This window comes from Agrobacterium sp. CMT1 (assembly GCF_037203725.1).
Taxonomy (GTDB): domain Bacteria; phylum Pseudomonadota; class Alphaproteobacteria; order Rhizobiales; family Rhizobiaceae; genus Agrobacterium; species Agrobacterium pusense.
Genome location: NZ_JBBCAR010000016.1, coordinates 113,984 through 226,778, shown reverse-complemented (window position 1 = coordinate 226,778; position 112,795 = coordinate 113,984). Strand labels below are relative to the sequence as shown.

The window sequence follows — 112,795 nt, the reverse complement described above, 5'->3', positions numbered from 1 at the left end:
GCATTGGAAGAGGACCCAGCAAAGGCGGTAACCGGCGCTTCCTCGTAACGCGTCTGCGGAACGGGTCCGGCATTGGGCAGGCCGGCATCCGTGGCGGCGACGGCGACAGAGGGAACGGCGGCGGCCACAGCGACCGGCTCTTCGACCGGGGCGGAACGCGTCTGTGCAATCAGGTTGCTGTTGCCGCCACGCGACGCCTGCGGCAGATAGGTTGCAACCAGTTTGCGCATGGTGGCGTCACGGGCGGCGCTGGAGCGACCGCCGAGAACGACGGCGACAATGGAGCGCCCGTCGAGCTGCGCGGAGGTGGCAAGATTGCTGCCGGCTGCACGCGTGTAACCGGTCTTGATACCGTCGACGCCCTTCACGGTTCCGACGAGGCGATTGTGATTGCCGATCACCTGCTTGCCGAAATTAAAGGTGCGGGTGGAGAAGTAACCGTAATATTGCGGAAAATGCTGGCGAAGCGCGATGCCGAGGCGGGCTTGGTCGCGCGCCGTGGTCATCTGGGCTGTATTGGGCAACCCGTTGGCATTGCGGTAGGTCGTGCGCGTCATGCCCAGGGCACGGGCCTTTGCGGTCATCATTCTGGCGAAACGGTCTTCTGAGCCGCCGAGATATTCACCGAGCGCCGTCGCCATGTCGTTGGCCGACCGGGTAACGAGAGCAAGGATCGCCTGCTCGACCGTAATGCTGCCGCCAGCGCGCACACCGAGTTTGGACGGCGGCTCCTTGGCTGCATTCGCCGAAACCGGCACCTTGGAATCAAGAGAGATACGTCCGGCACTGAGGGCTTCGAACGTCAGATAAAGCGTCATCATCTTTGTGAGCGAAGCCGGGTAACGCAGCCCGTCGGGATCCTCGCCGTAAAGCACCTTGCCGGTCTTCGCATCGATGACGATGCCCGCATATTTCGGATCGGCCTTTGCGGTCTGGACGGATGTTGCGGTTATGAACGCCGCCGCAAGCGTCAACGCCACAAACCTTACAAAAGACCCAGTACCCGCTTTGCGCGAATGTGCCCAAGATAGACTTTTCAACACTGCTGAACTCTTCAATCGCATATTTATGTTCCGCTCGGACACGCCCCGCCCGAATGCTCCGGGTAGAAACTTTATCGGGATGGCGTTACCAAGTGGTTTATGAAAGGTATCCGCCTTCCATAAAATGCGACTTTTCACACGCGATCTGTCTCGTGCCGTGTCACGGGTTTTCGTCTTTTACGAGGCGTTTCTCGACATAGCGTGTCACGGCCGCGTCTAGCGCCTGCCATTGCGGCAGCAGGTTGGCCGAGAATCGGTAGAACAGGCTCAGGTCCTGGCCGACGTGGATATCTCTCTGACAATCGCTACCCGTTGTTTCCTGAGGCGTCTGCGGCAGCAGGCAGCGCACCACATAGACGCTTTCGCCGTCGCGTCGGCCGGTCAATATGACTTCCTTGCCATAACCGGAATCAGCGCGCAGCCGATGGAGCAGCAGTCCGTGCTTCAGGGGCGTCGGCTCACCTTCTATAAGTCGGGTATAAATCGGCTCGAAACGTCCTGACATGTCCTGCGACATGGTGCTCTGCGACAGCTGAACGAAAATCAGCCCGACTGCATTTTTCGGATCGTCGAAAAGGGCACGATTCGAATCTCGATACCCCGCAAGGTCGGGCCAGGTGAGGTAGAGGTCGGCGCGCTCGTGTGCACCACTGTCACGATCAGACGGATTCCGAAGGGTGTTTTTTGCCAGTTTCAGCCGGTCGTTGCCGATCGTGATCTCCACTTCGTCGGTCGACGTGGTGTGTCCCGCCTGAATAATTCTGTCGCCATACCATTTCATGCCGAAATTGAGCGCAGTGAGAAGGGCGGCAAGGGCTCCGCATATGACGATGACGCGTCTTATGAGAGAAGAGGAAAGGAAGCCTGTGTCGCTATGCATGAGCTTTCAAACTCGTTCTGTCCGCCGGGTTTTCGGCGCGGAAATAACAGGCAAAGCTTTAACCCGCGGCGATCGCCATTGAAATGATGTTTTGCCGCTGCTACCTGATAAGCGCAAGCAAAGGACGGCATATGGCAGCGCGTGACAGATATTCCCGGAAACTCGAATGTTCCAAATGTGGGCATCAGGGTTTTGCCGAGGCGTCCGAGTCGGATGACAAAACCCGCCGGGACGTCGATTTCCGCATTGACGAAATGCCCCGGGGATTTCGCGCAGAACGCCCGTCGGGCGACCCCACTGACTTCATGATCCGCTGCGCCCAATGCGGCAACATATTCCGCTTCCTGCAGAAAACCGCCTATGCGCCGGGAGGCGAGCCGCGCGTCAAGGCCTGAACGGAAGGTGCCGGCATGACTTTACCGCAACAGCCCAACGGAGCGTCGCAAAGGCGCAAACCAATCTGGCCCTGGATCGTTCTGCTGGTGCTCACGCTCTGCGCGATCTATTCCTATAACCGCGCCAACGAAATCATCGCCGAGTTGTCCGATACCTTGCCGCCGGCGCTGCTGAACCTCTTCGAGGACCTTCTCCGGGGGGAAGGCCGGCACGGCCATGGCGGGCCCAGCATCGGCGTTTGAGTGAGACGCCCGCCGTAAAGGGTCGCCCATCCTCCGGCCGCATATCATGTCATGACCATAAAAGAAAAAAGCCCCGCAAAGAGGCGGGGCAGGTTGATCGCTCGGGGAAAGTTGGGCAATGCCCGGGAGCGATGAGTGGGATATAAGAGACAATGATGCGGACGCGATAGGCCACTTCCGTCCCAAACAGTACGCCAATGCACAAATTTCACTTAATCCGCAGATTTTTGAACGATGAATTTGACGGATCTGTAAGACAACTTGACAGGCTTTCGCTTTATTCTTTGCTTGCCTCGAATTGCACATATTCTCCTTTAACGTAACGTGACATGAGCAGACGCATGGATAAATCCGGAATCCTCTTTGTGGCGCTTTTGTTGGTGCTTGTTGCAATCGTTTTGAGCCTTACGCTGTTCGATACAGCTCAGCAGGTCCCTTCGATACCTTCAGGTGACGGCTCCCTGCTGCCGCCCGCAGCGACCCCGGGGCAATGATCCGCCCACTGTGAGAGAAGGAAGACGATGCTTGTCGGAGCGGGATTGACGCCCTTTTTCAAACCGCTATAAAGCCTCACCACCATGGATGGGTGTCCGAGTGGTTTAAGGAACCGGTCTTGAAAACCGGCGTGCGTGAGAGCGTACCGTGGGTTCGAATCCCACCCCATCTGCCATCAAGCGCAACATCATTCCTAATAATGTCGCGACGAGGCATGTTCCTGCAGCGTTTGGGCATCGCGAAAATTCCGTACGAATAAGAAACCCGCCTTTCGGCGGGTTCCAGGCAGCGGTCGTGGATCAGATTTCCGGACAGCCTCGTTCATTTGCGAAGGTGATCCGGTCGGGTCCCCGGCGCGTGAAGCCTTCGACAACAACGCGGCCCGGCGTGACGCGCACGACTTCGGGATCACGAAGGCCTGCTTCACGGGCCGCGGCGCGGGCTTCGCGTTCGCTGCAGCCACGCATGCGTGGAGGACCCCGGCGGTCCATGTCCCGATCACGGTCGCGGATGACGGGACGGACGCCATCCGGGCCGATTCTGAGCTCCATATCCTGGGCACCGGCAGGCATAGGTGCGGCGAAGGATACCAGGGCGATGCCAATCGCCAGACCTGTGGTTTTCATAAAATTTATCATGTTTCCTCCCTCAGCCGAAACCGGCGGAAGCTCGTTTGTTTGCGCGGAGAAAACGCGGTTACCGCTGCTTTGTTCCTTGCGAGGCTGCGAGGGGAGGACTTGCGGCGGGCGGATTCCGCCGTGGAGGGGCATGCCGAAAAGATAGAAATCATTAACCACGTTCGTTACAATTTTATCGAATTTGCAAAAGTCGTTCGCATTTTCGCCACGTTATGCACAAGATTAAGCGACTGTTAGGTGCTTCGATGGCAGGGGCAATATCGAGGCAAGTGAGGGTGCGGTTCTCCGAGCCAATAACAGCGTGGGGCAGACGATTTGAATTCTACGGTCAAGAAAACAGGCATCAGCGCCAGGTCGGGCGTGAAGTGGCTTGCAATTTCCGTGCTTTGCGCTGCAACGGCGTCGTGTTCCACCACCTCCGAGACAAAGCCTAAGCCCAAGCGCAGCAAGGAATATTTCTCCGAATCCGAATATGGCGTAAAGGCCAGCCCGCGCGTTGCCGATGGAAAGAACATCCCGAAGGGTGGCGGACGCGAGCTGCTGGGTAACGCCTATACCGTCAAGGGCCGCCGTTACTTCCCGAAAGAAGAGCCGGGCTACAACAAGGTTGGCCTTGCTTCCTGGTATGGCTCTGCCTTCCATGGACGCCTCACGGCGAATGGCGAGGTTTACGACAAGGAACATCTTTCTGCCGCACATCCGACATTTCCGCTGCCGAGCTACGCGCGCATCACCAATATGGATAATGGCGCGTCGGTGCTCGTCCGTGTCAACGACCGTGGTCCGTTCCACGAGGGCCGTCTGATCGACGTTTCCAGCAAGACGGCAGATCTTCTGGACATGAAGGCGACGGGGACAGCAAATGTACGGGTTCAATATGCGGGCCGTGCGCCGCTCGACGGCCATGACATGCCTTACCTGATGGCTTCCTATATTCCGAAGGGTTCGCGTTCGCCGGGCGTCGCGCCTGAAGGGCAGATCGCGACCGGCGTGATGGTTGCTTCGGCCTCGCCGAATTTCGTGCCGGCGCCGACATCGAACCCGAATTATGCCGGCTCGGCTCAGACCGCGCTCGTTGGTTCCAAGAAGAATGCGGCGCTTCAGGCCATGCCACTCGTCAACGGTGTACAGCCCGCATTCGAACAATTCGCGATCCTGCCGGAAATCGGCCCGATCCTGGCGGAGCGCCCCGAAGGTAACTTCCTGCGGGAACCAGCGGCTCCAGGCGGCAATTATCTGCGTGTGCCCACGCCGTCTTCCAAATATGCAGCGGCCTATTCCGAAGAATCCGCCGCCGTATCCAAAACCGCAAAGGTGTTCGACACCGTGCTCGTCAATCGTGACGGCTTGAGCGAAGAGTCGATCCTCGCCCATGTGAAGCGTCAGCAGGCGAAGTCACGCTGACGGATTAAGGACACCGGCACACCGTTCTCATGGCGGGCGGCCGGTTGTGGCAGACAGCACTGGGCGGTTTCATGCGCAAGACCTTTCATCGCTCCTATCTGTCGGCCGTCGCGGCGGCCGCTTTTGTATTTTTGAGCGCCGGCGCGGCGCAATCGCAGACAGCGCCCTTCATCGCCAAGGCCGAGCAGGCCTATATGATCGATGCCGAAACCGGTACGGTGCTTCTTGCCCAGAATGAGGATCAGTCCTTTCCGCCCGCATCGCTTGCCAAGCTGATGACGGTGGAGGTGGTGCTGGATGCGCTGTCGAAAGGACAGCTGGCGTCGGAAACGGCCTATCCCGTTTCGGAATATGCCTGGCGCACGGGCGGAGCCCCATCGCGAACGTCAACCATGTTTGCCGCCCTGAAATCCTCCGTTGGCATCAATGACCTTCTGACCGGAATCATCGTGCAGAACGCCAATGACGGCTGCATCATCATCGCCGAAGGCATGGCGGGATCGGACGCTGCCTTTGCCAAGCGCATGACGGCACGGGCCGGCGAACTTGGCATGAACCGCAGCACGTTTGCCAATTCCACCGGACTTCCCGATTCCGGAAACCAGACGACCGCCAGGGACATGGTGCGCCTTGCCCAGCATCTGCATGACACCTATCCAGACCGCTACTCGTTGTTTACGAAGCCGGACTTCGAATGGAACCGGATTTTCCAGCGCAACAAGAACACGTTGCTGATGCCGGGAAGCGGTATAGACGGTCTTGGCCTCGGTTTTGCAGAAGGCAGCGGTTTTGCCGCCGTGGTTTCGGCGGAGCGGGAAGGGCGCCGCATCTATCTGGCGCTTGCCGGCATCGCAGACGACAAGACGCGGCAGGAGGAAGCGCGCAGAGTGGTGGACTGGGGCCTGACCGCCTTCGAAAAACGCCGCCTGTTCAGCAAGGATGAAGTGGTTGGCTCCGTCAGCGTGTATGGCGGCGATGCCTCCTATGTCGACCTTTCTCCGAAGGACGATGTCAGCGTCCTGGTGCCCGTCAACAATCCGGAACGCCTCTCCGGACGTATCGTCTATCGCTGGCCGCTGAACGCGCCGCTCGATGTCGGGGCGAATGCCGGAACGCTGAAGATATTCTCGGGCGAGCGTCTATTGCGCGAAGTGCCGCTCTATACGAAGAGCCGGGTGAACAAGGGTTCGCTCACCCAGAATGCCGCAGGAGCATTGAAAGAACTTCTGCTGTTCTGGCTGTGAAGTGCGGTTCAGCACGCGCCTTTTCTCCTATGCTTTTGTTCAGGCACCGGTTTTTCTGAAAAGCGCTTCACACATTTCGGTCCGATGCTGTAAACAGGCATTTCAACATTGACGTGAATTCCTTGCAGGACGTGACATTGGCCGAAAAGACCGGATTGTTCATCAGCTTCGAAGGCGGCGAAGGCGCCGGCAAATCGACGCAGATTCGCACGCTTGCCGAGGCGCTTCGCGATCGTGGCTTCAAGGTGGTCGTAACGCGTGAGCCCGGCGGTTCGCCGGGTGCGGAGGCCGTAAGACATGTTCTCCTTTCCGGTGCGGCGGAGCCCTTTGGCGTCCGGATGGAAGCCATCCTGTTCGCCGCCGCGCGCAACGATCACGTCGAAGAGGTCATTCGCCCTGCGCTGGAGCGCGGCGAGATCGTGCTCTGCGACCGGTTTCTCGACTCATCCCGCGTCTATCAGGGCACGACCGGCAATCTGGAGCCGGATTTCATCGAGACGCTGCAGCGCATCGCGATTGATGGCGTCGTTCCGGAGCTGACACTGATTTTCGATATCGCTGCCGAAAAAGGACTTGCCCGCGCCAGAAAGCGTGCGGATGAAGGCGCGAAGCCCGATCGCTTCGAGAAAGAGGAAATCGAAACCCACGAGAAGCGGCGGGAAGCCTATCTCGATATCGCGCTTGCCGAGCCGCGTCGCTGCCGCATCGTCAATGCCGATCAGCCTGAAGAAAAAGTTGCGGAGGATGTCATGTCCTTCGTCGAGCCCTTGCTCGAACAGCTGGGGACCGAGGCGGGCAGGGCCCATGAGTGAGGTCCAGGGCGTTCTCGACGGTGCAATCGCGCCGCAGCAGAACACGAGGCTTTTTGGCCATGAGGAGGCGGAGGCGTTTCTCGCGCAGTCCTATCGCTCTGGCAAAGGCCATCATGCCATTCTCATCGAAGGGCCGGAGGGCATCGGCAAGGCGACGCTCGCTTTCCGTTTCGCCAATCATGTGCTGAACCATCCCGATCCTTTGTCGGCGCCGGAGTTTCTGCCAGACCCCGATCCGCAGTCGCTGGTCAGCCGGCAGATCACCGCCGGCGCCTCGCATAACCTGCTGCATCTCACCCGGCCCGTGGATGAAAAGACCGGCCGCGTGAAATCCGCCATCACGGTGGACGAGGTGCGACGGGCAGGGCATTTTTTCTCGCAGACCTCGGGCACCGGCAACTGGCGCATCGTCATCATCGATCCCGCCGATGATCTCAACCGCAATGCCGCGAACGCGATCCTGAAAATACTGGAAGAGCCGCCCAAAAGGGCGATGTTTCTCGTGCTCTCCCACGCACCGGGAAAATTGCTGCCGACAATCCGCTCACGCTGCATGCCGCTCAGGCTGCTACCGCTTTCGGATTCGGCCATGGTGCAGGCGCTCGATCATCTCGGCATAAGTCTCTCGGAGGAAAAGCGCGATGCCCTGCTTGCCGCCTCCAAGGGTAGCGTTGCGCAGGCGCTGAAGCTGATGAACTACGGCGGCTCCGATATTGTCGAGGCCCTTGCGGCAGTCATGAATGCCGACGGCCCGGGCGCCCGCAAACAGATGCACAAGCTCGCCGAGATCCTGGCCCAGAAGGATGGCGACATCGTCCTCGGTTTCTTCATGGAACATGTAACGGAAGATCTGATGGCGCGCGCGCGCGCGGCGGCCATGACGGGCGATATCACGGCTGCGGAAAGGCTGGCACGGCTTTCTTCGGCGCTCTCTGAACGCATCACCGTGGCGCAGGCCTATAATCTTGACAAGAAACAGATGGTGATTTCCATTCTTGAGGATATCCGGGGCGTCTAAGGCCGGAAAATCGTGAGGACCGAAGTTGCCTTTTCGGATTGGCCCACTCTAAGCCGCATTATCCCCGGGTTTGACACGTGAATCCACAACCCACTGAAATTAATGGATACTCGGCTCGAGCCCGAGGATGACGAATAGCCGGCAATATTGATATCATTGTACCAATTCGGTAGCTTTTTCTTTCGCTGCTGCGAACAATGGTTTAAGAGCGGTCTATCCAAAAAACAGCGCGTAAAGTCGATAGACCGTCATGACAGACAAGACACCATTCTACATCACCACCGCGATCTCCTATCCCAACGGCAAGCCGCATATCGGCCACGCCTATGAACTGATCGCAACGGACGCCATGGCACGCTTTCAGCGCCTGGACGGAATGGATGTGTTCTTCCTGACGGGCACAGACGAACACGGCCAGAAGATGCAGCAGACGGCACGTGCGGAAGGCGTTTCGCCGGAAGAACTCGCGGAGCGAAATTCCAATCAGTTTCTCGAGATGGGCAAGCTGCTCAACGCCTCGAACGACGATTTCATCCGCACGACGGAAGAACGACATCACGAGACCTCGCGCAATATCTGGAACCTGATGGCCGAGAGCGGCGACATCTACAAGGATAGCTATGCCGGCTGGTATTCCGTTCGTGACGAGGCCTATTACGCCGAGGACGAGACGGAAGTGCGCGCCGATGGCGTCCGTTACGGCCCGCAGGGCACGCCGGTGGAATGGGTGGAGGAGGAAAGCTATTTCTTCAAGCTCTCCGAATACCAGGACAAGCTGCTGAAGCTCTATGAGGAAAACCCCGACTTCATCGGTCCGGCGGAACGCCGTAACGAAATCATCTCCTTCGTGAAATCCGGTCTGAAGGACCTGTCGATTTCCCGCACCACCTTCGACTGGGGCATCAAGGTTCCCAATGATCCGAAGCACGTGATGTATGTCTGGGTCGATGCACTGACCAACTACATCACCGCAACGGGTTACCTCGAAGACAGGAACGGACCGCGGGCGAAGTATTGGCCGGCCGACGTGCATATCATCGGCAAGGACATCATTCGTTTTCACGCCGTCTACTGGCCAGCCTTCCTGATGAGCGCGAAGCTGCCGCTGCCCAAGCGCGTTTATGCACATGGCTTCCTGCTCAACAAGGGCGAGAAGATGTCGAAGTCGCTCGGAAATGTCGTTGATCCCGCCAATCTGGTGAACCATTTCGGCCTTGATCAGGTCCGCTATTTCTTCATGCGCGAAGTCTCCTTCGGCCAGGACGGCAGCTATAGCGAAGAGGGCATTGCCACCCGCATCAATGCCGATCTTGCCAATGGCATCGGCAATCTCGCCAGCCGTTCGCTGTCGATGATCGTCAAGAATTGCGACGGCAAGATCCCCACACCCGGTCCGTTCACCGACGAAGACAAGGCGATGCTGGCGTCTGCAGACGGTTTGCTCGCCATTTGCCGTGAGGAGATGGGCAAGCAGCTCATCCACCGCGCGGTAGCCGCCATTATTGCCGTCGTTTCCGAGACCGACCGCTATTTCGCCTCTCAGGAGCCTTGGGCGCTGAAAAAGACCGACCCTGAGCGGATGGGCACCGTGCTTTACGTCACGGCGGAAGTTGTGCGCCAGATCGGCATTCTCCTGCAGCCCATCATGCCGGGTTCCTGCGAAAAGCTGCTCGATCTCGTTGCGGCGCCAGCCGACAAGCGCGACTTCGCGGCGTTGGGCGAAGCCGGTCGTCTGGTGCCGGGGACACCACTGGAAGCTCCGAAGCCAGTCTTTCCGCGTTATGTCGCGCCGGAAGCGTGAAGGCGACCACGATGCTGATCGATACCCATTGCCATCTGGATTTTCCTGATTTCGAGGCGGAGCGCGACGACATCATCGCTCGCGCGCATGCCTCCGGCGTGAGCCAGATGGTGACGATCTCGACCCGGGTGCGTCGTCTGCCGGAGCTGTTGAAGATCACGGAAAAATATCCGTCAGTCTTTTGCTCGGTCGGCACGCATCCGAACAATGCCGATGAGGAACTGGATATCTCCGCCGATGAGCTGGTGCAGCTTGCCGAGAGTCATGAGAAGATCGTAGCGATCGGAGAGGCGGGTCTGGATTACTTCTACGACACGCAGAAGCCCGAAGACCAGAAGACCGGCCTTCTTCGCCATATCGAGGCGGCGAGACGAACGAAGCTGCCGCTTGTCATTCACAGCCGCAGTGCCGATGACGACATGGCCGCCATCCTGCGCTCCGAAAGCGGGAAGGGCGCATTTCCGTTCATTCTGCACTGCTTTTCCGCTGGTCCCGAGCTCGCAAAAACGGGTGTCGAGCTTGGCGGATATGTGTCTTTCTCGGGCATTCTGACCTTCCCAAAGTCGCAGGATATTCGCGATATCGCTGCAACCGTGCCTCTTGACCGGCTGCTTGTAGAAACGGACGCACCCTATCTTGCGCCGAAGCGCTGGCGTGGCAAACGCAACGAGCCTTCCTACGTCGTCAATACCGCGGAGGTTCTGGCCGAGGTGCATGGCATCTCCTTCGAGCGGATGGCCGAGATCACCACCGAAAACGCCTTCCGCTGCTTTTCCAAGATGACAAGGGTGTAGGCGTGGCAATCTACCGTCGCCGCTTCACGGTTCTCGGATGCGCCTCGTCACCCGGCGTGCCGCGCATTAACGGCGACTGGGGCGCCTGCGACCCCGATAATCCGAAGAACCGGCGCACGCGTGCGGCCTTCATGGTGGAACAGATCGGTCCTGATGGCGGCAAAACGACCGTTGTGATCGATACTGGTCCTGATTTTCGCGAGCAGATGATCGCCGCGAAGGTGGAGGCTATCGATGCCGTTCTCTACACCCATGCTCATGCCGACCATCTGCATGGCATTGACGATCTGCGCATCTATTTCGCACTCCAGAAAAGCCGCGTCCCGATCTATGCCGATCCCATTACCATGGCGCGCATCCGCGATGGTTTTGCCTATTGTCTCGAGACGCCGGCGGGCAGCAATTATCCACCGATTGTCCGGCCTTATCTGATTGCCGATATCAACGAGCCGGTTGTTATTGATGGAGCAGGAGGACCAATCGCCTTTCGGGTGCATATGCAACAGCATGGGGACGTCCATTCTTTGGGTTTCCGCATTGGTGACGTGGCCTATTGCACCGATGTCAGCGATTTTCCGGCCGAAAGCCTGCCGAAACTCGCCGGACTTGAGGTGCTCGTCATCGACGCCCTGCAATATCGCTATCACCCCAGCCATCTATCACTCGAACAGGCGCTCGGGTGGATCGAAACACTGGCACCCAAAAGGGCGATCTTGACCCACATGCATATTCCGCTCGATTATGAGACGGTGATGCATGAAACGCCTGATCATGTTGAACCGGCTTATGATCAGATGCGTTTCGAAATTGAGATCGATCTCGAAGCCGCCTGACGCCGCCTGAAAAGGAACAGCATGTCGACTAAGCCTTTCCGTGCACCGAGTATGGCGAGCTTCTTCGACAATCTGCGCGCCAGCCGCCTGCGCGCCATGTTCCGACGCGGCGAACTCGGCCTCGTCGCGCTTGCCGTGCTCATCGGCATCGCAGCCGGCCTGCTGGTGGCCTTGATCGGCGCTTTGAGCACGGCATTGCATGTGCTCGTCTTTGGCGTCGAACGTCTGAGCAGCAGCGATCTTTCCGGACAGATCGTGCTGGTGGGGCCGATCATGGGCGGTGTCCTGCTTGGGCTGATCATCTTCATCCTCTCCAAAACCCGCAAAAAGCCGATGGTCGACCCCATCGAGGCAAATGCGCTGCATGGTGGCCGCCTGTCGCTCACGGACAGCATCATTGTCTGCGTGCAGAACATCGTTTCCAACGGTTTTGGCGCATCTGTCGGGCTCGAGGCGGGCTACACGCAGATTGCCAGCGGCGTTGCATCGAAGATCGGCATCAAGCTGAAACTGAGGCGAGGGGACATGCGCATCCTCGTTGGCTGCGGCGCCGCGGGCGCCATCGCGGCCGCCTTCAACGCGCCTCTGACTGGCGCATTTTACGCCATCGAACTCATCATCGGCACCTATACAGTCGTCACGCTCGCCCCGCTGATCGTTTCGGCGCTGGTGGCGACAACCGTTATCGGCCTGATTGGCGGCCATGGCCTTTCCATCGATATCGTCGATGCCAGCCGCGTGACGCCCGCCGATTACGTGCCGGCTATTTTTCTTGGGGTTGTGTGCGCGGCAATCGGTATCGTGCTCATGCAGGCGGTGTCCTTCATTGAGGAGACGGCGCGCAAAAGCGCTATTCCTGGCTGGCTGCGTCCTACGCTTGGCGGCATCGTTGTCGGTGGGCTGGCGTTGATTTCACCGCAGGTTCTCTCGAGCGGCCATGGAGCCTTGCATCTCAACATCGATGCCGACCTGACGATCTACGGGCTTGCAGGATTGTTCCTGTTGAAGGCGGCGGCCAGCGCGATCTCGATAGGTTCGAATTTCCGCGGCGGCCTGTTTTTCGCCTCGCTGTTCATGGGATCGCTGCTCGGCAAGATTTTCGCACTCTGCGCGCCCTATATCGGCTATGGCTCGACGGCCCCGATCGTCTACGCTGTGATCGGCATGAGCGCCTTTGCCGCCGCCATCATCGGTGGTCCGCTGACAATGACATTTCTGGCGCTGGAACTGACCGGCGACTTCCAGATTACGGCGCTCGTGCTTGCCGCCGTCATCACCACATCGCTGGTGGTGCGCACCACCTTCGGCTACTCCTTCGCCACCTGGCGTTTTCACCTGCGCGGTGAGAGCATTCGCAGCGCCCATGACATCGGCTGGATCCGCGACCTGACGGTGGGCAAGATGATGCGCGCTGACATCCGCAAGGCCAATGTCAGCATGGGGCTTCCGGCCTTCAAGGAGAAGTTCCCGCTCGGTTCGACGCAGCGGGTCATCATGACCCACGATGACGGGCGTTATGCCGGGATCGTTCTCGTGCCGGAAATCTATGCCGATCCGATGGATCGCGACCCAAGCAAGATCAGCCTCGAGACCTATCTGCACTACAAGAACGACGTATTGCTGCCGACCATGAATGCACGGCAAGCGGCGGCAGCCTTTGACGCGGCGGAAAGCGAAGCACTCGTCGTCGTCAACGACAAGATCGAAAATCGTCCCGTTGGCCTGCTTACCGAAAGTCACACGCTGAGACGCTACAGTGAAGAGCTCGATCTGCGACGCCGAGAGGCATCAGGAGAATTATGATCGACCTGGATATGGATCTTTCAATGCGACAAGCGGCGCTTTTCAATGATGACAGCGACGGCGCTGCGATCTGACAGCTTACGGTTTTCCCGGTAACTAAGCACGAAAAGTTCCATAATCTATCTTATGCGATTATTGTATGCGCGCTGGCGGGTTCGGGAATGACGTCAACCTGCAAATGTTCCTATGGGTTGTCTCCTGCAAGGCACATTCAGTGAAACACGCCTGTCCCAATATCGGCATGGATGAGAGAAGCCAGATCGCTCGCTGGCATAAATGGCCCCTCGTCTAATCACACAGAACCTTTAAAACTCGCTGATGGAATGCGTCTTGTGAAACCTCAGCGGCAGGCCCTTCGATCCATTCCAAATCGAGATGCAGTTTTCCTGCAGGAACCATTTGCTGTGCGATCTCAGCCGGTGTGGTTTCGTCGCTGGTTCCGTTCTCCCAGTCGTGAAAGGCTGATGAGTATCGAACGACCGCTCCACTGGTCGGCAAATCGAGCAACCCTCCCTCGGCAAAAAACGTCAGGCCGTCGCCCATTTCTTCCCCGACGAGCTTGAGCCTACGTCCCAGACGATGTTTGAGAATGGCCACAAATACTATCGCTGCAGAAAACGTGAACTTATCGACAAGCACAACAACCTGCCTGCCTTCGTTTTCAGAGATGGCGTCGATCAAGGGCATAGTTTGAAGAAAATCGCCACCGGTGTTTCCGCGAACATCAATCAAGAGTTTGTTGTTCCCGCAGGTTCTCACGCGCTCCGCTGCAGCGGAGATGGCTTTCGGCAGCGCACTTTCGCTTGGGTCGAAGAAACTCGGCAATAATATTGAAAGCCCAAACTCCTGCCGGTCCTCAATCTCCACAAATGTCCGAGGTTTCCAGGCCGGATCAGCCTTGCCATGCTCGTTTCTCGGGTAGAGCATCGATGCCGGAACAGTAAGCCGGTTCTCCACTTTCAGGTCGGTGATCTGCCCATTCTCGCCTTTCAGGCGATATTCAGTGCTACTCTCTTTTGAAGAAAACCCGAGATGGGCCAATGCATATGGCCATGCGAGGAGAATCGGTCCGATCACCCGTTTCCGCTGGCGCGTTCCCGCCAGAAATTTCCCTGCGGCGGCTTCAATCTGGCCAAGGGGTGTGCCGTTGACTGCTATCAGCTCCCCTCTTGGCACAGTTGTTTCCAGTGCCGTGTCAGTTAACTGCACCCCCGTTCCAACGCTTACAAACCTCAGCGGGAGCACCGAAATGGAATCGTTCGGGATCAACCGTGTGTGTCCGTTGTCGGGAAGCGCAAGCAGGCGCATCGCGGAAAACAGAAAGGCCTCTTTGGAGCCCTCCAAAGCGTATCGTCGGGTATCATAAATGCAGCGATCTATCATCGCCGGTTCGATGCGCCGAAAGCTGGGATCGACTGGCAGGACAGTGTCCAGAATTTTCTCGAGGTCTTGCATCAGTGACATGATCCACGATGCGCACAGCTGTCTGTCGATGTCCAGATTGGGCTTGAGCCAGACCTTCCCCTCTCCCCGTAAAATGCATTTCTGATATTAGTTTAACATTAGCCGACAAGCCATTGTATTTATTGTAAATAGTCCAAAGATAAAAACTTGGTCGTCTTTTCTATGAGGGACTCCATCTGCCGCCGTTTATGTGTTATTGCTCCTGGCGAAGAGCATTGGCGCATCGAGGTAGACTTTGCCTAAGTAAATACCGGTCTCAATCCAGTTTCACCCTGTGCGGATAGCCACCGGCTATCGCCGCATGATCATGTTCATCGGGTGGTGGCAAGAGACCGGTCTGGCATCGTTACAATGTGCCCTGCGCAGCTATGCTGTTTCAGCTCTTCACCACTCCAGAACACCGCCACGCCGTTCCCGCATGGGTTTTCTCCTGCACCATCTTGGTGGACTTCCGAATGGAAGACCAACCGACTATGTGCAATATATTTCGGGTCCAGTGGACCGTTACACCCAGAACCGCGCCGCAGCCCTGGATTGCCTGCAGCGGATGCGGAGAAGCGAGGCCATTTCAGCCGAGCGGCAAGATCCGCCTCAATGCCAATGGCCGCAAGCTGGATGCCTGGCTCATATACAGATGCCGGATATGCGACAGGAGCTGGAACCGGCCGATCTTTGAGCGGCGGACTATTCGCGACATCAGCCCTTCTGTTCTCGAGGCGCTGCAGAACAATGACCCGCAATGGATAAGGTTGGAAACGTTCAATCTCGAGGCGTTGAGACGCAGATCGCCGCGCGTCGACGAGTTTCCCGAATTCGATATCGTGAAACAGATACGGGATGAATCTCCGGATTGGGCCGTGGCGGAAATTGATCTCATCGTTCCGTTCCAGACCGGTATACGCCTCGACCGCCTGCTGGCGTCTGAGCTCGGGCTCTCGCGGTCGCTTCTACAAAGGCTTCAGCGCGGCGGCCGGATTCGCACGCACGGCGACGCCTCCGATCCATGGCGACGCCAGGTGAAAAACGGCACGCGGATCGTGATCGAGCGGTGCGATGGCCTCGATCCGTTATGTTTGTGGAAATCTGTCACGGCGGAGTGCTAGCGCACAGCGAGGGCCTGAAGTTCGGGCCCTCGCGATGGTATCAATCAGTTCGATGCGGCTTTGAAAACCGCCAGCTGATCGGCAAATGCGCGTCGGTAGGCGGGACGCGCCTCGCCTCTCGCCACATAAGCTGCAAGGTTCGCATATTCATCGAGAATGCCCGAGCTTTTTATCCGTTGCAGCACCGATATCATCAACAGGTCGCCGGCGCTGAACGCGCCGTCGAGCCACTCGCCCTCACCCAGTCGCTGGGACAGTTCGCCAAGTCGCTTGCGAATACGTTCATCGACGATCTCCAGGCGTTCACGATGCCAGCTCTTGTCCCTTTCGACAAAACCGGCGACAAAATGCTCGACTATCGGCGGTTCCACGGTGCTGAGCGCCGCAAACATCCACATGATCGCGCGCGCCCGCGCGTTCGCTTCCCGCGGCAACAGGCCGGCGTGGCGCTCGGCTATGTGGAATATTATCGCACCGGATTCGAACAGGACGAGATCGCCCTCCTCATAGGTCGGGATCTGCCCGAAGGGCTGAAGTGCAAGATGCCCTTGCTCCCGCATCGCCTTGAAGGAAAGAAGGCGAACCTCGTACGGTTGCCCCACTTCCTCCAGTGCCCAGCGGACACGCATGTCGCGGGCAAGACCCTTGCCGCCATCGGGCGAGCGTTCAAAGGCGGTAATGGTGATTGTCATTGCTGTTCTCCATCACTCCCCCATGCAAAATTGCCCCCCGCAATTCTGTCGCCCGGCGTGGTGTCACAATAGGCGCCGGAATGAGCGAAAACAACGCATCGTGTTGTCGGCACACGCTAAAGGGCTGGCCATTTCACGCAAAAACTCTAAGCTCCTGCGCTGGAGACGGATTGCCGCACCATCAGTTTTCAGTTCAAATGATTAGGGAGAAAGCACCAGATGAGCCTGCGTATCAACGATATAGCGCCCGACTTCACCGCCGAGACCACCCATGGTCCGATAAGCTTTCACGACTGGATCGGCGACGGCTGGGCGGTCCTGTTTTCGCATCCGAAGAATTTTACGCCGGTCTGCACCACCGAACTCGGCGCTATGGGCGGCCTGCAGCCGGAATTCGAAAAGCGCGATGTGAAGATCATCGGTATCTCGGTCGATCCCGTCGAAAGCCATGAAAAATGGAAGAACGACATCCGCACCGCCACTGGCTTCAATGTCGATTATCCACTGATCGGCGATAAGGACCTGAAGGTCGCGAAGCTTTACGACATGCTGCCGGCCGGCGCAGGCGACAGCTCGGAAGGCCGCACGCCGGCCGATAACGCCACCGTACGCTCGGTCTTCGTCATCGGTCCTGACAAGAAGATCAAGCTGGTCCTCACCTACCCCATGACCACCGGCCGCAACTTCGAGGAAATTCTCCGCGCCATCGATTCCATCCAGCTGACCTCGAAACACCAGGTGGCGACGCCAGCCAACTGGAAGCAAGGCGAAGACGTCATCATTACCGCCGCCGTCTCCAATGAGGATGCGATTGCGCGTTTTGGTTCCTATGACACGGTTCTTCCCTATCTGCGCAAGACGAAGCAGCCGGGCTAATTTGAAGCCTGATGGGGCGGCGAAACATCATCGCCCCATCATCGCAATTTTCATGGCTTTATGATCCCGCCATGATAGTCGAGTCGGTAAGTCTCGAAATGTCCGAGATAAATGCGCTCGACGCCGGTGAACGACTGGAATTCGCCTGCATTCGTGTCGACATAGACCAAATTCTCCACCGGGTGCGTGAAGCCGCCCAGAAACCGCCCTTCCCGATAGAGCGTGGAAAGCGAACGTTGAATGACCATGCCGGCCGTTGTGGCGTCGATCATATCGGGCCGGAGGATGCGGCCGTGATAATTCATCGCCCACATGGCTGTCCCCCGGTGCCAGACGACCTCTTGACCGATGAAATCGGTTCCGCCGAAATAGCTGTCGATATAGTGCCAGTCTCCGTCGCGATAGCCGAGATCATGCGATCCCGTCCGAGTGGGCGTGGCGGATTTGTTGCCCCCGCCAACATATGTGGCGGACTTGGCCCTCACTATGAACTCTTCCAGCATGGAACCCTCTTAGGAAAGAACATAAGGGGAACATAATTCATTCCCGGATCGTTCGCAAGCGCCACGCCCTGCCCTTGCCTCGCCCGTAATTTACCAATCGCGGACTTGGTAATCGCGGCGTTTGCGCTTAAAAGCGTGGCAGAACGATCCAAAAGAGTGTCCATGCAGCAAAATCCGCAAATCTACGTCGATGCCGATGCCTGTCCAGTGAAGCCGGAAATCCTCAGGGTCGCGGAGCGGCATGGGCTGGAGGTAACTTTTGTTGCCAATTCCGGTCTGCGCCCGTCACGCGACCCCATGGTCAGAAATGTCATTGTTTCCGCCGGTTTCGACGCGGCGGACGACTGGATTGCCGATCATGCCGGCGAGAACGATATCGTCGTTACTGCCGATGTGCCGCTGGCCGGGCGCTGTGTTGCCAAAGGCGCACTGGTGACGGGTCCGACGGGCCGCGTTTTCGACCAGTCGAATATCGGCATGGCAACGGCGATGCGAGACCTTGGTGCACATCTGCGCGAAACCGGTGAAAGCAAGGGCTATAATGCCGCTTTTTCGCCGCGCGATCGATCCGCTTTTCTGGAGACGCTTGACCGTTTCTGCCGCCGTGTCAAAAAGTGATGCCGCAAGCAGAAAGGCCCAGCCCATGACCCCGGCCAGTTCCAACAGCAATACCTATCGCCGACATCAACCTTTTTTCATCGCCGTTCTTGTCGGGGCTTCCGGCCTCGGTATTGCATTGGCTCTCGCGCCTTCCGTGGCAATAGAAATCGCGGCAGTTTCTTTCTTCCTGACCTATCTGACGCTGGTCGCCTTTCGTCTTTCCAAATTGACGGCGCAGCATCTGAAAGCCCATGCCGACAGCGACGATCTCCCCGCAATTGCCATCATCGCCGTGACGCTGCTGGCAGTGACCGTCGCCGTGGTGTCCCTTTTTCAGGCGCTCAACCATACTGGTGAAACCGTCTGGACGCTGGTCATCGCTTTCGCCTCGGTGATTTTCGGCTGGTTGACCATCCACACCATGACGGCCCTGCACTACGCGCATCTTTACTGGCGTCCGCACACGGTCGACGGCAAGCGCCAGCATCGCGGCGGCATGGACTTCCCCGCGACCAAAGAGCCCTGCGGTTACGACTTTCTCTATTTCGCCGTGGTGATCGGCATGACGGCGCAGACCTCGGACGTGGGTGTGACCACGACCGCCATGCGCAAGGTCACGTTGCTGCACTCCATCGTCTCTTTCTTCTTCAACACGGTTCTGGTAGCGGCAGCCGTCAATGCCGCAGTCTCGCTTGCCGGTTGAACCGGGATTTTTTCAAAGGAATGGCTTCATGAACATTATTTCGCAAAATACGGCCTTTGGTGGCATGCAGGGCGTATTTTCCCATGTATCCGAGACCCTGAAATGCGAGATGACCTTTGCGGTTTACGTACCGCCGAAGGCAATCCACGAGCCATGCCCCGTCCTGTGGTATCTCTCCGGCCTCACCTGCACCCACGCCAATGTCATGGAGAAGGGCGAATATCGCCGCATGGCTTCCGAACTTGGTCTTATCGTCGTGTGCCCCGACACCAGTCCGCGCGGCAATGACGTACCGGATGAACTGACCAACTGGCAGATGGGCAAAGGCGCGGGATTTTATATCGACGCGACCGAGGAACCTTGGTCGGAGCACTACCGGATGTACAGCTACGTGACGGAGGAGTTGCCTGCACTGGTAGGCCAGCATTTCCGCGCCGATATGAGCCGTCAGGGCATTTTCGGCCACTCCATGGGCGGCCACGGCGCGATGACCATCGCCCTGAAAAACCCCGAACGGTTCAAAAGCTGCTCCGCTTTCGCGCCGATCGTGGCTCCCTCCTCCGCTGACTGGTCGGAACCGGCGCTGGAAAAATATCTGGGACCGGACCGGGCAGCATGGCGTCAATACGACGCCTGCTCACTGGTGGAGGACGGTGCGCGTTTTCCCGAATTCCTGATCGATCAGGGCAAGGCCGATAGTTTCCTGGAAAAGGGCCTGCGGCCATGGCTGTTCGAAGAGGCGATCAAAGACACGGATATCGGCCTGACGCTGCGCCTGCACGACCGCTACGATCACTCCTATTATTTCATCTCCACCTTCATGGACGATCATCTGAAGTGGCATGCCGAACGGCTCGGATAAGCCGCAAACACAAAGCGGGCGGCGCCTGCGAACGCCGCCCCTTTAGGCCGACCGCATCTCACGGGATGCGGGCGATCACCTTGATCTCGAAATCGAAGCCCGCAAGCCAGTTGACGCCGACGGCGGTCCAGTTCGGATAAGGCTGTTTGCTGAAAATCTCCTGCTTAACGGCCATGATCGTCCCGAACTGGTTCTGCGGGTCGGTATGGAACGTCGTCACGTCGACAATATCGTCGAACGTGCATCCCGCGGCCTTGAGCGTGGCCGCGAGATTTTCGAAAGCAAGCCGAACCTGACGCTCAAAGTCGGGTTCGGGCGTTCCGTCGGCACGGCTGCCGACCTGACCGGAAACGAAAAGAAGGTCACCCGACCGAATTGCCGCGGAGTAACCGTGCTGTTCGTAAAGCGCGTGCCGGTCTGCGGGAAAAATTGCCTCGCGTTTGCTCATCTTGCATCTCTCTTTTTGGCTGAGTGGCGTCGGAAGAAAAACTTCGGACGCCCAATTCACATACGTTGCGTATGTGAGATAGTAACCTACACGACGCATGTCAATTGAGATACGTGACGTATGTGAATATCGAGACGCACTTTGTCAAAGCAGAAGATGGTTTCCGGCGATGGCGCGCGGATGACTGCCGCAGTCCCGCTCACGCCTTTGGTCCAATCTATGGAAACAGCGCCGTCGCCAGCGTGGTCGGACCCGGCCGGTTCAATCTGAATTCGCGGATCACCCGCTCGGCAACGCCATAAGCAAGCTCCTGCTCTAAAGCCTCGTCATCGAAGCTGACGACGGTGGCGGTGAATTTGGCTTCGGCGATCACCTCGCCCGTGGCCACGGCGGCGGCCCGCACGATGACCTTGGCGGAGGCCTTTTCACCGAAAAGGAAGGGACCGCGTGTGACGGATGCAAGGCGGATGGTCAGCACCACGCGCGGTCGGGTCTCTCCCCGTGCTGTGGTCTTGATCGCATTCTGAACCTGCGCATGAATGGACTGCATTAGCGCCGGCGCCACATCCGGTCGTGCTGCAACAAACGCGCCGCGCACGTCGTAAAGCAGCCGATCGGCACTGGTCGCTTCCGGTTCAAGCCTGAAAGACATGAGCATGAAACACGCCAGCACAATAATGCCAAGGCGTTTCAGCATGGTTGTCATGATCTGCGGCTCCCCTTACGTGAGGTAGCCTGATGATCGTCGATCAGGGTTAGAAAAGCGTTAAGATGCGCTCGTCAGAGACTCCAGAACATTGACCGCGGCACGCATGTCGATGAGACGGACGGCCCGGCGCTCCAGCGCCTCCTCATCCTCACCCCATTGTTCCGCAGTCCAGTCTTCATCCAGATGGGCAAGCGCCCAGGCTTCCTCAAGCGTCAGCTCTCCTTCCGCCAGCGCCAGCGCCAGAATGGCAGACCCTGTCAGCGACGTCATGGTGTGGAGTGCCGCGAGCGCGATCGGTGTATCGTATTTTTTCAGCGTCACTGCAAAGGCGGCGATGGCCTCCCGCGGCTGGTCGCGATGCATGACTCCCTCCACCAGAATGAAGCGCGCGCCAAGTACATTGGCCGCCCAGTCGAGCACGGGATCCCAATGGTCCGTCTGGCGCGCGACCAACGCGTCCGGTTCACCAGCGCGGTAGCAGAGGAGATCGGAGGAGGAAAACCGCAATATATCCTCAAAAACCGCCTGCGTATCATTGGCGACGCCGTCGATGGCCGTGTTCACGTGGCGCGACACCGGCATGACAACCGGATTGACGACCTCGGTCTGGGCGTCCCATTCATCGCGAAGCAATTCCGCGAGCGACCTCGACGGCACGACCAACGGCTTCTTGGCGGGGGTGCGCAACGGCTTACCGTCGAGAAGGATGGTGAAGCCTTCCTCCGCCGCCTCGCCGACCGTCACATCCTTGTAGAACCGCTTGGGCAGCGGTTTCTGCATCTGGATCTGCGCGCGCAGGATCGGATCGGGGTGGCTCAGGCCTTCCGAAAGGTCGTTCAGGAGATCACGCATGGCACATCCTCATCGGTCGGTAGAAAGGATAATTAGGGATTATCGGTCGGAACATAGACCGGGATTTCACGCGGGTGGCTGACGACTGCATCGGCGCCCGCCGTCCAGAGTTCGTCGATGGACGCATAACCCCAGGCGACGCCGATCGCTTTTGCGCCCGCAGCTTTTGCCATCTGCATATCATAGACCGCGTCGCCTATAACGACAGTATCGGCCGGAACCATGCCGGTTTCATGGCAGCATTCCATCACCATGGCCGGATGCGGCTTGGAAGGGCAATCATCCGCCGTGCGCGAGACAATGAAGTGCCTGGCAAATCCATGGGTTTCGAGAATGTGGGTCAGCCCGCGCCTCCCCTTGCCCGTCACCGCACCGATCAGCACGTCATCCCGCCTTGAAAGGGTGTCGATCAGAGGGGCAATGCCCTCGAAAAGCGGCTCGATCATGCCCGGACGTGCACGGATCGGATGGTAGATTTCCTTATAACGCTGGGTCATCGCCTGAACCTCGTCATCCACATGAGCCTTGCCGAGCATGCGGGCGATGGCGATATCCAGCGTCAGACCGATGATCGCCTTGGTTTCGGAGATATCGGGGCGCGGCTTGCCGAAATCGGCGAACGTATCGGCCATGACCGCATGGATCAGGCCCGCGCTGTCCACCAGCGTTCCGTCGCAATCGAAAAGAACCAGTTTCATCTGCCGTCAGTCTTCCCTATCGCCATCGGCCACGTCGAGACCGAGCAGGTTCCAGGTCTGTACCATATGCGGCGGCAGGGGTGCGCTGACCCGAAGCCGGCCGCCATTCGGATGCGGAATGTCGATATGGCGCGCATGCAGATGCAGGCGCTTCTGGATGCCGCCCGGAAAATCCCAGTTTGGATCGTCGATGTAATATTTGGGATCGCCGATGATCGGGTGCCCCATATGCAGCGCGTGCACGCGAAGCTGATGGGTGCGGCCGGTATAGGGCTCCATTTCCAGCCAGGCGAGGTTCTGCGCGGCGGTATCGATGACGCGGTAATAGGACACGGCGTGATCGGCGCCCTCCTCGCCATGCTTGGCGATGCGCATGCGGTCTCCGTCGATCGTCTGTTCCTTGACCAGCCACGTGGAAATCTTGTCCTGGTGCTTGCGCGGCACGCCTTTGACGAGCGCCCAATAGGTTTTCTTGGTGTCGCGTTCGCGGAAGGCGGCGGTCAGTTTTTGCGCGGCACCTCTGGTACGGGCAACCACCAGCACACCCGACGTATCACGGTCCAGCCGGTGCACGAGACGCGGCTTTTCGCCCTTCTGGTTGGTCCAGGCTTCCAGCAAGCCGTCAATGTGCCGGGTCACCCCCGAGCCGCCCTGAACGGCGATGCCAGCAGGCTTATTGAAAACGAACACCTTGTCGTCTTCATGCAGCAGCATTCGTGCCAACAGCTCGCCATCGGCGGAATGTTTGAGGTCCTTCGAGCCGATCGGACCGCTTTTGGTCTTCATATCGGAATCGACCGGCGGCACGCGCACCATCTGTCCCGGCTGCACCCGCGCGTCCGTCTTCACCCGGCCGCCATCCACACGCACCTGGCCGGATCGCAGCAGCTTCTGCAACTGGCCGAACCCAAGCCCCGGATAGTGAATCTTGAACCAGCGATCGAGGCGCATACCGGCCTCGTCGGCCTCGACCTTGATATGCTCGATACCTGCCATAAATTTTCCAGTCTCTCTGTCCTGATCGCGCAGCCGTTTCTTCGGCGCGCCGTTTGGATCAAGCCTTTAGAACAAGTTGCGGCCCAAGGCCAGCCCGGCGAAAACCGCAGCGATGGAAACCGAAAGGCTCGCAAGAACGTAAACGGCAGAAAGGCCGAGCGCGCCGCGTTCAAAAAGCGAGACAGCATCGAGCGAAAAAGATGAAAACGTCGTGAAACCGCCGAGCACGCCGGTCACGAGAAAAAGCCGCATTTCCATCGAGGCATTCAGCCGTCGCGCCACGAGCTCCACCAGGAGACCGATCAGGAAAGAACCCACCACGTTGACCGTAAGCGTTCCCCAGGGGAAATTCACCCCCGCCAGCCGGACGCTCCAGACGCCGACCAGATAACGGAAGACGGAACCGATTGCGCCGCCCGCTGCGACGAGGACTATATTGATCATGCATTTATCTCCGGAGGGAACGGCCGGACCTCACGGTCCGCTTAGATTTTTAGACCACGTAAACCGCCTGCGAAACCCTTGGCCGGGCACTGCCAGCTGTTAAAATACGATTAAATTGCGCCTCCGCGATTTAGCCTTCCAACAACACGCAGATGCTAACCTGCGGTTTTTGAAGGTCGGCAACGATGGCCGGAGGTTGAATGACACAGGTTCTTTCCGTTTCTGCGAACACGGCAGCCTATGCGCTGGAGGCTGTAAAACCGTCACAGCGCGTACCGCGCCGGAGCGAGGTCGAAGAGGCCATTCACGAACTAGCGCGCAAGGCCGAGAACAGCGACGACTTCCAGCTTCGCGGCATGATGACTGTGATCAAGCCACCAGCCCTCACCCTCTATTTCCTGACCGTCGCCAGCCAGCATCAGGAACCGCAGGCGACGCTTGAGCAGGCCGTGGAGGCATACGAGGAAAACAACCTCCCCAAAAAAGCAGATGATATTATTTTGAATCAAGACGATAGACAGACGTCCTGATGTCGCTTGTTAGATGTCAATCCTGTCGTTGTGGGAGTGGCATTCAGCTTGGTGTCAGGTTGAGTTTCTAGACATCTACACCCGGCTTCCGGAAATCACCAAAAGCGAGCGTCATCCGTTTTCCGCCGCGGCGCCGAAACAATAGACCGGACAAATGAGAAATCTTGCGGCTACCGGACCTGTCACGCGTTCCGGTAGCCGCTTTTCATTGGTCAATTATGTTGATGGTCGCCGCCGCCCTTGGCAGCTCCCGCAGACAGTATGACGTCGACCTTCCCGGCTTTTTCGAAGATCAGCGTTACCGGCACTTTGTCTCCTTCGGCAAAGGGCTTCTTCACGTCGAAGAACATCATGTGCAGGCCGCCGGGTTTCAATTCCACGGTCTGACCGGCGGGAATGACGATGCCCTCGTCCAGCTTGCGCATCTTCATCACGTCATTGACCATGGCCATTTCATGGATTTCAGCGCGTCCGGCGGCAGACGATTCGACACCGATCAGCTTGTCGTCGCTATCGCCGCCATTCTTGATCGTCACATAACCGCCACCGACGGGCTGGCCCGGCAACATGGCCTTCGTCGCGCCGCCAGACACTTCGAGATTGCCAGCCTTCACGACATCCATATCCATGCTCATGCCTGCGTGATCATGGCCGCCCGCATGGGCTTTGGCGGTGACCTTGATGGTCGGCGCGGGATTTTTCAGCGAGTGGGGATCGACACCGGCTGCAGCCACTTCATCCCAGGAAACCTTGCCCTCGTCGCCGCAAAGCTGTGTCACCTTGAAGGGTAGTTCCTGCCCCACCTCGACGCTCGAAACCTTCCCCTGCACGGCAAAGGTATCGTAGAATTCGTCCGGCAGATTGCCGCCCTTCCAGCGAATTTCGACTGGCCCGCTTTTGATCTCCTTGCCGTGATTTTTATAGGCCTTCCGGTAATCGCCCTTGATGACCTCCAGCTCCCAGCCGGCCTTCGGCTGCGGCTTGGCGGAAATGAAGCCCTCCGGCAGCTTGATCTGCACTTCCGTCGTGGCAAGCCCGCCTTCGCAACCGTGCGGCACCTGAAGAGCGGCGACGACAGTGCTTTCCTGTTCGGCCGAGCCGTCAACAAAGGTGGCGTGAGCAAAAGCCTGCGCGGTGGAAACCGCGGCGATAAAAAGGGTCGATGTGATGATCTTGGTGGTTTTCATTTGTCTGTCCCTGCGACTGCCAGCCCATCGGGTTCAAGCAGCCGTTTCTTGCCACCGGTTCGGCGGCGATGATCCTGTAAGATGAAAAATCAGGCGGACAAGGCTGGCGGGCCGCGTGCGACCGGTTTGCGGATCGTCGGGACTGGGTGGAAACGCCAATCGGTGGACAGGCGGTTCTCAAGCCAGGTAAATTCGGTCTTCAGCCAGCTTTCCTTGTCGGGGACCGGCAGAAGAATGGACGAGGCCAGCAGGCAGGCCTCGCAAAACAGGATCGCGTCGCCCGAATGGGCGGGCCCCTCCTTGGCATGCGAGGCATTCACCCCGCCGCCATGGCCGAGGCAGATCTCCGCAAAGGTGCCGTCAGGCAGCCGGTAGCTCTCATCGAGCGCGACTGCGGGGGCTGCGGCAAGCGCCGGCCTGTGGGCAAAACCGAGCGACAGCATCAGGATTGCACAGAAAATGCGAAGCATTTTCTCGATCCCTGTCAGCCGTCTTTTTCGATGTGCGCCCATGATCTCATGCGATATCGCGCTTCCCTTCGATTTCAAAGGGGAATTTTGCCGCAGGCTTGACGTGTATGAGGAACAATCGCCGCAAGGCGGCATTTTCCTGCAACACGGATCGTTCAAGGGAGACATGACATGCCTGCCAAATCGAAAGCCCAGCAGAAAGCCGCGGGTGCAGCACTCGCCGCCAAAAGGGGCGAAACGAAGAAATCCAGTTTAAAAGGTGCTTCAAAAAGCATGGAGAAGTCCATGACGGAAAAGGAACTTGAGGATTTTGCCTCAACGAAACGCAAGGGTTTGCCGGCAAAAAAATCGGAATGACGGCGTCTTTCCACCGCCATTCCCATTCGCGGGAATGATGACGGAATGACAATATCGCAACGTCGTTGCGAAAGAGATGAAGGATGATGGCGCAGATGGAGCAAGAATCTGTTCAGATGCGTCATTTGGTCCTTGCCAATAGCGGGTCTTCGAAGATAATGAGCGTCGCATCATCGTTGGGAGAAACCGCTTCAATGCGGTGCCGAAGGAGCAACCGCCCCGGAAACTCTCAGGCAAAAGGACCAGCGATGACGACGGAACTCTGGAGAGAAGCCACCTTTCATAAGGACGGCTCGCCGAAGGGATAACAATCTCAGGCGACAAGGACAGAGGGGGCTCTTGAACCGGCGCATCTGCGCCACGACCTGAGCCCGCGCGATTGCTCGCGCAACCCTGGAGGCGTCCTTGGACGATACCGCCGCGCTGAAAACCACGCCGCTTCATTCCCTGCACTTATCGCTTGGCGCCCGCATGGTGCCATTCGCCGGTTACGACATGCCCGTGCAATATCCGGCCGGCGTTTTGAAGGAGCATCTTCAAACCCGCACCTCAGCCGGCCTCTTTGACGTCTCCCATATGGGGCAGGTGATTGTGAAGGCAAAGTCCGGCAACAACGCCGATGCCGCACAGGCACTGGAAAAGCTGGTGCCGGTGGATATTCTCGGCCTCAAGGAAGGCCGCCAGCGCTACGGTTTCTTCACCGACGACAAGGGCTGCATTCTTGATGATCTGATGATCACCAATCGCGGCGATCACCTTTTCGTCGTCGTCAACGCGGCCTGCAAGGATGCCGACGTCGCCCATATGAAGGCGCATCTTTCAGACAGCTGCGAAATCACCCTTCTCGAGGACCGCGCCTTGATCGCGCTGCAGGGCCCCCGCGCCGAGGAGGTACTGGCCGAACTCTGGACGGGCGTTTCCGAGATGAAATTCATGGACGTGCAGGAGGTGCCGCTGCACGATGTTGCCTGCATCGTCTCCCGCTCCGGTTACTCCGGTGAAGACGGCTTTGAAATTTCCGTGCCGGCAGACAAGGCAGAAGAGATCGCCAGGGCCTTGCTCGAACATCCCGATTGCGAAGCCATCGGACTTGGCGCGCGTGACAGCCTGCGCCTGGAAGCAGGCCTTTGCCTTTACGGTAATGACATCGACACCACGACCTCCCCCATCGAAGCATCGCTGGAATGGGCGATCCAGAAGGCGCGCCGTGCCGGCGGTGATCGCGAAGGCGGTTTCCCGGGCGCGGAACGCATTCTTGGTGAACTGAAGGACGGTACATCGCGCCGCCGCGTCGGCCTGAAGCCCGAGGGCAAGGCACCGGTTCGTGGCCATTCGAAGCTTTTTGCGGATGCTGAAGGCAAGACGGAAATCGGCGAAGTCACCTCGGGTGGTTTCGGTCCTTCGGTCGAAGGCCCCGTCGCCATGGGTTACGTGCCTGTTTCTTACGCCGCTCCCGGCACTGCGATCTTCGCGGAAGTGCGCGGCAAATATCTGCCCGTCACCGTCGCCGCCCTGCCCTTCATCAAGCCCACCTACAAACGATAATTTCATCCCATCTCCGGAGAGAACACGATGCTGAAATTTACTGCAGAACACGAATGGCTGAAGTTCGAAGGCGATGTCGCCACCGTTGGCATTACCAGCCACGCCGCTGAACAGCTCGGCGATCTCGTTTTCGTCGAATTGCCGGAAGTGGGTGCCACCTTCTCCAAGGATGGAGAAGCCGCAACCGTTGAATCCGTCAAGGCGGCTTCCGATGTCTATTGTCCGCTGGATGGCGAAGTGGTCGAGATCAACCAGGCCATCGTCGACGACCCCTCGCTGGTCAATTCCGATCCTCAAGGTGCCGGCTGGTTCTTCAAGCTCAAGCTTTCCAACGTTGCAGATGCCGATACGCTGCTCGACGAGGCAGCCTACAAGGAGCTGATCGCGTAATGACGACGCCCACCGAATTCCATTTCACCGACTATCAGCCCTATGACTTCGCCAACCGGCGTCACATCGGGCCGTCGCCGTCGGAAATGGCCGAGATGCTGAAGGTCGTCGGCTATAAGAGCCTCGACGCGCTCATCGACGCCACCGTTCCCTCCTCCATCCGTCAAAAAGTGCCTCTCACCTGGGGTGCGGCCTTGACCGAACGTGAGGCGCTGGACCGTCTTCGCGAGACGGCCAACAAGAACCAGGTCCTGACCTCGCTGATAGGTCAGGGCTATTACGGCACCATCACGCCGCCGGTCATCCAGCGCAACATTCTGGAAAACCCGGCCTGGTACACGGCCTATACGCCATACCAGCCGGAAATCAGCCAGGGCCGACTTGAGGCGCTGCTGAACTACCAGACCATGGTCTGCGATCTGACCGGCCTTGACGTCGCCAACGCCTCGCTGCTCGATGAAGCGACTGCGGCCGCCGAAGCCATGGCCATGTGCCAGCGCGTCGCGAAATCCAAGGCGACCACCTTCTTCGTGGATGCCAATTGCCATCCGCAGACCATCGCGCTGATCGAGACCCGTGCGGCCCCGCTCGGCTGGAAGGTGATTGTCGGCAACCCCTTCACCGATCTCGATCCGGTCGACGTGTTTGGCGCGATCCTCCAGTATCCCGGCACGCACGGACATCTCAGCGATTTCTCCGGCCTGATTTCCCGCCTGCATCAGACGGGCGCGATTGCCGCCGTCGCCGCCGATCTTCTGGCCCTGACGCTGCTGAAATCTCCCGGCGAAATGGGCGCTGACATCGCCATCGGCACCTCGCAGCGCTTTGGCGTTCCGGTCGGCTACGGCGGTCCGCATGCCGCTTACATGGCCGTCAAGGATGCGCATAAGCGCTCCATGCCGGGCCGTCTCGTCGGCGTCTCGGTCGATGCGCGCGGCAACCGCGCCTATCGCCTGTCGCTGCAGACCCGCGAGCAGCATATTCGCCGTGAGAAGGCCACCTCCAACATCTGCACGGCGCAGGTGCTGCTGGCAGTCATGGCTTCGATGTACGGCGTCTTCCATGGCCCGCAGGGCATCAAGGCGATTGCCCAGCAGACCCACCAGAAGGCCGTGCTGATGGCCAAGGGACTGGAAAAGCTCGGTTACACCATCGAGCCGGAGACCTTCTTCGACACGATCACCGTCGAAGTCGGCCATATGCAGGGCGTTATCCTGCGTTCGGCCGTCGCGGAAGGGGTGAACCTGCGCAAGGTCGGCGCCACCAAGATCGGCATGAGCCTTGACGAGCGTACGCGCCCGGCAACGCTGGAAGCCGTCTGGCGCGCTTTCGGCGGCAATTTCTCGGTCTCGGATTTCACGCCGGACTATCGCCTGCCGAAGGAGCTGCTGCGTACCAGCCAGTACATGACGCATCCGATCTTCCACATGAACCGTGCCGAAAGCGAGATGACGCGCTACATCCGCCGTCTTTCGGACCGCGATCTGGCGCTCGACCGCTCGATGATCCCGCTCGGTTCCTGCACCATGAAGCTGAACGCCACAGCTGAAATGCTGCCGATCACCTGGCCGGAATTTTCCGACATCCATCCCTTCGTACCGGCCAATCAGGCACTCGGTTACAAGGAGATGATCGACGATCTATCCGAAAAGCTGTGCTCGGTCACAGGTTACGACGCCTTCTCCATGCAGCCGAATTCCGGTGCGCAAGGCGAGTATGCCGGGCTTTTGACCATCCGCAATTATCACCTCGCCAATGGCGGGACACACCGCGATGTCTGCCTCATTCCGACCTCGGCGCATGGCACCAATCCTGCCTCGGCGCAGATGGTGGGCATGAAGGTGGTGCCGGTGAAAGTGCGTGATAACGGTGATATCGATATTGATGATTTCCGTGCAAAAGCAGAGCAGTACGCCGAAAACCTCTCATGCTGCATGATCACCTATCCGTCCACTCACGGCGTGTTCGAGGAGACGGTTCGCGAGATCTGCGAGATCACCCATAAGCATGGCGGTCAGGTGTATCTTGATGGCGCGAACATGAACGCCATGGTGGGCCTTGCCCGTCCCGGCGATATCGGCTCCGACGTTTCGCACCTTAACCTGCACAAGACCTTCTGCATTCCGCACGGTGGCGGTGGTCCGGGCATGGGGCCGATCGGCGTCAAGGCGCATCTTGCTCCTTACCTGCCCGGCCATCCGGCGACCGACGGCCGCGAGGGTGCGGTGTCTGCCGCCCCGTTCGGTTCGCCGTCCATCCTGCCGATTTCCTGGAGCTACTGCCTGATGATGGGCGGCGAAGGGCTGACGCAGGCAACCAAGGTTGCGATCCTCAACGCCAACTACATCGCCGAGCGGCTGAAGGGTGCTTATGACGTGCTCTACAAATCCGAAACGGGACGCGTGGCACATGAATGCATTATCGACACCCGCCCGCTGGCAGACAGCTGCGGCGTGACTGTCGATGACGTGGCCAAGCGCCTGATCGACTGCGGTTTCCACGCGCCGACCATGAGCTGGCCGGTTGCCGGCACGCTGATGATCGAGCCGACGGAATCCGAGACCAAGGCGGAACTCGACCGGTTCTGCGATGCCATGCTGGCCATCCGCGAGGAAGCCCGCGACATCGAGGAAGGCCGCGCGGACAAGACGAACAATCCGCTCAAGAACGCGCCCCATACGGTCGAGGACCTCGTCGGCGAATGGGACCGTCCTTATAGCCGCGAAAAGGGATGCTTCCCGCCCGGCGCATTCCGCATCGACAAATATTGGTCGCCGGTCAACCGCATCGACAATGTCTATGGCGACCGCAACCTCATCTGCACCTGCCCGCCGATGGAGGCCTATGCCGAGGCGGCGGAATAAGCTGTCCTTCGTTCGAGACAGAAAGCCCGGAGCGATCCGGGCTTTTTCGTTTTCCGTCCCGTCGCAGGACGAACCCTCGGCGTTTGCGCGCCGGGACCATGTTTTAAATCAGTCATTTATCTTTTTTTCCGGCTCGCCTGAAACTTTGCGAGACCGGCTTCCGTCTCTTGTGTCGCTACGGATAACCGATAGCGGCCGCTGGAAGAGCCACCTTTCGGGGCCTTGGATTTCACAAGGAGGAATAATGATGTACAAGCTTTCCGTTCGCGCCCTGACGCTGGCTGCAGCTCTTTCCATCGGCACGGTTTCGGCCTATGCCGCAAACCCCAAGGTGGGCGGCGCGGCGATGTTCGAGGACAAGAACATCGTTGAAAATGCGGTGAACTCAAAAGACCACACGACCCTCGTCGCCGCGGTAAAGGCTGCCGGACTTGTGGAAACACTTCAGGGCAAAGGACCGTTTACGGTTTTTGCACCCACCAACGAGGCTTTCGCGGCCCTTCCGAAAGGCGCGGTCGACGATCTTCTGAAGCCAGAGAACAAGCAGAAGCTGGTCAAGGTTCTCACCTGCCACGTCGTTGCAGCCAATGCACTGTCATCCGCCATCGAAAAAATGATCAAGGATGACAAGGGCGAGCACGACGTGAAGACGGTCGGCGGCTGCGTGCTCAAGGCAAAAGAAAGCATGGGAAAAATCACACTTACCGATGAGAATGGCACGGTCGCCCATGTCACCATCGCTGATGTTAAACAATCCAACGGCGTCATACATGTCATAGACAAGGTGCTGCTGCCGAAAATGTAAGGCAGCGCCGCAGCGCCAATGTGGGCTCGAACGACTAAGGCCCGAAGCAATTCGGGCCTTCCTCATTCAAGTGCGTAATCCCGGCAGTGAAAAAGAATGGGGTGTGATTGATCTTCATCGCTTCCATGCTAAATCGGATCACACAATCAAGCGATGGAGTGTGCATGCGCCTTATCTGCCTGAACGGTTGGGGCGGAAAGCTCCACGACGAACTCGTCCCTTACATCTCCCTGTCCGACCCGGATATCTTGTGCCTGCAGGAAGTGGTGCATACGCCCGCTGCCCAAGAGGATTGGTTGACCTATCGTGATCACGGCATCGAGCTTCCGCAGAGAGCGAATTTCCTCCGCGATGTCGCCGATGCCCTGCCGGATCATGTCGCGATATTCTGCCCCGCGGCGCAGGGTGATCTCTGGCACGGTACGACTAGATACTTTTCTCAATGGGGACTGGCCACATTCGTTCGCAAGTCCATCGCCATCGTTGCCCAGGCGCAGCGCTTCGTCCATGGGACCTTTTCTGCGGACGGATATGGCGATCATCCACGGTCACGCACCGGTCACGCCATCAGGGTTTTCGACTTTGCCACCGGACAGCCGGCTGTCATTGCCCATATGCACGGGTTACGCGACCTCGACGGCAAACACGATACCGCCGCCCGCCTGGCGCAGGCAAATCGACTTGTGAACCTCGTCAAGAACATTGCCGAGAATGGCGACCGGGTGATCGTGTGCGGCGATTTTAATGTCCTGCCCGACAGCGAAACCTTTACCGTGTTGAATGAACTCAATCTTGTCGAGCTCGTCACGACCCGCGGTTTCACAGATACCAGAACCTCACATTACGCCAAGCAGAACAGATATGCCGACTACCTGCTGGTCAATCCGGCTGTGAAAGTTGATCATTTCGACGTCGTTAGGCAGCCCGAAGTCTCGGATCATTGCCCGTTGCTGCTTGAATTCAGCTGAAGAACTGGAGATGCTATGCCTAAGCTCTTCAACGCACCAGCTGGATGTCGCTCGTCACCACTGTCTTGCCGGTCCTGCCGTCCTTATCGGTCGTGCGCAGCCGCAAGCCGTTGGCACCGACCTTTTCGATGGTCATGGCGGCAACGCGGTCGCCGTTGATATCGCGGTTCCATCGCACCGTTAGATTGATGGCGTTTCCCTTTCTTGTGCCCGATAGTGCGGACGGCCGACCGGAAGGGCCCGTATAGGCGCCGCTATAGCGCCCGCCCTTCTCCGAGAGATCGGCTGCGATCGCGCGCCTTACCACCAGAAGACCGCGGCAAGTGCCGGACATGTTGAGTGACGATGATCCCGCGTTGGAATTCAGCGTGCAGCTGACGTTAATGGGCGGTGTGCCGATCCGGGTAATTACGGTTCCCTTTCCCGCCCACGTGCCCTTCAGCGAGGAGAGAAAAGCGCCCTCGTCCGCGTAAGCAGGCTGGGTCGCGAGCAATCCAACCGAAAATAAAACTGCAAGAGCCTTGATCGTCATGGCGATTATCCGTTTTTCCACGAAGCCTAACTCACAAATGCCGTTAAACGTTCCTCCAGCTAATCCCGCAACGGGCAAAAATATCGGAACATCCCTGCTGATGTCGTGCCAATGCAACCAAATGCGGGCACAGATGTTTCTCGCCAGCCTCGATCAATTTTTCGATTCCCTGCATATTTCTCGGAGTATTTTCATGACGACCGTAGGCGTTGCGGCACCACACGGCCGCCTTCCTTCCGGCGGCCTGCCGCATAGTGGTGGCATCTCGGATCGCACGCTTTTTGCCCTTGCTGCACTGAATTTCTTTCTCGCCGACGCCCGCGACGGTCTCGGGCCGTTTCTGGATGCATTTCTGGCGACACGGGGCTGGTCTTCGCTCTCGCTGGGCATGATCGCCACGGTCGGCGGCCTCGTGGGTCTGCTCGCCACGCCGCTTTGTGGCGCCCTGGTAGATGGAACGACGTGGAAAAGGACGCTGATTGCCATACCCGTCGTCCTCGTGACCATCGGCGCGCTGATCACCTTGATCTTTCCCGATGTTTGGATCGTCTGGACCGGCCAGATCATGACGGCCGTCGTCGGCGCCGTGGTCGGCCCGGCGCTTGCCGGCCTCACGCTCGGCCTTGTCGGCGAGCGCCTGTTTTCCCATCAGATTTCGCGCAACGAGTTCTGGAACCACGGCGGCAATTTCGCATCGCTCTTCGCGACTTATGTCGTCGTCACTTTCTTCGGCATGGACGGCATCATCGGCCTGATGCTGCTGACCGCTGCGGGTGCTCTGGTCGCGACGGCGGCCATCGACCCCGAACGCATCGACCACAAGGTGGCGCGCGGCCTTGGCGAAGACAGGGGCGAACCCGGTCCATCCGGCATCGCGGTCTTGCTGCAGGAACGCGGACTTATCTTTCTGGCCATCATCCTGCTCGTCTTCCACTTCGGCAACGCGCCGATGGGCCGGTTGATCGCGCAGGATTTCGCCATCGAACTTCAGACACCCTTCCGCACGACTGCGATCATTACCGGCGTCGCGCAATTTGCGATGATTTTCGTCGCCGCCATGGCGCCTTGGCTGATACGACGTTTCGGTCTCTCAACCGTCTTTATCATCGCGCTCGTCGCACTGCCGATCCGCGGCGTTCTCGCTTCCGCCTTTACGGACTTCTGGGTCATTTTCCCCGTCCAGTTTCTGGACGGTGTCGGAGCGGGGCTGCTCGGAATAGTCACGCCGGTTGCGGTGGAGAGAATTTTGAAGGGCACGGGCCGCTTTAATGTCGGTCTTGCCAGCGTCATGATGGTTCAAGGCATCGGCGCGTCACTCAGCAATGTCGTCGCAGGTTGGCTGGTGACGAAGGGCGGTTATTCACTGTCGCACCTTGTCGGCGGCGGCATTGCGGCAATCGCCATCGGGCTTTTCCTGCTCTATCGCAACGAGATAGCGCCTAAACAGAATAATGATGGCCTGTCTCACGGAAGGCAGTAACGGCGCAAACAGAAAAGGAGGCCATCTGGCCTCCTTATATGTCGTAGACCGTGTTCCGTCAGCCGACGAAAGCGCGTTCGATCACGAATTCGGCAGGCTTGTTGTTGGCGCCTTCGGTAAGACCGGCATTCTCAAGCAGTTCCTTGGTATCCTTGAGCATCGCCGAGGAACCGCAGATCATGCCGCGGTCAATGGCCGGATCGAGCGCTGGTACGCCGAGATCGGAAAACAGCTTGCCGTTTTCGATCAGCGTGGTGATGCGGCCCTGGAAAGGATAATCTTCGCGGGTCACCGTGGCATAATGCTTGAGCTTGTCGCCGACAATCTCGCTGAGGAACTCGTGGTTCTTGATTTCCTCGACCAGATCGAAACCGTATTTCAGTTCGGCCACATCGCGGCAGGTATGGGTGAGGATGACCTCTTCGAACTTCTCATAGGTCTCGGGATCGCGGATCAGGCTCGCGAAAGGCGCAATGCCGGTGCCGGTGGAGAACATGTAAAGCCGTCGGCCGGGCGTTAGCGCATCGAGAACCAGCGTGCCTGTCGGCTTCTTGCGCATCAAAACGGTATCGCCAGGCTTTATCGCCTGAAGATGGGAGGTCAGCGGGCCATCCGGGACCTTGATCGAGAAAAATTCCAACTCCTCGTCCCAGGCGGGGCTGGCGATGGAATAGGCGCGATAGATCGGCTTGTCGCCGACCATCAGGCCGATCATGGCGAATTCGCCGGAACGAAAACGGAAGCCGGCCGGACGCGTCATGCGGAAACGGAACAGATGATCCGTATAATGTTCCACCGACAAAACCGTCTCGGCATAAACACCATCGGGTATCTTGATCGCGAAATCTTCCGTCTTGGCTGGCGCGTTCATTTAGGTTCCGTCCATTCTATTCGATGAGCGACATTCTCCGACCGGGCAATTATACCATTTCTGCTCCGGTTTGAAGGCATGAGAATGTCAATACTGCCATGTGCGTAGGAAATATGTATCAGAAACTCATATTTCCGTGCAACGTGTCACAGAGACGCACGCCGACGCCAGCTATAGGCCTCGCCGTCGCTCGCAGGCCTGGCCGTCGGCTGGTAATAGACCGGAATTGCCGGCAGGCGATTTTCGGACAGGCGGCGGATCGCCGTACCATTCGTCACCGCAAAGCTTGTGAAGCCGGTACGCAGCATGAGCGGCACCTGATCGATCAGCACGTCGCCAATCGCCCTCACCTCGCCTGTGAAACCGAGGCGGCTGCGCAGCAGCGACGCGTGGCTGAAACCACGGCCGTCATTGAAAGCCGGGAAACTCACCGCGACAAGCTCGATACGGTCGAGATAAGGTTCCAGCCGGGTCACATCATCGGCAGGCGCAATCAGCACCCCGAGACCGATATCGTTGCTTTCGGCCGCACGAACCAGAAAATCGGCAAGCGGCAGCACGGGCTTCTGCTCGGCCACCGCTTTTAATTCTTCCGTTTCGATCACCCAGGGATCGTTCTCCACGAAGCCGTCGCGGGTCCAGATTTTCGTCATGACATTCTCCTCAGGCGGCTTCGGCGGCGGAACCGTAGAGCGCATCCTTGAACGGTTGCGGCCCGACGCGGCGATAGGCTTCAAGGAAATTCTCTTCCTTTGAAAGACGAAGCCCGAGATAGGTGTCGACGATGGTTTCAACCGCGTCGGTCACCTTTTCCGGTTCGAAGCCGCGACCGATGATCTCACCAATCGAGGTGTTTTCGTCACCCGATCCGCCAAGCGTGATCTGGTAGAGTTCCGCACCCTTCTTTTCCACGCCCAGCAGCCCGATATGACCGACATGGTGGTGGCCGCAGGCATTGATACAGCCGGAAATCTTGATCTTCAGCTCACCAATTTCCGCCTGACGCTCCGGCGAACCGAAGCGGGTAGAAATTTCCTGCGCCACCGGAATGGAGCGCGCATTGGCAAGCGCGCAATAATCCAGCCCGGGACAGGCGATGATATCGGTGATGAGCCCGGCATTGGCGGTCGCAAGACCCGCGCCTGCAAGTGCACGATAGACCGGCTCGAGGTCAGCCAGCGCCACATGCGGCAGGATGATGTTCTGCTCATGGCTGATGCGGATTTCGTCGAAGGCATATTCCGCGGCAATATCGGCGACCAGCTCCATCTGCTCATCCGTCGCGTCGCCCGGGATGCCACCGATCGGCTTCAGCGAGATCGTTACCATGCCGTAGTCCGGATGCTTGTGCGGGGCGACGTTCTGCTCGACAAAACGGGCAAAGCCCTCGTCGGCGCGCTTCCAGCGCGCCAGGCTTTCCCAGCCTTCCGGCCGGTCCTTCAGCGCCGGCGGCGCGAAATAGGCGGTGATGGCGGCGATATCGGCATCCGGCAGCTTCAATTCGGTGTTCTTGAGTTCCGCAAATTCGACCTCGACCTGACGGGCCAGTTCTTCCGCACCCGTCTCATGCACGAGGATCTTGATGCGCGCCTTGTATTTGTTGTCCCGACGACCATGCAGGTTATAAACCCGCATCACGGCCGTGGTATAGGACAGGAGATCTTCTTCCGGCAGGAAGTCGCGGATCTTCTTGGCGATCATCGGCGTGCGCCCCTGTCCACCACCGACATAAACGGCAAAGCCGATCTCGCCCTTGTCGTTCTTTTTAAGATGCAGCCCGATATCGTGAACCTGAATGGCCGCACGATCGCGTTCGGCACCCGTCACTGCAATCTTGAACTTGCGCGGCAGGAACGAGAATTCCGGATGCACGGAAGACCATTGGCGCAGGATCTCGGCATAAGGACGCGGATCAGCAACCTCGTCGGCCGCAGCGCCAGCGAAATGATCCGCAGTGACGTTGCGAATGCAGTTGCCAGAGGTCTGCAGCGCGTGCATTTCCACGCTTGCCAGTTCGGAGAGGATATCCGGGGTATCAGAGAGGCGCGGCCAGTTATACTGGATGTTCTGACGGGTGGTGAAATGGCCGTAACCCCGGTCGTATTTACGGGCAATATGCGCCAGCATTCGCATCTGCTTGGAATTCAGCGTACCGTAGGGGATGGCGACGCGCAGCATATAGGCGTGCAGCTGAAGATAGACACCATTCATCAGGCGCAATGGCTTGAATGCGTCCTCGGCCAGCTCACCGGATAGCCGGCGCTCCACCTGATCGCGAAACTGCGCCACGCGGCCTTCAACAAATGCGTGATCGAACTCGTCGTAACGGTACATATTCTTCCTCAGACTGCGATAAATGCTGCATCGGCCGGCTTGTAGCCGGTCGCATAGTGCACGGTCGGGCCGGCGGCGCGAATGCGCTCGCGCAGGCGCGTCGGCCAGAGCTTGCCGTTCTCTTCCACAACGTCGACGATATTAACGTCAACGACCTTGTTGGCGGAAAAATCCCGCTTGCCGATCTCCTCGAACGAGGCGACCGCTTCCGCATGGCGGGCGACGATTGCGCCCTGCAGGTTTTCCGTCCATTCGCCGTTGGCGTCGAGCCAGACGGCAATGCCATCGCTCAGGCGGTTGGCGGTCAAAACCTTGTCAGCCATTTACATACTCCCGTTTGAGGTCCGCCGGCCTTCCGGCAAGCGCAAGCGCCTCGGACCTGTCGAAATTGGCGCCTGCCACCGCATCGCCGATGATGACCATTACAGGACCGGTCAGTTCATCGCGATGTTCAAGGTCGGGCAGATCGTTTAATGTTCCGTGCAGCAGGCGGCGATCAGCGCGGCTGGCGTTTTCGATAACGGCGACGGTGGTTTCCACACCGAGCCCCGCTTCGATAAGCCTTGTGGCCACCGAGGCAGCGACGCTGCGGCCCATATAGACGGCAATGGTCGCACCGGAAACGGCAAGCCGGGCCCAGTCGGGCAGAACATCGCCAGTCAGATCGTGACCGGTGGTGAAAATCAGCGACGAGGCGACACCACGCAGCGTCAGCGGCAGTTCAAAATCCGCAGCGGCGGCGAAGGCCGACGTGATGCCAGGCACGATCTCGTAAGCGATGCCGGCATCGCGCAGCGCTGCCATCTCCTCGCCCGCACGGCCATAAACCAGGGGATCGCCGGATTTGAGGCGTACGACGCGCTTGCCGTCCTTGCCGAGACGCACCAGCAGGCGGTTGATCTCGTCCTGCGACTTGCTATGGCAGCCCTTGCGCTTGCCGACCGATAGCCTCTCGGCGTCGCGACGGCCCATATCGATGATCGCCTGCGGCACCAGCGCATCGTAAACGATGACGTCGGCTTCCATCAGCACGCGCTGCGCGCGCAGCGTCAGAAGATCTTCCGCACCGGGCCCGGCGCCGACAAGCCATACGCGGCCTTCGCTGCGTTCGGGCGACCGCAGAAGACGGTCGACAGCCTGATGGGCGGCCGGGGCGTCGCCGACGGCGACGGCATCCGCAACTGCACCGGAGAAAAATCGCCGCCAGAAATTGCGCCGCAACGCGCCCTTCGGTACGGTTTGTTCCGCTGCACCGCGGTACTGCACGGCGAGATGTGCCAGCTTGCCAAGTGAAGGCGACAGCATCTGGTCTATGCGCGCGCGGATCATCTGCGCGAGCACCGGCCCTGCCCCTTCGGTGCCGATAGCCACCGCGACGGGTGCCCGGGACACAAGCGCCGGCGTGAAGAAATCGCAGAATTCCGGCTGGTCCACCGCATTGGCGGGGATTTTCCGGGAACGCGCGGCAGCAACGATGTCCCTGTCCAGAACAGCCTCGCCAGTTGCAGCAAAAACCAGGGTCGCACCGTCGATCAGATGGCTGGCAAAAGCATGAGGCCGATGATCGATGCCGTGTTCGCGGAGATAAACTGCGTAATCAGCCTCCGGCTCGTCGGCATAGGCAACGATATGCGCATTGGTATTGGCAAGAAGCCTGACCTTTGCGAAGGCCTCATCGCCATTTCCGAAGACGGCAACCTGCCTGCCCTCGACCCGGAAGAATGCGGGGAAGGTTGAAAGGCGATCGCCGGCAGCGGAAAAATCATGTTCGTTGTGCATTGGACATATATCCCGCATCGCGGCGCAAGATTGAAGAAACAGAAATTCAAGCCTTTCCGGCACCTGGATTTTTATTTCTCGAACACCCCGGTTTTGGAGGAAAACAAACCGGCCTCTGTTTCCCGCACGCCTGGAGGCTTCTAAGCGCAGCGCGAATCCCTTGACAAACCCGGCCCCCGCGCCGAACAAGGGAAGACAATTTGCCATCTGTTTTCCATGCGAAGACCGCTTTATACAAGCGGCAAGAAGGACCGCCCCCTTGACCAGCCAGCCACTTTCCGCCCGCCTTCTTGATGTCATCGAACACGATATCCTGCCGTTGACAGCCCGCGGTGTCAGCCTTGGCAACAAGGTTTTCGGCGCGGCAATCCTGCGTAAGTCCGACCTGTCGCTGGTGGTTGCGGAAACCAACAACGAGCTGGAAAATCCGCTCTGGCACGGCGAGGTGCATACGCTGAAGCGGTTTTACGAACTGGGCGAAAAGCCGAATACGAAGGACCTGATTTTCCTCTCCACCCACGAACCCTGCACCATGTGCATGTCCGCCATCACCTGGGCCGGTTTCGACAATTTCTACTCCTTCTTCAGCCACGAGGATTCGCGCGACGCTTTCGCGATCCCGCATGATTTGAAAATCCTGAAGGAAGTCTTCGGGTTGGAGCCGGGCGGCTATCGCCGCAACAACGCTTTCTGGAACTCGTATTTCATCACCGATCTTGTGGAAGCCGAGGAGGATCCGCTGAAGAGCACGTTGAAGGCGCAGACCGCCCGCATCAAGGCGGCCTATGACGATCTGTCCACCAGCTATCAGTCGTCGAAGGGCGGCAACGATATTCCTCTGAATTAAGCGCGGAACTGGACGGCCGGACCGGCATAAACACAAGCGAAGGTTTGAGCATATGGAAGCCTCGAAGGACATTTCCCGCCTGATCGAGATCATGGAAGCCCTGCGCCAGCCGGAAACCGGTTGCCCGTGGGATGTCGTCCAGACCTTCGAGACAATCAAGCCCTATACGATTGAAGAGGCTTATGAAGTCGCCGACGCCATCGAGCGCAGGGACATGGACGATCTTTGCGAAGAACTGGGCGATCTTCTGTTGCAGGTCGTCTTTCATGCACGTATCGCCGAGGAGCGCGGTGAGTTTGCCTTCGGCGATGTGGTGCATGCCGTCACCTCGAAAATGATCCGCCGACACCCGCATGTCTTTGCCGCCTCCGAGGCCGATACGCCCGACAGCGTCAAGCTGCAGTGGGACCGGATCAAGGCCGAGGAAAAACGCGAGCGCGCAGCGCGCCGTGCGCGCCGGGGCATCACGGAGGATTTCAAGGCCGGCTTTCTCGGCGGAGTGCAACGCAGCCAGCCGGCGCTGACCGAAGCGCTCAAACTGCAGGAACAGGCGGCGCGCGTCGGTTTCGACTGGTCGGACCCCGCCCCCATTCTCGACAAGATCGAAGAAGAAATCGCCGAACTGCGCGAAGCGCTGGAGGAAGGAAGGCCTGAAAAGGTCTCAGACGAACTGGGCGACCTGATCTTCGCCCTCGTCAATATCGGCCGTCACGTCAAGGCCGATCCGGAAAACGCGCTGCGCGGCACCAACACGAAATTTCGCAGGCGCTTCAACCACATCGAAAAGTCGCTCGGCGAAAATGGCGAGACGCTGGAGGAAGCAAGCCTCGAGAGGATGGAAGACCTCTGGCAAGCGGCAAAGCGCATCGAACGCTCGCTCGATAAGGTCACGTCCTGAGCGGCAGGACGCCTCGCGATTCGAGCGCCGGTTTTCTCCGCCCGCAGCCGAGCTGCATCATCGAAGAAGAATGGAAACAGTCGAGGGCCGCATGATGCGGCCCCTGCTTTTGCTCAGACGCCCTTATTCGCCGCCGCCCAGCGAGTGCACGAAGATCGCAAGCTGCTTGACCGTCGTGTCACCGAGGCGCTCACCCCAGGCGGGCATGACGCCATGCTTGGGAGAGCGTATCTGCGAAACGATCCCCTCTTCGCCATGAGATTTCAGCCAGATGGCGTCGGCAAGATTGGGTGCACCGAATTCGCGGTTGCCCTTGGCATCTTCCCCATGGCAAGAGGCACAATTGTCGGCAAACAGCTGCCTTCCGGGTTCCACCAGCACCGGGTTGGAAGGCGTTCCCGTGAGGCTGAACACATAAGCGGCAACCTGACGAATTTCATCCGGCTGCAGTATATCGCCAAAGGCCGGCATTTCCGAAGCACGTGTGTCTGGATCATCCTGAAAGCGGATGCCGTGCTTCACCGTCGTATAGATGTCATCGACGCTGCCGCCCCACATCCAGTCGTCGTCATTGAGGTTGGGATAACCCTGCCCGCCCTCCGCGCCAGAACCGTGACACTGAATGCAATTGACCTTGAAAGCGGCAGCACCGCCCGAAAGGGCAAATTGCATCAGCGTCGGGTCCGCCTGGATGTCGGCAAGCGACGAATTGGCGATCTTGTCGACATAGATGCTCTGAGACTGTCTGGCATCCGCCAGGTCCGCGGCGATTTCGGCACGGCTGTTCCAGCCGAGGACGCCCTGGGTTGCACCTGAAATCAGCGGCCATGCCGGAAAAGCGATGGTGTAGCCGATGGCCCAGACAATCGTGGCGTAGAATGTCCACACCCACCAGCGAGGCATGGGGTTGTTCAATTCGCGAATACCGTCCCACTCGTGGCCGGTGGTTTCGACGCCACTGATTTTATCGATGTGTTTTTCGGACATGTTCAGTCCTCCCTGAGCGGAATGCTGGCCGCATCGTCCGCGGCCCTTTTCGAGCCTGGGCGAAGCGTGAAGATGACGACGCCGGCGAAGAACAGGGTCATGGCAAGCAGGCCCCAGCTATCGGCGAAGTGGCGCATGGCCGTGTAGGTTTCCATCGTTCCGCCTCCTCACCGGTAACCGGCGGCATCGTCATAGGTCGAGAAATCGACCAGCGTGCCGAGCATCTGGAGATAAGCGACCAGCGCATCCATTTCCGTGAGCTTTGCCGGATCGCCGTCGAAATCGCCGACCTTGGCCTTGGGATAGCGCGCCAGCAGTTCCGACGAATCCGCATTCGGGTCCGCCTGGGCGGCGAGATCGGCCGCGGATTTCTCGATCATCTCGTCGCTATAGGGCACACCGACAGCACGGTTGGCCTTCAGCTCCATGGAGATGTCAGTGATCTTGAGCGGCGTTGTCTTGAGGAAGGCATAGGACGGCATGATCGATTCCGGCACCACCGAGCGTGGATCAGCCAGATGCTGCACGTGCCACTCGTTCGAATAACGGTCACCCACGCGCGCCAGGTCAGGCCCGGTGCGCTTCGAACCCCACTGGAACGGATGGTCGTACATGGATTCCGCCGCCAGGCTGTAATGCCCGTAACGTTCCACCTCGTCGCGGAACGGACGGATCATCTGGCTGTGGCAGACATAACATCCCTCGCGAATGTAGATGTTGCGCCCGGCCAGCTCCAGCGGCGTGTAGGGCCGCATGCCTTCCACCTTCTCGATGGTGTTTTCGAGGTAGAAGAGCGGTGCGATTTCCACGATACCGCCGATCGAGACCACCAGCAGCGAGCCGACCAGAAGCAGGGTGGCGTTACGTTCGATGACGCCGTGTTTGTCGAGTATGGACATCGGCCCCTCCTATTCAGCGGGCTGCAGCGAAGGAGCCGCGCCTTTGCTGGCGCCCTCCTCGCGTTGATGACCGAGGATGGTCATGGTGACGTTGTAGGCCATGATCAGCGCGCCGCTGAGGAACATCAGGCCGCCCAGTGCACGCATCAGATAATAGGGGAACAGCGCTGCCACCGATTCCGCGAAGGAATAGACAAGGAAGCCCTGGCTATCATATTCGCGCCACATCAACGCCTGCTGGATGCCGGCCACCCACATGACGGCGGCGTAGATGACGATGCCGAGCGTGGCGAGCCAGAAGTGCCAGTTCACGAGCTGCAGGCTGTAAAGACGGTCCCTGCCCCACAGCTTGGGCGTCAGATAATAGATCGCGCCGAAGGTGATCATGCCGTTCCAGCCGAGCGCGCCCGAATGCACATGGCCGATGGTCCAGTCGGTATAGTGGCTGAGCGAGTTGACGGCCTTGATCGACATCATCGGGCCCTCGAAGGTGGCCATGCCATAGAAGGCAACCGCCATCACCATCATGCGCACGATGGGATCGGTACGGATCTTGTCCCAGGCGCCGGAAAGCGTCATCAGGCCGTTGATCATGCCGCCCCACGATGGCATCCACAGCATGATCGAGAACACCATGCCAAGCGTCTGCGCCCAGTCCGGAAGTGCCGTGTAATGCAGGTGGTGCGGGCCTGCCCAGATATACATGAAGATCAGCGCCCAGAAGTGGATGATCGACAGGCGGTAGGAATAAACCGGGCGGTTCACCTGCTTCGGAATGAAATAATACATCATGCCGAGGAAGCCGGCCGTCAGGAAGAAGCCGACGGCGTTATGGCCATACCACCATTGCGTCAGCGCATCCTGCACGCCCGAAAAGGCGGAGTAGCTCTTGACGCCGAGAAAAGAGACGGGAATGGCGAGGTTGTTGACGATGTGCAGCATGGCAATCGTCACGATGAAGCTCAGGTAGAACCAGTTCGCCACATAGATATGTGGCTCCTTGCGTGTCAGGATCGTGCCGAGGAACGTGATGAGATAGGCAACCCAGACGATCGTCAGCCAGATATCCACATACCATTCCGGCTCCGCATATTCGCGTCCCTGCGTTATGCCGAGCAGATAGCCGGTGGCGGCCATGACGATGAAGAGGTTGTAGCCCCAGAACACGAACCAGCCGAGATCGCCGCCGAACAGGCGTGCCCGACAGGTTCTCTGCACCACGTAGAATGAGGTGGCGATCAGCGCATTTCCCCCGAAAGCGAAGATCACCGCCGACGTGTGCAGCGGCCTTACACGGCCGAAATTGAAATAGGGTGCGATGTTGAGATCCGGAAAAGCAAGCTGCAGCGCCACCACGACGCCGACCAGGAAGCCGACGACGCCCCAGAAGACGGTGGCGATGACACCGTATCGTACGACTCCGTCGAAATATTCCGACTTGCGCCGGGCCCGCGCGGCCGGATCGACGGGCGCAAAGGAGACACGGCGCAACAGAAGCACCGTGCTGACCAGCAGCGTAAAGAACAGCACCCACATATGGGCGGCGAAAAGACTGTCATGGGCGAATGCCGCCCCGAGCAACGCGAGAAAGGCCCCAAGGGCCACGATCGCGGTTTCCAGTGTGTAGTTCATTGTTGGTTTCCCCCAACGTGCAAGCCGACCGACGAAAGGCACTGCATGCGCCTGGGAGAGCGGACGTGCGCCTTTGCGTCGGTTGGAGCATTGCCACCGGGAATGGGAAGCGACCTTGATCCAGATCAAGAAAGCAAAGCTGCCGCAGCCTCGCCAAAATGCGGCTCGCATTTGCAGGGGAAATTTGCCTATAAACAAGGATACGGCGATGTCGACCGCACTTTCGCGGGTGCCGCTTCAGCCCTTCATTTTCAGGGGCAACCCGGCGGCGACGAAAAAGACCTCACCGGCAATGGCGGCGATTCGCTGATGCAGCCGCCCCGCATGATCCCGGAATTCCCGCGCCATGCGATTTTCCGGCACGATGCCGAGACCGACTTCATTGGAAACGAAAATCAGCTTCGCCCGAGCCGACAGGATCGCCGCCTCAAGTGCCGCGAAGGCAGCATCGAAATTCGCATTTTCCATCATCAGATTGGTAAGCCACAAAGTGAGGCAATCGACGAGAACGACATTGTTCGGCCGGTCCAGCCGCTCCAGCATGGCGACGATATCGACGGGCGCTTCATGGGTGGTCCATTCGCCGCCACGCCGCGCCTGATGATGGGCGATCCGGTCACGCATCTCGTCGTCCCAAGCCCGGCCGGTGGCCAGATAATGCAGGTTTCCGCCCGCCTTTATGGCAAGTTCTTCCGCAAAACGCGATTTGCCGGAGCGCGCGCCGCCAAGAATGAAAACGGAGCGGTTATTATCTGTCATGGGAAACCTGAAGGAAGAGAATAAACGGACCGGCATCTTCGCCGGGTCGCGAGCCAGTGACAGGCGGACATGAAAGGAACGATTCGTAGAAAAGGCGTCCCCCGGTTGCTCACGCCGGACTGCCGCTGATACCGGGCCGGAAAAAACAAGACCTGCCTGCAGGATGCGGGGCATATCAGTCTTGATGCTCCGGATACCGGAAACACCGGTCCGGAAGAAAAGCTAGGTGCGAACGTCCATCCTGTCAATCCGTCCCTGCCGTTGGTGAAAAACCAGGCGGAACCGGTACGCAAAACCTTAACCCGGAACCGGCAGACCTGTCGTCCGCGACAGGACTGATAAAGCGACTTGGTTACCGGAAAGTTAGCGTTAAACCGAATGATGAAACCGCAACGCCAAAAGAGAATATGGGAGTGACGTCAGCCGCCGCCATTGCCTTGCCATGGCCTTCAAATCAATATGGTTTCGAAGATTCGCAAACAGCAAGGTGGCCTGCCCGTAATGACCGTCATCGACTATATCGCGATTGTCGTTTTCATCCTTCTATGGGCCGCCTACACCCATGTGACGACGGGAACGAGGCTGTTTTCGCGCGCCAGCCTCAACCAGGCCATGGCCGAGCGCCGTCGCGACTGGATCATGAATTCGCTGACGCGCGACCTGAAGATGATCGACACGCAGATCATGGCCGGCCTGCAGAACGGAACCGCCTTTTTCGCTTCCACCTCCATCTTCGCCATCGGCGGATGTTTTGCCCTTCTGGGGGCGACCGAGCAGGTCGAGTCGGTGTTTCGCGACATGCCTTTCGTGCATTATGCCGGTCGCACGGCTTTTGAACTGAAGGTCATCGGGCTCACCTGTCTCTTCGGTTACTCCTTCTTCAAATTCGGCTGGTCCTACCGGCTGTTCAACTACTGCACCATCCTCTTCGGCGCCATTCCCATGGTGCACGACGTCGGCGCCGACCGCGAGGCGGCGGAACGCGCGGCCGAGAACGTCATCAAGATGAACATCATCGCCGCCAAGAACTTCAATGACGGCCTGCGGACCATATTTCTGTCCATCGGTTATCTCGGCTGGTTCATCAGCCCCTATGTCTTCATCGCCAGCACGGTCATCATCATTGTCGCGCTCTTGCGCCGCCAGTTCTTTTCCGAGGCGCGACGCGCCATCATGGAAGAAAACAGGCCTTGAAATAGCCGCACTTCAAGGGCCAAGCCGAGCAAGACACCGGCCTTACCGAAAGCTGAAACACGGAAACCATGGACACAAACACAGTCGCCGACGAAAACCGCCGTAAAGGCCGCATAGGCGGCCTCGACACGCTCCGCGGGCTGGCCCTCATCGCCATGGCGTCCTACCACTTCACGTGGAATCTGGAATATTTCGGTTATCTCGAACCAGGCACGGCAACCACGGGCCTCTGGAAGCTGTACGCACGCGGCATCGCCACGTCATTTCTGTTCCTTGCGGGTTTCAGCCTGTTTCTCGCCCACGGCAAGGGCGTGAACTGGCCATCCTTCGGCAAGCGTTTCGCCATGGTGGCCGGTTCGGCGCTGCTCATCACCATCGCCACCTATTTCGCCTTTCCGGACAGCTTCATCTTCTTCGGCATACTGCATAATATTGCCGCCGCAAGCCTCGTGGGACTGTTGTTCCTCAGGGCACCCGCAGCCGTGACACTGCTTTTCGCTGTGATTGCTTTTATCCTGCCGCAATATCTGCAATCCGAACTGTTCAATGCAAAATGGCTGGCCTGGATCGGCTTTTCCACCCAGCCACCCCGTTCGAATGATTATGTCCCGCTGCTGCCCTGGCTTGCGCCGTTCCTCGCCGGGCTTGCGGTCTCGCAATTCGTCACGCCGCGCGGCTGGCTCGACCGCTTCCGAAGCCCGAGTTCACCTCGCAACCTTCTTGCAAGCGCCGGCCGTCACAGCCTTGCCTTCTATCTCATCCACCAGCCGGTATTAATCGGCCTTGTTTACACCCTGTCGCTCGTCGCCCCGCCCCCGCCTGTCGATCAGGTCGAACTATACAAATCAAGCTGCGAAAAAAGCTGCGTCGAACAGGCGAACGGGCTGGAGCTGTGCCAGCGCTTCTGCGGCTGCACGCTGGAGAAGCTCCAGGCGGAAAGCCTTTTCGACATCATGATGGAAGGCAAGCTGACCGCGGATCAGCAGACGAAGGTCAGCGAAGTGGCACAGCAGTGCACTGTTGAGGCGCAGTAGCGCAGGCAGCCAGAGCGTCAGCGGTCGCCGTCTTTTCTCCCCCTTTCCGGGGAGAAGGTGGCCCGAAGGGTCGGATCAGGGGGCGAACGTCGGTGATAAATCGAGGTCATGTCCCACATCCCGCTGCCGCGACATTCTCGTCGGCGGGGCAAGCCGAACCCGCTCGTTTCATATGAAGTAAAGCGGAGAGTCTTGGAGCCGTTCACGACAGTTACGTCAACGGAATATCCGATACCACTAAAAAGCAGTGCTCAGGTCCCAACGCCGATTTCGGCAAGACGCGTCAGACAGGCTTCTTCGACATTGTCGAGCTCCGCCAGCGTCTCCTCGATATCCTTGCGCTTCTGCCGAAGATCAGCGCGCTTTTCATCGACCTTCTTCATCAGGAGCACAAGCTGGCCCGATTCCCCCGGCGGCTCCTTGTAGACCTGAATGATCTCGCGGATTTCGGCTATCGTGAAACCGATACGGCGACCGCGCAGGATTTCCTGAATGAGACGGCGGTCCGCAGCACGGAAAAGCCTGGTGCGCCCGCGCCGCTCAGGATGGATCAACCCTTCATCCTCATAAAATCTGAGTGTGCGGGTGGAAACACCGAATTCTCGGGTCAGTTCGGTTATGCTATAATATTTGTTCACGGGCCTATCCGATTCCTAACCGGATCATTATTATTTGACCTTCACGTAAAAGTCAATTTTATGGCAGCCCTCGCCTATCCCGAAATTCCGTACCACCAGGTCGCTATTCCCAGGAAGGCAAAAAAACCGACAATGTCCGTTACCGCCGTTACGAAGACGGCGGATGAGACAGCAGGGTCAGCTCCGAACTTGTCGAGGACGAGCGGAATGAGAATTCCCGCCAGGGCCGCCGCGAGCATGTTGAGACACATGGCCGTGGCGATGATGCCCCCAATATGGATGTCCTGAAACCATAGCGCCGCGACAACGCCGATGGCGCAGCCGAACAGCATGCCGTTCAGAATGCCCACCCCCGCCTCGCGCCGGATGATGCGGGCGGCATTGTTGATATCGAGGCTTTTGGTGGCGAGCGCGCGCACCGATACCGTCATGGTCTGCGATCCGGCGTTGCCGCCCATGCCGGCAACCGCAGGCATCAGGATCGCCAGCGCGACGATCTGCTGGATCGTCGCATCGAACAGGCTGATGACGGAAGCGGACAGAAAGGCAGTGATGAGGTTGACGGCGAGCCACGGAACGCGGGAACGCGACGTGGTGGCGATGGAGTCCGACAACTCTTCGTCACCCACACCGCCGAGACGCAGAAGGTCTTCCTCGGCCTCTTCCTGGATGACGTCGACCACGTCATCGATGGTCAGCACGCCGACCAGCCGGCCGTTGTTGTCCACCACGGCGGCGGACAGAAGGTCGTATTGCTCGAAGAGCTGCGCTGCCTCTTCCTGGTCCATTTCGGCTGGAATGGAATGGTTTGTCTCATGCATGATCGTTTCGATCTTCACCTGGCGCTTGGCCCGCAGCACCTTGTCGAGATCGAGCGCGCCGACCAGCTTGAAAGTGGGATCGATGACAAAAATCTGGGTGAAGGAGTCCGGGAGTTCCTCCTCCTCTCGCAGATAATCAATAGTCTGCCCGACAGTCCAGAATGGCGGCACGGCGACGAATTCCGTCTGCATGCGCCGACCGGCCGAGCTCTCAGGATAGTCCAGCGCCCGCATCAACCGCACGCGTTCGGTGAAGGGCAGCTGCGAGAGAATGTCCTTACGATCCTCGTCGTCGAGGTCTTCAAGAATGTAGACGGCGTCGTCCGAATCGAGCTCGCCGATACCGGCAGCGATCTGCTCGTTCGACATCTGATCGACGATATCGAGGCGGATACCTTCATCCACCTCGGTCAGCGCCGTCATATCAAAATCGGAACCGAGCAGCCGCACAAGCGCGTGGCGCTGTTCCGGGAGAATGGATTCAAGCAGGTCTCCGAGTTCGGATTCATGCAGCCGCGCCACATTCTTGCGCAGGAACAAGAGGTCGCGATCGGCGATTGCCGCACCCACCATCGTCAGAAAATCGGAACGCACCGAGCCATCTTCGGCATAAATATCCGACGGGGCATCCGACGGCTTCAATTCATCGGGCGCGACAGCGTCGTCGTCACGGTCTGTCATCTGGCGTCCCCTTGTATTCAAATGCCGCAATGCTCGGATTCGAAGGCAGAATGGCGTTAAAAAGCATATTGTCAACAACCGGATAGCTGCAAATACCTAAGCTTCGCGCGTGTCGCGAAAATTCCATTCGTCATTCCTCTTCGCCTCTCCGGCAGGACCGGGCGGAGTGCGGCTTATAAGCATGAATAGCCGATCCGTGCCGCTTGTTTTACGACAACGCCCGCACCCTTTACGCCGTTCCGCAGCCAAGGTTGAGAGCCATGACGCTGGTTTTACCGCAACGCACAACAAAGGCGTTGACAGCCGATGCGGATGGGCGCTTCTGAAGATATTTTTGACAAAGGACAAACCGCGCCGACCGGACGCGGAAAGTCGGTTTCGGGGTGGCAAACCATGAGCAAGACGGGTTTCATCGGCAAGGCATCGTCCGCCGCAGGCGGTTGGGGCGCACTTAAAAGCGTCGGCAAGCGCCTTCTGGAATCCGGGGCACCGATCTCGGGCGTCCGCACCCTGTTGAAGACCAATCAGCCGGATGGTTTTGACTGTCCCGGTTGCGCCTGGGGCGATCCGGAACACGGCTCCTCTTTCGAGTTCTGTGAAAACGGCGTCAAAGCGGTCTCCTGGGAAGCGACCGAAGCCCGCGTGCTGCCGGCGTTCTTCGCCAGCCACACCGTCTCCGAACTGCGCGGCTGGTCCGATTACGAGTTGGAAAAACAGGGGCGCCTCACCCATCCCATGCGTTATGACCGGATGAGCGACAAATACCTGCCCGTATCGTGGGACGAGGCCTTTACCGAAATCGGCAGCATCCTCAACAATCTCGACAACCCGAACCGGGCTGAATTCTATACGTCCGGCCGCGCTTCCAACGAGGCGGCTTTCCTTTATCAGCTGATGGTGCGGCTTTACGGCACCAATAATTTCCCCGACTGCTCCAACATGTGCCACGAGGCAAGCGGTGTCGGATTGAACGCATCGATCGGTGTCGGCAAGGGAACGGTGCTGCTCGAGGACTTTGAAAAGGCCGACGCGATTTTCGTGATCGGGCAAAACCCTGGCACCAATCATCCGCGCATGCTGGGCGACCTGCGCCGCGCCGCCCTGCGCGGCGCCCGGATCGCCGTCTTCAATCCCATTCGCGAAAAGGGGCTGGAGCGCTTTGCAGACCCGCAGGACAAGATCGAGATGATCAGTGGCGGCAGCACGAAGATTGCCACCAATTATTACCAGCCGCGCCAGGGCGGCGACATGGCGGCGGTGCGCGGCATGAGCAAGGCGGTCTTCGCCGCTGACGACGCCGCAAGGGCGGCGGGCGAACCCGCCATCATCGACTACGACTTCATCGCCGAACATGCAGCGGAGTTCGAGGCCTACCGTGCCGCCGTCGAAGCGACAAGCTGGGAGACCATTCTCGACCAGTCCGGCCTCACCCGCGCGGAGATCGAAGAAGCCGCCCACATCTACATGAAGGCCGGCTCCGTCATCGCGACATGGGCCATGGGCGTCACTCAGCATCGTCACTCGGTCGTCATCGTGCGCGAGATCACCAATTTCATGTTGCTGCGCGGCAATGTCGGTCGTCCCGGTGCGGGCCTTTGCCCCGTGCGCGGTCATTCCAACGTTCAGGGCGACCGCACCGTCGGCATCGATGAAAAAGCACCGCCCGCACTTCTTGATGCGCTGGAAAAGGAACTCGGCGTTACCATGCCGCGCAAGCCCGGCCACAATACGGTGGAGGCTGTGGCGGCCATGCTTGAGGGCAAGGCGCAAGCCTTCGTTGCGCTCGGGGGTAATTTCCTGCGCGCCACGCCCGATAGCCCGCTTATTATCAAGGCATTCGAAAATCAGAAGCTCACCGTCAACATCGCCACCAAGCTCAATCATTCGCATCTCGTGCCGGGCGAAACCTCGTTCGTGCTGCCTTGCCTGGGGCGAACCGAGATCGACCGCAATTCGGCAGGCCGGGCGCAGATCGTCACGGTCGAGGATTCCATGAGCATGGTGCACGGCTCCGGCGGCATCAATCCACCGGCGTCGGACGAATTGCGCTCGGAAGTCGCCATCATCGCCGGCATCGCAGAAGCGACGCTGGGCAGCGGGCCTGTGAACTGGAAAGCGCTCGCTGATGATTACGATCTTATCCGCGACATGATCGAGCGGGTCATTCCCGGCTTCGAGAATTTCAACGAACGCGTTCGCGTGCCGCGCGGCTTCCGTCTGCCCAATAGGGCTGCGGAACGGCAATGGAACACACCGGCGAAAAAGGCGATCTTTTTCAGCGGCCCCCTGCCCGAACAGACCGAACACCAGCAGGCGCTCACGCGCGAGAACCTTTTCGTCCTGCAGACCTTCCGCAGCCACGATCAATACAACACCACGATCTACGGCATGGACGACCGCTATCGTGGCGTTTATGGCGAACGCCACGTCATCTTCATGAACCCGGCGGATATGCAAGCGCTCGGCGCCCATTCCCGCCAGCGTGTCGATGTCGTTGGCGAATATGGCGATGGGGTCGAACGCATCGCACAGAATTTCCGGCTGGTGCCCTACAATATTCCGCGGGGCAGCATCGGCGGTTATTATCCGGAACTGAATGTGCTGGTGCCGCTGTCGAGCTATGGCAAAGACAGTTTTACACCGACGTCTAAATCCGTGCTCGTGTCCGTCCGCCTGCGCCCGGATGCCTCCTGATGAATGAGGAACAATCCGCTGATGCCTTCATGGCTGCGGTGGCACGGGTTCAAGAGCGATCGCAGCCCTTGCTCACATCCACCGGCGCGGCGATACTGATTGCGGTCGACTTCAATATAGCCACCGACAGCCGCGGCATTGCCAACAGGCTGGGTCTTGCACATGCCCTCGTTCTGCGCGAAATCGCCGGTCTGTCACCGCGCTTCGTGCAGGTAACGAGACGCGATGCCCGCACCCAGCGCAGCTTCCTGGAAGCGACAGCGGAGGGAAAGGCGCTCGCTGCCGCCGCCCGGATTTGAAACGAACGGAGCATTTCCTTGGCAATCAGGCCTATCCTGCCCTATCCGCATCCCGGCTTGTCGGAAATCTGCGAGCCGGTCACGGCGTTTGACGGGCAATTGCGGGATCTTGTCAGCGACCTGATCGACACGATGCGCGCCGCCCCGGGTGTCGGCATCACCGCCGCCCATATCGGCGTGAAGCAGCGTGTTTTTGTGTTGGAACTGACGCCGGGGACGGTTCTTACCTACGTCAATCCCGAAATCATCGGCCGCGCCACGCAGACCATGCGACATGTGGAGGGCAGCGTCTCGATGCCGGGCTTCACGGACGAAGTGGAGCGGCCATCCAAGATCGAAGTGAGGTTTCAGGACATCGACGGCACGGAGCACCGTCAGGCCGTCGAGGGATTTCACGCCATCTGCATCCAGCACGAGATTGACCAGCTTGAGGGCATTTTCTGGGTGAAGCGGCTTTCGAAGCTGAAACGCGACCGGCTGGTGAAGAAATGGGAAAAGTCGAGGAAGCCGTAACCGTCAGCTGGTAATCGACAGCACAAATTCCGCATCGCCCTTCAGCGTGTTGCTGACGGTGCAGATATCCTCCGCCCTGTGCGCAAGCGCCAGTCGCTCCGCCGCGTTGAAGTTTCCGGCGATCTCCATCCGAATGTCGAAGCGGATGATGCGATAGGGTTCATCAGCCGATTTCTCGCCGGAGACATCAACACGAACACCCTCGAACAGATCGAGCAGTCCCAAGCCGCTGGCTGCGATGCGGACGCTGAGCGCCAGGCAGGCGGCCAGCGAGGAGTATAAAAGATCGATTGGGTTAAACCCTGGCTCCGAAACCCCCGTGACGATGTCCAGAGCGCCACCGGTGACCGACGACACATGAGGACGGCCAAGCCGCCCCACGCTGACGAAAGCGCCGACCGGCCTCGATTTCATCCTCACGCTCTCGGTCATTCAGAAAATCCTAATTTAATCGCGCGCAATCGACCACATGGAACAAAATACCGGCTGGCGCCTTTTTACTCACGCAACGGTGAACCATCGTTGAATATCGAATTTCAATAGGGAGCTGGGACATATGGTTACATCTACGCTCGTCAGCATTCTGATCACCTTCCTGGTGATTGTGCTTGTCTTGTGGCTCATCGCGCGACTGCCCGTTGGCGGCGGCGCCAAACAGATCGCACAGGTTATCGTCATTATTATCGGCATTATTTCGCTGTTGAAATATCTCGCCGTGTTCTGATTTCCCGGCAAGGCGCAGACGAAAAAAGGCGGTGAAAGCCGCCTCTTTTTTGTTGTCGTCACTGGCGTGGTTCAAACTGGTAAGGTTTTTTCAGCGTGATATCCCGGACGCTGCCTATACCGAGAAAAGGCGTGCCCTCCGGATCGAAGATCGCCCTGCCCTTTGCCGCGATCCATCGGCTAGAGCCGTCAGGCAGGTTGACCTTGTAACGCTGATCGAAAAAGACGCCCGTGGTGATGCTGTCGAAAATGGCCTGTGCCACCCGATCGCGCACCTCAATATCGATCCTTTCCAGAATCTCCTCGATCGTTACCCCGCGTGATGCAACCGGTTCGGAAAATCCATGGCATTCCGCGGTAATCGCATCCATGATCAGCCTGTTGTCGGAAATGCTCCACATGTAATAACCGAGCGCATTGTCTGAATCCGTCTTGTCCCCCTGCACGAAAACCCCCGGATATTATTTCCTGACAAAAGCTAACATCAGACCTCTCATATTCCACCCCTCGTTTTGTGGGGGGAGCAGACGAGCTACCAAAGCGTGCATCAATATCCACCGGAATTTTCCGGCAATCCAAATTGTTGCGCCGTTCTAAAACGGACGACAAATTCCGACGAGGTATCGCAAAAATGCGGGCGTGCGCCTACATGGCTGGGATGACATTTCGAGGAGTTCAAGATGATGCGAGCCGCCCTTACTTTCGGATTGCTGACCGCAACCGTCTTTCTGGCCGGATGCCAGACGTGGCATAGCCCATATCGTGGAAACGAGTGGCGAATGGATCAGGTAATGGATGGGGACCCCTACCGTGTCGGGGACGGACAGCGTTACCGACGCTAGTTCAGTCCGGCCATTCAATTCGGGCGGCGTCGGGTCAATGATTTGCCGCCCGTAATTTTTATAATGCTGACGGCAAGATGAAACACGGTAGCCGAATTGGCTCCGACGCAGCCTGGCGTCTTGTGGGGTCAGGGCTAACCGATTGGCTAAAAAAGAAAAAACCCGCCGAAGCGGGTTTCTTTGGTGCGGTCGAGAAGACTCGAACTTCCACGGGTTGCCCCACAGCGACCTCAACGCTGCGCGTCTACCAATTCCGCCACGACCGCATCGTGGTAGGCGTCGACTTGCGCCGACGGGGGTGCATGTAGCAAAAGGATTTTGGGTGCACAAGAGCGTCGTGACAGTTTTTTGAAATTAAAAATCGCACTGCACCATCCTATATGCAGGAAGCCCGGAAATGCTGGGGTTGCGGCCGTGACGCCATTTTGCGAGAAGGCTGTGGAAAGGACTTTTTCATGCTCACACGCACGGATATCGAGACAAAAATGCTCCCCGCCGCCGGTTCGCCGGCCGTTCGCTGGCGAATCTCCGACGGCCTCGTGCCTTACGAGCAGGCGGTAGAGGAAATGGAGCGCGAGGTTAGCGCCATCGCATCTGGCGAGGCGGATGAACTCGTCTGGCTTCTGGAGCATCCGCCGCTTTATACGGCCGGCACCAGCGCCGATGTGGCCGACCTGATCGAACCGGATCGTTTCCCGGTCTTCGCCACGGGGCGCGGCGGCGAATATACCTATCACGGCCCTGGCCAGCGGGTCGCTTACGTCATGCTTGATCTCAAACGCCGCCGCCAGGATGTCCGCGCCTATGTGGCGGCACTCGAGGATGTCATCATCCGCACGCTTGATAAGATGAATGTGCGTGGCGAGCGGCGGGAGGATCGCGTCGGCGTCTGGGTCAGGCGCCCCGAAAAACCTCTCCTGCCGGATGGCGGCATGGCAGAAGACAAGATTGCCGCACTGGGTATCCGTCTGCGCAAATGGGTGAGTTTTCACGGGCTCGCGATCAATGTCGATCCCGATCTCTCGCACTTCACCGGCATCGTTCCCTGCGGCATCAGCGCCTATGGCGTCACCAGCCTTGTCGATCTTGGATTGCCGGTTATGATCGGTGATGTCGACGTCCTGCTGCGCGAGGCCTTCGAGGAGGTTTTTGGCCCGGCAGTCCCCGAAACCGGCGCTGGCGGCTGACCGCCGCAACCCTTGCCGCAGGCCGGTGTTTGATGCATCGATCAACACAAGAGGAGGAACGATCATGTTCACAACATCCGCTTACGCCTGCGACGACGGTTCTTCACCGATGAAGCTTGCGACCATCAAGCGTCGCGATCCCGGCCCGCGCGATGTCGAAATCGAAATCGAATTCTGTGGCGTCTGCCACTCCGATATCCACACGGCCCGCAGCGAATGGCCGGGCTCTCTTTACCCCTGCGTTCCCGGCCACGAAATCATCGGCCGTGTCGGCCGCGTGGGTTCGGATGTCACCAGGTTCAAGACGGGTGACCGCGTCGGCGTCGGCTGCATCGTGGATAGCTGCCGGCAATGCGCAAGCTGCGCCGAGGGGCTGGAGCAATATTGCGAAAACGGCATGACCGGCACCTATAATTCGCCTGACAAGGCGATGGGCGGCGACGCCCATACGCTTGGCGGTTACTCCGCTCATGTGGTGGTCGATGACCGTTACGTTCTCAACATACCCGAAGGTCTCGATCCGGCCGCTGCCGCACCCCTGCTCTGCGCGGGCATTACCACCTACTCCCCGCTGCGCCACTGGAATGCAGGCCCTGGCAAGCGGGTCGGCGTTGTCGGTCTCGGTGGCCTTGGTCATATGGCGGTGAAGCTCGCCAATGCCATGGGCGCGACGGTGGTGATGATCACGACGTCGCCCGGCAAGGCTGAAGACGCAAAAAAACTCGGCGCCCATGAGGTGATCGTCTCGCGCGATGCGGATCAGATGAAAAAGGCCGCTTCGAGCCTCGACCTCATCATCGATGCCGTCGCCGCCGACCATGACATCAACGCTTATCTTGCCCTGCTGAAGCGAGACGGCGCGCTGGTACAGGTGGGTGCGCCGGAAAAGCCGCTGTCGGTAATGGCGTTCAGTCTCATTCCGGGCCGCAAAACCTTTGCCGGCTCGATGATCGGCGGCATTCCCGAGACCCAGGAAATGCTGGATTTCTGCGCCGAAAAAGGCATCGCCGCCGAAATCGAGATGATCGATATCGATCAGATCAACGATGCTTATGAACGCATGATAAAAAGCGATGTGCGTTATCGTTTCGTCATTGATATGAAGAGCCTGCCGCGCCAGAAGGCCGCCTGACCTGCGAAGGGGGGCAGCCTTTAGCGCCCCCTTCTCTCAATGGACCTTCCGGTCGAAAGCGCTATTCGAACCATGACCAGCCAGACCGGTTTCAGCGATGTCGCCAAGGGCATGACGATCATGGCGACCTGCATGTTCGTGCTGCCCGTCATGGACGCAATAGCCAAATACATGGCCGTGGTCGGCGGCATGTCACCGGCGCAGGTAACCTTCTATCGCTTCTTCTTCCAGGTGGTCTGCACCCTGCCGCTGCTGCTCATGGTCTCACCGAGCGCGCTTTTCAGCGCAAAGCGCCCCTGGATGAACTGCCTGCGCGGCGTATTGCACGCTTCGGCCAGCCTGATGTTCTTCGCCGCAGTCAAATACATGCCGCTTGCCGATGTGTTCGCGATCTATTTCGTAGAACCGTTCATGCTGACGATGATGTCGGCTCTGTTTCTCGGCGACAGGGTCGGCTGGAAGCGGTGGACGGCGATCGTGGTCGGCTTCGGCGGCGCGATGATCGTCATTCAGCCGAGCTTCGAAATCTTCGGCTGGACCTCGCTGCTGCCGGTGGCCTGCGCATTCCTCTACACGCTCTATCTCTTCCTGAACCGAGCCATCGGCGACGCCGACAGCCCGCTTGTGATGCAGACCATGTCGGGCATTGCCGGCACGGTATTCATGGGAGCGGCCCTTCTTGCCGGCGATGCGCTCGGCGACAAGGATTTCGCCGTCTCGCTGCCGCAATCGGGATTGGCCCTGGCTCTGCTCGTGCTGCTAGGATCGATATCCGGCTACATGCATCTGCTGATCGTCAGGGCTTTCAGGCTGGCCCCGCTCTCGCTGCTGGCGCCGTTCCAGTATTTCGAGATCATCTCGGCGACGATCCTCGGTTATGCGCTGTTCTCGGATTTTCCGACGCCGTCGAAATGGCTCGGTATTTTCATCATCGTCGCATCCGGCCTGTTCATCATCTGGCGCGAACGCCAGCAGGCAGGGGCCAATCGGCCGCCGCTCGACGGTCAGTGACGGGCCATGCGATAGCCATCAGGTGCCGGAAGGCAGCGGTCCTTCATCGTGATGATCCTGCGCCTCGACGAGACTGCCGAGCAGCCAGAGAGAGACTTCGGCCGCCTCTCCTGCCGATTTGAAGCGGTATGAACCGCTATATTTCGGCATGTCGAAGAAGGTAACGACGAAACCGTCTCCGCTTTCCAGGCTCTCCACCCGGATCCGCTCGGGATCGATCATCACGCAGACGTAATGAGAACCCATGTTGCGCATGAAGCCGGCCTTGTTGTCGTGCAGCCGCACGAAGGCAGCGCCTCCATCTGCCGTCATGTGCAGGCTTCTGATCGCCTCATTGGGAAAGGCGCGGGCGAAATCCATGATCGCCTGCCCGACATCATGGCTGTTGTCCTCATCCGTCGCCCGCGACATGCGCCAGGCATAAACGGCAAAGACCAAAAGCAGCACGAAAACGATAATCCAGATCGCCATATTCATCCGGAACGCTCCCTCAGCAACCAAACATCATGGGTCGCGAATCGAAACAAAGCGAACCCTGTTCGCTTTGATAGGAAACGAGGCTTGCGCGAAGTATGGCTCCCGCATCGGCGCCAGGAGCGACGATCAGAAGCGCTTGAGGAAAGATGCTTTTGCCAACAGCCATTGCCGACGAAGCTGCGATAATTGCACTTCGCCTTCAAACACGCCCGCGCCAGCCTTTCTCGCGGCCGTTATGACCGGTCCGGAAATGGCGACGGGCAAATAGGCCGCAAAGACGTTGCCCGAAATGCGAGCGCGTCTTGCCTTCTCGATATGATCCAGCGCATGGGCCGCGAACAGTTCGATGGCTATGCCGATCCGCTGTCGGTCCGTGCCTTCCAGGAACGTCTCCCGGTCAAGCCCGGCGGCCGAGAGCATGTCGGCTGGAATATACACCTGACCACGGCGACGGTGCAGTGGCATGAGCAGCAGCATGCCGGCCATGGCCTGCGCCACACCCGCATGTCCGGCCGCTTCCGCGCTTTCCGCGGCCTCTTCCGGAGACAGAACGAGGCTGGCAAGCTGGATCAGCGCCGAAGCCGTTTCCCCTGCATAGCCTTCAAGCGCGTTGCGATCCTCGAAAGGATCGTCATAGAGATCGAAGATGCGCGCCTCGATCATGTTGGAAAGCACCGGTCGCGGCAGTCTGTAACGCTCGATCGTTTCCAGAAGCGCCGACGCGACGGGGTGCGACTGGCTGTCCCCATGGGGACTTCCCTCGAGCAGATCGTGCCACCATTGCATGCGCACCTCACCTGGCAGCGCTTCACGCACGGAATCGCGAATACGCGCAATCTCGGCGTTAAAGGCATAAAGCGCTGCAAGAGCGTTGCGCCTGTCCGCGGGAGACAAAAGACAGGCGAGATAGCGGTCACGATCCGTATCGCGCAGCGTCGCAAGGCAGACGTCGAGATTTTCTGTGGGTGCCATGGTTCCCCGCGCGGAGCGTTACGTCAGCCTTCGACGGCAATCAACGCCGCAGCCACGGCGCGCGATTCCGAAAGCATGATATTGTAGGTGCGTACGGCGGCACCCGTGCTCATCGGATCAATGGAAATGCCCGCTTCCTTGAAAGCCGCGCGCAGCTCCTTCGGCAGAACCCGCATACCATCTCCCGTGCCGATCAGCAGCACTTCGATATCCTGCGCTTCCGCCAGAACCTTTTCGAAATGCCCGACGCTCAGTTCTTTGGCGTCAACGGGCTCCCACCCGTAAATGCCCGAAGGCAGGAGCAGAAGCGAGCCTCGATGCGACATGTCGGCAAAGCGGAAGCCGCCATTGCCATAAGCATCTATGGGCGCCCGGCCGGGAAAATGGGCCGGGCGTATTTCGATCCCGCCGGCCATCAGACGGCAGGCTTGCCGCCGATGGCGTTGCCGGACTTTTCATCCTTCTCGTCTTCCGCATCCTTGCTATCAGGACGAAGCTTGAAGGCGATCAGCACCGGAGCGGCAATGTAGAGCGACGAGAACACGCCGATACCGACACCGAAGAGCATGGCGAAGGTGAAGGAGCGGATGACCTCGCCGCCGAAGAGGTAGAGCGCGAGCAGCGCCAGAAGCACGGTCAAGCCGGTGAGGATGGTGCGCGACAGCGTCTGGTTCAGCGACACGTCGATAATCATCGACAGCGGCATCTTTTTATAGCGCCTGAGGTTTTCGCGGATACGGTCATAGATGACGACGGTGTCATTCAGCGAATAACCGATAATCGTCAGGATCGCCGCGATACTGGTGAGGTTGAACTCTATCCCCAGGAACACGAAGAGGCCGATTGTGAAGACCACGTCGTGCACCATCGAAATGACGGCGCCGAGCGCAAACTGCCATTCGAAGCGAACCCAGATGTAAATCATGATCGCCGTCATGGCGAGCAGGATGCCGATCGTGGAGGTGAAGGTGAGGTCACCGGAAACGGCGGGGCCGACAACTTCAACGCGGCGGAAGTCGTATTTGTCCTCAAGCTCGCCGCGCACCATGGTGATGGCGGATTGCTCGGCATTTTCGCCGCCTTCCTGCGCCTGAATGCGGATGAGAACATCCTGCGGCGTACCGAAATTCTGAGCCTGGATTTCACCCAGGTTGAGCTGGTTCAGACGATCTCGGATATCGGCCAGATCGGCCTCACCCTGCTTGGCACGGACTTCGATGACGGAGCCGCCCTGGAAGTCGATACCGAGGTTCAGGCCCTTGGCGATGAAACCGCCAACGCAGGCAAGCATGATGACGCCGGTGATCATGAACACCACGCGACGGTAGCGCATGAACGGGATGTCGCGACCATCGAACATGGCGGTACGAACGCCCTTCGGCAGATGCTTCGGACGGCTGCGACGAACCCAGTAACCGAACATCCACGCTGTCAGTGTATAGGCCGTGAAGACGGTCGTGATGATACCGACGGCCAGCGTAACCGCAAAGCCCTTGACCGGGCCCGTGCCCATGTAGAAAAGCACGCTCGCCACGATCAGCGTCGTCAGGTTGGCGTCAATGATGGTCGCAAAGGCGCGGGTAAAGCCATTATCCAGTGACTGGATCAGTGGTTTGCCGCTTTTCACCTCTTCGCGTATTCGCTCATAGATCAGAACGTTGGAATCGACAGCCATGCCGATGGTCAGGACGATACCGGCGATACCCGGTAGCGTCAGCGTCGATCCGATCACGCTGAGGACGGCCAGCAGCATGATGACGTTGACCACAAGAGCGATATTCGCCAGCAGGCCGAAGAAGCCATAGAACACGAACATGAAGATGAGGACGCCCACCGCGCCAATGGCGCTTGCCGTCAGACCCGCGGTAATGGAGTCGTTACCGAGGCTCGGACCGACGGTACGCTCTTCAACCACCGTCAGCGTCGCTGGCAGCGCACCGGCGCGCAGCAGCACAGCAAGGTCGTTCGCGCCCTGCACCGAGAAATTACCTGAAATCTGGCCCGAACCGCCAATGATCGGCTCACGGATGACAGGCGCGGAAATGACCTGGTTATCGAGCACGATGGCGAAAGGCTTGCCGACATTCTGCTGCGTCGCCTGCGCAAACCGCTGCGCGCCGCGGCTGTCGAAGCGGAAGGTGACGACGGGTTCATTGGTCTGCTGGTTGAAGCTTGCCTGCGCGTCGACGAGATTGTCGCCGGAAACGAGCGCACGGCGCTCCACGAGATAGGGAACCGGCGGATCGTCCTGCGAATAGAGAACCTCGGACGTCGCTGGCGGACGGCCGTTCATGGCTTCCTGCACCGGCATGGTGGTGTCAACCATGCGGAAGGAGAGCTTTGCCGTCTGGTTGAGAAGTGACTTCAGGCGCTGCGGATCCTGAAGACCAGGCACCTGCACGATGATGCGGTCGGAACCCTGACGCTGGATGAGCGGCTCGGTCGTACCGACTTCGTCAACGCGGCGGCGCACGACTTCGATGGACTGCGAAACGGCTGATGACAGGCGATAATCGATGCCCTCATCCGTGAGATTGAGACGCAGCAGATTGTCGCCACCATCATTCATCGTCACTTCGGTAATGGAGCCGCCGACCAGCGTACCGGCGGATACCGGCTGCGTCAGATCGCGAAGTGCGTTCTTGGCGGCTTCCAGCTGCGCCGGATCGCTGATGCGGACCTGAATCTGCTGGCCGTTGCCCGTCAAGCCCGAATAACGGATGTTGGCATCGCGAAGCTGCGTTCGCACATCGCCCACGATGGTTTCGAGCCGTTCCTTGACGATGTCGGAACGCTCGATCTTGAGCATGATGTGGGAACCGCCCTGAAGGTCGAGACCGAGCGTTACCTTGTTGTCCTTGTACCAGGCGGGCATGCCCTCCAGCTGTTTGTCCGTAAACAGATTGGGAGAGGCGATGACGACGCTTGCCAGCACAAGCAGCCAGATGAAGACTGTTTTCCAACGGGAAAAATGAAGCATTTCGATCTCGGTCAGGGTTGGGGTCGCGCTCTGCGCAACCCGTCAAAATTCGCAATCGGGCATTCGGTTGTCCGGCAGGATCAGGAAGCGGCTTCCGTCTTGACCACTTCGCCCTTCACGCGCACTTCGGCAATGTAAGCACGGGCAGCGCGGATTTTCACGCCTTCGGCGATTTCGACTTCAAGTTCACTGTCATCGATGACCTTGGTCACCTTGCCGACGATGCCGCCGCCGAGAACGACCTGATCACCGCGGCGAATATTGGTCAGCGTTTCCTGGCGCTTTTTCATCTGTGCGCGCTGCGGACGGATGAGGAAAAAATACCAGACCACCATGAGCGGCGCAAACAGGAAAAGCATTTCAAGGCCGGAACCCAGCGCCGACGTGCCGCCCGCTGCGTCCTGGGCAAAAGCTTGACTAATGAACATATAAAACTCCTCAACGATTACGGCACGACCTCGTATGCCGCCCCAGCTTTCAAGCCGCCGGAATATAGTGGGGAACGCCGGGATTGCAACAGATGCAGGGCCCTCGCCGTACCGATTCCGGACCTCTTAACCTTTATGGGCGCCAAACACCATGCTAGGCCGGGCGCAAAACAGACTTTTGAACATCAGACAAGCGGAAGAAACACCATGATTCGAGAAGAAACGGCCTCCCTGCTTCTTTCAGAACTGCGCCGGCTCACCGATGCCGTCGAACGGCTGGCGGGACCGGCGCCCGCCGTAAACGACTGGAATGCGGCGGATTGTTTTGTCTGGGCGCCGCTGAACTCTTTCCTGCAGCCTGTTGCCCGCCCCAACCGCATCGCGTTGAAACTCATCCGCGGCGTCGATCATGTCCGCGACATTCTCCACGAAAACACGCTGCGTTTCGCGGAAGGTTTTGCCGCCAACAACGTGCTGCTGTGGGGTGCGCGCGGCATGGGCAAGTCTTCGCTGGTGAAGGCCGTTCACGAAGATGTGCGTGCGGCAAGCGGTGTTTCGCTCAAGCTGGTGGAAGTGCACCGCGAGGACATCCACACCCTGCCCGCCCTGCTCGACATCCTCAAGGCCTCGGGCCAGCGCGTCATCGTTTTCTGCGACGACCTCTCCTTCGACCATGACGACACCGCCTATAAATCGCTGAAGGCAGCGCTCGACGGCGGCATCGAGGGACGTCCTGACAATGTGCTGTTTTATGCGACCTCCAACCGTCGCCATCTTCTGCCGCGTCACATGATGGAAAACGAGCAGTCCACTGCCATCAACCCATCCGAAGCGGTCGAGGAAAAGGTGTCGCTCTCCGATCGCTTCGGCCTCTGGCTCGGTTTCCACAAATGCGGTCAGGAAGATTATCTGACGATGATCGACAGCTATGCCACGCATTTCGATCTGGGTCTCGACCGCGAGACACTGCATCACGAGGCGTTGGAATGGGCAACCACCCGCGGCGGCCGCTCAGGCCGTGTCGCCTGGCAATATATTCAGGACGCCGCCGGCCGCCTCAGGAAACCGCTCGACAGATAACACCACCGTGACATCGGGCGAAACGCGGTGTCGTTACGACCACACCGCGTGTCGTATTCCCGAACGCCACATCTCCCCTCTCATGGTTTGCTGCACCATGAAGTCATCTGCCCGCGGAGGAGCGGACAGGTACGGTGTTCAAACCATGGAGGAGATGGATATGAGCAGGAACAGAGGCGTCGTCTACATGCGGCCGGGTCAGGTCGAAGTCCGCGACATTGACGACCCGAAGCTTGAAGCGCCGGATGGCCGCCGCATCGAGCACGGTGTCATTCTCAAGGTGATTTCCACCAATATCTGCGGCTCCGACCAGCACATGGTGCGCGGCCGCACCACGGCGATGCCGGGCCTCGTTCTCGGTCATGAAATCACCGGCGAAGTCATCGAGAAGGGCATCGACGTTGAGATGCTGCAGGTTGGCGACATCGTTTCCGTGCCGTTCAACGTCGCCTGCGGCCGCTGCCGCTGCTGCAAGTCGCAGGATACCGGCGTGTGCCTCACGGTGAACCCGTCCCGCGCCGGCGGCGCTTATGGCTACGTTGACATGGGCGGCTGGATCGGTGGTCAGGCGAAATATGTCACCATCCCCTATGCCGATTTCAACCTGCTGAAATTCCCGGATCGTGACAAGGCGATGTCGAAGATCCGCGACCTCACCATGCTCTCCGACATTCTGCCAACCGGCTTCCACGGCGCAGTGAAGGCCGGTGTCGGCGTCGGCTCCACTGTTTATGTCGCCGGTGCCGGCCCGGTCGGCCTCGCGGCTGCCGCCTCCGCCCGCATTCTGGGTGCCGCGGTCGTCATGATCGGCGATTTCAACAAGGATCGTCTTGCCCACGCTGCGAAAGTCGGCTTCGAACCCGTCGATCTCTCGAAGGGCGACCGGCTGGGCGACATGATCGCCGAGATTGTCGGCACCAACGAGGTGGACAGCGCCATCGATGCGGTCGGCTTTGAAGCGCGCGGCCACGCAGGTGGCGAACAGCCGGCGATCGTTCTCAACCAGATGATGGAAATCACCCGCGCCGCCGGCTCGATCGGCATTCCAGGCCTTTATGTCACCGAAGATCCGGGCGCGGTGGATGATGCTGCCAAACAGGGCAGCCTGTCACTGCGTTTCGGCCTCGGTTGGGCGAAGGCGCAATCCTTCCACACCGGCCAGACACCGGTGCTGAAATATAACCGCCAGCTCATGCAGGCGATCCTGCACGACCGCCTGCCGATTGCCGACATCGTCAACGCCAGGATCATTGCGCTCGACGATGCCGTACAGGGCTATGAGAGCTTCGACCAGGGCGCAGCCACCAAGTTCGTGCTCGATCCGCATGGCGACCTGCTCAAGGCGGCCTGACGCCTGCACCGGAAAACCGGTGTAATGAAACCGCCCGCTATAAACGGGCGGTTTTCCATTGGCGCGGAATGTCCCCTGTCGGAGACACTATTTCTCGCCTTCTCCCAGTGCCTCCAGCTCGGCCATTGCCTCGGAAGAAAGATAAGGCCTGAACAGACTGGAGACCTGCCGCAGCCCCCACTCCAGTTGCTGCGACCCGAATTCGCTGACACCTTCCTGCAGATTAAGATAGGACGCCCAATAGGTCGAGACGATCCACAAATTCGTCAAAACCGCCTCGCGCTCCGGTTCGGGAATGTCCACCAGCTCCGCATTCTGCATCCGCGTGACGATGTGGCCGACCGCCAGACGCATGGCGGCGCTTATGGTTCGGACGGGCTCCACCAGCCCCGGTGCCAACGCCACCAGACCGACAAGATCGCGAAAAAGGAAGCGGTAGTTCCAGACGAGAGAGAACCACTGCCGCAGAAAGCCGGCATAAGTCGCCGCAGCCGCCTCGTCCGCTCCGTCAACAGTCGCGACGAGCGCCAGCGCATCGTTTTCGAAGCGGGCGAACAGGGCAAGGACCAGCGATTCCTTGGTGCGGAAATGATAATAGAGATTGCCCTCGTTGATTTTCACATCGCCGGCGATTTCGGCCGTTGTCACACGGTCCGGGCCACGTTCGTTGAAGAGACCGAGTGTAACATCTAGAATTTTTTCACGTGTCAGGGATCGCCCCGGCCGTTTCGCGCCGTTTATCATAGAAATTTCACCCCACCATTGAAAATTAAGGCGTACACCTTAAATTACCGGTATAAGGTAAACACCTTAACAGCATGTTGCCATTGTTCAACGCGCATAAAGGACCCGCAGATGACCGACACCGGCCTTCGCAACCCCTCGCCCGAGGCGATCGGGACACAAACCGTATCGAAGCTCGCCACCGCGCGTCTCGCTCTCTCCATTATCCGCAATCCGTTGAAGGCGTTGCCGCCGGAAATCTTTCATGAACCGGCGGTTTTCACTCGCCTCGGCGATACGATGCGCGTGCATCTCGCCGATCCCGTTTTGATCCACGAGGCTCTGGTCAAGAACGCCCATCTGCTCGGCAAGGGTGAAGATGTGCGGCGCGTCCTCGGCCCGGCCCTCGGTCAGGGACTTCTGACCGCCGACGGGGACAATTGGAAATGGCAACGGCAATCCGTCGCGGGCGCTTTCCGCCACGAAAAGCTGTTGGATCTGCTTCCGGTCATGATCGAGACGGCACGACGCACGGAAGCGCGCTGGCGCTCTCCTTCCATTGGTGACATCGACGTGGGCCACGAAATGATGCGAACCACGTTCGACATCATCGTCGAAACGATGATGTCCGGTGGATACGGAATTGATGTTGCGCGGGTCGAACAGAGCATTACCGATTATCTGAAACCGACAGGCTGGACCTTCGCGCTCACCATGCTGGGGGCGCCGGAATGGCTACCTCATCCCGGCCGGCGCAAGGCCCGGATCGCCGTCGGTTATCTGCGCGAAAGCCTTGCGAAGGTGATTGCCGGACGGCGGAAAAATCCATCCGAAAGGAACGACCTCGTCTCGATGCTGCTGGAGGCCAGGGATCCTGAGACCGGACGCATGATGACCGACACGGAAATCGTCGACAATCTCCTGACATTCATCACGGCCGGCCACGAAACGACGGCGCTCGGTCTCGCATGGACGTTTCACCTTCTGTCGAAGAACCGGGAGACGGAGAGAAAAATTCTCGAGGAAATCGACACCGTCACCGCCGGTGAACCGGTCGCGGCGGAACATATCGCCGGCCTGACCTATACCCGACAGGTGTTCTCGGAAGCTATGCGGCTTTACCCGCCAGCTCCGGTCATTACACGCACTGCGCTTGAAGACTTCAGGCTCGGCGGGCATGATATTCCGGCGGGCACCGTTCTTTACGTGCCCATCTATGCCGTGCACCGCCACTCCGCCTTGTGGGACGAGCCCGAGCGCTTCGATCCGTCGCGCTTCGAACCGGAAAAGGCGAAGGCGCGCCACCGCTATGCCTATATGCCATTCGGGGCGGGACCCCGCATCTGCATCGGCAATGCTTTTGCGATGATGGAAGCCGTCGCGATTCTGGCCGTTCTTCTGCAAGGCCTTCATCTGGAGAACAGGTCAACGGCAACTGCGGCACCGCTGATGCGGGTAACATTGCGGCCGGAAAGTCGCCTGACGATGCGGATCGTGCAACGGAAAAACAAATCGCCCGCGGCGTGAACCACCGCGGGCGATGAATGGAGGCCCCATGGGTCACCAAACGGTGACGATCACAGGTCGACGTCGAGGATCGCCATCGAGAAATTGTAGGAACGGTCGCCGTCTTCGTCATCGATGTAAACGACGCCGAGAAACTCTTCGCCAAGATACACTTCGGCGGAATCGTCCTTGCGTGGACGCGCCTTGACCACCATCGTCGGGTTGAAGGTACGCTTGAAGTAGGCGTCGAGTTTTTTGATTTCGTCGGCTTTCACCACTATTCTCCTGTGCGGTTCGCGTTGGCCCGCTTTTGGCATGGGACAAAGGCCAAAGTAAAGTGAAAGCGGCAGGTCATCCGTGTCTTCCACACGGACGACGGCAAAAACCCGGCCACCTGTCAACGCGACAGTGCCGCTCAGATATCGGCTCCGATGAGCTGGTCCATCAGGCGCGAGGGTTCAGAACACCCTGCTTCTCCCACCACCCGCGCCGGCACGCCGGCAACCGTGGTCTTCGGCGGAACCGGCTTCAGCACTACAGATCCTGCGGCGATGCGCGAGCAGCTGCCGATTTCGATATTGCCGAGGATTTTCGCCCCCGCGCCGATCATCACACCGTTGGCGATCTTCGGGTGACGGTCCGCCCCTTCCTTGCCGGTGCCGCCGAGGGTGACGCCATGCAGGATGGAGACATTATCGCCGATGACTGCCGTTTCGCCGACCACCAGCCCGGTGGCGTGGTCGAGGAAGATGCCCTTGCCGATGCGTGCTGCGGGGTTGATATCGGTCTGGAAAATGCTCGAAGACCGGCTCTGCAGATAAAGCGCGAAATCCTTGCGGCCTTTCTGCAGCAGCCAGTGGGCAAGCCTATGGGTCTGGATGGCCTGGAAACCCTTGAAATAAAGCAGCGGTTCCATGAAGCGCGTGCAGGCCGGATCGCGATCGTAAACGGCCTGGATGTCGACACGGAGAACGCTTCCCCATTCCGGCCAGTCATCCAGCATGTCCTGGAAGGTCTGACGCAACAGCACGGCCTGTATGTCCGGATGGTCGAGAAGTTCGCAGATACGGTAGATCACACATTCTTCGAGAGACCGGTGGTTGAGGATCGTCGAATAAAGAAAGGCTGAAAGCAGCGGATCCTGTGCAGCGGCGCTGCGCGCTTCATGCAGCAGGCTGCCCCAGATCGGGTCGACGATCGCCAGCTGTTCAGGCTGACGGGCCTCGGTACGTGCGACCATGAACGGTCTCCTCGTTTGCAGTGGTCGTTCTTTATACAGAAAAAGACGTGCATTAGAAATGGGATTCGAATGACGACTTTAAAGGCGGCACGGCTTCAGTTTTTCTTCATGCAGCTTGAAAAACCGTTTCTTGCCGAACTGCGCTTTGCCGCGCTTCTGCGCGGAAAGCCTGCACGGTTTTTCCTCGAAAATGCGTCAACTCAGAACGAACGGTAGAAATCCAGCACCGCCGCCTTGAACACGCGGTCGCCGACGGCCAGCATGTGGTCGCGGCCGGGAATGTCGATCGCCCGCGCGTGCGGCATGATGGCAGCGAGCTCTTCACCGGAGCCGGCAATATCGTCCTTCGTTCCGACCGCGATCAGCGTCGGCGCATCTATCTTTGCCGCCTGGTCGCGTGTGACGAGAACCCGCGATGTCTCGATGCAGGCGGCAAGCGCCAAGCGGTCGCTTTTCGTCTGATCGGCAAAGGCTCGGAACATGCGGCCGCGCTCATGGGTCACGACATCGAGCGAAGGCGCGAGAAGCGCCTCTGCGATCGGGTCCCAGTCGCCCACACCTTCGACCATGCCGATACCGAGCCCGCCGAAGACCAGAGAACGCACGCGCTCGGGATGCGCCATGGCCAGGAAGGCGGAAATGCGTGCACCCATGGAGTAACCCATCACATGCGTCTCTGCGATGCCGAGATGGTTGAGCAGCGCCACCGCATCTTCGGCCATGACGGACGGATAATAGGCCTCCGTATCATGCGGCTTGTCGCTTGCGCCATGGCCGCGATTATCGATGGCGATCACCCGGTAGCCGGCATCTCCCAGCGTCTTCAGCCAGCCGGGATGGACCCAGTTGACGTTGGCGCTGGATGCAAAGCCATGGATGAGCAAAACCGGGTCTCCCGCCGGATCGCCTTCGTCAAAATAAGCGAGGCGAAGGCCGTCATGGAAAAAATCGGAAAACTGCGGCGTGTTGAGATTCATCAAGGACATCCTTTTTGCCGGACCATATGGCAGGAATCAGTAATGTTGAACATGTTTTGCTGACGATTTTTATGGAGATGCAATGCGTTTGAGGCTACATATCCGCAACGACGAGCCGGCATGCGAAGACGGATTGCGGCTCTACAACGATATTGCATTTGGAGACGAACATGGCCGGGCATACCATTCCCCACTTCCAGAACGATGGCGGACACCGCATGATCGAGATCGGCGTCAAGGAATTCATGTGCACCGGCGCTTCCGTTCCTTACGATCATCCGCATATCTTCATCGATATGGGCGACGACAATGAGAAGGTCTGTTCCTACTGCTCCACCCTTTATCGCTACAATCCGTCGCTGAAGGCCGAGCAGACCAATCCTCCGGGCTGCGTTTTCCACGTGAAGGCTGCCTGACCTCCACTTTTCCTGATCGGGGCGCATCATGCCCATAAAATCCGTAGCCATTATCGGTGCCGGCATTGCCGGTCTCACCGCTGCCCTTTCTTTTGCCCGGCGCGGTATAGACTGCGACATCATCGAACAGGCCGGCGAACTGACGGAAGTGGGCGCCGGCCTGCAGATTTCGCCCAATGCCGCCCGCATTCTCGCCACGCTTGGCGTGCTGCCTGCCATAGAGGCGCGCTGGACCGAGCCCGTCAGTGTCGAACTCGCCTCCGGAAAATCGCTCGCAACGCTGCTCTCCCTGCCTGTGGGCGCGGTGGCGCGTACACGCTGGGGCGCACCCTATGGCGTGCTGCACCGCTCCACCCTGCAAAGCGCACTTCTCCAGACGGTGACAGATAATCCGCTATGCCGGTTGCATCTCGGCAAACGCATCGAGAACGCGACGGCCGATGTGATTGCCGCAACCACATTCCGCGACCATGATCTGATTGTCGGCGCGGACGGTGTCTGGTCGGCGGCCCGCTTTGCCGTTCCTGCCGCTCCCACCGCCACCTTCTCCGGCAATGTCGCCTGGCGCTTCACCGTTGCCGCCAATGCCGTGCCGTCGGCCATCAACAAAAGCGCCGTCACGGCCTATCTCGGCTCGGGTGGCCATATCGTCGCCTATCCGCTGAAAGAAGTCGGCGGTTTCAACATCGTCGCCATCGCGCTTGGCGCCGATCCCGGCGCGACGTGGCGGGCGGAATCGAGCGGGCGGCAGAAAGCCCTGCTTCTTGAACAGTTTCGCGGCTTCAGCCCTGACATCGTCCGGTTGCTCGATTCGTCCGAAAACCCGACCTTCTGGCCGCTTTATCAGGCCGGCCCCGGCCGCTGGCACAATGGCCGGGACACGGTGCTGATCGGCGACGCAGCGCATGCCATGATGCCGTTCGCCGCCCAGGGGGCAGCCATGGCGATCGAGGATGCGTTTGAACTCGCGGGAACCATGGCGGGCAGCGATGCTGCAGCCACCCTGCCCGCGCCGCAGGCTCTTGCCGCCTTCGAGGCCCTGCGCCTGCCGCGCATAGAAAAGGCCCGCAAGCGGGCCTCTCTCAATCGTTTTGCCTATCACGCCACAGGCCCGGTGCGTATCGCGCGGGACTTCGTGTTTTCCACGCGTCCCACCGACGCCTTCCTGAAGGACTTCGACTGGCTCTACGGCTATCGCGCCAAGGGCTGAGATCAAACCGCGGCCGCGGCTGCAAAGCCGGCCTCGAGGTCCTTCTTGAGATCGGCGACATCCTCAAGCCCGATCTGCAGGCGGATGACCGGTCCCTCCGAGGGACCCTTGGCGATGGTCCTGTCGACAAGCGAGACCGAAACGGCAAGCGATTCGTAGCCGCCCCAGGAGTAACCGAGCCCGAAAAAGGTCAGCGCATTCAGGAACGCGGCCGCCGTCTGCTTGTATCTGCCTTCTTCCGCCTTCAGCACGAAGGAGAAGACGCCGCTTGCTCCCTTGAAATCGCGCTTCCACAGATCATGCCCTGCAAAGCTCGGCAGCGCCGGATGCAGCACGCGCACGACGTCGTCCCGGCTCTCCAGCCATGTGGCGATGTCGAGCGCGCTTTTCTGATGGTGCGCCAGCCTGATTCCCATCGTGCGCATGCCGCGCAGGATCTGATAGGCATCGTCCGAAGTGACGCAGATCCCGAGATTGGTATTGGCCTGATAAAGCGCCTTCCAGTGCTTTTCATTGGCCGAGACGAAGCCCATCAGCACATCCGAATGGCCCGAGGGATATTTGGTGGCAGCGTGGATGGAAACATCGACGCCAAAATCCAAAGGTTTGAAATAAAGCGGCGTCGCCCAGGTATTGTCCATCGTCACAACGCAATCATGCCGATGAGCGATATCGCTGATCAGCCTGACATCCTGAATCTCGAAGGTGTTGGAACCCGGCGCTTCCAGATGCACCAGCTTCGTGTTCGGCCGGATGAGAGCCTCTATGCCCTCCCCGATGGCCGGATCGTAATATTCCACTTCGACACCCAGCTTCTTCAGCATCATATTGCAGAAGCGACGTGTCGGAAAATAAACGGAATCGACGATCAGCGCGTGGTCGCCAGCGCCGAGATAGGCAAGGAACGGGACCGTGATGGCCGCAAGGCCCGAAGGCACGAGAATGGTTCCGGCAGACCCTTCCAGCTCATTGACAAGATTGCAGAGCGCATCGGTCGTCGGCGTGCCGTGGGTGCCATAGGTATATTTCTGGTTTTCGGTCGAAAGCGTCTCCGCGTCGGGAAAAAGCACCGTCGAGCCACGCACGATTGGCGGATTGACGAAACCGAAACAGTCCGCGGGATCATTGCCGCCATGGGTGAGGCGCGTATTCACACCTGCGGCGGAAAGCAGGTCATTTGTCTTGGTCATTTCAGATCAGCTTTCGGAGGAACATTGACGCGTGCGACAATGCTGAGAGCGAACCGCAAGGTCAAGTCCCGCTAGGACGCAACAACCGCCGGGATTGATCCATCGCCAGCCAGAATACAACAAGTATACAAATACTGTGCAAGTGCAAATTTCCGCAAAAATATGCTTATATTTTCACCCTTTGCACACTTCACGACCAAATTTTGGAAAATTCCGTTTTATAGGCACAATTATTGCCCGCACGTCTTGACCCCGCTGCCAATTGCGATTGTGATAGAAAAAGCGGATCGAAAAGATCTCGCTGAAGGGGGAGCTGGGGCAGAACAAACATGCCGGTCCTCTTCCAAGTGACGATAACAAACAAAGGTTGGGAAAAATGAAAAAGGCAATTCTGTCGGCCGCCATCGGCGCAGCAGTTTTGGGAGGAGCCTCGGTCGCTTCGGCTGCGACGCTTCAGGATGTGAAGGGCAAGGGTTTCGTCACCTGCGGCGTCAGCGCCGGCATTCCGGGATTCTCCAATCCCGATGACAAGGGCGAGTGGTCCGGTATCGACGTGGACTATTGCCGTGGTATTGCCACAGCGGTTTTCGGCGATCCTTCGAAGGCCAAGTTCGTCGCACTTTCGAGCAAGGACCGATTCCCGGCTCTCCAGTCCGGTGAAGTCGACGTTCTGACCCGTAACACCACCTGGACGATCAGCCGCGACACGTCGCTGGGCTTCAACTTCCGTACCGTCAACTATTACGACGGCCAGGGCTTCATCGCCAAGAAGAGCCTCAACGTGAAGTCCGCTCTCGAGCTTTCCGGCGCCGCCGTCTGCGTACAGACCGGCACGACCACGGAGCTCAACCTCGCCGACTACTTCAAGACCAACAATCTGCAGTACAACCCGGTGGTTTTCGAAAAGGAAGCCGACGCGACCTCTGCTTATGATGCCGGCCGTTGCGACGTCTACACCACTGACCAGTCGGGCCTTTACGCGATCCGCCTGAAGCTGAAGAACCCGGAAGAAAACATCGTTCTGCCTGAAGTCATCTCCAAGGAGCCGCTTGGTCCGGCCGTTCGCCAGGGTGACGACCAGTGGTTCGACATCGTCAGCTGGGTTCATTACGCCATGGTCAATGCCGAAGAACTTGGCATCACCTCCAAGAACGTCGACGAGCAGAAGAACAGCGCAAATCCGGACGTGAAGCGCCTGCTCGGCACGGAAGAAGGCACCAAGATCGGTACCGATCTCGGCGTGACCAATGACTGGGCCTACAACATCATCAAGCTGGTGGGCAACTACGGCGAAGTCTTCGACCGCAACGTCGGCGCCGGCTCGCCTCTGAAGATCGAGCGCGGCCAGAACGCGCTCTGGACCAAGGGCGGCCTGCAATACGCACCGCCGGTCCGTTGATCGGCCCCATCATCGGCTAGATCATAAGGAGGCTGGGCAACACCCGGCCTCCGCTTCAAATTATATAAATAAGCTCGCAAAGAGCATATAAAAGGGAAAGGTGCCTATGGCAGGCAACGCGGTCAGTTCGCAACGATCGCGCGCGCAAAGCGCGTCGTCACTTATCTACGATCCACGCATACGCGGCATTTTTTACCAGGTCCTGACGGTCGTCATCCTGGCCGCCTTCGTCTGGGTCATCGTGACGAATACGATCACCAATCTTCAACGTTCAAACATTTCATCCGGCTTCGGGTTCCTCAACGGACGCGCCGGCTTCGACATCGGCCAGTCGCTGATCGCTTATACCAGCGATGCGACCTATGGCCGGGCGCTGCTCGTCGGCATTCTCAACACGATCCAGGTTGCGTTTTTTGGCATCATCGCCGCCTCGATCATCGGCTTCATCGTCGGTATCGCCCGGTTGTCCAACAACTGGCTGATCTCGAAGCTCGCGCAGGCCTATGTGGAAATCTTCCGCAACATCCCGCCGCTGCTCGTGATCTTCTTCTGGTACAAGGGCGTCATCTCGGTCCTGCCGCAGGCACGCGAATCGCTCGAGCTGCCGCTCGGCACCTACCTCAACAATCGTGGCTTCTTCTTTCCGAAACCGCTCTGGGGGGACGGAATCTGGCTCGTGCCGCTGGCCTTCCTTGTCGCCGTCGTCGTCAGCGTGCTTGTTTACCGCTGGGCGAAAGCCAGACAGGAAAAAACCGGACAGCAATTCCGCACCGGAATAACGATAACGCTGCTCGTCATCGGATTGCCGCTCGCCACGTTCCTCGCAATCGGCGCGCCGCTGACATTCGATTACCCCATCGCCGGACGCTTCAACCTTTCGGGCGGCGCCGTCGTCGCGCCTGAATTCATGTCGCTGTTCCTGGCGCTGTCCTTCTACACTGCCTCCTTCATCGCCGAGATCGTTCGCGGCGGCATCAAGGCCGTGGCGAAGGGGCAGACGGAAGCTGCCGACGCGCTTGGGCTTCGCTCCAGCACCACGACACGTCTCATCGTCGTGCCGCAGGCCATGCGCATCATCATTCCGCCGCTGACAAGTCAGTTCCTCAACCTCACCAAGAACTCGTCGCTTGCGGTCGCCGTCGGCTTTGCCGACATCGTCTCCGTTGGCGGTACGATCCTGAACCAGACGGGTCAGGCGGTTGAAGTTGTTGCCATCTGGCTGGTCATCTATCTCTCGCTGTCCCTGCTCACGGCCGTGGTCATGAACTGGTTCAACGCGAAAATGGCTCTGGTGGAGAGATGACGATGACGATCAGCAACCACGCCTTCGTGCGCCAGACCATTGAGGAAGCCCGCCCCGCGCCATCGAGCGCGGTGGGCGTAACCCACTGGCTGCGCACCAAGCTCTTCGCCACGCCCAAGGATACGGTGCTCACCGTCCTTGCTATGGCCCTCCTCGTCTATATCGTGCCGCCGATCATCGAGTGGCTGTTTATCGACGCGGTTTGGACCGGCAGCGACCGTATTGCGTGTCTCACCGCTTCACAGGGCGGCGCGCTTCCGGACGGACAGTCCGGCGCCTGCTGGGCCTTTGTCTCGGCCAAGCTCGGACAATTCGTCTTCGGCCGTTACCCCATTGACGAGCGCTGGCGTCCCATCCTCGTGATGGTGACGTTCGCGATCCTGCTGGTCCCGATGCTCATACCGAAGGCGCCGTTCAAGCGTCTCAATGCGCTGGCGCTCTTCATCATCCTGCCCTTCATTGCGTTCTTCCTGCTCATCGGCGGCGTCTTCGGCCTGCCAAAGGTGGAAACGCAGCTCTGGGGCGGCCTGATGGTCACGCTCATCCTGTCCTTCTTCGGGATAACGGTGTCGCTGCCCTTCGGCATTCTTCTGGCGCTCGGCAGACGCTCGAACCTGCCGGTCATCAAGATGCTCTGCGTCCTCTTCATCGAGGTCATCAGAGGCATCCCGCTGATCACCGTCCTGTTCTTCGCCAGCATCATGCTGCCGCTGTTCCTGCCCGACGGCTGGACTTTCGACAAGTTCCTGCGTGCGCTGGTCGGCGTGTCGCTGTTCTCCTCCGCCTATATGGCGGAAGTGATCCGCGGCGGCCTGCAGGCCATTCCGAAAGGACAATATGAAGGTGCGGACTCGCTCGGCCTGAATTACTGGCAGAAGACGAGGCTGATCGTGCTGCCGCAGGCGCTGAAGCTCGTCATTCCGGGCATCGTCAACACCTTCATCGGGCTTTTCAAGGACACTTCGCTGGTCTCGATCATCGGCATGTTCGACCTGCTCGGTATTGTCACACTCAACCAATCGGATGCGAACTGGGCCACGCCCGTCACCGCCATGACTGGCTATATTTTCGCAGGCTTCGTATTCTGGATATTCTGCTTCGGCATGTCGCGATATTCGCTGTTCATGGAACGGCACCTCGACACCGGGCATAAACGATAAGGGACGCTCAAAATGGCAGAAACCCAGGCAAAAAAACTGACCGTCTCGGCGACGGACGTCGCAATCGAAATCACCGGCATGAACAAATGGTACGGCGATTTCCATGTGCTGCGTGATATCAACCTGAAGGTCATGAAGGGCGAGCGCATCGTCATCGCCGGTCCTTCCGGGTCGGGCAAATCGACCATGATCCGCTGCATCAACCGTCTGGAAGAGCACCAGTCGGGCAGCATCGTCGTTGATGGCATCGAGCTTACCAACGACCTCAAGAAGATCGACGAGGTGCGCCGCGAAGTTGGCATGGTGTTCCAGCACTTCAACCTCTTCCCGCATCTGACGATCCTCGAAAACTGCACGCTGGCGCCGATCTGGGTTCGCAAGATGCCCAAGAAGGAAGCCGAAGAAGTGGCGATGCACTATCTGAAGCGCGTGAAGATTCCCGAGCAGGCGCATAAATATCCGGGCCAGCTTTCCGGCGGTCAGCAGCAGCGTGTGGCGATTGCCCGCTCGCTCTGCATGAAGCCCAAGATCATGCTCTTCGATGAGCCGACCTCGGCGCTCGACCCGGAAATGGTCAAGGAAGTGCTTGATACCATGGTCAGCCTCGCAGAAGACGGCATGACCATGCTGTGCGTGACCCACGAAATGGGCTTTGCGCGTCAGGTCGCAAACCGCGTTATCTTCATGGACCAGGGCCAGATCGTCGAACAGAACTCACCCGCCGAATTCTTCGACAATCCGCAGCACGAGCGTACCCGCCTGTTCCTCAGCCAGATCCTGCATTGAGACCATCATCTTAAAGCATCATCGGACGGGGCCTTTGGGCCCCGTTTTTTTATGACGACAACCCAGCTCCAGATCTGGCGTGATCTTTGGCTTTTCATGACGCTGCGCTTCTCACGTCCCGGAGCCACTTGAGTGAATCGCTGCCCACCAACGCGTTCCCCCACATCATTCTCTTCCGTTAGAAGCGCAAAACCGCGGGACCAAGCACGCTTTAACCTTTTGTTACGAAACAAGAATCCTTGTTTTTCAGGGCTTCTGGCCACCCGTGTCATTTTTTTGTCAAATCATGCGTTTTTCCGCTTGCGGAGCAACCGGAGCCTGACTATAAGGGCGCCACACCACAAGCGCACGCGCCCTTCGTCTATCGGTTAGGACGTCAGATTTTCATTCTGAAAAGAGGGGTTCGACTCCCCTAGGGCGTGCCACTTGCTTCCCTGGTTACCTCCCACACGGCAAAATCATTCGATAAAATCGCAATAATTCCAGCATCTCATCATTGCTGCGGAACCGATTTGCCATAGGCACGTTAGATGCCTGTCCCCCCGATGGAAGGCAAGCCGGACGAAATGCCGCCGCGCAATTCACCCGGCTTGCCTTTCCCCTCTCCGAGATCATCAGGAAGTCCCAAGCTTCGGCAGAGCGTTGCCAGCTCAACATCCAAGATGCTGGGCTTTGCCCACTTGCACCGCATCGTCGTGTCCCGTGCCGCGCGAGATTGGAGCGGTAATTCAAGGATTTGGGCCGGTCCGACCGGGTTTTCCACAGCGCGTTCCGCCCTGCCAAAAAAACTCGCCGCAAAGCGAAAAAAATCAGTTTTTCCGCTTGCGGAGCAACCGGAGCCTGACTATAAGGGCGCCACACCACAAGCGCACGCGCCCTTCGTCTATCGGTTAGGACGTCAGATTTTCATTCTGAAAAGAGGGGTTCGACTCCCCTAGGGCGTGCCACTTGCTTCTTCCTTAAAATCAGCAGCATAAACGAAAATCTTCACGCATCGCGTAAAGATATCCCGTTGTAGTGCATAGGTCAGCGACAACCGTTGGCCGGTGACAGTCGAGATAGATTGGTGGCCCCTCTCAGGGCGCGAAAGCGGCGTCCAGAACACGCAGTTGAACCCGCCTTTGCCCCTGCCAGAGATCGGCGCCCACAGTACCCGCGACGTGAATATTCCGTCCGCGGGCATTCATGAGCATCTGTCCCAGGGGCGCCTCGGCGGCGCGGAACGCGATTCCGTCCAGCCGTGAGCCATCCATGGCCTCCAGCGTGATCTTGACGTGGGATGTGCCCACCAGCCGCACATCACGCAGGCGATGCGCCGGAACAGCAAAGATCGGCTGAGAATGACCGGAACCATAGGGACCGGCCTGTTCCAGCTGGTCGACAAGCTGCAACGTAGCCCCCGAAGCGCCGATGGCGCCATCAATCTTCAATACGCTGCTCTCTACCAGCTCGTTTACGGTCTTTGCCGCGGCTTCTTCGAAAAAGGTCCTGAGCTTGCCGAGATTGGCGCGCTCAACCGTGAGGCCTGCCGCCATGGCGTGACCGCCGCCCTTGACCAGCAGGCCGGCCTCCACGGCAGCGCGCACCATCCGCCCCATGTCGAAGCCGGCGATCGAACGGCCGGAGCCGGTGCCCTTGCCGGAGGGATCGAAGGCAATGGCAAAAGCCGGGCGGCGGAAGCGATCCTTCAGGCGCGAGGCCAACAAGCCGACAATGCCGGGGTGCCAGTTTTCACGCGCGGTGACGATAACACCGGCACCCGAGCCGTCGCCATATTCGAACAGGGCCTCCGCTTCGGCCTCCGCAAGCATCGCCGCTTCCATCGCCTGTCGCTCGCGGTTCAGCTCGTCCAGCCGCTCGGCAATCACCTCGGCCTGCGAGGAATCATCGATCGTCAACAATCGGCTGCCAAGCGCAGCGTCGCCAATACGCCCCCCGGCGTTGATGCGGGGTCCGATCAGGAAACCGAAATGATAGGGTGTCACAGGCCCGCCCAGCCCCGCCTTCTTGAACAGCGCGGCAAGGCCGGCATTTTTCATGTGGCGTGCGGCAATCAGGCCCTTCACCACATAGGCGCGGTTCAGCCCTTTCAGGGGAACCACATCGCAGACCGTCGCAAGCGCAACGATGTCGAGCAATGACAGCAGATCGAGCGTGAAGGCCTGGCGGTGCCGCCTGTCCTTGAGAACGCGAAGCGTGGCGACGAGCACGAGGAACACCACGCCAGCGGCACAGAGATGCCCCTGCCCCGACAGATCGTCCTCCCGGTTGGGATTGACCAGCGCCACCGCCGGCGGCAGTTCCGTACCCACCTGATGGTGGTCTATGACCACAACGTCCGTTCGTGCCTCTTTTGCCGCCTTGAGCGATTCATGGCTGGTGGATCCGCAGTCCACCGTCACGATCAGCGTCGCGCCATTGGCGGCCAGCTGCTGCATCGCCGCCGGGTTAGGCCCATAACCCTCGAAAATTCGGTCGGGAATGTAGATCTCGGGCGTCAGCCCGAAATGTGCAAGAAACCGGTACATCAACGCGGAGGAAGCAGCGCCGTCGACATCGTAATCACCGAAGATCGCCACCTCTTCACCCGCTTCAATGGCGCGCACAAGCCGCTCGGCGGCCTTCTCGCAATCGGTCAGCACATGCGGGTCGGGCATCAGGGAGCGAATGGTGGGATCAAGGAACGCCAGGGCATCATCCACCCCCACACCGCGCCCGGCGAGCACCCGGGCGATCAGTTCCGGAATACCGTGGACCTGGGACATGGCCAGCGCACGGTTCTGCCCGGCCTGATCCAGCCGAGACACCCACCGCTGTTCTGTTGCCGACCGCTCCACGCTTAAAAATGCGCGGGCCACGGTATCGGCCGGCTCCATCATTACCATCCTGTCCATTCGTCCTGTCATTCGCGCCAACAGGCGCTCTAATGGTTAGAACGGGCTAAATGGCGATGCTGCGTTTTTCAAGCAAAAACGCGCCTTGACGAAATCACGTCGAGAAAATCGAGAAAAAAGGGCTGACAATCGAGACGGCCGCGACAAGCAGCAGCAGCGAAAATACCGCGAGCGAACACCAGTTACGCTCATATTCGGCCATATCGAATTCCATGCTGCGAATATTGTCATTGGCATTATGCGGCCGCGCCCGGTGATGGCTCGCCGGAGCGCCCTGGCGCTTGTTGTCCTTGAACAGGATGATCGATGTCACGGCCACGCCTCCCTCGCTTGGTGAACACGATTAACCATAAGGCCGAATCGCCCTGCTTTCCAGCGCTTCACGCACCGTCCCCTCAAATTTTGCGGCCGCCAGACCGCAGGAAGGCGCCGGTCCCCCAAGCAACAAAAAACCGCGTTTCCGGATGGAAACGCGGTTTTTGATCTCACGACAGTAGCGTCGCGCTTCAGGTCCGCTCGATGCGGATGACCTGGGGCTCGCTGACGAGATATTTCTCGTTCTTGATCGCTTTTACCGCCTTGCGGATCGCATCTTCCATTGTCGCGTGCGTAACAAGGATGATTGTCTGCGGCGCGCCTTCCACGTGCACGCGCTGGCGCTGCACGATGGATTCCAGCGAGATGTTATTGTCAGCCATGCGGCTGGCGATGGAGGCGAACACGCCGGCCTGATCCTTCACCGTCAGGCGGATGAAGTAACCGCCTTCGTGGCTCTTCATCTTGGCGCGGCGATAGTCCGTCAGCGATTTCGCCGGACGGCCGAGCACCGGCACACGCTGTGCACCGGGACGGCTCTTGGCGATATCGGCGATATCGCCAAGCACGGCGGATGCCGTGGCGTTGCCGCCGGCGCCTGGTCCGACCATCAGCAATTCACCGAGAATGTCGGATTCGATCGCCACGGCGTTGGTAACGCCATCGACCTGCGCGATGACGGAATCGAGCGGCACCATCGTGGGATGGACGCGCTGCTCGATACCGGATTCGGTGACCTGCGCCACGCCGAGAAGCTTGATGCGATAGCCTAGATCGGCAGCCGCCTGGATGTCCTCGATCGAAATATTGGTGATGCCTTCGAGATAAATGTCGTCGGCAGCGATCTTGTTGCCGAAGGCAAGCGTGGTCAAAATGGAAAGCTTGTGCGCGGTGTCGTTACCTTCGATATCGAAGGCGGGATCAGCCTCTGCATATCCCAGCCGCTGCGCTTCCTTCAGACAGGCCTCGAAGGACAGGCCTTCTTTCTCCATCTTTGTGAGGATGTAGTTGCAGGTGCCGTTCATGATGCCGTAGATGCGCGTCACGTGATTGCCGGTCAGCGATTCACGCAGGGCCTTGATGACGGGAATGCCGCCAGCGACCGCCGCCTCGAAGTTCAGAAGCGCGCCTTTGTCTTCGGCAATGGTCGCCAGTTCGACACCATGCTTGGCCAGCAGCGCCTTGTTGGCTGTCACCACATGGAGACCGCGCGACAGCGCTGCCCGCACCGCATTTTCGGCCTGTCCGGAAGCACCGCCGACCAGTTCGACAAATACATCGATGTCGGCTTCGCTCGCCATCTGTTCCGGCGTGTCGAACCAGGTAATACCCGTGAGATCAATGCCGCGGTCACGCGAACGATCGCGCGCGCTTACCGCAATAATCTCAATTGCGCGTCCGCAGGTAATCGCAAGTTCGTTGCTTCTCTGCTGGAGGATGCGCACGAGCGAAGCGCCGACAGTGCCGAGCCCCGCTATGCCGATTCTCAATGAATCTGCCATGGGTATGTTCCTGATTGCTGGTGATGGTGGCGGCCGAGACCCGGCCGCCCTGGGTTTGCCCTTATCTGTGGGCGTTGAGCGAAACGACGTTGTGCATCGTTTCGTCTGCGGTCGACAGGAAACGCTTCAGATTGCGCGCTGCCTGACGAATTCGATGCTCGTTTTCCACGAGCGCGAGACGGACGTAATCATCGCCCATCTCGCCGAAGCCGATGCCGGGAGCAACGGCGATATCGGCCTTCTCGACCAGAAGCTTGGAGAATTCCAGGCTGCCGAGATGGCGGAATTTTTCCGGGATCTTCGCCCAGGCGAACATGGTGGCCGCCGGCGGCGGTACTTCGAAGCCCGCCTTGCCGAAGGTGTCGACCATGACATCGCGACGGCGGCGATAGACATTGCGCACTTCGGCGATATCGGAGCCGTCACCGTTCAGTGCATGGGTCGCAGCAACCTGGATCGGTGTGAAGGCGCCGTAATCGAGATAGGACTTCACGCGGGTCAGCGCCGCGATCAGCCGCTCGTTGCCAACGGCAAAGCCCATGCGCCAGCCGGGCATGGAAAACGTCTTCGACATGGAAGTGAATTCCACCGCAACGTCGATCGCACCGGGAACCTCGAGAACGGAGGGCGGCGGATTGCTTTCGTCGAAATAGATTTCCGAATAGGCAAGGTCGGAAAGCACGATGATCTCGTGCTTCTTCGCAAAGGCGATGACGTCCTTGTAGAAATCGAGCGACGCGACATGCGCCGTCGGGTTCGAAGGATAATTGACGATCAGCGCCAGCGGCTTCGGAATGGAGTGGCGCACGGCGCGCTCCAGCGGCCCGAAGAAGCTGTCGTCAGGCTCGACATTCATCGAGCGGATAACGCCGCCCGCCATCAGGAAGCCGAAGGCATGGATCGGATAGGTCGGGTTCGGACACAGGATCACGTCACCCGGCGCGGTGATGGCCTGTGCCATGTTGGCGAAACCTTCCTTGGAGCCGAGCGTGGCGACGACCTGCGTGTCGGGGTTCAGCTTAACGCCGAAACGGCGGGCATAATAGGCCGCCTGCGCGCGGCGAAGACCGGGAATGCCCTTGGACGAGGAATAGCGATGGGTACGAGGGTCCTGAACGACCTCGCAAAGTTTGTCGACGATGGCCTTCGGGGTCGGAAGGTCGGGATTGCCCATGCCGAGATCGATGATATCGGCCCCGGCCGCTCGCGCGCTCGCTTTCAAACGGTTGACCTGTTCGAAGACGTATTGCGGCAGACGCCGGACCTTGTGAAACTCTTCCATCTCTTTCCTCATGGGAATGGACCGGTTCTTCCGGTCCATAACGAAGGTTCGTTTTTGTTGTTAAACGCCGCCGACACGAACCGACCCGGCAGGCGTTATTCATTGTAGCGCAAAGCACGGGAAAACCCACAAGGGTTTTCTCGGGCCAACGCCGCCTAGCGGTGATCCGCCCGTCCTACCGGCACCGCCTTTTCAAGCCCTCCGGCAAGGCGGATCGCGCACTATGATCAGGGAACTTGCATAACGCCAGATTCTGGGAAAATGCAAGGCAAGCCATGCTCAAGAACGGCCATTCCTGTCGTTCAGCCGCGCTCGCCCTTCACAATTGCCGCGCGGATGACCGAAAGCACGCGCTCCGGCTTGATATCCGTGCAGACCAGCTGGCTCGGATGCCCGTCCCAGTCGCCCGGCGGAAAGGCGCGTCCGTCCGGCTTCTGGATGGTCTGGCCGTCGGCAAGACCGCCGCAGACGACGCGCACCGGGCCACTGCGGGTGGTAAACAGTTCCGGCGCGACGAGATAAACACAGGCGCAGCTGTCGTGCACCACCATGCCGTCACCGGTGCGGGTCTTGTAGAAATCGATGTAGAATTGCGACAGGTCCGAAAGCAGCTGCACCGGCTTGCCGCCCGCCTCTGCCATCTCAGCCATGAAAGCGCTGGTCATCACGGTTTTTGTCGTGACATCGAGACCGACGACAACCACGCGCCACGGCGCGGTGAAGACAAGATCGGCCGCTTCCGGATCGCCATGAATATTGGCCTCGGCCGCCGGCGAGACATTGCCGTTGATGTCGAAGGCGCCGCCCATGACGATGACTTCCTTCACCAGCGCCGCGAAATCAGGTTCTTCGCGCAAAGCCAGCGCCAGATTGGTCATGCGGCCAACGGCAATAAGCGTCACTTCACCGGGATTGGCCTTAACGGTCTCGATGATGAAGCGATGCGCGGGCCGCGGGTCGAGCGGCAGGTCGATGGTCGCTGGAATGTCGATATCGCCAAGGCCGTTTTCACCATGGATAAAGGTCGGCCAGTGGCCTTCCTTGCGGGCCGGATCGAAGGTCACGCCCGCCCCTTTCGCGACCGGCGCGGTCATCTGCCATTCCCGCTTGAGGAAAAGCGCATTGCGGGTGGTGATGTCGATAGGCGCGTTGCCGAAAACGGTGGTGACGCCGATCAGATCGATATCGGGGTGGCGGTGCAGGAACAGAAGCGCCATGGCGTCATCCACACCGGGGTCCGTATCGAATATCACTTTATGCATAATGCCCTCATCCACATGTGTCAGGCGCCATCCGTCGTTCCGGCGACGCGCCACGGAAACATAACGATAAGCGGCAGCACCGCAATCCCCCGGCGCCCCTCAGACCATACAGAAAAATATTGCGTGACCGCGTTTTCGGTGAAAGAAGGGGCCTCTCCTTCCGCCTGCCCGGACATGCCAAGTGCAAGACATCGCCCTCAACGTTTTCCTCATCCTCTTCTGCGTCGCCATTTTCGCCGGCTTTATCGATTCCATTGCCGGCGGCGGTGGCCTCATCACCATTCCGGCAATGATGATCATGGGAATACCGCCACTCGATACGCTTGGCACGAATAAGCTGCAGGCACAGTTTGGTTCGGCCTCCGCCACTCTCGCTTACGCAAGACGTGGCCATGTCAATCTGAAAGAGCAATTGCCGATGGGGTTGATCGCGATGGCCGGCGGAATGCTCGGGGCGCTGACGGCCGCCTTCGTGCCTGCCGATCTTCTGCGCACCATCATGCCCTTCCTGCTGATCGCCATAGCGATCTATTTCGCCTTCAAGCCACAGCTCAGCGATGTAGACAGCCATCGCCGCATCACGCCGCTGGTGTTCGGATTTACCGCCGCGCCGCTGATCGGCTTTTATGACGGCGTCTTCGGTCCGGGCGCCGGTTCCTTTTACATGCTCGCCTTCGTGGCACTTGCCGGTTTTGGCATGCTGAAGGCGACAGCCCATACCAAGCTTCTCAATCTGGGCTCCAATTTCGGCGGGTTCGTCGTCTTCGCGATGGGCGGCGCGGTTTTGTGGAAGCTTGGACTGGCAATGGGGTTCGGCCAATTCATCGGGGCGCAGATCGGGTCGCGTTTCGCCATGAAAAACGGCGCGAAGATCATCCGCCCGCTTCTGGTTCTGTCGTGTCTGGCCATGGCGACGAAGCTTCTGATTGACGCCTCGTCCGCCTGGTCCATCGCCACGATCTGGGAAACCGTCTTCCCGAAATAAGGGACTGATAGGGCGCGTTCAGCCCGTCCTTCGGATATCAGGGGAGCTTGGGGTCAACCCGTAGCGCGGCGCCTGCGATCGGCAATTTCGCGGATGACCACCATGGCACCCACGAGCTTGTAGGCGGAAGAGTAACAAGGCGACATTTCGAGCGACTTGACGATTGTGCGACCGTTCTGGTCTTCCGCATAGGTATATTTCGACGTATCGCCCTTGAAGCAATTATCGAGCTTTTCCCTGAGTGCGTTCTGGAAACGGTGGACACCGACGAGTTCGGCGATGTGGCAGCCGACGAGCCCTTCCGGCGCATTACGCTGGAAGGCATCGAGCGCATTGGCAAAGGACACGCGGTAACCGGGGGAAACGATGACGACAGGCTCATCGAGATCGTTGAGCATATCTTCATCGAGGATCAGATGGCGGTGGTGCCATTCGAGGCTGTCCGCATCTTCGTCACCGATCACTTTCGCCTTGAGCGGCATGCCGACGTAACGGTCGACGAGCGTTCGCAGAAGTTCGGAATTGCGCTGCACGCAGCCAAGGTCTTCCGCCTCGTGGTTGAGGAGATCGATAGCAAAACGGAACTGCTCGCGAATGTCTTCGGAGCTTTCGGTCTTGCGTCCGACGACGCGCTCGAGAAGCTGCTCCAGTTCACGCTCCAGCACTGCGATCTTGTCGGCCTCGTTTTTACCAACGGCAGATTGCAGTTCCGTATAACGCAGCCAGAACAGCTCAATCAAATCTTTCAACCCAACTCTCCCTGAACGGGCAAACATCCCGATCCTAATCCGAAAGGATAGACCAATTATCCCTGATAATAGCGTCTCCGCGCTTAAAAATGACGTAACGAAGCACGAAAACACGGCGGGGATTGTTGTTCAAAATATCACAGCCGCTGCTATTTTTTCAATTTCGATAATCCATGAACGAAAAATGAGGTTCCACTACTATGGAAAAATTTCGAAAAGCACAGTTTCTGCGCCTAATTTTGTGAAAATTGCTCTGAAAGCACGAGCCAGCCGGCATCCTCAAATCTGGTGCTTAACGTCCCACCGGTCGTGATACCACAGCCATTGGCCGGGATATTCGCGCACCCAGCTTTCCACCTTGTCGTTCAGAAGCTGCGCCGTCGCCTGAATGTCGACATTGCCCTTGTCATCGCGCGGAATCTCAACCTTCGGTTCGATTTCCAGCCGGTAGCGATTATCGGGCAGGCGCACGCAACGGGCAGGATAGACATCGCAATTGAACTGCCGCACCAGCTTGGCGAGAAGCGGATTGGTGCGAACCTCAAGTCCGAAGAACTTCGTCGTCAGTCCCTTGCCGAATTTCTGGTCGACGAGCACACCCACACCACCGCCCTTTTCCAGCTGCCGCGCCAGCGCGAAGGAGGAGCCGGCATGCGAGGGCACGAGATTGCCCATGCGCTCCTTGCGGAAACTGAACACTTTCTCGGCCACAAAGGGATTGTTCGGTGGCCGGAACAGCACCGTCACATCGAGACCGAAAGCCGAGCCGGCAACCGGCAGCAGTTCGAAATTGCCGCTATGGGCGGTAAAGACGATGAAAGGCCGCGGATTGTCGCGCAGCTCGAGGAAGGTCGGGATGCCCTGGACCTCGATGCGTCCCGGCTCGTTCTTTTCCGGATCGAAATCGAACAGCCGGTCGAGAAAGACATATTCCGCCGCCAGCCGACCCATATTGGCCCAGCTGTCCATGGCGATCTCGAGCCGCTCTTGTTCGGACTTCTCCGGAAAGGCGCGCGCCAGATTATGGAGCATCAGCTTGTGGCGGCCGGTTTTCGGCCCCACGAAACGTGCCAGTCTGTCAGCGGCGCGAATGCCCGCATCGGCGGGAAAGAGCTTCAGCAGGTTGAGAAGGCCGAAGGCGAATGTCGCAATCAGCCACTGCCGGAAGTGGTCCAGTTTCAGGACGATCCGTGTCAGGAACAGCTTCAAGATGCTCAGTCCATCCGCAGCACGATCTTGCCGAACACCTGACGCGTCTCCATGCGCTCCAGCGCCCGGTCGATATCGTCAAAGGTCACTTCGGTGTCGATGACCGGATGCACGATGCCACGTGCCATCTTCTGCATGGCGTTGGCCATGTTCTCCATACGGCAGCCGAAGGAGCCGAGCAGTTTCAGCTGCTGCTGGAACAGCATCATCAGGTTGATGTCGGTGGAAACACCGGATGTGGAACCGCAGGTGACGAGACGACCGCCGCGCTTCAGCGAGAACATCGAACCCGCCCAGGTATCCTTGCCGACATGCTCGAACACGACGTCGACGCCCTTCTTTTTCGTCAGCTTGCGCACGACGCCTTCGAAACGGTCTGTGCGATAGTTGATCACATGATCGGCCCCGAGCGCCTTCGCCCGTTCGATCTTGTCATCGGAACCGACTGTCGTGATGACGGTGCACCCCATCTTCTTGGCAAGCTGGATCGCCGCCGTGCCGATGCCCGAACCGCCGGCGTGAATGAGGATGGTTTCGCCGGACTCCAGCTTGGCATTGTCGAACAGCATGTGCTCAACCGTGCCGAACGTCACCGGCGCAAGAGCGGCACCGACGGCGTCGACGCCATGCGGCGCCGGCACGAGCTGGCGGGCAGGAATATTGATCTTTTCCTGCGCGAAACCGTCGAGATGGAAACCGTGCACGCCCTGGACATGTTCGCACAGATTGTCACGGCCTTCGCGGCAGGGTTTGCACAGCCCGCAGGTGCGCGCGCCATAGATCGCGACCAGCTGGCCGGGCAGCACGTTGGATACGCCCGGACCGATGGCTTCCACCACACCCGAGGCTTCCGCACCGATTGTGAGCGGCATCTTGCGCTTGGCGAAAGCCATGCCGCGCCAGCCCCAAACATCGATGTGGTTGAGCGCCACGGCCTTGACGCGCAGCGTTACCTCGCCCGGCGCCGGCGCATCCGGTTCGGGCAGATCCACTTTTTCTAGCTTCCGGTCGTCGACGAGTTGAAGAGCGCGCATATATCAGTCCTTCGCCCGAAGGCGTTATCTAAAATCATTCCAGCAAAACTCTGTAACGGTTTTGCGGCTGGAATGCGAAATCAAAGAAACGGGCGCGTTTCCGCAAGTCATTCGGAAACGCCCCTGTTGTAACGAACCGGTTAAGCCGGTTCCCGCGTCATGACAAGGCTTGCATTCTGCCCGCCGAACCCGAAGGAATTCGACAGAACCGCACCCACCTCGGCATCCCGCTTCACATTCGGCACCACGTCGAGCGTGATGGTCGGATCGGGATTGTTATAGTTGATTGTTGGTGGCAGCGTGCCAGTCAGCATGGTCTGCAGCGAGAACACCGCTTCCACTGCACCTGCGGCGGTCAGCGTATGACCGATCATCGACTTGTTGGACGACAGCGGAATGTTCTTCAGGCCTTCGCCGAAGACGGCCAGCATCGAGCCATATTCCATCTTGTCGTTCTCAGGCGTCGAGGTGCCGTGGGCGTTGATATAGCCGATATCGCTTTCGGCCACGCCCGCATCGGCCAGTGCCGCACGGATCGTCGCAATCGCGGGGCCGCCATCGGGCGAAGAGCGCGTGCGGTGGAAGCTGTCGGCCTTTTCACCGGCGCCCTTGATGATGCCGAGAACCTTCGCGCCACGTGCGACGGCGGCTTCGAGCGATTCCAGCACCAGCGTTGCCGCACCTTCGGCGATCACGAAACCATCGCGGTCCTTGCTGAACGGCTTGGAAGCCTTTTCCGGCGGGTCGTTCTGGGTAGAGAGTGCCGAGAGAAGCGAGAAGCGGATCAGCGCTTCGGCGCTGACAGAACCGTCGGTCGCAACCGTCAACGCCCGTTCGGCGCGGCCCTGTCGGATGGCCTCGACGCCCAGCTGGATCGCGGTCGCGCCGGATGCACAGGCGGTCGACAGGGTAACCGGCAGACCGCGCGTACCGAAACGGTCAGACAGACGCTCGGAGATGGCACCAAACAGCGCTGCTTCCTGGAATGCCGGATCGGGACGCTGACGGAAGGCCGTCAGGAACCGCTCATAGGCATCACCCGGCTGGGCGGCTGGCGGAGAGCGGTCGGCAAGCTCGAAACGGGCACTCCATTCCGGTTCGATCGGCGGCGCTGCGAGAAACAGCGGGCCGTCAAAGTCACCGGAAATGCCGGCCTGCGCCAGCGCCTCGATGGTGGTTTCGCGCGCGAAGGCATAGGAACGTTCGACGGAATTCGGAACCGGAATATCGATGAAATCCACCGTGCCGCTGATCCGGGTCGAAAGCCCTTCAGTCGGGAAACGGGTGATCTTGTGAATGCCTGACTTACCCGAGGTCAGCGCCGCCCAGTTATCGGCAAGCCCCTGACCGAGCGAGGTAATGATGCCCATGCCGGTGACGGCGACGATCGGGCGACCGAGATGATCCTTAAAATTGGTCATGGTCTTTCTCCTCACACGTCACGGGACAGAACGGCGACACCTTCGCCGCGGACATGGCCAACAGTGGTGACGACAGCCTCGGTCGCCGCCTCGCCCATTGGCTTTTCCGCATTCGCGTCGAAGGTAGGAACCTTGGCACCGCTTTCAAGCGTCAGCGCCGCCAGAGCGAGCCCGAGCGGAAACTGCGCCTCAAGTCCATGGCCCGTGACACCGCCGAAACCGCGGATGGCAGCCTTCGGCAAGGTCTTTTCGAGAATGTGCTTCTCACGGGCCGTAACGCCGTCATAACCGCTGGCGCCGGAGAAGACGACGGTCGCGGCGCTGTCCGTTGCCGGGGCCAGCAGACGCTCCATGCGCTTTTCCATTTTGCCGTCGTCGCGGCTGCCGCGATCACCTTCGATGGCGTCGATGCGGGCATAGATGCGCGCGCCGCGCTCGCTGGCATGTTTGCGTGATTCCAGCACGAGGAAGGCTCCGAGCGAGCCGGAAACCATGCCGCCGCCTTCCTGGCCTTCGCGCGACCACAGGGGCTGCCATTCGCCCTGCGCATGCGCCCCGATGGCTTCGAACAGCAGGATCATGTCTGGACGTTCGGCAGAGAAGGCGCCGCCCACGAGAGCGTGGCTCGATTCGCCCGAACGAATGCGATGGAACGCGGTTTCGACGGCGGAAATGCCGGCCGCTTCTTCGCCCATGAAGGTCCGGGAAGAGCCGGTGACCTTGTGCACGATGGAGATATTGCCGGCCATCAGGTTGGAAAGCTGGGCGAGAAACAGCGTCGGGCGCAGTTCCGTCGTCAGCTTTTCATTCAGCAGCTTTTCGCGGTCGTTGCGCTTCAAAGCCTCGTCAACGATCAGCGTATCGACATTGATGTCGCGCTCGCCGCCGCCGGCAGCAACGATCATATCCATGGTGGCGCAGGCTTCGGCATTTTCCTTCAAGCCGGCATCATCAAGTGCAAGACCGGCGGCAAAAACGCCGAGACGCTGCCAGTTTTCCATCTGGCGCTGGTCGCCGCGCTTGGCGATCTGTGCCGACCAGTCGATCTCGGGCATGGGATGAACCGGATATGGCTTGAATTTTCCCGTCTCGACAATCGTCGCCGGCGCGGCGGTTCCCGAAAGAAGCGCCACATGCGCCTGGCTGCCAACGCCGTGACAGGTCACGATGCCGACCCCTGTTATCACCACATCATTGTCAGATTTCATCGTCTGTCATCCTTTGCAGCCGGCCCCGCCGAAACGGTCACGGCTATCCAACAGCGGTTGCGAACAACCACTTCATGCGTTGCGGAATAAAGCGCGCGGTGCGGATTGGCAATGGCGAAGACCCGATCCACCGTCGCGAGCCCACGATTTTCGTGCATCAAAACCGGGCCGACAGGAAAAACTGTCTTCTCCGAAACGAATGAAAAAGCTTATTTCCGTGCATCGGCGGCAATCGCCGCCATCAGGCCGACTTCTTCCGCCCGCTTCTTGACGATAGGCCCAAGCGGGATCTCGCTGAAGGGCATGGTGCGCAGTTTCAGCTGCGCGTCGCAGACCTTCTTGCCATCGGAGGTGATCTTTGCCTTGGTAACCGCAAAGCCCGAACCGTCATGCTCAAGCACTGCCTCGATGTCGAGAACAGCACCCGGCTCCACGAAAGTCCGCATCTTGGCGCCATCGACCGACATCAGGAACGGCATGGACGCGAAATCGGAAAATGCCAGAACCAGCATGCCGGAGGCCTGCGCCATTGTCTCGATCAGAAGCACACCCGGAACCAGCGGCATGCCGGGGAAATGGCCTTCGAAAACAGGGCTTTTATCGGGAACAACGGACCGCGCCTTCAACGTGCGCGCCGTCATGTCCACGGCCTCGACCTTGTCGATCATCTGGAAATATTCAAGCAGCATCCGTCCGGCCCGTCTCTGGTCGGTTAGTCATGGTTTGCCCGCAGGCGGCATCAAAAGAAAATGCCCGCCGGAAGCGGGCACCGTCACGTCAGCCCTTGGCCGCGCGCAATTCGTCAATCTTGGCGCAAAGGTTCTTCAGCACGAAGTATTCTTCCGTGGAAACCTTGCCCTCATTGACTTCCTGCGTCCACTGCTCGAGCGGAATCTTGATGCCGAATTCCTTGTCGATCGCGAAAACGATATCAAGAAAGTCGAGGCTGTCGATGCCCAGATCGTCGATCGTGTGGCTCTCCGGCGTAATGGTTTCGCGGTCGATTTCGCTGGTTTCGGCGATAATGTCGGCAACCTTGTCGAATGTAGCTGTCACGCCCATAATCCTTATTGTCGTTCGTATGAATTATTCTTTCTGACGCACCACATAGGCAAGTCGCGCAAAAAAGCCAATGGTTTCGTGACGTAACTTTGAAATTTGCCCCAAAACTGTTGCCTAAACAGCAACCGAATGACGGCCGCGCCCATTGCCGAGATAGGTATCGAAGATTGCCGCAATATTACGTACAAACGGCCTTCCCACCTCCGTCACGGCAAAAATATCGGCATCCAGCCGCACCAGACCGTCCCTGTCGCCTGCGGCAAACTGCTGCGCCTGGTCCCTCACGGAATGGCTCACCTTACCGAAACGGTGCTGCAAGTCCGAAAGATCGATAGAGAAATCGCACATCAACCTTTCGATCACATGCGAGCGCAGATGATCGTCCTGCGACAACTCAATGCCCTTCACAGCGGCAAGACCGCCCTCACCCACCATGCGCTGATATTCACCGGTTGCCACCATGTTCTGGACATAGCCCTGCGGCAGCCGGCCGATGGATGATGCGCCAAGCCCGATCAGCGCATCGGCAGTATCGGTCGTATAGCCCTGAAAATTGCGGCGCAGGGCACCCGCCTGGGCGGCCTGGGATAATGTATCGGTCGGCCGGGCAAAATGATCGATCCCGATCTGGCTGTATCCGGCCTGCCTCAGCATCTCCCCCGCCATCGTCATCTGGCGGTAGCGTTCGGCAACATCGGGCAGCGCATGTTCGGGGATCAGCGACTGGTGTTTTTTCATCCAGGGAACATGGGCATAGCCAAAAAGCGCGATGCGATCAGGGTCAAGCGATACGATCTGATCGACGGTTGTTTTCAGTGTCTCGCATGTCTGGAACGGCAACCCGTAAAGAATGTCGCAATTGACTGAGTGAACGCCCCTCGCCCGCACGGCGTCCACCACGGATTTCGTCTGCTCGAAAGACTGGATGCGGTTGATGGTTTTTTGCACTTTGTCATCAAAATCCTGCACACCGAGGCTCGCCCGCGACATGCCGATGGCGGCAAGCGCGTCATAGCGGCTGTCATCCAGATCGTTGGGGTCCATCTCGACGCTGATCTCGGGTGCGAGACCGAAGGTGAAGTGACGCCGCAGACAGTCCATCAGGTCCTGCATGTCCTGCGGGTCAAGCATGGTCGGCGAGCCGCCGCCGAAATGCACGGCACTCACCACGGCGTCAGGCGAAACAAGTGCGCCGACCGCAGCAATTTCCTGCTTAAGTGCTTCAAGATAAATAGCAATCGGCTCGTATTTCAGCGTGTGCTTGGTATGGCAGGCACAGAACCAGCAAAGCCGGTCGCAATAGGGAATATGCACGTAAAGCGACAGGCGACTCCTGTGACCGAGTGCGCCGAGCCAGCCGCGATAGGTCGTATTATCGATTCCCTCGTGGAAATGCGGCGCGGTCGGATAGCTCGTGTAACGCGGCACTGCCCCGGAATATTTGTGAAGAAGGTCGATATTCATCACCCGATTTGCCTTTTATCAAGAAAATGTCGATTTCCCCTCTTTCAGTAGCGGCTGCGACAGTTTGCAACTTTGACTTCAATCAAATTGAGCCATAAGTTCTTGCTAAAGTAGACGCGGGGACGACGGCTACAGCGCACACGCCTTTAAAGAGACCGGATTTGAGATCCAGGGTCGCAATCGTCCCGCAAAGCCAGCATTGGAAAAGGCTTATGGACACGCTGCAGAAGACCATCCACAATTCGGAAGAGCCGGTTGTTTGCCGCTCCTGCGAGGCGCGTCACGGCGGTCTTTGCAGCACGCTGACACCGCAGCAGCTTTGCGATCTGAACCGCCATTCCAGCCGCAAAAAGCTGGAGGCCGGCAATGAGCTTCTCGGCCAGGGCGAGCTCGTCACCTCCTACGGCAATATCCTGAATGGCGTGGTAAAGTTATCGAAAATGATGTCGGATGGCCGCCAGCAGATCGTCGGCCTGCAATTCGCACCGGATTTTCTCGGCCGTCCGTTCATGGCGGAAAGCAAGATGACGGCGGAAGCCGCAACCGATGTGGAAATCTGCCTCTTTCCGCGCCGCGTCGTCGACCGCATGGTCTCCGAAGTGCCTGATATGGAACGCAAGCTGCACAGCCAGTCACTCAAGGAACTGGACGAGGCACGTGACTGGATGCTGACACTGGGGCGCAAATCGGCGCAGGAAAAAGTTGCCAGCTTCCTTTATATGATCGCCACCCATATCGATCCGGAAAACGACGACAAGTCATGCTTCGACCTGCCGCTCTCGCGTGCCGACATTGCCGATTTCCTCGGTCTCACCATCGAGACCGTTAGCCGGCAAATGACAAAGCTGCGAAAGGAAGGCATTATCCGCATCGAGAACAACCGTCACATCACCGTGCCCGATCTCGATGCGCTGAGTGAAGCGGCAGGCAACGACTGACAGCCGCCCCCTAGATCATCGCCCCTGAAGTGCGGACGTTCCGAAATTGATGTGCGGCGCCCGCGCCTGAGCTGGTGCGAGCGCAAAACCGGCAAGGACCAGCAAAGCGGCGATGCATTTCATGATATTTCACCCTGTGCGCCGCTTTTTCAGCGGCCTGTTTGTTATGGCTGCACCATAAGCTGCAAACCGCATCCATCCGCTTAACATCTTCGGTAAGCGGAAGGTTCAAAGGCAGGGTAAAGAAGGAGTTATGATTGCCGGGCCGACAGGACCTTCAGCCGTGATTATCGCTGTAGGACGTTCGGCATCCCCGCTTGTTTCTTCTCCCCGGCGGGGAGAAGGTGGCCGACGGCCAAATGAGAGGGCAAACGCGGAGATATGCGGAGAGCTTGCCCCTCATCCCGCTGCCGCGGACTTCTCCCCTATGGGAGAAGAAACAAGTGACATGCACTCGCCCAGCTCGTCACTGCGATGCAGGCGTTGCAACCGGCTTCTGATTTTCTGCCAGCGCCCGCAGCTCGGCCACCCGGCGCTTATATTCGGCTTCCGATATCTGGCCGTTGCGCCGTGCCGCGCCGAGGCGAGACAGGCTCGATTCCATGGTTGAGGCTTCGTCGTCGCCCATCTGTGTGCCAGCGGCCGTCAGCGGCTGCGAGAACGTCGGATAGGTCCCGGTGTCGCGCTTCTGGCTTACCGCGGTGTCGCTGACCGGGCGAGGTCCGACGATTTCAGCCGTCGGACGGCGCATATGGGCGGGCGCGACAATCGGCTCGGGCGCCTTGCAGGCGGCAAGCGTGGTGACGAGCATGGCGCCGGAGAGCGAGAGGAACGCGATTCTTGCGGCGCTTTCCGAATATGTTCCCCATGTGCCGCATTTGCCCATGTGCTTGCCCATCGTCATGTTCCGCCTGTAAGGATATCTGCCGATATCGAATTCGACCGCGGTTCGGCCCTTTGCGGCCTCCCCTTGCTGGTGGAACTTGTATTCGTTTTCATGCAGAATGTGCAAACACAAATTTGGTGGAGGATGGTGCATGGCAGGTGTTGACGGCGGGGGCACGAAAAAGGGTGACAAAACGCCCGGCTTCGACGCCAGTTCCGCCGAGGCCTACCTGATCCGCGACCCCGAAACCTTCGCGATCAACATCGCACGCGCACTCGAAAACCTCGGCAAGGCTGCCGGTGAATGGCTGGCGCCACGCGAACGCGGCGAAATTCCGCAGACGAGCGCCGATCCCGTGACCGATCTGGTCAAGACGCTCTCCGATGTCGCCGAATATTGGATGGCCGAGCCGAAGCGGTCACTGGAAGCGCAGACCCATCTGCTGTCGAGCTATTACGATCTGTGGTCGAAATCGGTGGCGCAATTTTCCGGAGCCTCCGATTCGACCTCGGAGAAAACGGCCGAAAGCGGCCCTGCACAGCGCAGAAGCAAACGTTTTGCCGATGCCGACTGGCAGGCCAACCCGTTCTTCGATTTTCTTCTCAAGGCCTATCAGACGACCGTCGGTTTTGCAGACCGGATGGTGACGGAGGCTGAGGGGCTGGATGAGCACACCCGCACCAAGGCGCTGTTTTACATGCGGCAGGTGACAGAGGCGCTTTCTCCCGCCAATTTCGTCTTCACCAATCCGCAGGTCTTCCGCGAGACGGTAGCCTCCAGCGGCGCCAATCTCGTCAAGGGCATGGCGCAGCTGGCGGAGGATGTCGCGGCCGGAAACGGCCATCTGAAGCTTCGCCAGACCGATTACAGCAAATTCGTCATTGGCCAGAACATTGCCGTCACGCCAGGCAAGGTCGTTGCGAAAAGCGCGCTTTGCGAAATCATCCATTACGAGCCGACGACGGAAAAGGTCTTCAAACGGCCGCTGCTGATCGTGCCGCCCTGGATCAACAAGTTCTACATTCTCGATCTCAACCCGCAGAAATCCTTCGTCGGCTGGTGCCTCGAACAGGGCCACAGCGTCTTCATGGTATCCTGGATCAACCCGGATGCCGGTCTGGCCGAAAAAGGCTGGGACGATTATATCAGCGAAGGCATCGACTTTGCGCTTGATACCATCGAGGAACGGACTGGCGAAAAGGAGATCAACGCCGTCGGTTATTGTGTCGGCGGCACGCTTTTGGCCTCGGCGCTGGCGCTGCATGCACAGCAGAACAATGAGCGCATCCGCAGCGCCACGCTGCTCGCCGCCCAGACCGATTTCATCCATGCCGGAGACCTCAAGGTCTTCGTGGACGAAGGTCAGCTGGACGCGCTCGACAGACACATGCAGGCCGTCGGTTATCTTGACGGTTCGATCATGGCCACCGTCTTCAACATGCTGCGCGCCTCCGATCTTATCTGGCCCTATGTGGTCGATAATTACCTGCGCGGCACCGAACCCCTGCCATTCGACCTGCTCTACTGGAACTCCGATTCCACCCGGGTGACGGCTGCCAGCCACTCGTACTATCTGCGCAACTGTTACCTCGAGAACAATCTCGCCCGCGGTCTGATGCGCGTTGCCGGCAAGCGCATCAATCTCGGCGACATCAACATACCCGTCTACGATCTCGCCACCCGCGATGACCATATCGCGCCCGCGAAATCGGTGTTCACGGGCGCTGCCCTGTTTGGCGGGCCGGTGGAATTCGTGCTCGGCGCTTCCGGCCACATTGCCGGCGTCGTGAACCCGCCGCAGCTCGAGAAGTATCAGTATTGGACGGGGCCATCACCAGCCGGAGACTTCGACGCCTGGCAGGCCGCCGCCACACCTCATAAGGGTTCGTGGTGGGTGCACTGGCAGAACTGGATCGAAAGCCAGAACGCCGAGAAAGTAAAGGCGCGGAAACCGGAGGACGGCAAGCGCCCGGTGCTCGGCGATGCGCCGGGAACCTATGTTCTTTTGTAGAATATCTGTGAAAAAGATGACCAGTACACGGCAGAAAGGCCTCTTCCACAGGCGTTCCCCGTCACCCTCATCCCTGTGCTTGTCACAGGAATCCAGTAGGCGCCGGTCTACGCGGCGAAAGACTTGCTTCAGCCCAAGGACTTGGGCTGGCTGGTTCTCTGTGACAAGCACAGGGATGAGGGATAAAAAGACCCTGCAAACACACAAGCTTACCTCAAGGCATCATGTTCTTCACGCCCCCGCTCGTTCCCGCAACGCTGATCTCCCGCTACAAACGTTTCCTCTTCGACGCAGTTCTGGAAGACGGCACGGCGATAACCGGGTCCTGCCCCAACACCGGCTCCATGCGTGGGCTGACGACGCCGGGTTCCCGCATCTGGCTGTCGCAGCATGACAGCCCCACCCGTAAATACCGTCATATGCTGGAAATGGTCGAGGCCGATGGCACCGTCGTCGGCATCAATACCGGCATGCCGAACCGGCTGGCGGAAGAGGCGATCCTGAACGGCCGTATCCCGGAACTCGCCGGCTATTCGATAATCCGCCGAGAACAGAAATACGGGCGCAATTCCCGCATCGATTTCCTGCTATCCGAACCCGGTCGGCCGGACGCCTATGTGGAAGTCAAGAACGTGCATTTCATGCGCGAGAAGGGCCTTGCAGAATTCCCCGATACCGCCACCAAACGCGGCGCAAAGCATCTCGAGGAACTGGGCGATGCAGCGGAAGCCGGTCACCGGGCGGTGATGCTTTATCTCATCCAGCGCGGCGATTGCGACCGGATGCGCATCTGCGACGATCTCGATCCGGTCTATGCGCTGGCTTTCCAACGGGCAATGGCGCGGGGCGTGGAGGCCTATGCCGTGAAATGCGCGATCACCCCGGCACAAGTTTCAGTCAACGGAACGGTTAAGATGGACGAGTGGCGTCCGGCTGTTTTATGAACAGGGACGTAAAGAGACAGAAAGCACTATGATGGTCACCTATATCGACGCCGCCTCCGCCCCCCTCAAGAATACAGGCGTCATCCGCCTCTACACCCCTGAGGATTTCGACGGCATGCGCAAGGCGTGCCAGCTGACGGCGCGTTGTCTCGATGAACTCGCCGCAATCGTCAAGCCGGGTGTGACAACGGACGCCATTGACCGTTTCGTCTTCGAATTCGGCGCCGATCACGGCGCGCTGCCGGCAACGCTCAATTATCGTGGTTATACCAAATCCGTCTGCACTTCGATCAACCATGTGGTCTGCCACGGCATTCCCGATGAGAAGCCGCTGCGGGAAGGCGATATCGTCAACATCGATGTTACCTATGTGCTCGATGGCTGGCATGGCGATTCAAGCCGCATGTATCCGGTCGGCCAGATCAAGCGCGCTGCCGAGCGGCTGATGGAAGTGACCTATGAATGCCTGCTGCGTGGTATCGCGGCTGTAAAGCCCGGTGTGCGCACCGGCGCGATCGGCGCGGCGATCCAGACCTATGCGGAAGCCGAACGTTGCTCGGTGGTGCGCGATTTCTGCGGGCACGGCGTTGGGCGGCTGTTCCACGATACGCCAAACATCCTGCATTACGGCCGTCCGGACGAAGGTCCGGAAATCCGGGAAGGCATGATCTTCACCATCGAGCCCATGATCAATCTAGGCAAACCGCATGTGAAAGTGCTTTCCGACGGCTGGACGGCGGTGACGCGCGACCGTTCGCTGTCCGCCCAATATGAACACGCCGTTGGCGTCACGGCTACCGGCTGCGAAATCTTCACGCTGTCGCCCGGCGGCTTCGACCGTCCGGGCCTGCCGCCGCTTACCCCTTCATAAGGCCAGACCGCCCATGGCAAGACGCCCCGCTCCGCCTCCCGCCGAGCTTTCCACGACGTCCGGCTTTCAGGCGGGCGAAGGCGATCTCTTCGAAGGGGCGGACGAGCGCGGTTTTTTCGCCGAGCCGCGAAATGCGGTGAAGAAGCCGGTGCCTGTCATCGAACCGCCGGCGGATGCCGCCCATTATCATGGTCACCGGGACCGGCTGCGGGCGCGGTATCGCGATGGCGGCGACGCGGCGCTTGCCGATTATGAGTTGCTGGAGCTTTTACTGTTCCGGCTGATACCGCGGCGCGACACAAAGCCCATCGCCAAGGCGCTCCTTGCCCGTTTCGGCACGCTGGGCGGTGTACTCGGCGCACCTCTGCCGCTGTTGCAGGAGGTGAAGGGCGTGGGCGAAGCCGTGGCGTTCGACCTGAAACTCGTCGCCTCCGTTTCCCAGCGCATGCTGAAAAGCGAAATCCGCAACAAGCAGGTTCTGAGTTCCTGGTCCTCGGTCATCGATTATTGCCACGCCGCCATGGCCCATGAAACGCGCGAACAGTTCCGCATCCTGTTCCTCGATAAGCGCAATGTCCTCATCGCCGACGAAGTGCAGGGGCACGGGACCGTGGACCATACACCGGTCTATCCCCGCGAAGTGGTGCGCCGCGCTCTCGAACTATCCGCTACCGCCTTGATTTTAATACATAATCACCCGAGCGGCGACCCGACACCTTCGCGTGCGGATATCGAGATGACCAAGACCATCATCGATACGGCAAAGCCGCTCGGTATCGCCGTCCACGACCATATCATCATCGGCAAGGATGGCCACGCCAGCTTCAAGGGCCTGCGCCTGATCTGAAGCAGACGCGAAGGTTTACACAGGCCTGCAACCCATAAGCGCACGTCAACACAAAATTAACACCTATAAATTAGCATTTCCGAAAATAATAAATCAAGGCATCGAACCTTGGTGCCTTAAGGAACGGGGGTGCTTTATGCGTAATGCAGTGCGTTTCCTTCGCGATCGGTCCGGCTCGAACGCTGTCGAGTTCGCCATTGTCGCGCCAATCTTCTTTCTCGTCCTCCTGACCATGATTGCCTACGGCATTTATCTGATGGCGGCCTATTCGGTGCAGCAGATCGCCGCCGACGCGGCAAGAACGGCGGTCGCCGGCCTTAACACAACCGAGCGCCAGCAGCTCGCCCGGGATTTCGTCGCCAAGAGCGATCTTGGTTACGCCTTCCTGGATAAAAGACACTTCACGGTCGACGTCGCCACTGATCCCGCCAATGCCAACCAGTTCACGGTGAAAGTCGAATATGACGCCCGTGATCTGCCGATCTGGAGCCTCTACAGCTACACCATGCCCGAGCCGGTCATCCGGCGTTTTTCCACCATCCGGATCGGAGGAGCATGACATGAGGACCATCCATTCCCTGTTCTCCGGTTTCCTGAGGGATCGCGCCGGCAACATCGCCATCTCCGCCGGCCTGACGGCGCCGCTTTTTATCGGCATCCTGGCGATTGGCGTCGATTACGGTTATCTGACCCTGCAGAAGCGGCAATTGCAGCAGACCGCCGATCTCGCGGCCATTTCGGCAGCAGCCAACGTCACCGACGCCGAAAAGACGGTGCAGCAATATTTTGCACTCAACGGCCTGGACCTCGGCGTCAGGACGGCGCAGGGGCTGCTAACGCCAACCGGGCTGCAGCCTTTCGATCCCCGGAATGAGTTTGCCAAAACCCACGGCTACGCCGAGGTTGTCAAAGGCCATTATGAACCGGATGCCAGCCTCCCGGTCGGACAGCGGTTCGTCGAAAACGCCCAGCCGACCAATGCGGTGAAAGTAAACATCTTCGAAAAGGGCCAGATATTCTTCGCTTCGGCCTTTACAACGCCGCCAAGGATTTCGGCCGCCGGAACCGCCTCGTCTCAGAAAGTCGCCGCGTTTTCGGTGGGATCGCGGCTTGCCAGCCTCAATGACGGGCTCCTGAACAGCCTGCTCGGCGGTCTGCTCGGCACCACGGTCTCGCTCAAGCTCATGGACTATCAGGCCCTCGTCGATGCCGATGTCAACGCGCTGCATGTCGTCGAAGCTCTCGCGATCGATCTTGGCCTCACCGCCGGCACCTACAAGGACGTGCTGCAGACGGAGATTACCTACGGCAAGTTCCTGAACGCGCTGACGAAAACGACGGGCCTGCAGCCAGCCGTCGTCACGGTTCTGAAGACATTGGAAAAAACCGCCGGCAAGAGCAACATCAAGCTCAAGCTAGAAGAAATCGTCAATCTCGGCCCCTTCACCGAAAAGCTCATTGGCAGCGGGGAAAATCTCAAGGTCAATGCCAGCGTCTTCGACCTTCTCAATGCCGCAGCCGTTGCCGGCAATGGCGGCAACCAGCTGGCGCTTGATCTCGGCGCTAATGTTCTCGGCCTCGCCTCGGCCAAGGTGACACTCGCCATCGGCCAGCCGCCGGTCGAAACGCCTTCGCTTGCCGTTGGCGGCCAGGGCACCGTGGTCCGTACCGCCCAGACCCGCCTTGCGGTCAATGTCGTGGTGGATGGGCTCCAGGCAATCGCCGGCCTCAAGGTCAATGTCCCGCTTTATGTGGAAGTCGCCCACGCGGAAGCCCGGCTTGCGGACATTCGCTGCACGGGCGGCGGACAGGGAACCGTGGATGTCGAAGTTGTTCCCGGCGTTGCAGAAATTGCACTTGGCAATGTCGATACCACGGCCTTCGCCAATTTCGGACGGGACCCGCGCGTGACAAAGGCGGCAATCGTGGATTCTGCCCTGCTTGCCGTCAACGGCAGCGCCCTCATCAACGCCACCAACATGACGAAGACCAAGCTGACCTTCACGCAGCTGGATATTGCCCAGGGCAAGATCAAGAGCGTCTCCACTAAGGATACCGTCACGACGCTCGTCAGCTCGTTGCTGAAGAACCTTGATCTCGACATCAGAATTCTCTTCCTCAACCTTGGCGGCCTCGGCGTCATCCAGACGGCGCTCGCCAACACGCTGTCCCTCGTCACCGCACCGGTCGATACGCTGCTTTACAACACGCTTCTGGTTCTCGGCGTCAAGATCGGCGAAGCCGATGTTCGTGTTACCGATGTCCGCTGCCAGCAGCCGGCTCTGGTACAGTAAGCCTATAGCCACAGATAAAAATAGCCGCCGGAAATCCGGCGGCTTTATCATTACCAGAGGCTGAAGCGTCCGCGAGCGGGAGCCTCACACTCCCGAAGCCGGACCAGATCTTCAGTCCGGCACGATCAGACCTCGCGCAAGCGCAGAGAGACTTTCAGCTCTTCCATCAAGCGCTGGCGATTGCCAGGCGCTTCTCGTCGCGCCCGCTTTTCATGCGCTCTGACAGCAGGAACGCCAGTTCCAGTGCCTGATCGGCATTGAGGCGCGGGTCGCAATGGGTGTGGTAACGGTCGGACAACGAATCCGCCGTCACGGCGCGCGCGCCACCCGTGCACTCCGTCACGTCCTTGCCGGTCATCTCTATATGGATGCCGCCCGGATGCGTGCCTTCGGCGCGGTGGATCTGGAAGAAGCTTTCGACCTCCGACAGGATACGCTCGAACGGGCGCGTCTTGTAGTGGTTGAGCGTGATCGTGTTGCCATGCATCGGATCGCAGGACCAGACGACCTTGCGGCCTTCCTTCTCGACAGCACGGATGAGCTTCGGCAGGCTGTCCGCCACCTTGTCATGGCCGAAACGGCAAATCAGCGTCAGACGGCCGGCCTCGTTTGCCGGGTTCAGCGCGTCGATCAGCTCGATCAGATTGTCGGGCGTCAGCGACGGACCACATTTCAGGCCGATCGGGTTCTTGATGCCGCGGAAATATTCCACATGCGCATGGTCGAGCTGACGCGTGCGATCACCGATCCAGATCATGTGGCCCGACGTGGCGTACCAGTCACCAGAGGTGGAATCGATACGGGTCAAGGCTTCTTCGTAACCAAGCAGCAGCGCCTCATGGCTGGTGAAGAAGTCGGTCTCGCGCAGGCTCGGATTGCTGTCCGCGCTGATGCCGATCGCCTTCATGAAGTCCATGGTTTCGGAGATTCGGTCGGCCAGCTTGCGGTAACGGTCGGCCTGCGGGCTGTCCTTGATGAAGCCGAGCATCCACTGGTGAACGTTTTCGAGGTTGGCATAACCGCCCATTGCGAAAGCGCGCAGCAGGTTCAGCGTCGCCGCCGACTGGCGATAGGCGTCGAGCTGGCGCTCCGGGCTCGGAATGCGCGAGGCTTCGTTGAATTCGATGCCGTTGATGATGTCACCGCGGTAGGACGGCAGCGTCACGCCATCCTGCACTTCCACGTTGGAAGAGCGCGGCTTGGCGAACTGGCCGGCAATACGTCCCACTTTCACCACGGGCAGCTGTGCGCCATAGGTCAGCACCACGGCCATCTGCAGGAAGGCACGGAAGAAGTCACGGATATTGTCCGCGCCGTGCTCGAGGAAGCTTTCGGCGCAATCGCCGCCCTGCAGCAGGAAGGCGTTGCCTTCCGCCACATTGGCAAGCTGCTTCTTGAGGCGGCGGGCCTCACCGGCAAATACCAGCGGCGGATAGGTTGCAAGCGTGGCTTCCGTTGCCGCAAGCGCTGCCGCATCAGGATATTCGGGAACCTGCTGGATCGGTTTCTGCCGCCAGCTGCCGGGGGTCCAATTCTGTGCCATGTTCTTACCCTTCTTTCGACCGCGCAACCGCCGCGCGACCGCCTCGGAAATTTGAGCGGCTTATAGCTCCAAGCACAGGCTTTGCATAGACATCCGCGCGCCGCCCGCCCTCTTTCGGACCGTTTTGATCCGCCATGAAGGAGAAAAATGATTTCAAACGATTTAAATAGTTTCCGTGGATGGTTGCCCATCCCTCCGAAGTCACCGACTTCCGGGCTTGATGCAGAGATATCGGTGCAGGGAATGGGGCAGATGCAAGAGAAACACCACAAGCCGGTCCAGTGGCGAGCAAGGCCAGTTCTCCCATTCGGAAACACACCCGCCTCTTCCGTGGCGGATTTCCATGTGTCTAATCTTCTCCATAAGGAACATGGTTTCGGGTAACATGTCTGTCTCCTTTGTTGGAGACGAGTTAGGTTGCGCCCTGCAGCAAGCATAGAGGCAGGACTGAAAGACCCGTTTCATATCTGAACGGAGAAGACAGGCCCTGATGCGGCTAAGATGCTGCCATGATGTGGAGAGGATGCCGTGACAGAAGTGGACTGGGACGAGTTGAGGCTTTTCGACATTGTCGCCACAGAGGGCGGCCTCGCCGGCGCGGCGGGTAAAGCCGGGCTCAGTGCGCCGACGATTGGCCGAAAGATGATGCTTCTTGAACGCAAAATGGGGCGAACGCTCTTTATTCGGAGTCAGAACGGATACCGGCTCGCACCGGACGGCCAGGTCCTGTTCGAGAAGGTAAGGTCCATGCGCAACAGCGCGGCGGAAATCACTCAATGGCACAGCGACGCTTTTTCGCTACCGATCGTTTCTCTGTCGAGTGACATCTGGATTGCCGGATTCATAGCCACCAATGCGGCGGCCATTCGCGGCCCATCAGACGCTTTCCGCCTGTGCTGCAAGCAATATGAGAATGACGACGAGTTGACCTACAGGCGCGGCATGATCGCGATCAGGCACGTCAGGCCAGCCACCGGGAATTTCGCCGTCCGGAAATCGGTCGACGTTGCCTATTGCGCCTATCGCGCGCGCGACGGCTCAGGCAAAAATGTTGAGCAATGGATTTCGATCGGCACCGAGGTCGCGAAATCCGACGCCGAAAAATGGGTGTTCCGGCATCGGGAACCGCTGATCCACACCTGGACGAATGCCCCTGCCCTTTTGCCGAGCCTCATCCAGAGCGGGGCCGGAAAAGGCGTCCTGCCCTGCTTTATTGGTGATAACGTCCCCGGCCTCGTCCGCGACGGCGAGATCATCGAGGAACTGTCCCATCCGCTCTGGATCATCGTCAACGACGACGACCGGCACGCCCCGGAAATGCGACTCGCCATAGATCGCCTCGTCGCTCTCCTGAAGGGCAACGAGGCGTTATTCGATGGCAGCCGCCATTATCAGGCAGAGACGAGCTGGAAGCCGGAGCGGAAGATGAGCTAGACCCGCTCACCGTTTACGACGCGATAGCTCGGCGAATACATCGTCACCAGTTCCTCTGCCGCCGTTGGGTGAACGGCCATGGTGCGGTCGAAGTCATCCTTCGTGCAGCCGGCTTTCAGCGTGATGCCGAGAAGCTGCGCCATCTCGCCGGCCTCATGGCCGAGGATATGCACGCCGACGACCTTGCGGTCAGCGGCATTGACGATCAGCTTCATGATCGTTTTCTCCTGACGGCCAGATAGCGTCGCCTTCATCGGACGGAACTGGGCGCGATAGACTTCCAGTTCCGGATATTTCTTGCCGGCTTCCTCTTCCGAAAGGCCGACAGTGCCGATTTCCGGCTGCGAGAATACCGCCGTCGCAATCAGCTCGTGATCCGGCTTGGTCGGGTTGTTCTTGTATTCCGTCTCGATGAAGCACATCGCCTCGTGGATCGCCACCGGCGTCAGTTGTACCCGGTCGGTGACGTCGCCAAGTGCGAAGATGCTGGCCACGTTCGTGCGCGAATAATCGTCAACGACGATCGCGCCGCGGGCGTCCACCTCCACACCGGCATTCTCGAGACCGAGCCCCTTGGTATTCGGATCGCGGCCAAGCGCCAGCATCACCAGGCCCACATGCAGCGAAGCGCCCTGCTTGGTGCGGGCCACGAAACCGCCGGCGCCGTCCTTGCTGACTTCCTCGATGATGTCTTCCAGAATGATGCGGATGCCCTTGGCCTCCATCGCCTCATGCAGGCCCTTGCGCATATCCTGATCGAAGCGCGACAGGATTTCCTTGCCGCGATAGATCAATGTCGTTTCAACGCCGAGCCCGTGGAAGATATTGGCGAATTCCACCGCGATGTAACCGCCGCCGGCAATCAGGATCGATTTCGGCAGCTCCTCGAGATCGAAAGCCTCGTTGGACGAAATCGTCAACTCGTGGCCGGGCAGCGCCTTGTGTTCGTTCGGCGTGCCGCCGACAGCGATGACGATACGCTCGGCGGTGAAGGTTTCGCCGGTTTTCGTCAGCTTGACGGTATGGGCATCCACGAGTTCCGCCCGGCTGTCGAAAATATCGGCCTTGGCGTTTTCCAGACCCTTACGGTAGAGCCCTTCGAGACGGGTGATTTCCTTGTCCTTCGCCGCGATCAGCTTTTTCCAGTCGAAGCTGCGCTCGCCGACGCTCCAGCCGAAACCTTCAGAATCCTCGAAATGCTCGGGGAACTGCGAGGCGTAGACGAACAGCTTCTTCGGCACGCAGCCGCGGATGACGCAAGTGCCGCCATAGCGGTATTCCTCGGCGATCGCCACGCGCTTGCCGAGCGAGGCAGCCACACGGCCGCTGCGCACGCCGCCGGAACCGCCACCGATGACGAAGAGATCGTAGTCATAAGCTGTCATAGTCAAAACCCCTGATCAAAACCGCCATCAGCCGCAAACGGGCAGCGGTGCATTCACGCCACATATAGGTGCTGCGGCGCACAAATGAAAAGCCCGGTCTTGCGGCCGGGCTTTGAATATTTCTGAACCTGGAAAAGCGCCTTATGGCTTGGCAGCCGGAGCGCCACCAGTGGCATTGTGATCCGCCGGAAGCGGCTTCAGATCAGCGCCGGCGACCTTCTGCAGTTCGGTCATGCTGGCAGCGTTGAGATCGCGGTTGATACCGGCGGCCCAGATATCGGCAGCCTTCATCAGTTCGCGGGTCGCAATCGGGCCGTCCTTCAACAGCTTCTTGCCAGCTTCGCTGCTGTAGAAGGTGGAGATGGCGTTCAGTTCCTCGACCGAAAAAGCACGTGCATAGGTCAGTGCGGCCTCACGCTCGAGATCGGCGCGGCGCGGTGCAAGCTCAAGCGCCTTGGCGTCAACCGTCGCGGTGATCGCATCCTGAACATTCGGGGAAGCCTGAATAAGTTCGGCCTTCAGACGCTCGGCCAGTCCCGGCAGAATGTCGTCGAAACGGTCGGTAACGCCAAGAGAGGCGATCGCCTGCCGCGCGGCAGCAACATGCGCTTCGGAAATTTCCTGGGCTCGTGCGGCAGTACCGAACACGATGCCGGAAATGAGGATCGAAGCAGCGGCAGCTTTGCCCAGTCCCGCTAGTTTGATCATGAAAATCTCGCTCCTGTTATATTGCCTGCATCACGCGGGCGCCTTCAGGGCCAGCGATGATGGCAAGCGATGCCAAATTTATGAAAAGTCCGTGCTCGACGACACCGGGAATCGTGTTCAGCTCGCGTGCTAGCGCTTCTGCATCAGGAATACGGCCAAAAGATGCGTCGAGAATAAGGTGTCCGCCATCCGTCATGAAGACGCCGTCACCGGAAGAGCGAAGCTTCAACTCACCCGACAGGCCGGACCGCGATGCCAGCTTTTCGATGGCGATGCGGGTCGCAACCTGGCCAAACGGATTGATCTCGATGGGCAGAGGAAAGGCGCCCAGCGTCTCCACAACCTTGCTCTGGTCGGCGATGACGATCACGCGTGCGGATGCCGCCGCGACGATCTTCTCGCGCAGCAGTGCACCGCCGCCGCCCTTGACGAGCCGCAACGCGTGGTCAACCTCATCCGCACCGTCAATGGTCAGATCCAGTTCCGGCAATTCATCGAGAGATTTCAGCGGAACGCCAAGCTCGACGCACAGACGCGCGGTGCGCTCGGATGTCGGCACGCCCTCGACCTTGAGGCCGGCGGCGACCTTCTCGGCCAGAAGCCGGACGAATTCCTCAGCCGTCGAACCCGTGCCGATACCGAGCCGCATCCCATCCTGTACATGGGACAATGCGGCCTCGGCGGCCTTGATCTTCATCTGGCGGGCATCCATGTGCCTGAAACTCCGGTAGCTTTGTCGTCGCCGTGCTGTTTACACGGGTCGAAAGCCAAACGAAAGCCTTTTTCAAGGCAACGAACAGAACGTTGTGATGCGGTTGCAAAGACAGGAGGCTTTGCCTAGGCTTGGCGCGAATGAAAGCATGAATAGCTCAGCCCCGCATTCTACAAGAGGCCGTTTCCGTGACATCCCGCCCACTCGCCCCGCTCGCCATTTTCGATCTCGACGGTACGCTGGTCGATACCGCCGCTGATCTCGTCTCGAGCCTCAACCATACCATTGCCGCCGCCGGGCTTGCGCCCGTCACCTATGACGACCTGACGCATCTCGTCGGCCAGGGCGCACGGGTCATGATCAAGCGCGCCTTTGCACTGCGCGAAACGGAACTGCCGGAAGCCGAAATCGATCCGCTCTACGAACGCTTCATCACCCATTACCGCGCTGAAATGCCCGGCGAGAGCCGCCCCTACCCCGGCATCGTCAAAACGCTGGATGCGCTTTCGCAATCCGGCATAACGCTTGCCGTCTGCACCAACAAGACCGCAGTCCTCGCTGTGCCGCTGCTCGAAAAACTCGGCCTTACGCCGTATTTCGCGGCCATCACCTGTGGCGACACGTTCGAATTCCGCAAGCCTGACGCGCGCCATATCTTGGGGACCATCGAAAAGGCCGGTGGTGACCCGGCGCGCACGATCATGGTCGGCGACAGCATCAACGATATCCTCGCCGCGAAAAACGCCAACGTGCCCTCCATCGGCGTCACTTTCGGTTACACGGATGTACCGATGGCCGAGCTGAAGCCGGATGTAGTAATCGATAATTTTGATGCGCTGACACCGACATTGTTCGAGAAGCTGATTGCAAGGGGTGCGGCCGCGGCTTGAGAGACTGAGCGACAAACGCAAGGAAACGGCACTTTCGACATCAATGAGAGCTAAACGACTTCCCTGCCGTCCGTCATGCCGGACTTGATCCGGCATCCAGCCACGGCGCGTCTGCGCCGTGAAAGGAGCCTTTGCAATCAAGGACTTGACGGGCTGGACCCCGGATCAGGTCCGGGGTGACGGAGTACGGTGTGCCCGTTTACGCCCAACATCCCTGACAGGGTCTGCAGCCGAACTATTCCAAAACCGATCCATAAAACAAAGAAAAGCGCCGTCTCCGGCGCTTTTCTTTTGAATAGGCCCCAATCAGATCGAGCTGGCCCTTGCCTTCGTCGTCACCGCAAAGGCCTTCTGCACGTAGCTGTCGCGATCATAGACATCATCGAAGAACTGGACCTTGCCGTCCTTATCCGGCCAGGCGGTGAAATAGGCCACATAAACCGGAATCTTTTCCGGCACCTGCACGGCGCGGTTCTTGCCTGACACAATCTGCTCGCCAACCTTGTCAACGCTGGTGCCGAGAACGGCAGCCGCCATGCGGCGCGGGTCGACCAGGCGGATACAGCCGTGGCTCAGCGCCCGCATGTCGCGGTTGAAGAAGCTTTTGGCCGGCGTGTCATGCATGTAGATGGCATGTGCGTTGGGGAAGAGGATTTTCAGGTCGCCCAGCGCATTGTCGCTGCTCGGCGGCTGGCGCACGGAAACGGCGTTGGTCGAGCCATACCAGTTGACGCTGGAAGACGATACCGCACGGCCATTCACCTGCACCTCGTAACCCAGGCGATCGAGGTATGATGGGTCACGGCGCAGCTTCGGCAGCATCTCGTTGATGATGATCGACTGCGGTACGCCCCAATAGGGATTGAACTCGACGGTCTGAATCTCGTCCTGGAAGAAATAGGTCTGGTTGGCCTTGGAGCCGACCACGACCTTCATGCCGAACTGTTCGACGCCATCATTGTGGTAATAAGCCATGAAGGCGGGCTGGTTGATGAAGACATAACGCTGGCCGAGATCGGCCGGCAGCCAGCGGATCTGCTCCATGGCCACCTGCACCTTGGCGATCTTCGCGTCGTTGCTTTCGCCGACCATGGCGCGCACGGTCGCACGACCGATGACGCCATCCGCCTTCAGGCCATTTTCGCTCTGGAACGCCTTCACCAGCTCGACGAGATCGGGCGTGTAATCCGGCGTCTGCTGGTAAGCGGAGATCGTTGCGGCATGTTCCGCCTTGAAGGCGGGAGAAGCCCGATGTTCGATAGCCTTGACGACACTCGCCATGTCAGCGCTGCTGTTGCCGGGCTTCAGCACCAGATCGGCGGGAACACGAACGACATGGGCGGCATCGCCCTCGCCACGCAGGCGGGCAAGCTCTGCCTTCAGCGCCTGATACTCGGCGCTGGAGGGCTCGCGGCTGCGCAGATAAGCGGCCACATCTGGGCTAAGGCCAGAAAGCTTCAGCACGGGAGCGAGGTTCACCGTCTTGCGCTTGAAATCATGGTAACCGGACAGCCGGTTCGGATCGACGCGGCCACGGGTCGTATCCTGCACATAGGCGAGAACCTTGGCGGACAGCGCCAGCTCGAACTGCATCTGCGCCCGCTGATAGGCATCGGAAACAGGCGCCGAAGCCGTCTCGACGGGTGTGCCGTTCGATGTGGTGCCGGCAACATTGCTGCTGATACTCGCGGTCACATCCTTGGCCGGTGCGGAAATGCTGTAATCGGCGGGATCGAGACCGCTTTCGCCAACCGTCTCCAGGAAAGCGATGGCGGCGTTGGCGCGCTCGGTCAGTTCGCCACCGGATACCCACAACGTCTTTCCGCCAGCGCCGTAATAAGCCTCAAGCGCCTTGGCGATCTCGGGCGTGGCGCTGAACTTGAGATTGGCAAGGCCTTCCCCGAAATTCGCGGTGTTCACCGCCCGGGCTGCATCCGCCTTGTAATCATAATAACGCGGGCCGGAAACGCGGGGCAGCGGCTCGGGATCGGAGGCATCTGCACTCTGACCGGCGCCCGATCCGGAGCCGGATGGCGAGGTGACGATGCCGGCCGGCGGCAACTCGCCGCGATCCCGCGCGATCTTGCCGGGCCCGCCGCGCAGAAGATCCATCAGCGTCACCGCACCGGCGCTGCCGGGAAGAGCGGTGGAAAGGGAAAGACCGAGAGCCAGCATCAGTGCTGCCGATGATTTTCCAGATGTGACTTGCAATTTGATCCTCGTAGCACCCAGCACCACCGGGAAAACGGCGGGCATTAGTTTCATGCCTGTCTAGCCGATCAACGGCCTGTTGAAAAGAAAACGCCCAAAGCCCAAAATCGTGCCGAAATGAACTTCATAATACAGCCAAAGCCGTAAAAACGTAATTTCCAGAATTGGCGAGAATGGTTAAATTTCTATTTATTTCATTCACTTTGCTTTGAGCGCCCGCCCCGGTACAAGCCCGGTTTCCCTGCCTTTTCATGACGTAGTAAAAATGCCACGCGGCCGG

The 112,795-nt window shown here is 59.2% G+C and carries 113 protein-coding genes, 4 tRNA genes and 1 riboswitch (2 of these 118 cut by a window edge); of the genes, 57 read left to right on the top strand and 60 right to left on the bottom strand.

Annotation, left to right across the window (positions count from 1 at the left end; all coding sequences use genetic code 11):
* Nucleotides 1-1,064 carry the 5' portion of a D-alanyl-D-alanine carboxypeptidase gene (locus tag WA845_RS19195; protein ID WP_077987111.1) on the bottom strand. It extends 430 nt beyond the left edge of the window, so 1,064 of the gene's 1,494 nt are visible here — the first part of the coding sequence; its start codon is at nucleotides 1,062-1,064; its stop codon lies beyond the left edge, outside the window.
* A 139-nt stretch (nucleotides 1,065-1,203) separates the two neighbouring features.
* Nucleotides 1,204-1,923: a hypothetical protein gene (locus WA845_RS19190; protein WP_004441745.1), complete on the bottom strand. Its 720-nt coding sequence runs from the start codon at nucleotides 1,921-1,923 to the stop codon at nucleotides 1,204-1,206.
* A 131-nt stretch (nucleotides 1,924-2,054) separates the two neighbouring features.
* Between WA845_RS19190 and WA845_RS19185 the strand changes: the two genes are divergently transcribed.
* From WA845_RS19185 to WA845_RS19175, 3 genes are all read left to right on the top strand, one after another.
* Nucleotides 2,055-2,318, top strand: coding sequence for a hypothetical protein (locus WA845_RS19185; RefSeq protein ID WP_004441746.1), 264 nt, complete (start codon nucleotides 2,055-2,057; stop codon nucleotides 2,316-2,318).
* Between the two features lie 15 nt (nucleotides 2,319-2,333).
* A complete protein-coding gene (locus WA845_RS19180) occupies nucleotides 2,334-2,561 on the top strand; it encodes a hypothetical protein (protein ID WP_045534851.1) in 228 nt (75 codons plus the stop codon).
* 580 nt (nucleotides 2,562-3,141) lie between these two features.
* A tRNA-Ser gene (locus tag WA845_RS19175) sits at nucleotides 3,142-3,231 on the top strand.
* Nucleotides 3,232-3,355: 124 nt separating this feature from the next.
* On the opposite strand, the gene WA845_RS19170 is transcribed toward WA845_RS19175, so the two are convergent.
* Nucleotides 3,356-3,694 (bottom strand): hypothetical protein, encoded by a 339-nt coding sequence (locus WA845_RS19170; RefSeq protein WP_004441749.1) that lies wholly within the window; start codon nucleotides 3,692-3,694, stop codon nucleotides 3,356-3,358.
* A gap of 315 nt (nucleotides 3,695-4,009) precedes the next feature.
* Here WA845_RS19170 and WA845_RS19165 point away from each other — a divergent pair, with 315 nt between their 5' ends.
* From WA845_RS19165 to WA845_RS19130, 8 genes are all read left to right on the top strand, one after another.
* Entirely contained in the window at nucleotides 4,010-5,098 is a 1,089-nt protein-coding gene (locus WA845_RS19165) for a septal ring lytic transglycosylase RlpA family protein (RefSeq protein ID WP_006697463.1), read from the top strand.
* A gap of 71 nt (nucleotides 5,099-5,169) precedes the next feature.
* Nucleotides 5,170-6,342: a serine hydrolase gene (locus WA845_RS19160; protein WP_112555112.1), complete on the top strand. Its 1,173-nt coding sequence runs from the start codon at nucleotides 5,170-5,172 to the stop codon at nucleotides 6,340-6,342.
* A 137-nt stretch (nucleotides 6,343-6,479) separates the two neighbouring features.
* The gene (gene tmk, locus WA845_RS19155) at nucleotides 6,480-7,154 is read left to right on the top strand and encodes a dTMP kinase (protein ID WP_004441759.1); all 675 of its coding nucleotides are present in this window, start codon (nucleotides 6,480-6,482) and stop codon (nucleotides 7,152-7,154) included.
* The gene (locus tag WA845_RS19150) at nucleotides 7,147-8,172 is read left to right on the top strand and encodes a DNA polymerase III subunit delta' (RefSeq protein WP_107339683.1); all 1,026 of its coding nucleotides are present in this window, start codon (nucleotides 7,147-7,149) and stop codon (nucleotides 8,170-8,172) included. Before tmk ends, WA845_RS19150 begins: the two co-directional genes overlap by 8 nt.
* A gap of 250 nt (nucleotides 8,173-8,422) precedes the next feature.
* Nucleotides 8,423-9,973 (top strand): methionine--tRNA ligase, encoded by a 1,551-nt coding sequence (gene metG / locus WA845_RS19145; RefSeq protein ID WP_006697458.1) that lies wholly within the window; start codon nucleotides 8,423-8,425, stop codon nucleotides 9,971-9,973.
* A gap of 11 nt (nucleotides 9,974-9,984) precedes the next feature.
* Nucleotides 9,985-10,767: a TatD family hydrolase gene (locus tag WA845_RS19140; RefSeq protein WP_006697457.1), complete on the top strand. Its 783-nt coding sequence runs from the start codon at nucleotides 9,985-9,987 to the stop codon at nucleotides 10,765-10,767.
* A gap of 2 nt (nucleotides 10,768-10,769) precedes the next feature.
* Nucleotides 10,770-11,600, top strand: coding sequence for an MBL fold metallo-hydrolase (locus WA845_RS19135; RefSeq protein WP_045534855.1), 831 nt, complete (start codon nucleotides 10,770-10,772; stop codon nucleotides 11,598-11,600).
* Between the two features lie 21 nt (nucleotides 11,601-11,621).
* The gene (locus WA845_RS19130) at nucleotides 11,622-13,403 is read left to right on the top strand and encodes a chloride channel protein (protein WP_004441767.1); all 1,782 of its coding nucleotides are present in this window, start codon (nucleotides 11,622-11,624) and stop codon (nucleotides 13,401-13,403) included.
* A gap of 288 nt (nucleotides 13,404-13,691) precedes the next feature.
* On the opposite strand, the gene WA845_RS19125 is transcribed toward WA845_RS19130, so the two are convergent.
* The gene (locus WA845_RS19125; RefSeq protein WP_337322534.1) at nucleotides 13,692-14,858 is read right to left on the bottom strand and encodes a peptidase S41; all 1,167 of its coding nucleotides are present in this window, start codon (nucleotides 14,856-14,858) and stop codon (nucleotides 13,692-13,694) included.
* A 482-nt stretch (nucleotides 14,859-15,340) separates the two neighbouring features.
* On the opposite strand from WA845_RS19125, the gene WA845_RS19120 reads away from it, so the two are divergent.
* The gene (locus WA845_RS19120) at nucleotides 15,341-15,970 is read left to right on the top strand and encodes a DUF1062 domain-containing protein (RefSeq protein WP_112554377.1); all 630 of its coding nucleotides are present in this window, start codon (nucleotides 15,341-15,343) and stop codon (nucleotides 15,968-15,970) included.
* Between the two features lie 44 nt (nucleotides 15,971-16,014).
* Here the strand turns inward: WA845_RS19120 and WA845_RS19115 are convergent, their stop codons facing one another.
* Nucleotides 16,015-16,662 (bottom strand): glutathione S-transferase family protein, encoded by a 648-nt coding sequence (locus WA845_RS19115; protein ID WP_037092774.1) that lies wholly within the window; start codon nucleotides 16,660-16,662, stop codon nucleotides 16,015-16,017.
* A gap of 219 nt (nucleotides 16,663-16,881) precedes the next feature.
* Between WA845_RS19115 and WA845_RS19110 the strand changes: the two genes are divergently transcribed.
* Nucleotides 16,882-17,538: a redoxin domain-containing protein gene (locus WA845_RS19110; protein WP_112554379.1), complete on the top strand. Its 657-nt coding sequence runs from the start codon at nucleotides 16,882-16,884 to the stop codon at nucleotides 17,536-17,538.
* A gap of 50 nt (nucleotides 17,539-17,588) precedes the next feature.
* On the opposite strand, the gene WA845_RS19105 is transcribed toward WA845_RS19110, so the two are convergent.
* A complete protein-coding gene (locus WA845_RS19105; RefSeq protein WP_035208813.1) occupies nucleotides 17,589-18,041 on the bottom strand; it encodes a DUF5680 domain-containing protein in 453 nt (150 codons plus the stop codon).
* Between the two features lie 162 nt (nucleotides 18,042-18,203).
* Between WA845_RS19105 and WA845_RS19100 the strand changes: the two genes are divergently transcribed.
* From WA845_RS19100 to fghA, 3 genes are read left to right on the top strand one after another with little or no spacing between them, the layout of a single operon-like run.
* Entirely contained in the window at nucleotides 18,204-18,659 is a 456-nt protein-coding gene (locus WA845_RS19100; protein WP_004441780.1) for a YaiI/YqxD family protein, read from the top strand.
* 25 nt (nucleotides 18,660-18,684) lie between these two features.
* The gene (locus WA845_RS19095) at nucleotides 18,685-19,344 is read left to right on the top strand and encodes a DUF1345 domain-containing protein (protein WP_004441782.1); all 660 of its coding nucleotides are present in this window, start codon (nucleotides 18,685-18,687) and stop codon (nucleotides 19,342-19,344) included.
* Nucleotides 19,345-19,372: 28 nt separating this feature from the next.
* Entirely contained in the window at nucleotides 19,373-20,206 is an 834-nt protein-coding gene (gene fghA, locus WA845_RS19090; protein WP_112554381.1) for an S-formylglutathione hydrolase, read from the top strand.
* Nucleotides 20,207-20,264: 58 nt separating this feature from the next.
* Here fghA and WA845_RS19085 read toward each other — a convergent pair whose 3' ends face one another.
* The 6 genes from WA845_RS19085 to crcB form a co-directional block, all read right to left on the bottom strand.
* Entirely contained in the window at nucleotides 20,265-20,654 is a 390-nt protein-coding gene (locus WA845_RS19085; protein WP_004441786.1) for a RidA family protein, read from the bottom strand.
* Nucleotides 20,655-20,871: 217 nt separating this feature from the next.
* Nucleotides 20,872-21,360 carry a hypothetical protein gene (locus WA845_RS19080; protein WP_035208812.1) on the bottom strand — a complete coding sequence of 163 codons (489 nt, stop codon included), beginning with the start codon at nucleotides 21,358-21,360 and terminating at the stop codon, nucleotides 20,872-20,874.
* Nucleotides 21,361-21,420: 60 nt separating this feature from the next.
* Entirely contained in the window at nucleotides 21,421-22,215 is a 795-nt protein-coding gene (locus WA845_RS19075; protein ID WP_112554383.1) for an ATP12 family protein, read from the bottom strand.
* A gap of 32 nt (nucleotides 22,216-22,247) precedes the next feature.
* Nucleotides 22,248-22,913, bottom strand: coding sequence for an HAD family hydrolase (locus WA845_RS19070; RefSeq protein WP_037092784.1), 666 nt, complete (start codon nucleotides 22,911-22,913; stop codon nucleotides 22,248-22,250).
* 6 nt (nucleotides 22,914-22,919) lie between these two features.
* Nucleotides 22,920-23,909 (bottom strand): RluA family pseudouridine synthase, encoded by a 990-nt coding sequence (locus tag WA845_RS19065; RefSeq protein WP_022556167.1) that lies wholly within the window; start codon nucleotides 23,907-23,909, stop codon nucleotides 22,920-22,922.
* Between the two features lie 66 nt (nucleotides 23,910-23,975).
* Complete coding sequence (crcB, locus tag WA845_RS19060; RefSeq protein ID WP_006697447.1) at nucleotides 23,976-24,353, bottom strand: fluoride efflux transporter CrcB; 378 nt, start codon at nucleotides 24,351-24,353, stop codon at nucleotides 23,976-23,978.
* A 200-nt stretch (nucleotides 24,354-24,553) separates the two neighbouring features.
* Between crcB and WA845_RS19055 the strand changes: the two genes are divergently transcribed.
* Complete coding sequence (locus tag WA845_RS19055) at nucleotides 24,554-24,883, top strand: hypothetical protein (RefSeq protein WP_112554387.1); 330 nt, start codon at nucleotides 24,554-24,556, stop codon at nucleotides 24,881-24,883.
* 212 nt (nucleotides 24,884-25,095) lie between these two features.
* Here WA845_RS19055 and WA845_RS19050 read toward each other — a convergent pair whose 3' ends face one another.
* Both WA845_RS19050 and WA845_RS19045 read right to left on the bottom strand, forming a co-directional pair.
* Nucleotides 25,096-26,070, bottom strand: coding sequence for a copper chaperone PCu(A)C (locus tag WA845_RS19050; RefSeq protein ID WP_112554389.1), 975 nt, complete (start codon nucleotides 26,068-26,070; stop codon nucleotides 25,096-25,098).
* 89 nt (nucleotides 26,071-26,159) lie between these two features.
* Complete coding sequence (locus WA845_RS19045; RefSeq protein WP_112554640.1) at nucleotides 26,160-26,540, bottom strand: hypothetical protein; 381 nt, start codon at nucleotides 26,538-26,540, stop codon at nucleotides 26,160-26,162.
* 171 nt (nucleotides 26,541-26,711) lie between these two features.
* Between WA845_RS19045 and WA845_RS19040 the strand changes: the two genes are divergently transcribed.
* The 6 genes from WA845_RS19040 to WA845_RS19015 all read left to right on the top strand — a co-directional run bounded on the left by WA845_RS19040 (nucleotide 26,712) and on the right by WA845_RS19015 (nucleotide 33,469).
* Nucleotides 26,712-26,897 carry a DUF3008 family protein gene (locus WA845_RS19040; protein WP_006697443.1) on the top strand — a complete coding sequence of 62 codons (186 nt, stop codon included), beginning with the start codon at nucleotides 26,712-26,714 and terminating at the stop codon, nucleotides 26,895-26,897.
* 167 nt (nucleotides 26,898-27,064) lie between these two features.
* Nucleotides 27,065-27,152: riboswitch (glycine riboswitch) on the top strand.
* A gap of 150 nt (nucleotides 27,153-27,302) precedes the next feature.
* Nucleotides 27,303-28,442, top strand: coding sequence for a glycine cleavage system aminomethyltransferase GcvT (gene gcvT / locus WA845_RS19035; protein WP_006697442.1), 1,140 nt, complete (start codon nucleotides 27,303-27,305; stop codon nucleotides 28,440-28,442).
* A gap of 27 nt (nucleotides 28,443-28,469) precedes the next feature.
* Entirely contained in the window at nucleotides 28,470-28,832 is a 363-nt protein-coding gene (gcvH, locus tag WA845_RS19030) for a glycine cleavage system protein GcvH (protein WP_004441817.1), read from the top strand.
* Entirely contained in the window at nucleotides 28,832-31,696 is a 2,865-nt protein-coding gene (gcvP, locus tag WA845_RS19025) for an aminomethyl-transferring glycine dehydrogenase (protein ID WP_112554391.1), read from the top strand. The genes gcvH and gcvP overlap by 1 nt, the downstream gene beginning before the upstream one ends.
* A gap of 247 nt (nucleotides 31,697-31,943) precedes the next feature.
* Nucleotides 31,944-32,501: a fasciclin domain-containing protein gene (locus tag WA845_RS19020; protein ID WP_006697440.1), complete on the top strand. Its 558-nt coding sequence runs from the start codon at nucleotides 31,944-31,946 to the stop codon at nucleotides 32,499-32,501.
* 164 nt (nucleotides 32,502-32,665) lie between these two features.
* Entirely contained in the window at nucleotides 32,666-33,469 is an 804-nt protein-coding gene (locus tag WA845_RS19015; RefSeq protein ID WP_337322533.1) for an endonuclease/exonuclease/phosphatase family protein, read from the top strand.
* A gap of 28 nt (nucleotides 33,470-33,497) precedes the next feature.
* Here WA845_RS19015 and WA845_RS19010 read toward each other — a convergent pair whose 3' ends face one another.
* Nucleotides 33,498-34,001 carry a hypothetical protein gene (locus WA845_RS19010; protein ID WP_112554393.1) on the bottom strand — a complete coding sequence of 168 codons (504 nt, stop codon included), beginning with the start codon at nucleotides 33,999-34,001 and terminating at the stop codon, nucleotides 33,498-33,500.
* A gap of 193 nt (nucleotides 34,002-34,194) precedes the next feature.
* Between WA845_RS19010 and WA845_RS19005 the strand changes: the two genes are divergently transcribed.
* Nucleotides 34,195-35,481, top strand: coding sequence for an MFS transporter (locus tag WA845_RS19005; RefSeq protein ID WP_112554644.1), 1,287 nt, complete (start codon nucleotides 34,195-34,197; stop codon nucleotides 35,479-35,481).
* Between the two features lie 58 nt (nucleotides 35,482-35,539).
* Here the strand turns inward: WA845_RS19005 and WA845_RS19000 are convergent, their stop codons facing one another.
* From WA845_RS19000 to cysG, 5 genes are all read right to left on the bottom strand, one after another.
* Complete coding sequence (locus WA845_RS19000) at nucleotides 35,540-36,352, bottom strand: ferredoxin--NADP reductase (protein WP_004441832.1); 813 nt, start codon at nucleotides 36,350-36,352, stop codon at nucleotides 35,540-35,542.
* 146 nt (nucleotides 36,353-36,498) lie between these two features.
* Nucleotides 36,499-37,005 carry a DUF934 domain-containing protein gene (locus WA845_RS18995; RefSeq protein ID WP_112554395.1) on the bottom strand — a complete coding sequence of 169 codons (507 nt, stop codon included), beginning with the start codon at nucleotides 37,003-37,005 and terminating at the stop codon, nucleotides 36,499-36,501.
* A gap of 10 nt (nucleotides 37,006-37,015) precedes the next feature.
* Nucleotides 37,016-38,686: a nitrite/sulfite reductase gene (locus WA845_RS18990; RefSeq protein ID WP_035208803.1), complete on the bottom strand. Its 1,671-nt coding sequence runs from the start codon at nucleotides 38,684-38,686 to the stop codon at nucleotides 37,016-37,018.
* An 8-nt stretch (nucleotides 38,687-38,694) separates the two neighbouring features.
* Nucleotides 38,695-39,009 (bottom strand): DUF2849 domain-containing protein, encoded by a 315-nt coding sequence (locus WA845_RS18985; RefSeq protein ID WP_004441838.1) that lies wholly within the window; start codon nucleotides 39,007-39,009, stop codon nucleotides 38,695-38,697.
* Nucleotides 39,002-40,465 carry a siroheme synthase CysG gene (gene cysG / locus WA845_RS18980; RefSeq protein WP_112554646.1) on the bottom strand — a complete coding sequence of 488 codons (1,464 nt, stop codon included), beginning with the start codon at nucleotides 40,463-40,465 and terminating at the stop codon, nucleotides 39,002-39,004. Before cysG ends, WA845_RS18985 begins: the two co-directional genes overlap by 8 nt.
* Before the next feature lie 259 nt (nucleotides 40,466-40,724).
* Between cysG and WA845_RS18975 the strand changes: the two genes are divergently transcribed.
* Nucleotides 40,725-41,312, top strand: coding sequence for a deaminase (locus WA845_RS18975; RefSeq protein WP_006697434.1), 588 nt, complete (start codon nucleotides 40,725-40,727; stop codon nucleotides 41,310-41,312).
* A gap of 52 nt (nucleotides 41,313-41,364) precedes the next feature.
* On the top strand, nucleotides 41,365-42,210 hold the full coding sequence (gene mazG, locus WA845_RS18970; RefSeq protein WP_037092793.1) for a nucleoside triphosphate pyrophosphohydrolase: 846 nt from the start codon (nucleotides 41,365-41,367) through the stop codon (nucleotides 42,208-42,210).
* Nucleotides 42,211-42,333: 123 nt separating this feature from the next.
* Here the strand turns inward: mazG and ccoP are convergent, their stop codons facing one another.
* The 5 genes from ccoP to cobU form a co-directional block, all read right to left on the bottom strand.
* On the bottom strand, nucleotides 42,334-43,197 hold the full coding sequence (gene ccoP / locus WA845_RS18965) for a cytochrome-c oxidase, cbb3-type subunit III (protein WP_006697432.1): 864 nt from the start codon (nucleotides 43,195-43,197) through the stop codon (nucleotides 42,334-42,336).
* 2 nt (nucleotides 43,198-43,199) lie between these two features.
* Nucleotides 43,200-43,352, bottom strand: a complete 153-nt coding sequence (locus tag WA845_RS18960; RefSeq protein WP_004441852.1) for a CcoQ/FixQ family Cbb3-type cytochrome c oxidase assembly chaperone — start codon at nucleotides 43,350-43,352, stop codon at nucleotides 43,200-43,202.
* A gap of 12 nt (nucleotides 43,353-43,364) precedes the next feature.
* The gene (gene ccoO, locus WA845_RS18955) at nucleotides 43,365-44,096 is read right to left on the bottom strand and encodes a cytochrome-c oxidase, cbb3-type subunit II (RefSeq protein ID WP_003495954.1); all 732 of its coding nucleotides are present in this window, start codon (nucleotides 44,094-44,096) and stop codon (nucleotides 43,365-43,367) included.
* Nucleotides 44,097-44,105: 9 nt separating this feature from the next.
* Nucleotides 44,106-45,728 (bottom strand): cytochrome-c oxidase, cbb3-type subunit I, encoded by a 1,623-nt coding sequence (gene ccoN / locus WA845_RS18950; RefSeq protein WP_112554397.1) that lies wholly within the window; start codon nucleotides 45,726-45,728, stop codon nucleotides 44,106-44,108.
* Nucleotides 45,729-45,965: 237 nt separating this feature from the next.
* On the bottom strand, nucleotides 45,966-46,487 hold the full coding sequence (cobU, locus tag WA845_RS18945; RefSeq protein ID WP_112554399.1) for a bifunctional adenosylcobinamide kinase/adenosylcobinamide-phosphate guanylyltransferase: 522 nt from the start codon (nucleotides 46,485-46,487) through the stop codon (nucleotides 45,966-45,968).
* 501 nt (nucleotides 46,488-46,988) lie between these two features.
* Between cobU and WA845_RS18940 the strand changes: the two genes are divergently transcribed.
* Nucleotides 46,989-47,681, top strand: coding sequence for a DUF599 family protein (locus WA845_RS18940; RefSeq protein ID WP_112554648.1), 693 nt, complete (start codon nucleotides 46,989-46,991; stop codon nucleotides 47,679-47,681).
* A gap of 68 nt (nucleotides 47,682-47,749) precedes the next feature.
* On the top strand, nucleotides 47,750-48,715 hold the full coding sequence (locus tag WA845_RS18935) for a DUF1624 domain-containing protein (protein ID WP_035208795.1): 966 nt from the start codon (nucleotides 47,750-47,752) through the stop codon (nucleotides 48,713-48,715).
* A 251-nt stretch (nucleotides 48,716-48,966) separates the two neighbouring features.
* Here the strand turns inward: WA845_RS18935 and WA845_RS18930 are convergent, their stop codons facing one another.
* A complete protein-coding gene (locus tag WA845_RS18930) occupies nucleotides 48,967-49,353 on the bottom strand; it encodes a MerR family transcriptional regulator (RefSeq protein ID WP_004441868.1) in 387 nt (128 codons plus the stop codon).
* Between the two features lie 74 nt (nucleotides 49,354-49,427).
* On the bottom strand, nucleotides 49,428-50,855 hold the full coding sequence (mgtE, locus tag WA845_RS18925) for a magnesium transporter (protein ID WP_112554401.1): 1,428 nt from the start codon (nucleotides 50,853-50,855) through the stop codon (nucleotides 49,428-49,430).
* A 393-nt stretch (nucleotides 50,856-51,248) separates the two neighbouring features.
* On the opposite strand from mgtE, the gene WA845_RS18920 reads away from it, so the two are divergent.
* From WA845_RS18920 to WA845_RS18910, 3 genes are read left to right on the top strand one after another with little or no spacing between them, the layout of a single operon-like run.
* The gene (locus WA845_RS18920) at nucleotides 51,249-53,549 is read left to right on the top strand and encodes an FdhF/YdeP family oxidoreductase (protein ID WP_112554650.1); all 2,301 of its coding nucleotides are present in this window, start codon (nucleotides 51,249-51,251) and stop codon (nucleotides 53,547-53,549) included.
* Nucleotides 53,549-53,848, top strand: coding sequence for a hypothetical protein (locus WA845_RS18915; RefSeq protein WP_006697425.1), 300 nt, complete (start codon nucleotides 53,549-53,551; stop codon nucleotides 53,846-53,848). Before WA845_RS18920 ends, WA845_RS18915 begins: the two co-directional genes overlap by 1 nt.
* 18 nt (nucleotides 53,849-53,866) lie before the next feature.
* Entirely contained in the window at nucleotides 53,867-54,361 is a 495-nt protein-coding gene (locus WA845_RS18910) for a peptide deformylase (RefSeq protein ID WP_112554403.1), read from the top strand.
* Nucleotides 54,362-54,364: 3 nt separating this feature from the next.
* Here WA845_RS18910 and WA845_RS18905 read toward each other — a convergent pair whose 3' ends face one another.
* Nucleotides 54,365-54,793 carry an OsmC family protein gene (locus WA845_RS18905; RefSeq protein WP_112554405.1) on the bottom strand — a complete coding sequence of 143 codons (429 nt, stop codon included), beginning with the start codon at nucleotides 54,791-54,793 and terminating at the stop codon, nucleotides 54,365-54,367.
* Between the two features lie 124 nt (nucleotides 54,794-54,917).
* Between WA845_RS18905 and WA845_RS18900 the strand changes: the two genes are divergently transcribed.
* On the top strand, nucleotides 54,918-55,085 hold the full coding sequence (locus WA845_RS18900; protein WP_003502827.1) for a Thivi_2564 family membrane protein: 168 nt from the start codon (nucleotides 54,918-54,920) through the stop codon (nucleotides 55,083-55,085).
* 58 nt (nucleotides 55,086-55,143) lie between these two features.
* Here the strand turns inward: WA845_RS18900 and WA845_RS18895 are convergent, their stop codons facing one another.
* Nucleotides 55,144-55,530: a PAS domain-containing protein gene (locus WA845_RS18895; protein WP_072494388.1), complete on the bottom strand. Its 387-nt coding sequence runs from the start codon at nucleotides 55,528-55,530 to the stop codon at nucleotides 55,144-55,146.
* Nucleotides 55,531-56,107: 577 nt separating this feature from the next.
* Nucleotides 56,108-56,192 (bottom strand) — tRNA-Leu (locus WA845_RS18890).
* A gap of 189 nt (nucleotides 56,193-56,381) precedes the next feature.
* Between WA845_RS18890 and lipB the strand changes: the two genes are divergently transcribed.
* The 3 genes from lipB (at nucleotide 56,382) to WA845_RS18875 (ending at nucleotide 59,256) form a co-directional block, all read left to right on the top strand.
* The gene (gene lipB, locus WA845_RS18885) at nucleotides 56,382-57,113 is read left to right on the top strand and encodes a lipoyl(octanoyl) transferase LipB (protein ID WP_107340669.1); all 732 of its coding nucleotides are present in this window, start codon (nucleotides 56,382-56,384) and stop codon (nucleotides 57,111-57,113) included.
* Nucleotides 57,114-57,177: 64 nt separating this feature from the next.
* Nucleotides 57,178-58,245 (top strand): NAD(P)-dependent alcohol dehydrogenase, encoded by a 1,068-nt coding sequence (locus WA845_RS18880; RefSeq protein WP_035208785.1) that lies wholly within the window; start codon nucleotides 57,178-57,180, stop codon nucleotides 58,243-58,245.
* 72 nt (nucleotides 58,246-58,317) lie between these two features.
* Nucleotides 58,318-59,256, top strand: coding sequence for a DMT family transporter (locus tag WA845_RS18875; RefSeq protein ID WP_004441900.1), 939 nt, complete (start codon nucleotides 58,318-58,320; stop codon nucleotides 59,254-59,256).
* 18 nt (nucleotides 59,257-59,274) lie between these two features.
* On the opposite strand, the gene WA845_RS18870 is transcribed toward WA845_RS18875, so the two are convergent.
* From WA845_RS18870 to yajC, 5 genes are all read right to left on the bottom strand, one after another.
* A complete protein-coding gene (locus WA845_RS18870) occupies nucleotides 59,275-59,733 on the bottom strand; it encodes a hypothetical protein (protein ID WP_004441904.1) in 459 nt (152 codons plus the stop codon).
* A gap of 126 nt (nucleotides 59,734-59,859) precedes the next feature.
* Nucleotides 59,860-60,705 (bottom strand): squalene/phytoene synthase family protein, encoded by an 846-nt coding sequence (locus WA845_RS18865; RefSeq protein WP_112554407.1) that lies wholly within the window; start codon nucleotides 60,703-60,705, stop codon nucleotides 59,860-59,862.
* 23 nt (nucleotides 60,706-60,728) lie between these two features.
* On the bottom strand, nucleotides 60,729-61,121 hold the full coding sequence (locus WA845_RS18860) for an Mth938-like domain-containing protein (protein WP_022556191.1): 393 nt from the start codon (nucleotides 61,119-61,121) through the stop codon (nucleotides 60,729-60,731).
* Nucleotides 61,121-63,685 carry a protein translocase subunit SecDF gene (gene secDF / locus WA845_RS18855; protein ID WP_004441909.1) on the bottom strand — a complete coding sequence of 855 codons (2,565 nt, stop codon included), beginning with the start codon at nucleotides 63,683-63,685 and terminating at the stop codon, nucleotides 61,121-61,123. Before secDF ends, WA845_RS18860 begins: the two co-directional genes overlap by 1 nt.
* A gap of 80 nt (nucleotides 63,686-63,765) precedes the next feature.
* Nucleotides 63,766-64,113, bottom strand: coding sequence for a preprotein translocase subunit YajC (gene yajC / locus WA845_RS18850; protein WP_004441911.1), 348 nt, complete (start codon nucleotides 64,111-64,113; stop codon nucleotides 63,766-63,768).
* A 207-nt stretch (nucleotides 64,114-64,320) separates the two neighbouring features.
* Between yajC and WA845_RS18845 the strand changes: the two genes are divergently transcribed.
* Entirely contained in the window at nucleotides 64,321-65,193 is an 873-nt protein-coding gene (locus WA845_RS18845; protein WP_045534977.1) for an ATP-binding protein, read from the top strand.
* 160 nt (nucleotides 65,194-65,353) lie between these two features.
* The gene (gene fdhA, locus WA845_RS18840; protein WP_004441915.1) at nucleotides 65,354-66,544 is read left to right on the top strand and encodes a formaldehyde dehydrogenase, glutathione-independent; all 1,191 of its coding nucleotides are present in this window, start codon (nucleotides 65,354-65,356) and stop codon (nucleotides 66,542-66,544) included.
* 87 nt (nucleotides 66,545-66,631) lie between these two features.
* Here fdhA and WA845_RS18835 read toward each other — a convergent pair whose 3' ends face one another.
* Nucleotides 66,632-67,288, bottom strand: a complete 657-nt coding sequence (locus WA845_RS18835) for a TetR/AcrR family transcriptional regulator (RefSeq protein ID WP_112554409.1) — start codon at nucleotides 67,286-67,288, stop codon at nucleotides 66,632-66,634.
* 111 nt (nucleotides 67,289-67,399) lie between these two features.
* Between WA845_RS18835 and WA845_RS18830 the strand changes: the two genes are divergently transcribed.
* Nucleotides 67,400-68,794 (top strand): cytochrome P450, encoded by a 1,395-nt coding sequence (locus WA845_RS18830; RefSeq protein ID WP_112554411.1) that lies wholly within the window; start codon nucleotides 67,400-67,402, stop codon nucleotides 68,792-68,794.
* A gap of 50 nt (nucleotides 68,795-68,844) precedes the next feature.
* Here the strand turns inward: WA845_RS18830 and WA845_RS18825 are convergent, their stop codons facing one another.
* A complete protein-coding gene (locus WA845_RS18825) occupies nucleotides 68,845-69,048 on the bottom strand; it encodes a DUF3126 family protein (protein WP_003524869.1) in 204 nt (67 codons plus the stop codon).
* Between the two features lie 140 nt (nucleotides 69,049-69,188).
* Entirely contained in the window at nucleotides 69,189-70,013 is an 825-nt protein-coding gene (gene cysE / locus WA845_RS18820; RefSeq protein WP_004441918.1) for a serine O-acetyltransferase, read from the bottom strand.
* 69 nt (nucleotides 70,014-70,082) lie between these two features.
* Here cysE and WA845_RS18815 point away from each other — a divergent pair, with 69 nt between their 5' ends.
* Nucleotides 70,083-70,229: a hypothetical protein gene (locus WA845_RS18815; protein ID WP_160200347.1), complete on the top strand. Its 147-nt coding sequence runs from the start codon at nucleotides 70,083-70,085 to the stop codon at nucleotides 70,227-70,229.
* On the opposite strand, the gene WA845_RS18810 is transcribed toward WA845_RS18815, so the two are convergent.
* Complete coding sequence (locus tag WA845_RS18810) at nucleotides 70,214-70,990, bottom strand: alpha/beta fold hydrolase (RefSeq protein WP_004441923.1); 777 nt, start codon at nucleotides 70,988-70,990, stop codon at nucleotides 70,214-70,216. The genes WA845_RS18815 and WA845_RS18810 overlap by 16 nt on opposite strands.
* Nucleotides 70,991-71,160: 170 nt before the next feature.
* Here WA845_RS18810 and WA845_RS18805 point away from each other — a divergent pair, with 170 nt between their 5' ends.
* Nucleotides 71,161-71,406 (top strand): zinc-finger domain-containing protein, encoded by a 246-nt coding sequence (locus WA845_RS18805; RefSeq protein WP_004441925.1) that lies wholly within the window; start codon nucleotides 71,161-71,163, stop codon nucleotides 71,404-71,406.
* Nucleotides 71,407-71,434: 28 nt separating this feature from the next.
* Complete coding sequence (locus WA845_RS18800; RefSeq protein WP_112554413.1) at nucleotides 71,435-72,616, top strand: FAD-dependent monooxygenase; 1,182 nt, start codon at nucleotides 71,435-71,437, stop codon at nucleotides 72,614-72,616.
* 2 nt (nucleotides 72,617-72,618) lie between these two features.
* On the opposite strand, the gene WA845_RS18795 is transcribed toward WA845_RS18800, so the two are convergent.
* Complete coding sequence (locus WA845_RS18795; RefSeq protein WP_112554415.1) at nucleotides 72,619-73,806, bottom strand: cystathionine beta-lyase; 1,188 nt, start codon at nucleotides 73,804-73,806, stop codon at nucleotides 72,619-72,621.
* Between the two features lie 376 nt (nucleotides 73,807-74,182).
* On the opposite strand from WA845_RS18795, the gene WA845_RS18790 reads away from it, so the two are divergent.
* The 6 genes from WA845_RS18790 (at nucleotide 74,183) to WA845_RS18765 (ending at nucleotide 79,401) form a co-directional block, all read left to right on the top strand.
* On the top strand, nucleotides 74,183-75,205 hold the full coding sequence (locus tag WA845_RS18790) for an amino acid ABC transporter substrate-binding protein (protein ID WP_004441929.1): 1,023 nt from the start codon (nucleotides 74,183-74,185) through the stop codon (nucleotides 75,203-75,205).
* 106 nt (nucleotides 75,206-75,311) lie between these two features.
* Complete coding sequence (locus WA845_RS18785) at nucleotides 75,312-76,508, top strand: amino acid ABC transporter permease (RefSeq protein WP_004441931.1); 1,197 nt, start codon at nucleotides 75,312-75,314, stop codon at nucleotides 76,506-76,508.
* Between the two features lie 2 nt (nucleotides 76,509-76,510).
* Nucleotides 76,511-77,668: an amino acid ABC transporter permease gene (locus tag WA845_RS18780; RefSeq protein WP_037092818.1), complete on the top strand. Its 1,158-nt coding sequence runs from the start codon at nucleotides 76,511-76,513 to the stop codon at nucleotides 77,666-77,668.
* A gap of 12 nt (nucleotides 77,669-77,680) precedes the next feature.
* Complete coding sequence (locus WA845_RS18775; protein ID WP_004441935.1) at nucleotides 77,681-78,454, top strand: amino acid ABC transporter ATP-binding protein; 774 nt, start codon at nucleotides 77,681-77,683, stop codon at nucleotides 78,452-78,454.
* Nucleotides 78,455-78,804: 350 nt separating this feature from the next.
* Nucleotides 78,805-78,879: transfer RNA gene (locus tag WA845_RS18770), tRNA-Glu, on the top strand.
* A 447-nt stretch (nucleotides 78,880-79,326) separates the two neighbouring features.
* A tRNA-Glu gene (locus WA845_RS18765) sits at nucleotides 79,327-79,401 on the top strand.
* 129 nt (nucleotides 79,402-79,530) lie between these two features.
* Here the strand turns inward: WA845_RS18765 and recJ are convergent.
* The 5 genes from recJ to WA845_RS18740 all read right to left on the bottom strand — a co-directional run bounded on the left by recJ (nucleotide 79,531) and on the right by WA845_RS18740 (nucleotide 85,709).
* A complete protein-coding gene (gene recJ / locus WA845_RS18760) occupies nucleotides 79,531-81,339 on the bottom strand; it encodes a single-stranded-DNA-specific exonuclease RecJ (protein ID WP_112554419.1) in 1,809 nt (602 codons plus the stop codon).
* A gap of 103 nt (nucleotides 81,340-81,442) precedes the next feature.
* Complete coding sequence (locus WA845_RS18755) at nucleotides 81,443-81,667, bottom strand: hypothetical protein (RefSeq protein WP_022556200.1); 225 nt, start codon at nucleotides 81,665-81,667, stop codon at nucleotides 81,443-81,445.
* Between the two features lie 187 nt (nucleotides 81,668-81,854).
* Nucleotides 81,855-83,165 carry a homoserine dehydrogenase gene (locus WA845_RS18750; protein ID WP_004441941.1) on the bottom strand — a complete coding sequence of 437 codons (1,311 nt, stop codon included), beginning with the start codon at nucleotides 83,163-83,165 and terminating at the stop codon, nucleotides 81,855-81,857.
* Nucleotides 83,166-83,226: 61 nt separating this feature from the next.
* Nucleotides 83,227-84,447, bottom strand: a complete 1,221-nt coding sequence (locus tag WA845_RS18745; protein WP_004441943.1) for an LL-diaminopimelate aminotransferase — start codon at nucleotides 84,445-84,447, stop codon at nucleotides 83,227-83,229.
* 302 nt (nucleotides 84,448-84,749) lie between these two features.
* Nucleotides 84,750-85,709, bottom strand: coding sequence for a nucleoside hydrolase (locus tag WA845_RS18740; RefSeq protein ID WP_004441945.1), 960 nt, complete (start codon nucleotides 85,707-85,709; stop codon nucleotides 84,750-84,752).
* A gap of 181 nt (nucleotides 85,710-85,890) precedes the next feature.
* Between WA845_RS18740 and WA845_RS18735 the strand changes: the two genes are divergently transcribed.
* Nucleotides 85,891-86,694, top strand: a complete 804-nt coding sequence (locus tag WA845_RS18735) for a TSUP family transporter (protein WP_112554421.1) — start codon at nucleotides 85,891-85,893, stop codon at nucleotides 86,692-86,694.
* 53 nt (nucleotides 86,695-86,747) lie between these two features.
* On the opposite strand, the gene WA845_RS18730 is transcribed toward WA845_RS18735, so the two are convergent.
* The 8 genes from WA845_RS18730 to hemN all read right to left on the bottom strand — a co-directional run bounded on the left by WA845_RS18730 (nucleotide 86,748) and on the right by hemN (nucleotide 94,841).
* A complete protein-coding gene (locus tag WA845_RS18730; protein ID WP_035210883.1) occupies nucleotides 86,748-87,443 on the bottom strand; it encodes a hypothetical protein in 696 nt (231 codons plus the stop codon).
* Nucleotides 87,444-87,722: 279 nt separating this feature from the next.
* Nucleotides 87,723-88,652 carry a lipid A biosynthesis lauroyl acyltransferase gene (locus WA845_RS18725; protein ID WP_004441952.1) on the bottom strand — a complete coding sequence of 310 codons (930 nt, stop codon included), beginning with the start codon at nucleotides 88,650-88,652 and terminating at the stop codon, nucleotides 87,723-87,725.
* 5 nt (nucleotides 88,653-88,657) lie between these two features.
* Nucleotides 88,658-89,686 (bottom strand): zinc-binding dehydrogenase, encoded by a 1,029-nt coding sequence (locus WA845_RS18720; protein WP_004441953.1) that lies wholly within the window; start codon nucleotides 89,684-89,686, stop codon nucleotides 88,658-88,660.
* A 140-nt stretch (nucleotides 89,687-89,826) separates the two neighbouring features.
* Complete coding sequence (locus WA845_RS18715) at nucleotides 89,827-91,107, bottom strand: beta-ketoacyl-ACP synthase (RefSeq protein WP_022556203.1); 1,281 nt, start codon at nucleotides 91,105-91,107, stop codon at nucleotides 89,827-89,829.
* Nucleotides 91,108-91,118: 11 nt separating this feature from the next.
* A complete protein-coding gene (locus WA845_RS18710) occupies nucleotides 91,119-92,315 on the bottom strand; it encodes a beta-ketoacyl-ACP synthase (RefSeq protein ID WP_112554423.1) in 1,197 nt (398 codons plus the stop codon).
* 209 nt (nucleotides 92,316-92,524) lie between these two features.
* Nucleotides 92,525-93,004, bottom strand: coding sequence for a 3-hydroxyacyl-ACP dehydratase FabZ family protein (locus WA845_RS18705; protein ID WP_004441960.1), 480 nt, complete (start codon nucleotides 93,002-93,004; stop codon nucleotides 92,525-92,527).
* A gap of 88 nt (nucleotides 93,005-93,092) precedes the next feature.
* Nucleotides 93,093-93,377: an acyl carrier protein gene (locus tag WA845_RS18700; RefSeq protein WP_003495848.1), complete on the bottom strand. Its 285-nt coding sequence runs from the start codon at nucleotides 93,375-93,377 to the stop codon at nucleotides 93,093-93,095.
* A gap of 114 nt (nucleotides 93,378-93,491) precedes the next feature.
* The gene (hemN, locus tag WA845_RS18695) at nucleotides 93,492-94,841 is read right to left on the bottom strand and encodes an oxygen-independent coproporphyrinogen III oxidase (protein WP_112554425.1); all 1,350 of its coding nucleotides are present in this window, start codon (nucleotides 94,839-94,841) and stop codon (nucleotides 93,492-93,494) included.
* A 212-nt stretch (nucleotides 94,842-95,053) separates the two neighbouring features.
* Between hemN and fnrN the strand changes: the two genes are divergently transcribed.
* On the top strand, nucleotides 95,054-95,779 hold the full coding sequence (gene fnrN / locus WA845_RS18690) for a transcriptional regulator FnrN (RefSeq protein WP_004441967.1): 726 nt from the start codon (nucleotides 95,054-95,056) through the stop codon (nucleotides 95,777-95,779).
* A gap of 466 nt (nucleotides 95,780-96,245) precedes the next feature.
* Here the strand turns inward: fnrN and WA845_RS18685 are convergent, their stop codons facing one another.
* Entirely contained in the window at nucleotides 96,246-96,791 is a 546-nt protein-coding gene (locus tag WA845_RS18685; RefSeq protein WP_112554427.1) for a hypothetical protein, read from the bottom strand.
* Between the two features lie 25 nt (nucleotides 96,792-96,816).
* Here WA845_RS18685 and WA845_RS18680 point away from each other — a divergent pair, with 25 nt between their 5' ends.
* The 6 genes from WA845_RS18680 (at nucleotide 96,817) to WA845_RS18655 (ending at nucleotide 103,632) form a co-directional block, all read left to right on the top strand.
* Nucleotides 96,817-98,676, top strand: coding sequence for a PHA/PHB synthase family protein (locus tag WA845_RS18680; RefSeq protein ID WP_077986275.1), 1,860 nt, complete (start codon nucleotides 96,817-96,819; stop codon nucleotides 98,674-98,676).
* Nucleotides 98,677-98,900: 224 nt separating this feature from the next.
* A complete protein-coding gene (gene sfsA, locus WA845_RS18675) occupies nucleotides 98,901-99,620 on the top strand; it encodes a DNA/RNA nuclease SfsA (protein WP_337322532.1) in 720 nt (239 codons plus the stop codon).
* 31 nt (nucleotides 99,621-99,651) lie between these two features.
* The gene (gene map, locus WA845_RS18670) at nucleotides 99,652-100,491 is read left to right on the top strand and encodes a type I methionyl aminopeptidase (RefSeq protein ID WP_006697403.1); all 840 of its coding nucleotides are present in this window, start codon (nucleotides 99,652-99,654) and stop codon (nucleotides 100,489-100,491) included.
* A 13-nt stretch (nucleotides 100,492-100,504) separates the two neighbouring features.
* Entirely contained in the window at nucleotides 100,505-101,338 is an 834-nt protein-coding gene (radC, locus tag WA845_RS18665) for a RadC family protein (RefSeq protein ID WP_004441977.1), read from the top strand.
* Nucleotides 101,339-101,474: 136 nt separating this feature from the next.
* Nucleotides 101,475-101,897 (top strand): TadE/TadG family type IV pilus assembly protein, encoded by a 423-nt coding sequence (locus tag WA845_RS18660; RefSeq protein WP_112554429.1) that lies wholly within the window; start codon nucleotides 101,475-101,477, stop codon nucleotides 101,895-101,897.
* 1 nt (nucleotide 101,898) lies between these two features.
* Nucleotides 101,899-103,632 (top strand): TadG family pilus assembly protein, encoded by a 1,734-nt coding sequence (locus WA845_RS18655; protein WP_112554431.1) that lies wholly within the window; start codon nucleotides 101,899-101,901, stop codon nucleotides 103,630-103,632.
* A gap of 166 nt (nucleotides 103,633-103,798) precedes the next feature.
* On the opposite strand, the gene WA845_RS18650 is transcribed toward WA845_RS18655, so the two are convergent.
* Nucleotides 103,799-105,175 (bottom strand): class II 3-deoxy-7-phosphoheptulonate synthase, encoded by a 1,377-nt coding sequence (locus tag WA845_RS18650; protein ID WP_004441981.1) that lies wholly within the window; start codon nucleotides 105,173-105,175, stop codon nucleotides 103,799-103,801.
* A gap of 528 nt (nucleotides 105,176-105,703) precedes the next feature.
* On the opposite strand from WA845_RS18650, the gene WA845_RS18645 reads away from it, so the two are divergent.
* A complete protein-coding gene (locus WA845_RS18645; RefSeq protein WP_112554433.1) occupies nucleotides 105,704-106,609 on the top strand; it encodes a LysR family transcriptional regulator in 906 nt (301 codons plus the stop codon).
* On the opposite strand, the gene gor is transcribed toward WA845_RS18645, so the two are convergent.
* The 3 genes from gor to rpiA form a co-directional block, all read right to left on the bottom strand.
* Nucleotides 106,606-107,994 (bottom strand): glutathione-disulfide reductase, encoded by a 1,389-nt coding sequence (gene gor, locus WA845_RS18640; RefSeq protein ID WP_112554435.1) that lies wholly within the window; start codon nucleotides 107,992-107,994, stop codon nucleotides 106,606-106,608. The two genes, WA845_RS18645 and gor, sit on opposite strands and share 4 nt — an antisense overlap.
* A 141-nt stretch (nucleotides 107,995-108,135) precedes the next feature.
* Nucleotides 108,136-108,702, bottom strand: coding sequence for a DUF2059 domain-containing protein (locus WA845_RS18635; RefSeq protein WP_004441989.1), 567 nt, complete (start codon nucleotides 108,700-108,702; stop codon nucleotides 108,136-108,138).
* Nucleotides 108,703-108,718: 16 nt separating this feature from the next.
* On the bottom strand, nucleotides 108,719-109,414 hold the full coding sequence (gene rpiA / locus WA845_RS18630) for a ribose-5-phosphate isomerase RpiA (protein ID WP_112554437.1): 696 nt from the start codon (nucleotides 109,412-109,414) through the stop codon (nucleotides 108,719-108,721).
* Between the two features lie 188 nt (nucleotides 109,415-109,602).
* Between rpiA and WA845_RS18625 the strand changes: the two genes are divergently transcribed.
* Nucleotides 109,603-110,304: an HAD-IA family hydrolase gene (locus WA845_RS18625; protein WP_112554439.1), complete on the top strand. Its 702-nt coding sequence runs from the start codon at nucleotides 109,603-109,605 to the stop codon at nucleotides 110,302-110,304.
* A gap of 306 nt (nucleotides 110,305-110,610) precedes the next feature.
* Here the strand turns inward: WA845_RS18625 and WA845_RS18620 are convergent, their stop codons facing one another.
* Nucleotides 110,611-112,479, bottom strand: a complete 1,869-nt coding sequence (locus WA845_RS18620; protein ID WP_162719183.1) for a L,D-transpeptidase family protein — start codon at nucleotides 112,477-112,479, stop codon at nucleotides 110,611-110,613.
* Nucleotides 112,480-112,639: 160 nt separating this feature from the next.
* Nucleotides 112,640-112,795: the 3' portion of a hypothetical protein gene (locus WA845_RS18615; protein WP_144115311.1), read on the bottom strand. 186 nt of this gene lie beyond the right edge of the window; 156 of the gene's 342 nt are visible here — the last part of the coding sequence; the start codon falls outside the window, past its right edge — the gene reads right to left on this strand; it ends in the stop codon at nucleotides 112,640-112,642.

Coding starts and splice junctions, on each gene's coding strand:
- WA845_RS18915 (WP_006697425.1), top strand. CDS start 53,549: ATGAATGAGGAACAATCCGCTGATGCCTTCATGGCTGCGGTGGCACGG.
- WA845_RS18705 (WP_004441960.1), bottom strand. CDS start 93,004: ATGCTGCTTGAATATTTCCAGATGATCGACAAGGTCGAGGCCGTGGAC.
- WA845_RS19130 (WP_004441767.1), top strand. CDS start 11,622: ATGTCGACTAAGCCTTTCCGTGCACCGAGTATGGCGAGCTTCTTCGAC.
- WA845_RS18790 (WP_004441929.1), top strand. CDS start 74,183: ATGAAAAAGGCAATTCTGTCGGCCGCCATCGGCGCAGCAGTTTTGGGA.
- WA845_RS18715 (WP_022556203.1), bottom strand. CDS start 91,107: ATGACCAATTTTAAGGATCATCTCGGTCGCCCGATCGTCGCCGTCACC.
- lipB (WP_107340669.1), top strand. CDS start 56,382: ATGCTCACACGCACGGATATCGAGACAAAAATGCTCCCCGCCGCCGGT.
- WA845_RS18660 (WP_112554429.1), top strand. CDS start 101,475: ATGCGTAATGCAGTGCGTTTCCTTCGCGATCGGTCCGGCTCGAACGCT.
- WA845_RS19185 (WP_004441746.1), top strand. CDS start 2,055: ATGGCAGCGCGTGACAGATATTCCCGGAAACTCGAATGTTCCAAATGT.
- recJ (WP_112554419.1), bottom strand. CDS start 81,339: ATGGTAATGATGGAGCCGGCCGATACCGTGGCCCGCGCATTTTTAAGC.
- WA845_RS18680 (WP_077986275.1), top strand. CDS start 96,817: ATGGCAGGTGTTGACGGCGGGGGCACGAAAAAGGGTGACAAAACGCCC.
- WA845_RS18710 (WP_112554423.1), bottom strand. CDS start 92,315: ATGAAATCTGACAATGATGTGGTGATAACAGGGGTCGGCATCGTGACC.
- WA845_RS19020 (WP_006697440.1), top strand. CDS start 31,944: ATGTACAAGCTTTCCGTTCGCGCCCTGACGCTGGCTGCAGCTCTTTCC.
- WA845_RS18795 (WP_112554415.1), bottom strand. CDS start 73,806: ATGACCAAGACAAATGACCTGCTTTCCGCCGCAGGTGTGAATACGCGC.
- WA845_RS18830 (WP_112554411.1), top strand. CDS start 67,400: ATGACCGACACCGGCCTTCGCAACCCCTCGCCCGAGGCGATCGGGACA.
- WA845_RS19190 (WP_004441745.1), bottom strand. CDS start 1,923: ATGCATAGCGACACAGGCTTCCTTTCCTCTTCTCTCATAAGACGCGTC.
- mgtE (WP_112554401.1), bottom strand. CDS start 50,855: ATGACAGACCGTGACGACGACGCTGTCGCGCCCGATGAATTGAAGCCG.
- yajC (WP_004441911.1), bottom strand. CDS start 64,113: ATGTTCATTAGTCAAGCTTTTGCCCAGGACGCAGCGGGCGGCACGTCG.
- WA845_RS19095 (WP_004441782.1), top strand. CDS start 18,685: ATGACCCCGGCCAGTTCCAACAGCAATACCTATCGCCGACATCAACCT.
- fnrN (WP_004441967.1), top strand. CDS start 95,054: ATGGACACGCTGCAGAAGACCATCCACAATTCGGAAGAGCCGGTTGTT.
- WA845_RS18870 (WP_004441904.1), bottom strand. CDS start 59,733: ATGAATATGGCGATCTGGATTATCGTTTTCGTGCTGCTTTTGGTCTTT.
- WA845_RS19105 (WP_035208813.1), bottom strand. CDS start 18,041: ATGCTGGAAGAGTTCATAGTGAGGGCCAAGTCCGCCACATATGTTGGC.
- WA845_RS18880 (WP_035208785.1), top strand. CDS start 57,178: ATGTTCACAACATCCGCTTACGCCTGCGACGACGGTTCTTCACCGATG.
- WA845_RS18650 (WP_004441981.1), bottom strand. CDS start 105,175: ATGGCACAGAATTGGACCCCCGGCAGCTGGCGGCAGAAACCGATCCAG.
- WA845_RS18805 (WP_004441925.1), top strand. CDS start 71,161: ATGGCCGGGCATACCATTCCCCACTTCCAGAACGATGGCGGACACCGC.
- WA845_RS19080 (WP_035208812.1), bottom strand. CDS start 21,360: ATGACAACCATGCTGAAACGCCTTGGCATTATTGTGCTGGCGTGTTTC.
- WA845_RS19120 (WP_112554377.1), top strand. CDS start 15,341: ATGTGCAATATATTTCGGGTCCAGTGGACCGTTACACCCAGAACCGCG.
- rpiA (WP_112554437.1), bottom strand. CDS start 109,414: ATGGATGCCCGCCAGATGAAGATCAAGGCCGCCGAGGCCGCATTGTCC.
- gcvH (WP_004441817.1), top strand. CDS start 28,470: ATGCTGAAATTTACTGCAGAACACGAATGGCTGAAGTTCGAAGGCGAT.
- WA845_RS19180 (WP_045534851.1), top strand. CDS start 2,334: ATGACTTTACCGCAACAGCCCAACGGAGCGTCGCAAAGGCGCAAACCA.
- radC (WP_004441977.1), top strand. CDS start 100,505: ATGGCAAGACGCCCCGCTCCGCCTCCCGCCGAGCTTTCCACGACGTCC.
- WA845_RS18815 (WP_160200347.1), top strand. CDS start 70,083: ATGACGACTTTAAAGGCGGCACGGCTTCAGTTTTTCTTCATGCAGCTT.
- ccoO (WP_003495954.1), bottom strand. CDS start 44,096: ATGTCCATACTCGACAAACACGGCGTCATCGAACGTAACGCCACCCTG.
- WA845_RS19055 (WP_112554387.1), top strand. CDS start 24,554: ATGACACAGGTTCTTTCCGTTTCTGCGAACACGGCAGCCTATGCGCTG.
- sfsA (WP_337322532.1), top strand. CDS start 98,901: ATGTTCTTCACGCCCCCGCTCGTTCCCGCAACGCTGATCTCCCGCTAC.
- gor (WP_112554435.1), bottom strand. CDS start 107,994: ATGACAGCTTATGACTACGATCTCTTCGTCATCGGTGGCGGTTCCGGC.
- WA845_RS19110 (WP_112554379.1), top strand. CDS start 16,882: ATGAGCCTGCGTATCAACGATATAGCGCCCGACTTCACCGCCGAGACC.
- ccoP (WP_006697432.1), bottom strand. CDS start 43,197: ATGTCCGAAAAACACATCGATAAAATCAGTGGCGTCGAAACCACCGGC.
- WA845_RS19150 (WP_107339683.1), top strand. CDS start 7,147: ATGAGTGAGGTCCAGGGCGTTCTCGACGGTGCAATCGCGCCGCAGCAG.
- WA845_RS19115 (WP_037092774.1), bottom strand. CDS start 16,662: ATGACAATCACCATTACCGCCTTTGAACGCTCGCCCGATGGCGGCAAG.
- WA845_RS18720 (WP_004441953.1), bottom strand. CDS start 89,686: ATGCGCGCTCTTCAACTCGTCGACGACCGGAAGCTAGAAAAAGTGGAT.
- WA845_RS19085 (WP_004441786.1), bottom strand. CDS start 20,654: ATGAGCAAACGCGAGGCAATTTTTCCCGCAGACCGGCACGCGCTTTAC.
- WA845_RS19050 (WP_112554389.1), bottom strand. CDS start 26,070: ATGAAAACCACCAAGATCATCACATCGACCCTTTTTATCGCCGCGGTT.
- WA845_RS18960 (WP_004441852.1), bottom strand. CDS start 43,352: ATGGAAACCTACACGGCCATGCGCCACTTCGCCGATAGCTGGGGCCTG.
- WA845_RS18740 (WP_004441945.1), bottom strand. CDS start 85,709: ATGCATAAAGTGATATTCGATACGGACCCCGGTGTGGATGACGCCATG.
- hemN (WP_112554425.1), bottom strand. CDS start 94,841: ATGAATATCGACCTTCTTCACAAATATTCCGGGGCAGTGCCGCGTTAC.
- gcvP (WP_112554391.1), top strand. CDS start 28,832: ATGACGACGCCCACCGAATTCCATTTCACCGACTATCAGCCCTATGAC.
- WA845_RS18995 (WP_112554395.1), bottom strand. CDS start 37,005: ATGACGAAAATCTGGACCCGCGACGGCTTCGTGGAGAACGATCCCTGG.
- WA845_RS18900 (WP_003502827.1), top strand. CDS start 54,918: ATGGTTACATCTACGCTCGTCAGCATTCTGATCACCTTCCTGGTGATT.
- WA845_RS19170 (WP_004441749.1), bottom strand. CDS start 3,694: ATGATAAATTTTATGAAAACCACAGGTCTGGCGATTGGCATCGCCCTG.
- fghA (WP_112554381.1), top strand. CDS start 19,373: ATGAACATTATTTCGCAAAATACGGCCTTTGGTGGCATGCAGGGCGTA.
- WA845_RS18875 (WP_004441900.1), top strand. CDS start 58,318: ATGACCAGCCAGACCGGTTTCAGCGATGTCGCCAAGGGCATGACGATC.
- WA845_RS19125 (WP_337322534.1), bottom strand. CDS start 14,858: ATGCAAGACCTCGAGAAAATTCTGGACACTGTCCTGCCAGTCGATCCC.
- WA845_RS18635 (WP_004441989.1), bottom strand. CDS start 108,702: ATGATCAAACTAGCGGGACTGGGCAAAGCTGCCGCTGCTTCGATCCTC.
- WA845_RS19015 (WP_337322533.1), top strand. CDS start 32,666: ATGCGCCTTATCTGCCTGAACGGTTGGGGCGGAAAGCTCCACGACGAA.
- WA845_RS19075 (WP_112554383.1), bottom strand. CDS start 22,215: ATGCGTGATCTCCTGAACGACCTTTCGGAAGGCCTGAGCCACCCCGAT.
- ccoN (WP_112554397.1), bottom strand. CDS start 45,728: ATGAACTACACACTGGAAACCGCGATCGTGGCCCTTGGGGCCTTTCTC.
- WA845_RS19000 (WP_004441832.1), bottom strand. CDS start 36,352: ATGAACGCGCCAGCCAAGACGGAAGATTTCGCGATCAAGATACCCGAT.
- WA845_RS19040 (WP_006697443.1), top strand. CDS start 26,712: ATGCCTGCCAAATCGAAAGCCCAGCAGAAAGCCGCGGGTGCAGCACTC.
- crcB (WP_006697447.1), bottom strand. CDS start 24,353: ATGATCAATATAGTCCTCGTCGCAGCGGGCGGCGCAATCGGTTCCGTC.
- WA845_RS18985 (WP_004441838.1), bottom strand. CDS start 39,009: ATGGCTGACAAGGTTTTGACCGCCAACCGCCTGAGCGATGGCATTGCC.
- WA845_RS18845 (WP_045534977.1), top strand. CDS start 64,321: ATGATTCGAGAAGAAACGGCCTCCCTGCTTCTTTCAGAACTGCGCCGG.
- WA845_RS19010 (WP_112554393.1), bottom strand. CDS start 34,001: ATGACGATCAAGGCTCTTGCAGTTTTATTTTCGGTTGGATTGCTCGCG.
- WA845_RS18810 (WP_004441923.1), bottom strand. CDS start 70,990: ATGAATCTCAACACGCCGCAGTTTTCCGATTTTTTCCATGACGGCCTT.
- WA845_RS18940 (WP_112554648.1), top strand. CDS start 46,989: ATGACCGTCATCGACTATATCGCGATTGTCGTTTTCATCCTTCTATGG.
- WA845_RS18700 (WP_003495848.1), bottom strand. CDS start 93,377: ATGGGCGTGACAGCTACATTCGACAAGGTTGCCGACATTATCGCCGAA.
- WA845_RS19045 (WP_112554640.1), bottom strand. CDS start 26,540: ATGCTTCGCATTTTCTGTGCAATCCTGATGCTGTCGCTCGGTTTTGCC.
- WA845_RS19140 (WP_006697457.1), top strand. CDS start 9,985: ATGCTGATCGATACCCATTGCCATCTGGATTTTCCTGATTTCGAGGCG.
- WA845_RS19100 (WP_004441780.1), top strand. CDS start 18,204: ATGCAGCAAAATCCGCAAATCTACGTCGATGCCGATGCCTGTCCAGTG.
- cysE (WP_004441918.1), bottom strand. CDS start 70,013: ATGGTCGCACGTACCGAGGCCCGTCAGCCTGAACAGCTGGCGATCGTC.
- cysG (WP_112554646.1), bottom strand. CDS start 40,465: ATGCACAACGAACATGATTTTTCCGCTGCCGGCGATCGCCTTTCAACC.
- cobU (WP_112554399.1), bottom strand. CDS start 46,487: ATGACAGATAATAACCGCTCCGTTTTCATTCTTGGCGGCGCGCGCTCC.
- WA845_RS19065 (WP_022556167.1), bottom strand. CDS start 23,909: ATGGCAGGTATCGAGCATATCAAGGTCGAGGCCGACGAGGCCGGTATG.
- WA845_RS18745 (WP_004441943.1), bottom strand. CDS start 84,447: ATGGAAGAGTTTCACAAGGTCCGGCGTCTGCCGCAATACGTCTTCGAA.
- WA845_RS18990 (WP_035208803.1), bottom strand. CDS start 38,686: ATGTACCGTTACGACGAGTTCGATCACGCATTTGTTGAAGGCCGCGTG.
- WA845_RS18920 (WP_112554650.1), top strand. CDS start 51,249: ATGAGCAAGACGGGTTTCATCGGCAAGGCATCGTCCGCCGCAGGCGGT.
- WA845_RS18655 (WP_112554431.1), top strand. CDS start 101,899: ATGAGGACCATCCATTCCCTGTTCTCCGGTTTCCTGAGGGATCGCGCC.
- WA845_RS18800 (WP_112554413.1), top strand. CDS start 71,435: ATGCCCATAAAATCCGTAGCCATTATCGGTGCCGGCATTGCCGGTCTC.
- WA845_RS19005 (WP_112554644.1), top strand. CDS start 34,195: ATGACGACCGTAGGCGTTGCGGCACCACACGGCCGCCTTCCTTCCGGC.
- WA845_RS18620 (WP_162719183.1), bottom strand. CDS start 112,479: ATGCTGGCTCTCGGTCTTTCCCTTTCCACCGCTCTTCCCGGCAGCGCC.
- map (WP_006697403.1), top strand. CDS start 99,652: ATGGTCACCTATATCGACGCCGCCTCCGCCCCCCTCAAGAATACAGGC.
- WA845_RS18775 (WP_004441935.1), top strand. CDS start 77,681: ATGGCAGAAACCCAGGCAAAAAAACTGACCGTCTCGGCGACGGACGTC.
- WA845_RS18935 (WP_035208795.1), top strand. CDS start 47,750: ATGGACACAAACACAGTCGCCGACGAAAACCGCCGTAAAGGCCGCATA.
- WA845_RS19160 (WP_112555112.1), top strand. CDS start 5,170: ATGCGCAAGACCTTTCATCGCTCCTATCTGTCGGCCGTCGCGGCGGCC.
- fdhA (WP_004441915.1), top strand. CDS start 65,354: ATGAGCAGGAACAGAGGCGTCGTCTACATGCGGCCGGGTCAGGTCGAA.
- WA845_RS18785 (WP_004441931.1), top strand. CDS start 75,312: ATGGCAGGCAACGCGGTCAGTTCGCAACGATCGCGCGCGCAAAGCGCG.
- WA845_RS18835 (WP_112554409.1), bottom strand. CDS start 67,288: ATGATAAACGGCGCGAAACGGCCGGGGCGATCCCTGACACGTGAAAAA.
- WA845_RS18865 (WP_112554407.1), bottom strand. CDS start 60,705: ATGGCACCCACAGAAAATCTCGACGTCTGCCTTGCGACGCTGCGCGAT.
- mazG (WP_037092793.1), top strand. CDS start 41,365: ATGGAAGCCTCGAAGGACATTTCCCGCCTGATCGAGATCATGGAAGCC.
- WA845_RS18905 (WP_112554405.1), bottom strand. CDS start 54,793: ATGACCGAGAGCGTGAGGATGAAATCGAGGCCGGTCGGCGCTTTCGTC.
- WA845_RS18780 (WP_037092818.1), top strand. CDS start 76,511: ATGACGATCAGCAACCACGCCTTCGTGCGCCAGACCATTGAGGAAGCC.
- WA845_RS19070 (WP_037092784.1), bottom strand. CDS start 22,913: ATGAAACTGGTTCTTTTCGATTGCGACGGAACGCTGGTGGACAGCGCG.
- WA845_RS18750 (WP_004441941.1), bottom strand. CDS start 83,165: ATGGCAGATTCATTGAGAATCGGCATAGCGGGGCTCGGCACTGTCGGC.
- metG (WP_006697458.1), top strand. CDS start 8,423: ATGACAGACAAGACACCATTCTACATCACCACCGCGATCTCCTATCCC.
- secDF (WP_004441909.1), bottom strand. CDS start 63,685: ATGCTTCATTTTTCCCGTTGGAAAACAGTCTTCATCTGGCTGCTTGTG.
- WA845_RS18860 (WP_022556191.1), bottom strand. CDS start 61,121: ATGGCCGGCGGGATCGAAATACGCCCGGCCCATTTTCCCGGCCGGGCG.